Annotated in this window: 99 protein-coding genes, 1 rRNA gene and 3 pseudogenes (1 of these 103 running past the window's edge); 70 read left to right on the plus strand and 33 right to left on the minus strand. The window is 67.2% G+C overall.

Going from position 1 to position 114,590, the window contains the following annotated elements; all coding sequences use genetic code 11:
* Positions 1–176 precede the first annotated feature (176 nt).
* Positions 177–289: ribosomal RNA gene (rrf, locus tag HWX00_RS29980) — 5S ribosomal RNA — on the plus strand.
* 117 nt (positions 290–406) lie between these two features.
* Here the strand turns inward: rrf and HWX00_RS29985 are convergent.
* The 4 genes from HWX00_RS29985 to HWX00_RS30000 all read right to left on the minus strand — a co-directional run bounded on the left by HWX00_RS29985 (position 407) and on the right by HWX00_RS30000 (position 2,428).
* Positions 407–1,123, minus strand: a complete 717-nt coding sequence (locus HWX00_RS29985) for an O-methyltransferase (protein ID WP_175027321.1) — start codon at positions 1,121–1,123, stop codon at positions 407–409.
* Between the two features lie 103 nt (positions 1,124–1,226).
* Positions 1,227–1,523, minus strand: a complete 297-nt coding sequence (locus tag HWX00_RS29990; protein WP_034190682.1) for a 4Fe-4S dicluster domain-containing protein — start codon at positions 1,521–1,523, stop codon at positions 1,227–1,229.
* A 2-nt stretch (positions 1,524–1,525) separates the two neighbouring features.
* Positions 1,526–1,834, minus strand: a complete 309-nt coding sequence (locus HWX00_RS29995) for a hypothetical protein (protein ID WP_034190681.1) — start codon at positions 1,832–1,834, stop codon at positions 1,526–1,528.
* Positions 1,835–1,846: 12 nt separating this feature from the next.
* Positions 1,847–2,428 carry an RNA polymerase sigma factor gene (locus HWX00_RS30000; protein WP_175027320.1) on the minus strand — a complete coding sequence of 194 codons (582 nt, stop codon included), beginning with the start codon at positions 2,426–2,428 and terminating at the stop codon, positions 1,847–1,849.
* 274 nt (positions 2,429–2,702) lie between these two features.
* Between HWX00_RS30000 and HWX00_RS30005 the strand changes: the two genes are divergently transcribed.
* Positions 2,703–4,532 (plus strand): methyl-accepting chemotaxis protein, encoded by a 1,830-nt coding sequence (locus HWX00_RS30005; RefSeq protein ID WP_059557998.1) that lies wholly within the window; start codon positions 2,703–2,705, stop codon positions 4,530–4,532.
* Positions 4,533–4,627: 95 nt separating this feature from the next.
* On the opposite strand, the gene HWX00_RS30010 is transcribed toward HWX00_RS30005, so the two are convergent.
* Both HWX00_RS30010 and HWX00_RS30015 read right to left on the minus strand, forming a co-directional pair.
* The gene (locus tag HWX00_RS30010) at positions 4,628–4,999 is read right to left on the minus strand and encodes a nuclear transport factor 2 family protein (RefSeq protein ID WP_175027319.1); all 372 of its coding nucleotides are present in this window, start codon (positions 4,997–4,999) and stop codon (positions 4,628–4,630) included.
* Positions 5,000–5,055: 56 nt separating this feature from the next.
* Positions 5,056–5,655, minus strand: coding sequence for a hypothetical protein (locus HWX00_RS30015; protein WP_034190678.1), 600 nt, complete (start codon positions 5,653–5,655; stop codon positions 5,056–5,058).
* A gap of 387 nt (positions 5,656–6,042) precedes the next feature.
* Between HWX00_RS30015 and HWX00_RS30020 the strand changes: the two genes are divergently transcribed.
* Both HWX00_RS30020 and HWX00_RS30025 read left to right on the plus strand, forming a co-directional pair.
* Positions 6,043–7,548, plus strand: coding sequence for an aldehyde dehydrogenase (locus HWX00_RS30020; RefSeq protein ID WP_175027318.1), 1,506 nt, complete (start codon positions 6,043–6,045; stop codon positions 7,546–7,548).
* Positions 7,549–7,628: 80 nt separating this feature from the next.
* On the plus strand, positions 7,629–9,020 hold the full coding sequence (locus HWX00_RS30025) for an aspartate aminotransferase family protein (RefSeq protein WP_034190676.1): 1,392 nt from the start codon (positions 7,629–7,631) through the stop codon (positions 9,018–9,020).
* Between the two features lie 107 nt (positions 9,021–9,127).
* Here HWX00_RS30025 and HWX00_RS30030 read toward each other — a convergent pair whose 3' ends face one another.
* The gene (locus tag HWX00_RS30030; RefSeq protein WP_175027317.1) at positions 9,128–10,132 is read right to left on the minus strand and encodes an AraC family transcriptional regulator; all 1,005 of its coding nucleotides are present in this window, start codon (positions 10,130–10,132) and stop codon (positions 9,128–9,130) included.
* Between the two features lie 145 nt (positions 10,133–10,277).
* Between HWX00_RS30030 and HWX00_RS30035 the strand changes: the two genes are divergently transcribed.
* From HWX00_RS30035 to HWX00_RS30045, 3 genes are read left to right on the plus strand one after another with little or no spacing between them, the layout of a single operon-like run.
* Entirely contained in the window at positions 10,278–11,945 is a 1,668-nt protein-coding gene (locus HWX00_RS30035; protein ID WP_034190691.1) for an acyl-CoA synthetase, read from the plus strand.
* Between the two features lie 13 nt (positions 11,946–11,958).
* Complete coding sequence (locus HWX00_RS30040) at positions 11,959–12,726, plus strand: 3-hydroxyacyl-CoA dehydrogenase (RefSeq protein WP_034190674.1); 768 nt, start codon at positions 11,959–11,961, stop codon at positions 12,724–12,726.
* Between the two features lie 18 nt (positions 12,727–12,744).
* Positions 12,745–13,935, plus strand: coding sequence for an acetyl-CoA C-acetyltransferase (locus HWX00_RS30045; protein ID WP_034190673.1), 1,191 nt, complete (start codon positions 12,745–12,747; stop codon positions 13,933–13,935).
* 81 nt (positions 13,936–14,016) lie between these two features.
* Here HWX00_RS30045 and HWX00_RS30050 read toward each other — a convergent pair whose 3' ends face one another.
* On the minus strand, positions 14,017–14,715 hold the full coding sequence (locus HWX00_RS30050) for a TetR/AcrR family transcriptional regulator (protein ID WP_034190672.1): 699 nt from the start codon (positions 14,713–14,715) through the stop codon (positions 14,017–14,019).
* Between the two features lie 319 nt (positions 14,716–15,034).
* Between HWX00_RS30050 and HWX00_RS30055 the strand changes: the two genes are divergently transcribed.
* From HWX00_RS30055 to HWX00_RS30090, 8 genes are all read left to right on the plus strand, one after another.
* Positions 15,035–16,315, plus strand: coding sequence for a Zn-dependent hydrolase (locus HWX00_RS30055; RefSeq protein WP_124609261.1), 1,281 nt, complete (start codon positions 15,035–15,037; stop codon positions 16,313–16,315).
* Between the two features lie 127 nt (positions 16,316–16,442).
* Positions 16,443–17,780 (plus strand): NAD(P)-dependent oxidoreductase, encoded by a 1,338-nt coding sequence (locus tag HWX00_RS30060; RefSeq protein WP_124609262.1) that lies wholly within the window; start codon positions 16,443–16,445, stop codon positions 17,778–17,780.
* A 54-nt stretch (positions 17,781–17,834) separates the two neighbouring features.
* Positions 17,835–19,145, plus strand: a complete 1,311-nt coding sequence (gene preA / locus HWX00_RS30065; protein WP_034190669.1) for an NAD-dependent dihydropyrimidine dehydrogenase subunit PreA — start codon at positions 17,835–17,837, stop codon at positions 19,143–19,145.
* Between the two features lie 101 nt (positions 19,146–19,246).
* Complete coding sequence (locus HWX00_RS30070; protein WP_049033028.1) at positions 19,247–20,755, plus strand: NCS1 family nucleobase:cation symporter-1; 1,509 nt, start codon at positions 19,247–19,249, stop codon at positions 20,753–20,755.
* 52 nt (positions 20,756–20,807) lie between these two features.
* The gene (hydA, locus tag HWX00_RS30075; RefSeq protein WP_034190667.1) at positions 20,808–22,265 is read left to right on the plus strand and encodes a dihydropyrimidinase; all 1,458 of its coding nucleotides are present in this window, start codon (positions 20,808–20,810) and stop codon (positions 22,263–22,265) included.
* Positions 22,266–22,520: 255 nt separating this feature from the next.
* Entirely contained in the window at positions 22,521–23,795 is a 1,275-nt protein-coding gene (locus HWX00_RS30080; RefSeq protein WP_034190666.1) for a NupC/NupG family nucleoside CNT transporter, read from the plus strand.
* A 39-nt stretch (positions 23,796–23,834) separates the two neighbouring features.
* The gene (gene deoA / locus HWX00_RS30085; RefSeq protein ID WP_175027316.1) at positions 23,835–25,151 is read left to right on the plus strand and encodes a thymidine phosphorylase; all 1,317 of its coding nucleotides are present in this window, start codon (positions 23,835–23,837) and stop codon (positions 25,149–25,151) included.
* Between the two features lie 25 nt (positions 25,152–25,176).
* Positions 25,177–25,566 (plus strand): cytidine deaminase, encoded by a 390-nt coding sequence (locus tag HWX00_RS30090; RefSeq protein WP_034190664.1) that lies wholly within the window; start codon positions 25,177–25,179, stop codon positions 25,564–25,566.
* A 28-nt stretch (positions 25,567–25,594) separates the two neighbouring features.
* Here HWX00_RS30090 and HWX00_RS30095 read toward each other — a convergent pair whose 3' ends face one another.
* From HWX00_RS30095 to HWX00_RS30125, 7 genes are all read right to left on the minus strand, one after another.
* Positions 25,595–26,710 carry an aromatic ring-hydroxylating oxygenase subunit alpha gene (locus HWX00_RS30095; protein WP_034190663.1) on the minus strand — a complete coding sequence of 372 codons (1,116 nt, stop codon included), beginning with the start codon at positions 26,708–26,710 and terminating at the stop codon, positions 25,595–25,597.
* Between the two features lie 220 nt (positions 26,711–26,930).
* Positions 26,931–27,674, minus strand: a complete 744-nt coding sequence (gene msrA, locus HWX00_RS30100) for a peptide-methionine (S)-S-oxide reductase MsrA (protein ID WP_175027315.1) — start codon at positions 27,672–27,674, stop codon at positions 26,931–26,933.
* Positions 27,675–27,729: 55 nt separating this feature from the next.
* Positions 27,730–29,577, minus strand: coding sequence for a cytochrome c biogenesis protein DipZ (locus HWX00_RS30105; protein ID WP_175027314.1), 1,848 nt, complete (start codon positions 29,575–29,577; stop codon positions 27,730–27,732).
* Between the two features lie 35 nt (positions 29,578–29,612).
* Positions 29,613–30,140, minus strand: a complete 528-nt coding sequence (gene msrB / locus HWX00_RS30110) for a peptide-methionine (R)-S-oxide reductase MsrB (RefSeq protein ID WP_059557978.1) — start codon at positions 30,138–30,140, stop codon at positions 29,613–29,615.
* A gap of 723 nt (positions 30,141–30,863) precedes the next feature.
* Entirely contained in the window at positions 30,864–32,519 is a 1,656-nt protein-coding gene (locus tag HWX00_RS30115) for a tannase/feruloyl esterase family alpha/beta hydrolase (RefSeq protein WP_034190900.1), read from the minus strand.
* 25 nt (positions 32,520–32,544) lie between these two features.
* Positions 32,545–33,585, minus strand: a complete 1,041-nt coding sequence (locus HWX00_RS30120) for a hypothetical protein (RefSeq protein ID WP_175027313.1) — start codon at positions 33,583–33,585, stop codon at positions 32,545–32,547.
* Positions 33,582–34,931 carry an MFS transporter gene (locus HWX00_RS30125; protein WP_175027312.1) on the minus strand — a complete coding sequence of 450 codons (1,350 nt, stop codon included), beginning with the start codon at positions 34,929–34,931 and terminating at the stop codon, positions 33,582–33,584. Before HWX00_RS30125 ends, HWX00_RS30120 begins: the two co-directional genes overlap by 4 nt.
* A gap of 113 nt (positions 34,932–35,044) precedes the next feature.
* Between HWX00_RS30125 and HWX00_RS30130 the strand changes: the two genes are divergently transcribed.
* A complete protein-coding gene (locus tag HWX00_RS30130; RefSeq protein WP_034190903.1) occupies positions 35,045–35,953 on the plus strand; it encodes a LysR family transcriptional regulator in 909 nt (302 codons plus the stop codon).
* Positions 35,954–36,432: 479 nt separating this feature from the next.
* On the opposite strand, the gene HWX00_RS30135 is transcribed toward HWX00_RS30130, so the two are convergent.
* Entirely contained in the window at positions 36,433–36,729 is a 297-nt protein-coding gene (locus HWX00_RS30135) for a hypothetical protein (RefSeq protein ID WP_175027311.1), read from the minus strand.
* A 726-nt stretch (positions 36,730–37,455) separates the two neighbouring features.
* Between HWX00_RS30135 and HWX00_RS30140 the strand changes: the two genes are divergently transcribed.
* From HWX00_RS30140 to HWX00_RS30210, 15 genes and pseudogenes are all read left to right on the plus strand, one after another.
* The gene (locus HWX00_RS30140; protein WP_226104035.1) at positions 37,456–38,400 is read left to right on the plus strand and encodes a GlxA family transcriptional regulator; all 945 of its coding nucleotides are present in this window, start codon (positions 37,456–37,458) and stop codon (positions 38,398–38,400) included.
* A gap of 552 nt (positions 38,401–38,952) precedes the next feature.
* Entirely contained in the window at positions 38,953–39,135 is a 183-nt protein-coding gene (locus tag HWX00_RS30145; RefSeq protein ID WP_124670535.1) for a hypothetical protein, read from the plus strand.
* Between the two features lie 86 nt (positions 39,136–39,221).
* Complete coding sequence (locus HWX00_RS30150) at positions 39,222–40,298, plus strand: sugar transferase (RefSeq protein WP_175027310.1); 1,077 nt, start codon at positions 39,222–39,224, stop codon at positions 40,296–40,298.
* 180 nt (positions 40,299–40,478) lie between these two features.
* The gene (locus HWX00_RS30155) at positions 40,479–41,654 is read left to right on the plus strand and encodes a polysaccharide biosynthesis/export family protein (protein WP_049035391.1); all 1,176 of its coding nucleotides are present in this window, start codon (positions 40,479–40,481) and stop codon (positions 41,652–41,654) included.
* Positions 41,651–42,085 carry a low molecular weight protein-tyrosine-phosphatase gene (locus HWX00_RS30160; protein ID WP_034190906.1) on the plus strand — a complete coding sequence of 145 codons (435 nt, stop codon included), beginning with the start codon at positions 41,651–41,653 and terminating at the stop codon, positions 42,083–42,085. The genes HWX00_RS30155 and HWX00_RS30160 overlap by 4 nt, the downstream gene beginning before the upstream one ends.
* 53 nt (positions 42,086–42,138) lie before the next feature.
* Positions 42,139–44,376 carry a polysaccharide biosynthesis tyrosine autokinase gene (locus tag HWX00_RS30165; protein ID WP_175027309.1) on the plus strand — a complete coding sequence of 746 codons (2,238 nt, stop codon included), beginning with the start codon at positions 42,139–42,141 and terminating at the stop codon, positions 44,374–44,376.
* 63 nt (positions 44,377–44,439) lie between these two features.
* A complete protein-coding gene (locus HWX00_RS30170; protein WP_175027308.1) occupies positions 44,440–45,672 on the plus strand; it encodes a lipopolysaccharide biosynthesis protein in 1,233 nt (410 codons plus the stop codon).
* Between the two features lie 28 nt (positions 45,673–45,700).
* Complete coding sequence (locus HWX00_RS30175; RefSeq protein ID WP_175027307.1) at positions 45,701–46,900, plus strand: capsular polysaccharide export protein, LipB/KpsS family; 1,200 nt, start codon at positions 45,701–45,703, stop codon at positions 46,898–46,900.
* Position 46,901: 1 nt separating this feature from the next.
* Complete coding sequence (locus HWX00_RS30180; protein WP_175027306.1) at positions 46,902–47,432, plus strand: serine O-acetyltransferase; 531 nt, start codon at positions 46,902–46,904, stop codon at positions 47,430–47,432.
* Positions 47,429–48,382, plus strand: coding sequence for a glycosyltransferase (locus HWX00_RS30185; RefSeq protein WP_175027305.1), 954 nt, complete (start codon positions 47,429–47,431; stop codon positions 48,380–48,382). The genes HWX00_RS30180 and HWX00_RS30185 overlap by 4 nt, the downstream gene beginning before the upstream one ends.
* 52 nt (positions 48,383–48,434) lie before the next feature.
* Positions 48,435–49,517 carry a glycosyltransferase family 4 protein gene (locus tag HWX00_RS30190; RefSeq protein ID WP_175027304.1) on the plus strand — a complete coding sequence of 361 codons (1,083 nt, stop codon included), beginning with the start codon at positions 48,435–48,437 and terminating at the stop codon, positions 49,515–49,517.
* A gap of 31 nt (positions 49,518–49,548) precedes the next feature.
* Positions 49,549–50,394, plus strand: coding sequence for a 3-deoxy-8-phosphooctulonate synthase (gene kdsA / locus HWX00_RS30195; protein WP_124609278.1), 846 nt, complete (start codon positions 49,549–49,551; stop codon positions 50,392–50,394).
* Positions 50,391–50,942, plus strand: a complete 552-nt coding sequence (locus HWX00_RS30200) for a KdsC family phosphatase (protein WP_034190913.1) — start codon at positions 50,391–50,393, stop codon at positions 50,940–50,942. The genes kdsA and HWX00_RS30200 overlap by 4 nt, the downstream gene beginning before the upstream one ends.
* Positions 50,926–51,567 (plus strand): annotated as a pseudogene (gene kdsB / locus HWX00_RS30205) (3-deoxy-manno-octulosonate cytidylyltransferase); the annotation flags it as partial. The gene HWX00_RS30200 and the pseudogene kdsB, both read left to right, overlap by 17 nt.
* Before the next feature lie 141 nt (positions 51,568–51,708).
* Positions 51,709–52,644 (plus strand): KpsF/GutQ family sugar-phosphate isomerase, encoded by a 936-nt coding sequence (locus tag HWX00_RS30210; protein WP_034190915.1) that lies wholly within the window; start codon positions 51,709–51,711, stop codon positions 52,642–52,644.
* A 63-nt stretch (positions 52,645–52,707) separates the two neighbouring features.
* On the opposite strand, the gene HWX00_RS30215 is transcribed toward HWX00_RS30210, so the two are convergent.
* The 4 genes from HWX00_RS30215 to galU form a co-directional block, all read right to left on the minus strand.
* Positions 52,708–53,835: a sialidase family protein gene (locus HWX00_RS30215; protein WP_175027329.1), complete on the minus strand. Its 1,128-nt coding sequence runs from the start codon at positions 53,833–53,835 to the stop codon at positions 52,708–52,710.
* A 71-nt stretch (positions 53,836–53,906) separates the two neighbouring features.
* Positions 53,907–55,100: a hypothetical protein gene (locus tag HWX00_RS30220; protein ID WP_124670539.1), complete on the minus strand. Its 1,194-nt coding sequence runs from the start codon at positions 55,098–55,100 to the stop codon at positions 53,907–53,909.
* A gap of 315 nt (positions 55,101–55,415) precedes the next feature.
* Positions 55,416–56,015, minus strand: a complete 600-nt coding sequence (locus tag HWX00_RS30225; protein WP_175027303.1) for a phosphatase PAP2 family protein — start codon at positions 56,013–56,015, stop codon at positions 55,416–55,418.
* A 25-nt stretch (positions 56,016–56,040) separates the two neighbouring features.
* A complete protein-coding gene (galU, locus tag HWX00_RS30230) occupies positions 56,041–56,925 on the minus strand; it encodes a UTP--glucose-1-phosphate uridylyltransferase GalU (RefSeq protein ID WP_034190918.1) in 885 nt (294 codons plus the stop codon).
* Between the two features lie 319 nt (positions 56,926–57,244).
* Here galU and HWX00_RS30235 point away from each other — a divergent pair, with 319 nt between their 5' ends.
* On the plus strand, positions 57,245–57,517 hold the full coding sequence (locus HWX00_RS30235) for a flagellar transcriptional regulator FlhD (protein WP_226104033.1): 273 nt from the start codon (positions 57,245–57,247) through the stop codon (positions 57,515–57,517).
* Positions 57,518–57,622: 105 nt separating this feature from the next.
* Positions 57,623–57,931, plus strand: coding sequence for an H-NS histone family protein (locus HWX00_RS30240; protein ID WP_175027328.1), 309 nt, complete (start codon positions 57,623–57,625; stop codon positions 57,929–57,931).
* 397 nt (positions 57,932–58,328) lie between these two features.
* On the opposite strand, the pseudogene HWX00_RS30245 reads toward HWX00_RS30240, so the two are convergent.
* Positions 58,329–58,595 (minus strand): annotated as a pseudogene (locus HWX00_RS30245) (winged helix-turn-helix transcriptional regulator); the annotation flags it as partial.
* A 207-nt stretch (positions 58,596–58,802) separates the two neighbouring features.
* On the opposite strand from HWX00_RS30245, the gene HWX00_RS30250 reads away from it, so the two are divergent.
* Together HWX00_RS30250 and HWX00_RS30255 are read left to right on the plus strand one after the other, a co-directional pair.
* On the plus strand, positions 58,803–59,702 hold the full coding sequence (locus tag HWX00_RS30250) for a DMT family transporter (protein ID WP_124670542.1): 900 nt from the start codon (positions 58,803–58,805) through the stop codon (positions 59,700–59,702).
* Positions 59,703–59,907: 205 nt separating this feature from the next.
* Positions 59,908–60,048, plus strand: a pseudogene (locus HWX00_RS30255) (integrase core domain-containing protein); the annotation flags it as partial.
* 88 nt (positions 60,049–60,136) lie between these two features.
* Here the strand turns inward: HWX00_RS30255 and HWX00_RS30260 are convergent.
* On the minus strand, positions 60,137–62,545 hold the full coding sequence (locus HWX00_RS30260) for a hypothetical protein (protein WP_175027302.1): 2,409 nt from the start codon (positions 62,543–62,545) through the stop codon (positions 60,137–60,139).
* A gap of 39 nt (positions 62,546–62,584) precedes the next feature.
* Positions 62,585–64,147, minus strand: a complete 1,563-nt coding sequence (locus HWX00_RS30265; protein WP_226194272.1) for an SLC13 family permease — start codon at positions 64,145–64,147, stop codon at positions 62,585–62,587.
* Between the two features lie 159 nt (positions 64,148–64,306).
* Here HWX00_RS30265 and HWX00_RS30270 point away from each other — a divergent pair, with 159 nt between their 5' ends.
* Both HWX00_RS30270 and HWX00_RS30275 read left to right on the plus strand, forming a co-directional pair.
* Complete coding sequence (locus HWX00_RS30270) at positions 64,307–65,047, plus strand: GntR family transcriptional regulator (protein ID WP_034190923.1); 741 nt, start codon at positions 64,307–64,309, stop codon at positions 65,045–65,047.
* A 214-nt stretch (positions 65,048–65,261) separates the two neighbouring features.
* Complete coding sequence (locus HWX00_RS30275; RefSeq protein WP_034190924.1) at positions 65,262–66,347, plus strand: sigma-54 interaction domain-containing protein; 1,086 nt, start codon at positions 65,262–65,264, stop codon at positions 66,345–66,347.
* Between the two features lie 47 nt (positions 66,348–66,394).
* Here HWX00_RS30275 and HWX00_RS30280 read toward each other — a convergent pair whose 3' ends face one another.
* From HWX00_RS30280 to HWX00_RS30305, 5 genes are read right to left on the minus strand one after another with little or no spacing between them, the layout of a single operon-like run.
* Complete coding sequence (locus HWX00_RS30280; protein WP_034190925.1) at positions 66,395–67,504, minus strand: LLM class flavin-dependent oxidoreductase; 1,110 nt, start codon at positions 67,502–67,504, stop codon at positions 66,395–66,397.
* Entirely contained in the window at positions 67,501–68,226 is a 726-nt protein-coding gene (locus HWX00_RS30285) for an LLM class flavin-dependent oxidoreductase (RefSeq protein WP_051701064.1), read from the minus strand. Before HWX00_RS30285 ends, HWX00_RS30280 begins: the two co-directional genes overlap by 4 nt.
* Positions 68,223–69,278, minus strand: a complete 1,056-nt coding sequence (locus HWX00_RS30290) for an LLM class flavin-dependent oxidoreductase (protein WP_175027301.1) — start codon at positions 69,276–69,278, stop codon at positions 68,223–68,225. The genes HWX00_RS30285 and HWX00_RS30290 overlap by 4 nt, the downstream gene beginning before the upstream one ends.
* Positions 69,275–71,668 carry an NtaA/DmoA family FMN-dependent monooxygenase gene (locus tag HWX00_RS37460; RefSeq protein ID WP_208456747.1) on the minus strand — a complete coding sequence of 798 codons (2,394 nt, stop codon included), beginning with the start codon at positions 71,666–71,668 and terminating at the stop codon, positions 69,275–69,277. Before HWX00_RS37460 ends, HWX00_RS30290 begins: the two co-directional genes overlap by 4 nt.
* Positions 71,669–71,679: 11 nt before the next feature.
* The gene (locus HWX00_RS30305) at positions 71,680–74,034 is read right to left on the minus strand and encodes a TonB-dependent receptor (RefSeq protein WP_175027300.1); all 2,355 of its coding nucleotides are present in this window, start codon (positions 74,032–74,034) and stop codon (positions 71,680–71,682) included.
* Positions 74,035–74,420: 386 nt separating this feature from the next.
* Here HWX00_RS30305 and HWX00_RS30310 point away from each other — a divergent pair, with 386 nt between their 5' ends.
* From HWX00_RS30310 to HWX00_RS30425, 24 genes are all read left to right on the plus strand, one after another.
* Complete coding sequence (locus HWX00_RS30310) at positions 74,421–75,662, plus strand: SfnB family sulfur acquisition oxidoreductase (protein ID WP_124609288.1); 1,242 nt, start codon at positions 74,421–74,423, stop codon at positions 75,660–75,662.
* Positions 75,662–77,293 carry an ABC transporter substrate-binding protein gene (locus tag HWX00_RS30315; protein ID WP_226194265.1) on the plus strand — a complete coding sequence of 544 codons (1,632 nt, stop codon included), beginning with the start codon at positions 75,662–75,664 and terminating at the stop codon, positions 77,291–77,293. Before HWX00_RS30310 ends, HWX00_RS30315 begins: the two co-directional genes overlap by 1 nt.
* 4 nt (positions 77,294–77,297) lie before the next feature.
* Positions 77,298–78,299: an ABC transporter permease gene (locus HWX00_RS30320; protein WP_034190928.1), complete on the plus strand. Its 1,002-nt coding sequence runs from the start codon at positions 77,298–77,300 to the stop codon at positions 78,297–78,299.
* Positions 78,296–79,126 carry an ABC transporter permease gene (locus HWX00_RS30325; RefSeq protein WP_034190929.1) on the plus strand — a complete coding sequence of 277 codons (831 nt, stop codon included), beginning with the start codon at positions 78,296–78,298 and terminating at the stop codon, positions 79,124–79,126. The genes HWX00_RS30320 and HWX00_RS30325 overlap by 4 nt, the downstream gene beginning before the upstream one ends.
* A complete protein-coding gene (locus HWX00_RS30330; protein ID WP_124609290.1) occupies positions 79,123–80,820 on the plus strand; it encodes a dipeptide ABC transporter ATP-binding protein in 1,698 nt (565 codons plus the stop codon). The genes HWX00_RS30325 and HWX00_RS30330 overlap by 4 nt, the downstream gene beginning before the upstream one ends.
* Entirely contained in the window at positions 80,817–81,701 is an 885-nt protein-coding gene (locus HWX00_RS30335; RefSeq protein WP_124609291.1) for an alpha/beta fold hydrolase, read from the plus strand. Before HWX00_RS30330 ends, HWX00_RS30335 begins: the two co-directional genes overlap by 4 nt.
* A gap of 66 nt (positions 81,702–81,767) precedes the next feature.
* Positions 81,768–82,313, plus strand: a complete 546-nt coding sequence (locus HWX00_RS30340) for a GNAT family N-acetyltransferase (protein ID WP_175027299.1) — start codon at positions 81,768–81,770, stop codon at positions 82,311–82,313.
* A gap of 4 nt (positions 82,314–82,317) precedes the next feature.
* Entirely contained in the window at positions 82,318–83,856 is a 1,539-nt protein-coding gene (locus tag HWX00_RS30345) for an MFS transporter (RefSeq protein WP_034190933.1), read from the plus strand.
* A gap of 220 nt (positions 83,857–84,076) precedes the next feature.
* Positions 84,077–84,634, plus strand: coding sequence for a GNAT family N-acetyltransferase (locus tag HWX00_RS30350; RefSeq protein WP_175027324.1), 558 nt, complete (start codon positions 84,077–84,079; stop codon positions 84,632–84,634).
* A gap of 3 nt (positions 84,635–84,637) precedes the next feature.
* On the plus strand, positions 84,638–85,606 hold the full coding sequence (locus HWX00_RS30355; RefSeq protein WP_124609292.1) for an ABC transporter substrate-binding protein: 969 nt from the start codon (positions 84,638–84,640) through the stop codon (positions 85,604–85,606).
* 117 nt (positions 85,607–85,723) lie between these two features.
* On the plus strand, positions 85,724–88,201 hold the full coding sequence (locus HWX00_RS30360; protein ID WP_049032260.1) for a TonB-dependent receptor plug domain-containing protein: 2,478 nt from the start codon (positions 85,724–85,726) through the stop codon (positions 88,199–88,201).
* A 151-nt stretch (positions 88,202–88,352) separates the two neighbouring features.
* Positions 88,353–89,354, plus strand: a complete 1,002-nt coding sequence (locus HWX00_RS30365) for an LLM class flavin-dependent oxidoreductase (protein ID WP_175027298.1) — start codon at positions 88,353–88,355, stop codon at positions 89,352–89,354.
* Between the two features lie 43 nt (positions 89,355–89,397).
* Positions 89,398–90,720 (plus strand): LLM class flavin-dependent oxidoreductase, encoded by a 1,323-nt coding sequence (locus HWX00_RS30370; RefSeq protein ID WP_175027297.1) that lies wholly within the window; start codon positions 89,398–89,400, stop codon positions 90,718–90,720.
* Positions 90,720–92,531, plus strand: a complete 1,812-nt coding sequence (locus tag HWX00_RS37205) for an amino acid ABC transporter permease/ATP-binding protein (RefSeq protein WP_175027296.1) — start codon at positions 90,720–90,722, stop codon at positions 92,529–92,531. Before HWX00_RS30370 ends, HWX00_RS37205 begins: the two co-directional genes overlap by 1 nt.
* 78 nt (positions 92,532–92,609) lie before the next feature.
* Positions 92,610–93,659: an LLM class flavin-dependent oxidoreductase gene (locus HWX00_RS30380; RefSeq protein WP_264166496.1), complete on the plus strand. Its 1,050-nt coding sequence runs from the start codon at positions 92,610–92,612 to the stop codon at positions 93,657–93,659.
* Between the two features lie 108 nt (positions 93,660–93,767).
* Positions 93,768–94,463: an energy transducer TonB gene (locus HWX00_RS30385; RefSeq protein ID WP_034190938.1), complete on the plus strand. Its 696-nt coding sequence runs from the start codon at positions 93,768–93,770 to the stop codon at positions 94,461–94,463.
* A gap of 69 nt (positions 94,464–94,532) precedes the next feature.
* On the plus strand, positions 94,533–95,471 hold the full coding sequence (locus HWX00_RS30390; protein WP_034190939.1) for a MotA/TolQ/ExbB proton channel family protein: 939 nt from the start codon (positions 94,533–94,535) through the stop codon (positions 95,469–95,471).
* Between the two features lie 12 nt (positions 95,472–95,483).
* A complete protein-coding gene (locus tag HWX00_RS30395; protein WP_049036675.1) occupies positions 95,484–95,906 on the plus strand; it encodes an ExbD/TolR family protein in 423 nt (140 codons plus the stop codon).
* Positions 95,907–95,918: 12 nt separating this feature from the next.
* Complete coding sequence (locus HWX00_RS30400) at positions 95,919–96,350, plus strand: ExbD/TolR family protein (RefSeq protein ID WP_034190941.1); 432 nt, start codon at positions 95,919–95,921, stop codon at positions 96,348–96,350.
* A 160-nt stretch (positions 96,351–96,510) separates the two neighbouring features.
* Positions 96,511–97,854, plus strand: coding sequence for an LLM class flavin-dependent oxidoreductase (locus HWX00_RS30405; protein WP_175027295.1), 1,344 nt, complete (start codon positions 96,511–96,513; stop codon positions 97,852–97,854).
* A gap of 363 nt (positions 97,855–98,217) precedes the next feature.
* Positions 98,218–99,144 (plus strand): TauD/TfdA dioxygenase family protein, encoded by a 927-nt coding sequence (locus HWX00_RS30410; RefSeq protein WP_049036679.1) that lies wholly within the window; start codon positions 98,218–98,220, stop codon positions 99,142–99,144.
* 48 nt (positions 99,145–99,192) lie between these two features.
* Positions 99,193–100,224 (plus strand): ABC transporter substrate-binding protein, encoded by a 1,032-nt coding sequence (locus HWX00_RS30415; protein WP_059557940.1) that lies wholly within the window; start codon positions 99,193–99,195, stop codon positions 100,222–100,224.
* Between the two features lie 67 nt (positions 100,225–100,291).
* The gene (locus HWX00_RS30420; protein WP_059557938.1) at positions 100,292–101,281 is read left to right on the plus strand and encodes an ABC transporter ATP-binding protein; all 990 of its coding nucleotides are present in this window, start codon (positions 100,292–100,294) and stop codon (positions 101,279–101,281) included.
* Positions 101,278–102,165: an ABC transporter permease gene (locus HWX00_RS30425; protein WP_049036684.1), complete on the plus strand. Its 888-nt coding sequence runs from the start codon at positions 101,278–101,280 to the stop codon at positions 102,163–102,165. Before HWX00_RS30420 ends, HWX00_RS30425 begins: the two co-directional genes overlap by 4 nt.
* 274 nt (positions 102,166–102,439) lie before the next feature.
* On the opposite strand, the gene HWX00_RS30430 is transcribed toward HWX00_RS30425, so the two are convergent.
* From HWX00_RS30430 to HWX00_RS37210, 4 genes are all read right to left on the minus strand, one after another.
* The gene (locus tag HWX00_RS30430; RefSeq protein ID WP_175027294.1) at positions 102,440–102,964 is read right to left on the minus strand and encodes a c-type cytochrome; all 525 of its coding nucleotides are present in this window, start codon (positions 102,962–102,964) and stop codon (positions 102,440–102,442) included.
* The gene (soxC, locus tag HWX00_RS30435; protein ID WP_175027293.1) at positions 102,957–104,213 is read right to left on the minus strand and encodes a sulfite dehydrogenase; all 1,257 of its coding nucleotides are present in this window, start codon (positions 104,211–104,213) and stop codon (positions 102,957–102,959) included. Before soxC ends, HWX00_RS30430 begins: the two co-directional genes overlap by 8 nt.
* Before the next feature lie 320 nt (positions 104,214–104,533).
* Positions 104,534–104,704, minus strand: a complete 171-nt coding sequence (locus tag HWX00_RS37335) for a helix-turn-helix domain-containing protein (protein ID WP_226194263.1) — start codon at positions 104,702–104,704, stop codon at positions 104,534–104,536.
* 29 nt (positions 104,705–104,733) lie between these two features.
* On the minus strand, positions 104,734–104,862 hold the full coding sequence (locus HWX00_RS37210) for a hypothetical protein (protein ID WP_257786220.1): 129 nt from the start codon (positions 104,860–104,862) through the stop codon (positions 104,734–104,736).
* Between the two features lie 370 nt (positions 104,863–105,232).
* Here HWX00_RS37210 and HWX00_RS30445 point away from each other — a divergent pair, with 370 nt between their 5' ends.
* From HWX00_RS30445 to HWX00_RS30455, 3 genes are all read left to right on the plus strand, one after another.
* Entirely contained in the window at positions 105,233–105,931 is a 699-nt protein-coding gene (locus HWX00_RS30445; protein WP_175027292.1) for a hypothetical protein, read from the plus strand.
* 177 nt (positions 105,932–106,108) lie between these two features.
* Positions 106,109–107,218 carry a DNA alkylation repair protein gene (locus HWX00_RS30450; RefSeq protein WP_175027291.1) on the plus strand — a complete coding sequence of 370 codons (1,110 nt, stop codon included), beginning with the start codon at positions 106,109–106,111 and terminating at the stop codon, positions 107,216–107,218.
* An 89-nt stretch (positions 107,219–107,307) separates the two neighbouring features.
* The gene (locus HWX00_RS30455; protein WP_059557932.1) at positions 107,308–107,838 is read left to right on the plus strand and encodes a GNAT family N-acetyltransferase; all 531 of its coding nucleotides are present in this window, start codon (positions 107,308–107,310) and stop codon (positions 107,836–107,838) included.
* Positions 107,839–107,877: 39 nt separating this feature from the next.
* On the opposite strand, the gene HWX00_RS30460 is transcribed toward HWX00_RS30455, so the two are convergent.
* Positions 107,878–108,756: a LysR substrate-binding domain-containing protein gene (locus tag HWX00_RS30460; protein WP_124609302.1), complete on the minus strand. Its 879-nt coding sequence runs from the start codon at positions 108,754–108,756 to the stop codon at positions 107,878–107,880.
* A 125-nt stretch (positions 108,757–108,881) separates the two neighbouring features.
* On the opposite strand from HWX00_RS30460, the gene argH reads away from it, so the two are divergent.
* The 6 genes from argH to HWX00_RS30490 all read left to right on the plus strand — a co-directional run.
* Positions 108,882–110,315, plus strand: a complete 1,434-nt coding sequence (gene argH / locus HWX00_RS30465) for an argininosuccinate lyase (RefSeq protein ID WP_034190950.1) — start codon at positions 108,882–108,884, stop codon at positions 110,313–110,315.
* Complete coding sequence (locus HWX00_RS30470) at positions 110,309–111,205, plus strand: amino acid ABC transporter permease (RefSeq protein WP_082744696.1); 897 nt, start codon at positions 110,309–110,311, stop codon at positions 111,203–111,205. The genes argH and HWX00_RS30470 overlap by 7 nt, the downstream gene beginning before the upstream one ends.
* Positions 111,202–112,005 (plus strand): amino acid ABC transporter ATP-binding protein, encoded by an 804-nt coding sequence (locus HWX00_RS30475; protein ID WP_080287970.1) that lies wholly within the window; start codon positions 111,202–111,204, stop codon positions 112,003–112,005. The genes HWX00_RS30470 and HWX00_RS30475 overlap by 4 nt, the downstream gene beginning before the upstream one ends.
* 92 nt (positions 112,006–112,097) lie before the next feature.
* On the plus strand, positions 112,098–112,931 hold the full coding sequence (locus tag HWX00_RS30480) for an ABC transporter substrate-binding protein (RefSeq protein ID WP_124609303.1): 834 nt from the start codon (positions 112,098–112,100) through the stop codon (positions 112,929–112,931).
* Between the two features lie 7 nt (positions 112,932–112,938).
* Positions 112,939–113,808 carry a polysaccharide deacetylase family protein gene (locus HWX00_RS30485; RefSeq protein WP_175027290.1) on the plus strand — a complete coding sequence of 290 codons (870 nt, stop codon included), beginning with the start codon at positions 112,939–112,941 and terminating at the stop codon, positions 113,806–113,808.
* Positions 113,805–114,590 carry the 5' portion of a polysaccharide deacetylase family protein gene (locus HWX00_RS30490; protein WP_175027289.1) on the plus strand. Its footprint extends 123 nt past the window's final position, so only the first 786 of its 909 coding nucleotides appear in the window; the start codon lies at positions 113,805–113,807; the stop codon falls past the right edge of the window. The genes HWX00_RS30485 and HWX00_RS30490 overlap by 4 nt, the downstream gene beginning before the upstream one ends.

The raw sequence follows: 114,590 nt of genomic DNA on the forward strand, positions 1-114,590 counted from the left end.
AGCGCAGTAATGCGTTCAGCTAACTGATACTAATTGCCCGTAAGGCTTGATCCTATAACAAGTCTGTTTTACAGACAGCGGTTGAATGACCGCGATGTGCTGATACGCACAACCCCAAAATTACTGCTTCTTCCAAGATTGGTTGTGCTGCGAAGTCAGCACAACAACCCTCTTTGCCTGATGACCATAGCGAGTCGGTCCCACCCCTTCCCATCCCGAACAGGACCGTGAAACGACTCTACGCCGATGATAGTGCGGATTCCCGTGTGAAAGTAGGTAATCGTCAGGCTCCCTAAGCCAGAAACCCCCGCCCGAAAAGGCGGGGGTTTTTGCATTTCGGCGACGGAAATGCGCGTCGACGCAGAAAGGTGCTCGATTCATCGCATCCATTCGACGACATCCCGACTCAAGATACGACGACCGTAAATTCGACCCCCGATTCAAAGTCCAGCGTCGTGGTCGAAAACCGCGGATCGTCGTCCAGGTATTGCTTGTAGGGTCGAACGGCATCCTCGGCTGTGTACATGTTGTCGGCAAGCACGACCGATCCCGGGCGCAGCAGGTGCTCGATCTGCTTGAACAGTCTCAGATAAGCGTCGGCCCAAACGTCGATGAATACCAGGTCGAAGGCCCCGTCCAATTCGGCAACGGTCTCGAATACGTCGCCCTCCCGCAAATCGACATAAGCGTCCAGGCCTGCCGTTTTGGCGTGCGCGCGCAGATGTGCGCACTTGAGCGTGTCGCGCTCGGTCGCGACGACCACGCCGCGGCCCAACATGCGCAGCGCCTCCGCGAAATAGAGCGTGGACACGCCGCGGGAACTGCCGAGTTCGAGGATTCGGGCCGGCCGTTGCGAAAGCACCATGTTGCGCAGGAATCTTCCCGTTTCCGCCGACACGGCCAACGATAGCGGGCTGCCTTCCGAGGACTCGAAGTCTTCGCTGGACAACCCGAGCATTTCGAGAAATCGTCCCCGCAGCCGGGGAGCAAGCGCCTCGTATTCGTCGCCGAGCGTCAGGAACGCTTCGTTCGATCCCTGGAACTGCGCGCGTGCGCGCGCGATGATTTCGGCTCGGCTCTCCTCATGAAGCCTTTGCAGAAGAGCGATGGTGGGTGGAGTCATGTGCATTCCCTGGAGAGATTGATGAGGTCGACGACGCATCCAGCGACTGCTCCCTCCGCCGGGTTTCCCGCGCTGAGGTTCGGCCGCCGACCAACCGGCGATGCTACGTGCTTCGGGCGAGCGTGATGGCGCGTTCCGGACACGCCGTCACGCAAAGCCCGCATGACCGGCACGCATGCGCATTCGGCGTGTAGGCGACTTTCATTCCATGCACGCGCAACTTCAGGCGATGCATCATGCCGAGGCCGACGTAGTCGGACTGATCGATGCGCCGGATCTCGAATACGTTTTCCGGGCAAACGGTGACGCAATCCCCCTTGCCTTCGCAACGTTTCAGGTCGACGACCGGCGCAATCACCCCCGGCTTCTGTTTGCAGCTGCCCGTGGATCGTTCGCGCATGTTCACTCTCCCGTGCGCGGGTTGCTGCCCGATCGCCACGCGGCCCGAAAACGCTCGCGCTCTTCCGGCGTCATCGATTCCCACTTGCGCCAGTGGCGTCGGCCGTGCCAGCCACGGTGTCCGCGGAATCCGCCGAACAGAATGCGGCTCAACACCAGCAGGCCCAGCGCATGGGCGAAGTCGATCGTCCGGGCGCCGACGAATAACGCCGGCATCACCCAGTTCCACAGCATCATGACGACCCATCCGAGCACGCCTATGGCGATCACCACGAGCAGTGCCTTGCCGGCACATCTGATTCGAAAATTCATCCGTCGACTCCGTTAGTTGTCCAGTTCGTCATAAATGGGCTGCATCCGGGCGCGCAGATGCAGGACCGCATAGCGTTTGCGCGCGAGCAGGGTATTGAGCGCGATACCGCTTTGCGCGGCCATCTCCTTGAAGGACTGCCCTTCCAGTTCATGCGCGATGAAAACCTCACGCTGATTGGCGGGCAACTCGTCGAGCGCATCCTGCAACGCCTTGAGCACCAGCGTGCGGGCGTAGAGCGCTTCGGGGCCGGCGTCGTGCGCCGGTAGCGCGAGGTCCAGCCGATACTCGCCGTCCGGTTCGTCTTCGGCTTCGAGCAGATCGGTCAGCGGCTGCTCCTTCTTCTTGCGAAAACGATCGATGATGCGGTTGCGCGCGGTACGGAACAGCCACGCGCTCGCCTGCTCGATCGGGGCAGGCAGCCGATACGCCTGCACGAATTCGTAAAACACATCCTGCAGGATGTCCTCGGCATCGTCCGGGTCGCGTATCCGGCGCCGGATGAAGCTCACTAGCCTCGATCGTTCACGCATCACCGTCGCCGTGATGTCGCGGTCTGGGTCGGTCATCATGTGCGAAGTGGGTGGCGATTCCATGCCTGTGAAGACGTTTCAGGCGCCCGGATATTGTGGCGCCGGTGAAAATCCGCTGCTGAACGCTTTCCCTCGACGCACCACGGACAGTCGGCACGATAGTCCGATCTCGCCGAATCGACTCTGTCTTTTCCGACTTCGCAGCCCTGCCAACCTCTCGTCTGAACTGGTCAGGCCAGTCAGGCCTTAAGTTCCCGCCACCGCTGTCGTTAAACAGGACGTTGCCGGCCTTCGGCAACCCCATTCAAATAACGCGGTAACGGAGATCGAAGTCATCATGCTGTCCTCGATTCGTGCTCGGATACTTGCGACCTGCGTCGCCATCGTGGTCACGGCGCTGGCCGTGACGGGCGGACTGGTCTATTACGTCGTCAAGAACCACAACGACGAGGCCATCGACCAGAACCACAAGTCGATCCTCGCCGGCCACGCGCTCGCGATCAACGAATGGGTGGCCAGCAGGGCGCGGGCGACCCAGGCACTCGCCGACACGATCGCGATCGGCGAAGGCGACCCGCTGCCGGCATTGAAACTGCTCGGCAAGTCGGGTGGCTTCGAGGTGCTGACGCTTGGCTTGCCGGACAAGACTGCGTTCTCGAACGTCCCGCTCGCGCCCGGCTACGATCCGACCGCACGGCCCTGGTACAAGCAAGCCGTCAGCGCGGGCCAGCTGGTCGTGACGGCGCTCTACCGTGATGCGACGACCGGCAAGCCGGCCGTCGCGTTCGCGGTGCCCGTGGTGCGCGACGGCGCCGTGAAGGGCGTGCTGGCCGCCAGCCTGTTCATGGAGAGCGTGAGCGCGATCGTCACCTCCGTTCACCCGACACCGGCGAGTTTCGCGTTCCTGGTGGACAAGAGCGGGCGCGTGATCGCGTCGGCGAAGACCGACCTGATCATGAAACCTGCGACCGGCCTTTCGCCTGCGCTCGACTCCGATCACCTCGGCGCGCTGCAAACGGCGTCCGCGCCTGTCGCGGTCGACATCGACGGGGCCACCAAGCTGGTGCGCGCACAGCCGATCGCAGGCACCGACTGGTCGCTGGTCCTCGCGCTCGACAAGGCCGACGTGACGGCCGGCATGCGTGCGGTCGCGACCACGACGCTGGCTGCCATCCTGATCGTCGCCGTCATCGCGGCGGCGCTCGTCGGCGCGATGACGAACGCGGCTTTCAAGCGCATCCTGCTGGTTCGCGATGCGCTCATGGACGTCTCGAGCGGCAGCGGCGACCTGACGAAACGCCTGCCCGCCGACGGCGCGGACGAAGCCGCGCAGATCGCGCATGCGTTCAACCTGTTCGCCGAAAAGATCAGCACGATCCTGCTGCAGATTCGCGAATTCAGCGAATCCGTCAACCTCGCGAGCGCCGAGATCGCACAGGGCAACCAGGATCTGTCGAGCCGGACCGAACATGCGGCGTCGAGCTTGCAGGAGACGGCCGCCGCGCTCGAGGAAATCGCCGGCACGGCCCGCAACTCGGCCGATGCCGCCAGCCAGGTGAGCCGTCTGGCGGAATCCGCGTCGACTGTCGCGTTGCGCGGCGGCTCGGTCGTGAGCGAGGTCGTGTCGACGATGAACGACATCACGCAAGCGTCCGGCGAAATCGCCAACATCGTCGGCGTGATCGACGGCATTGCGTTCCAGACCAACATCCTCGCGTTGAACGCCGCCGTCGAGGCAGCACGTGCGAACGAGCACGGCCGCGGCTTTGCGGTCGTCGCGGGCGAGGTGCGTGCACTCGCACAGCGCAGCGCGCAAGCCGCCAAGGAGATCAAGCAGCTGATTCACTCGTCGGTCGAGAAGATCGAGGGCGGCTCCGGACTCGTCCAGACGGCCGGGGCGACGATGGACGAGATCGTCGAGGGCGTGCGCGGCATCACGGGCGTGATCGCCGAAATGACCGTGGCGGCGAAGGAGCAGAGCACGGGGCTCGAGCAGGTGAATCAGGCCGTGTCGCATCTCGACGACGCGACGCAGCAGAATGCGGCGCTCGTCGAGCAGTCGGCGGCCGCGGCGACGTTGTTGCGCGAGCAGGCTGCCAGGCTCGCGCAGACGGTCGGCGAGTTCAAGCTCGCGGACAATCGTGCGTCGGCGTTGCAGCCCGCTTGACGACGCGCGTATCGGCTACCCGACATTCGCGGCATGGACGGGTGCGACACCTTCACCTGTGCGCGAATGTCCGGACAGCCGGAACCGGGCGCAGCCTACATGACCTGCGAAGCGTGCCCGGCGACGATGCGCCAGCCCGTGCTCGAGCGGCGCCAGAGGCGCGTATAGGCAAACGTGCCGTCGAACGCGATGCCGTCGAAATGGCCGGCGAGTGTCGCTTTCGTCGTGGTCAGGATCATCGCGTCGATCGCGCAGGCGCGCATTTCGTGGACGTCGAGTTTCTCCAGGCGCAGCAGCTTCGCACGATGCACGGACAGGTCGTCTTCCTTGGAAATGATCTGGCCGGTCGGGGCGGTGAACACCAGATCGTCGTCCAGCAGTGTATCGAGCGCGTCGACGTCGTTGACCAGCATCGCCGCACGCAGCGCGGTTTCAAACGGTTCGATGACAGTACGGATTGCATCCATGTCGGATCCTCGCTTCATCCCCGAAGGGTTGCACACGCAGCGGCGGCGGATAAAACCTACCGCGCATTCGACAGCGATTGACGCCGGACCAGCATCACCACGCAGATGCCGATCGACGCGATGACGTTGACGACCGGATAGAACGCGACCGCGCCACGCCACGTGTTCAGTGCCAGCAACGCCAGCGCGTACTTGAGCACGCACAGCGCGAAATAGGCGAGGCTTTCGCTCCACGGATCGCGGATCGTCTTGCGCACGGTCGGGCCGAGGCCGGCAAGCTCGATCAGCGTGACCAGGCAGATCGAGATCGTCGGGTCGTCGGTCAGCATCCACAACGGCACGGCCGACAGCGCCGCGCCCAGAAAAACCCAGTCGAGGCCGGTCCAGCCGCGATCGCCGCGAAAGATGCTCGCCACCAGCGTCAGAAGGCACGTGACGGCAATCGCCGCCGTGCACCATGCGGACGGCCCCGCGCCTGCAGCGAACTGGCCGGCCGCCGCGATCGCGGTGACGACCGACCAGACGAGCCACGTGAACAGATGCGGGCGAACGGTGCGCCGGTAGATCGCGAGCGCGTACGGAACCGCCGCCAGCAGGGACACGGCCGTGCCGATCACGCCAAAGACCGAAGCGGCACCCTGATCGATACTCCCCATCGACGCAACCTCGTGCGGACTGGCCGACCAGTATGTGGTCGGACGGCGCGGGGCGCAACGTCGTGCCGACGCACTGTTGCGTAGCGTTTTCACGCAGGCTCGCACCGGAATGCCGAAGCAATCACCTCCAAAACGAACGGCGCCGCGATCGTGACGCGGCAGGAAAACCCCGCTGCACGACGATCGAATGGATAGAAATAACCTCGTCAGTGAGAAGAAAAACTGTTCTTTCAAATCTCCTTTTGATCACCGACAGTTGGCCGACCGGACGACTGCCGCGATGCACGGCGGTCATGGGCCGAGGTCGTGGCCGCCAACGTCCGTCGTCGGGTAGAAGCCGGGCGGAGCACCCCACACTAGCGCCGGGTCGTCACAACGGAGCCTTGAATGAACCCAACTTCAACAGAAAGCCGTCAGCACGCGGACTGGAGACGTCTCGCGGCGCAGGTCGTCTCGAGAACGCTCGCGCATATCGGCGGGCGCGGCGTGCCGGCCCGCAGCGGGCGGACGTTCGCCGCGATCAATCCGGCGACCGAGGCCGTCATCGCGGAAGTCGCGTCGTGCGGCGCGCCGGACGTCGACGATGCGGTGCGCGCCGCGCGCCACGCGTTCGAATCCGGCGTCTGGTCGCGCTGCGCGCCGGCCGAGCGCAAGCGCGTGCTGTGCCGGCTCGGCGAGCTCATCGCCGCGCATGGCGAAGAGCTCGCGCTGCTCGATTCGCTCAACATGGGCAAGCGCGTCGCGGACGCGTTCGGCATCGACGTGCCGGCCGCGGGCGGCCTGTTCGGTTGGTATGGCGAAGCCGTCGACAAGCTGCACGGCGAAGTCGCGTCGGCCGATCCCGGTAACCTCGCGGTCGTCACGCGCGAACCGCTGGGCGTGGTCGGCGTGGTCGTGCCGTGGAATTTTCCGCTCGACATGGTCGCGTGGAAGGTGGCGCCGGCGCTTGCCGCCGGCAACAGCGTCGTGCTGAAGCCGGCGGAACAGTCGCCGCTGTCCGCGCTGCGTGTCGCGGAGCTGGCGCTCGAGGCCGGCCTGCCGCCCGGCGTGCTGAACGTCGTGCCGGGTGACGGCGAGACCGCGGGGCGCGCGCTCGGACTGCATCCCGACGTCGACGTACTCGCGTTCACGGGATCGACGGCCGTCGGCAAGAAATTCCTCGAGTACGCCGCGCAGTCGAACATGAAGCAGGTGTGGCTCGAATGCGGCGGCAAGAGCCCGAACCTTGTCTTCGACGATGCGGACGATCTCGATCTCGCCGCACGCAAGGCGTGCTTCGGCATCTTCTTCAACCAGGGCGAAGTGTGTTCCGCGAACTCGCGGCTGCTGGTCCAGCGCTCGATCCACGATGCGTTCGTCGACCGGCTGATTGCGCATGCCGCCGCATTCATGCCGGGCGATCCGCTCGATCCGTCGAGCGGGATGGGCGCGATCGTCGATGAGCAGCAGCATCGGCGCGTGCGTGAATGGATCGCGCGCGGCCGCGACAGCGCGACGCTCGCGATCGGCGGCGGCGCACCGCGTGTCGACGGCAAGGGCTACTTCATCGAACCGACGATCTTCATCGACGTGCAGCCGGACGACGCGATCGCGCGCGAGGAAATCTTCGGACCGGTGCTGTCGGTGATGGCGTTCGATACCGAGGACGAGGCCGTGCGGCTCGCGAACGATTCGATCTATGGGCTGGCCGCGTCGGTGTGGACCGGCAGCCTGTCGCGCGCGCATCGCGTATCGGGCCGGCTGCGGGCCGGCACGGTGTCCGTCAACACGGTCGATGCGCTGAGCGCGCAGACGCCGTTCGGCGGGTTCCGCCAGTCGGGCTTCGGCCGCGATCTGTCGCTGCACGCGATCGACAAGTACACGGGCCTGAAGACGACCTGGATCAGCTACTGATTCGGCCCGGCGGGCCGCCAATGGCCGCGCCGGGCGGCACGACCGCGCTTTTATCCCTACAACGCACCGGAGACTTGCCCATGAATGCCCCCCACTTTCCGCATCGTACGACCCAGGACTATCAACGCAGCGACGCCGCGCATCACCTGCATGCATTCGTCGACCAGAAGGCGCTGAACGAGGAGGGCGCGCGCGTGATGGTGCGCGGCGAAGGTGTATATCTATGGGACAACGACGGCAACCGCTATCTGGACGGCATGTCCGGGCTGTGGTGTACCAACGTCGGTTATGGCCGGCCGGAGCTGGTCGACGCCGCCGCGCGGCAGATGAAGGCGCTGTCGTACTACAACATGTTCTTTCATACGACCCACCCGTCGGTGATCGAACTGTCGGAGCGGCTGTTCGCGCTGCTCGGCAATCGCTTCAGCCATGTGGTGTATACCAATTCGGGTTCCGAATCGAATGAGGTACTGATCCGCACGGTACGGCGCTTCTGGGACGTGATGGGCCAGCCGGCGAAGAAGGTGCTGATCGGCCGCGTGAACGGCTATCACGGGTCGACGGTCGGCAGTGCGTCGCTGGGCGGCATGGCGTTCATGCATGAAATGGGCGACCTGCCGATTCCGAACGTCACGCACGTCGACGAACCGTACTGGTACGCGAACGGCGGCGACCTGAGCCCCGAGGCATTCGGCAGGCAGGCGGCGCTGTCGCTCGAGCGCAAGATCCTCGAGATCGGTGCGGACCGCGTCGCCGCCTTCGTCGCGGAGCCGTTCCAGGGGGCGGGCGGGATGATTTTCCCGCCGGACGGCTACTGGCAGGAGATCGAACGCATCTGCCGCCAGTATGACGTGCTGCTTTGCGCGGATGAAGTGATCGGCGGCTTCGGCCGTACCGGCGAGTGGTTCGCGCATCGTCACTTCGGCTTCGAACCCGACCTGATCTGCATGGCCAAGGGGTTGACGTCGGGTTATGTGCCGATGGGCGGCCTGATCATGAGCCGGCGCGTCGGCGATGCGCTGGTCGACAAGGGTGGCGTCTATGCGCACGGGCTGACGTATTCGGGGCACCCGGTCGCGGCCGCCGTCGCGCTGGCGAACCTCGACGTGCTCGAGCGCGAGGGCCTCGTCGAGCGGACGAGGACGGATACGGGCCCGTACCTGCAGAAGGCGCTGCGCGACGCATTCGACGGTCATCCGCTCGTCGGCGAGATTCAGGGTGTGGGCGCGGTCGGTGCGATCCAGTTCGCGAAGGACAAGGCGACGCGCGAGCGCTTCGAGAACGAGGCCGACCTGACCTGGCACAGCCGGACGGTCGGTTTCGAACTCGGTGCGATCGTGCGATCGACCAACGGCCGCCTGATCGTTGCGCCGCCACTGGTGATCGATCATGCGCAGATCGACGAACTGGTCGGCACGATGCGCAAGGCGGTCGATGCGACCGCACGCGAAGTGCTCGGGATCGACTGCTGACCGGTCGAGCGGCGCGCTTTCGTCCGGCGACTGACTGCTCCGCGGCGCCGGTGCCAGCGTGAGGTGACAACCCGAATGTTCGAAGCGCGCCGCGTGCGCTTCGCGCGTCAAGGCTCCGCTTTTGCCGCATGCACGTCGCGGCGAAACGCGCCGGGGCTCGTGCCCGTCCACTTGCGGAACGCGCGATGGAACGCGCTCGGCTCGGTGAAGCCGAGCTCGGCCGCGATCTCCGCGACGCTGAGCGCGTGAGCGCGCAGCAGCGACTGGGCCAGCGCGCCGCGCAGCTCGTCCTTGATCGCCGCGAAGCTCTGCCCTTCGCTGCGCAGGCGCCGTCGCAGCGTCGCCGGCGTCGTGCCGAGGCGCACGGCCAGCGCGTCGAAGTCGGGCCACTCGGCGGCCGGCAGCGCTTTCAGGTGCGCGCGCGTTTTCGCGACCCAGCCGGTGTCGTGCCGGTAGCGAACCAGCAGGTTGCCGGGCGCGCCGCGCAGGAAGGTTTTCAGTGCCTGCTCGGAACGGATCGTCGGCAGCGCGAGATACGCGGCGTTGAACGCGAGCCGGCTGTCGGGCCGGTCGAAATGCACGGGGACGCCGAAGAACTGGTGATAGTCGCTGCGCTGGTCGGGGCTTGGGCACGCGAAATCGATCCGTTGCAGCGGAATGCGCCGGCCGGTCAGCCAGCACGCGACGCCGAGCAGGATCAGCCAGAACGTGCGGTAGGCGAACGCCGGATAGGGTGCGCCCGTCTGCGTCAGCACGATTTGCGCCTGCCCGCCGGCCACGACGAGTTCGCCGTGCGGTTCGTCGAGCACCACGCGAAGGAACTGCAGCGCGCGGCGCAGCGCCTGCTCGAGCGTGCCGGCGTGCAGCACCGCGTGGCACAGCAGCGTGAAGCTGCCTCGTCGCATCGGGCGCGCGGCGAGGCCGAAGAATTCGTCGTCGAGCGTGCCGGCGATCGCCAGCCACAGCCGGCCGTACTGTTGCGGCGTGACGGGCTCGCGCACGGCGGCCGGGAGGCCGGCGGCGTGCAATACCGGTTCCGTCGGCAGGCCTTGCCGGCCCAGGCACGCGAGCGCATCGTCGACGAAATCCGGCGAAATCATCTGCGGCCCCATTTTTCTGCGTCCTCCCGACATGGCAAAAGCGATCACGATTCTAGATTCTGTTTGTCATTGAATGCAATGTGCGGGCTGTCTACTATCGATGTATGCCCCGTCGCGCTCCTGGCTCGACGGCGGCCATAACGTACAGGAGACACGCATGCCTGATGGAGCGACCGCCCGGGCGGTGCCGGCCTACGCCGACGCCGTGGCCCGGTTCAGAATCGAGACCGCCGCCGCGCAGCTGCACGGCGATCTGGAGCGCGGCATGAACGCGTGCGTCGAGTGCTGCGACCGGCACGCGACGGCGGACGCGGTCGCACTCGACTGGATCGACATCGGCGGGCGGCACCACCGCTTCACGTTCGCGCAGATGCAGGCGTGGTCGGCGCGGGTCGCGAACCTGCTCGTCGCGCAGGGCGTGAAGCCGGGCGACGTGGTGGCCGGCCTGCTGCCGCGCACGCCCGAGCTCGTCGCGACGATCCTCGGCACGTGGCGCGCGGGGGCCGTCTATCAGCCGCTGTTCACCGCATTCGGCCCGAAGGCGATCGAACACCGGCTGCGCATGAGCGATGCACGCGTCGTCGTGACCAACGTCGCGAATCGCGCGAAGCTCGACGAGATCGACGATTGCCCGCCGGTCGCGACGGTGCGCGAACCGGGCGACACGCTGCCCGAGCGCGACATCGATTTCCGCGCGGCGCTCGATGCGCAGCCCGATACGTTCGAACCCGTGCCGCGCAAGGGCACGGACCTGTTCATGATGATGTCGACGTCGGGGACGACGGGCTTGCCGAAGGGCGTGCCGGTGCCGCTGTACGCGTTGCTCGCGTTCGGCGCCTACATGCGCGAAGCGGTCGATCTGCGCGCAGGCGACCGATTCTGGAACATCGCCGATCCGGGCTGGGCGTACGGCCTCTATTACGCGATCACGGGCCCGCTCGTGCTCGGCCATGCGACGACGCTCTACGAAGGCAGCTTCACGGTCGAGAGCACGTACGACGTGATCGAACGGCTCGGCATCACGAGCCTGGCCGGCTCGCCGACCGCGTACCGGATGCTGATGGCCGCCGGGCCGGAAGCGGCGGCGCGCGTGAAAGGCAAGCTGCGCGTGGTCAGCAGCGCGGGCGAGCCGCTGAATCCGGAGGTCGTGCGCTGGTTCGACGCGGCGCTCGGCGCGCCGATTTACGATCACTACGGCCAGACCGAGCTCGGGATGGTCGTGAACAACCATCACGGTCTCGCGCACGTGGTGCATGTCGGTTCCGCCGGCCTGGCGATGCCGGGCTACCGTGTCGCGGTACTCGACGAAGCGGGCCGCGAGCTGGGCCCCGGCGAACCGGGCAACCTCGCGATCGACATCGCGCGCTCGCCGCTGCTGTGGTTCCGCGGCTATTGGCGGCAGGACACGCCGGCGATCGCGGGCGGCTATTACCGGACCGGCGACAACGTCGAGCTGGAGCCGGACGGCACCGTGAGCTTCATCGGCCGCGCGGACGACGTGATCACGTCGTCCGGCTACCGGATCGGCCCGTTCGACGTGGAAAGCGCGCTGATCGAGCATAAGGCCGTCAGCGAAGCCGCGGTGATCGGCGTGCCCGATCCGGAGCGTACGGAGATCGTGAAGGCGTTCGTCGTGCTGTCGAAGGGCTTCGACGGCACGCCGGAACTGGCCGAGGAATTGAGCCTGCACGTGAAGCGGCGGCTGTCCGCTCACGCGTATCCGCGCGCGATCGACTTCGTCGGCGCGCTGCCGAAAACCCCGAGCGGCAAGATCCAGCGTTTCGTGCTGCGCAAGATGGAAGCCGAGAAGGCCGCTCAACCCTGAATACGGACTGCGAATGAATATCAAGGATCGCGTTTTTCTGATTACGGGCGCCGGCTCGGGCCTGGGCGCCGCGGTGGCGCGCATGGTCGTCGGGGCCGGCGGCAAGGCCGTGCTGCTGGACGTCAATGACGATGCCGGGACGAACCTCGCGCACGAACTCGGGGCGGCCGCCCGCTTCGTGAAGACCGACGTGACGAACGAAGCCGACGGCCAGGCGGCCGTCGCCGCCGCGCGCGACGCGTTCGGCCGCATCGACGCGCTGGTCAACTGCGCGGGCGTCGCGCCGGGCGAGAAGGTCGTCGGCCGCGACGGCCCGCACTCGCTCGACCGTTTCGTCCGTGCGGTGTCGATCAATCTGGTCGGCACGTTCAACATGATCCGGCTGGCCGCCGAAGCGATGTCGAAGCAGGACGCCGATGCGGAAGGCGAGCGTGGCGTGATCGTCAACACCGCATCGGTCGCGGCGTTCGACGGGCAGATCGGGCAGGCGGCGTATGCTGCATCGAAAAGCGGCGTGGTGGGCATGACGCTGCCGATCGCGCGTGAACTCGCGCGCTTCGGCATCCGCGTCGTGACGGTCGCGCCGGGCATCTTCGCGACGCCGATGATGGCCGGCATGCCGCAGGACGTGCAGGACGCGCTCGGCAAGAGCGTGCCGTTCCCGCCGCGGCTCGGCCGCCCGGAAGAATTTGCGGCGCTGGTGCGCCACATCGCCGAGAACACGATGCTGAACGGCGAAGTTATCCGTCTCGATGGCGCGTTGCGCATGGCACCGCGCTGACACTGGAGGAAGCGAATCATGACGACTCAGGATCCGATCGTAATCGTTGGCACGGCGCGTACGCCGATGGGTGGTTTTCAGGGCGACCTGGCGGGGGCCAGTGCGAGCGACCTCGGCGCGGTCGCGATTCGCGCGGCGCTCGAGCGCGCGAACGTGCCGGCCGAACGCATCGACGAAATCGTGTTCGGCTGCGTGCTGCCGGCCGGCCAGGGCCAGGCGCCGGCACGACAGGCCGCGCTGAAGGCCGGGCTGCCGCTCGGCGCAGGCGCGACCACGGTCAACAAGATGTGCGGTTCGGGGATGAAGGCCGCGATGTTCGCGCATGACCTGCTGCTGGCCGGTTCGGCGGCGGTGGCCGTCGCGGGCGGGATGGAGAGCATGACGAATGCGCCGTACCTGCTGCCGAAGGCGCGCGCCGGGATGCGCATGGGCCACGGTCAGGTGCTCGATCACATGTTCCTCGACGGGCTCGAGGACGCGTACGAGAAGGGCCGCCTGATGGGCACGTTCGCCGAGGATTGCGCGCAGGCGTACCAGTTCACGCGGGAGGCGCAGGATGCGTTCGCGATCGCGTCGCTCACGCGTGCGCAGCGCGCGATCGCGGAGGGGCGTTTCGTATCGGAGATCGCACCGGTGACCGTGAAGGCCGGCAAGACGGAAAGCGTCGTGTCGATCGACGAGCAGCCGGGCAAGGCAAAGCTCGACAAGATCCCGACGCTGAAGCCGGCGTTCCGCGAGGGCGGCACGGTGACGGCCGCGAACGCGTCGTCGATCTCGGACGGGGCGGCCGCGCTCGTGATGATGCGCCGCTCGGAAGCCGAACGTCTCGGCCTCACGCCGAAGGCGGTGATCGTCGGGCATTCGACGTTTGCGGACAAGCCCGGCCTGTTCGCGACCGCGCCGATCGGCGCGCTGCGCAGGCTGTCGGAGAAAACCGGCTGGAACCTGCGCGACGTCGACCTGTTCGAGATCAACGAAGCGTTCGCGGTGGTGCCGATGGCCGCGATGCGCGACCTCGACCTGCCGCACGAGAAGGTCAACGTGCATGGCGGCGCGTGCGCGCTCGGGCATCCGATCGGCGCATCGGGTGCGCGCGTGATGGTGACGCTGCTGGCCGCGCTCGACACGTATGGGCTCAAGCGCGGCGTCGCATCGCTGTGCATCGGCGGGGGCGAGGCGACGGCGATCGCGATCGAACGGGTCGCGTAACGCATCGCGGAATACGCACGCTGCAACGCGGGCGACGGGTCTGGCGCGGGGTGAACCTGCGCGTGACCCGTCGCCCGATTTTCATTCGGGAGAACTTGCCTTCGGCGACACCGCGCCGCACGCACGAATCACGAGCTGCACGACCTGCTCGGTCTTCTCGTCGAACGCCTTCTGCGTGAACGCGCGCTTGCCGCTCAGCGCGCGGATCTGCGCGTCGAAATCCGCGTAGTGCTGGGTGGTCGCCCAGATCAGGTACATCAGCGCGTGCGGGTCGATCGGCGCGAGCAACCCGCGCGCGATCCAGCCGTCGATCACGTTCACGCGGGTGTCGAACCACGGCTTCACGCGTTCCGACAGGATGTCCTGCATGTGCTCCGCGCCCTGGATGATCTCGTTGGCCCACACCTTCGAGCCGAGCGGGCGCCGCCGCGACAGCGCCATCTTCGCGCGCACGTAGCCGCCGATCGCTTCCACCGGATCGTCGCTGGCCTCGAACGAACCGGCCGCGCGATGCCATTCCTCGAACAGGTCGTCGAGCACGCGGCGGTACAGCGCGAGCTTCGTCGGGAAGTAGTAATGCAGGTTCGCTTTCGGCAAGCCGGCGCGTTCCGCGATCGTCGCGGTGCTCGCGCCGTCGAACCCGCGTTCGGCGAACACGGCCTCCGCACAGGCGAGCAGATGCGCTTCGTTGGATTCGCGGATGTGTGCCTTGCGTCGCCGCAAAGGCGCGGACGTCTCGTCGCTGTCGGTGGCTTCGGCTGCGGCCTCGTCATGTCTCATCGTTACCCTCGCGCGGCGGGCGTGCCGCGTTGGGCTTCATTCTAGCCGCTGATCCGCGTCGAACGCACGCATGCGGACAGCGCGTCCGCCGCGATGCTGCGTTGCGATGGCACGTTTCTCGCTCTGTCCATTCCCGCAAGAAAGAGATTGCTTTGGTGATTTTGATCGTCTAAAACCTGTCCAATCGGACAGGATTTGACGGGTTTCGCACACGACACAAGCATGCACCGCCGATGGGCGCGCATGCCCCGAAACCGGCATGACGCGCACCGGCACAGACCGGGCTGACGACATCACCGACCCCACAGGAGCGATACGAATGAATGCGGTATCGGAAACAGTGAAGCGGGCAGCGTTCGACACGTCGATCAAGGTCGACGGGAAGCGGTTGTGGGAGAGCCTGATGGAGGTCGCGAAGATCGGCGCGACGCCGAAAGGCGGCGTGTGCCGCCTCGCGCTGACCGATCTCGACAAGGCCGGCCGCGACCTGATCGTCGGCTGGGCGAAGGCCGCCGGCTGCACGGTGACGGTCGATACGATGGGCAACGTGTTCATGCGCCGCGCGGGCCGCGTGGCCGACGCGGCGCCGGTCGTCACGGGCTCGCACGCGGATTCGCAGCCGACCGGCGGCCGCTTCGACGGCATCTACGGCGTGCTCGGCGGCCTCGAGGTGATTCGCAGTCTCAACGATCACGGGATCGAGACCGAGCATCCGGTCGAGGTCGTGATCTGGACCAACGAGGAAGGCTCGCGTTTCGCGCCCGCGATGGTCGCGTCCGGCGTGTTCGCGGGCGTTTTTTCGCTCGAGTACGGGCTGTCGCGCAAGGACGTGGACGGCAAGACGATCGGCGAGGAACTGGCGCGCATCGGCTACGCGGGCGACGTGCTGTGCGGCGGGCGCAAGCTGCACGCGGCGTTCGAACTGCATATCGAACAGGGACCGATTCTCGAAGCGGAATGCAAGACGATCGGCGTCGTGACCGATGCGCAGGGGCAGCGCTGGTACGAGATCACGTTCACCGGCCAGGAAGCGCACGCGGGGCCCACGCCGATGCCGCGCCGCCGCGATGCGCTGCTCGGTGCGTCGCGCGTCGTCGATCTCGTCAACCGGATCGGCCTCGATCACGCGCCGTTCGGCTGCGCGACGGTCGGCATGATGCAGGTCCACCCGAACTCGCGCAACGTGATTCCGGGCCGCGTGTTCTTCACCGTCGACTTCCGGCATCCGGACGACGCGGTGCTCGCAAAAATGGATGCGGCGCTGCGCGACGGTGTCGCGCGCATCGCGGCCGACATCGGGCTCGACACGGCGCTCGAGCAGATTTTCTATTACAAGCCGGTTGCGTTCGATGCCACCTGCGTCGAGGCCGTGCGCGGCGCGGCCGATCGCTTCGGCTACTCGCATCGTGACATCGTATCGGGTGCCGGACACGACGCATGTTATCTGGCGCAGGTCGCGCCGACCTCGATGGTGTTCGTGCCGTGTGTCGACGGCATCAGCCACAACGAGATCGAGGACGCAACGCCCGCATGGATCGAGGCCGGCGCGAACGTGCTGCTGCACGCGATGCTGTCGCGTGCCTGCGAGCCGGTTTCATGACGCATCGACCGTAGCAGTCGGCAGGCTGCGTATCGCCTGATTGCAGGATGCCTCAGCATGACCGCCCCGACTGTGCGTTCGCAGCCGGCGGGGACGGCTTTGTCTCCACTCAGTCGAAGGAACGCGTATGACCACCAAGCCAACCGGCGATATCGCCGCGCATCGCCTGTCGTCCACGCAACTCTCGTGCGAATTCGCCGATATCGCGCCGCTGCTCGATCCGACTGCCGCGGCGGCCGCCGCGAGCCGCTGCCACTACTGCTACGACGCGCCGTGCGTGCAGGCTTGCCCGACGCAGATCGACATCCCGAGCTTCATCCGCAAGATCGGCAACGGCAACCTGAAGGGCGCCGCGACCGACATCCTGTCCGCGAATCCGCTTGGCGGGATGTGCGCGCGCGTTTGCCCGACCGAGATCCTGTGCGAAGGCGCGTGCGTGCGGAATCACCAGGATGCGCAGCCGGTTGCGATCGGCGCGCTGCAGCGGCACGCGACCGACTGGGCGATGGCGACCGGCGCGGTACAGTTCCGGCGCGCGCCCGACACGGGCCGCCATGTCGCGGTGGTCGGCGCGGGGCCGGCCGGGCTCGCGTGCGCGCACCGCCTCGCGCTCGCCGGGCATCGCGTCACGTTGTTCGACGCGCGCCCGAAGGCCGGCGGCCTCAACGAATACGGAATCGCCGCGTACAAGACCGTCGACGATTTCGCGCAGCGCGAAGTCGAGTGGCTGCTGTCGGTCGGCGGCATCACGCCGGCAACGGGCGTCGCGCTCGGCCGCGACGTGACGCTCGACGCGCTGCGCGAGCAGCACGATGCGGTGTTCCTTGCGATGGGTCTGGGCGGCGTGCGGGCCCTCGCGATCGACGGCGAGCAACTGGGCGGCGTGATGAACGCGGTCGACTTCATCGAGCAGGTGCGGCAGGCCGACGGGCTCGAGAACGTGCCGGTCGGGCGGCGCGTGGTCGTGATCGGCGGCGGCAATACGGCGATCGATGCGGCGGTGCAGAGCCGCAAGCTCGGCGCCGAGCGCGTGACGATGGTGTATCGGCGCGGCGTCGACGCGATGAGCGCGACGTGGGCCGAGCGCGAATTTGCGCAGAAGAGCGGCGTCACGCTCGTCACGCACGCGAAGCCGGTGCGCATCGCGGGCGCGAACGGGCAGGTGACCGGCGTCGAATTCGAGGCGGCGTCGGGCGAGCGCTTCACCGTCGAGGCGGACATGGTGCTGAAGGCGATCGGGCAGACGCTGGTGCCGGACGGAATCGCGGCCGCGTTGCTGACGGCCGACGGCACGCGCATCGCGGTGGCGGCCGACGGGCGTACGGCGCTGCCCGACGTATGGGCCGGCGGCGACTGCGCGGCGACGGACGGCATCGACCTCACGGTGCAGGCGGTGCAGGACGGCAAGCGCGCGGCCGCCTCGATCGATGCGGCGCTGGCGGCGCGCGACGCGAAGGCGGCCTGAACGCGGGACGTATCCAGGCATACCGATCACGACACCATTCTTCTGGAGCCGACCATGGCCGACCTTCGCTGCACCATCGCAGGCATCACTTCGCCGAATCCGTTCTGGCTGGCGTCCGCGCCGCCGACCGACAAGGCCTACAACGTCAACCGCGCCTTCGAGGCGGGCTGGGGCGGCGTCGTCTGGAAGACGCTCGGGCTCGATCCGCACGTCGTCAACGTCAGTTCGCGCTACGGCGCCGTGCAGTGGAACGGCCAGCGCATCGCGGGGCTGAACAACATCGAGCTGATCACCGACCGTCCGCTCGACGTGAACCTGAGAGAGATCGCGCAGGTGAAGCGCGACTGGCCGGACCGCGCGCTGATCGTGTCGCTGATGGTGCCGTGCAACGAACGCGACTGGAAATGGATCCTGCCGCTCGTCGAGGATACCGGGGCCGATGCGGTCGAGCTCAACTTCGGCTGTCCGCACGGGATGAGCGAGCGCGGCATGGGCGCGGCCGTCGGGCAGGTGCCCGAATACGTCGAGATGGTCACGCGCTGGGTGAAGGAAGGCACGAAGCTGCCGTGCCTCGTGAAGCTCACGCCGAACATCAGCGATATCCGGATGGGGTCGCGCGCCGCATACAAGGGCGGCGCGGACGGCGTGTCGCTGATCAACACGATCAACTCGATCGTCGCGGTCGACCTCGATCAGATGGCGCCGATGCCGACGGTCGACGGCAAGGGCACGCACGGCGGCTATTGCGGGCCGGCCGTGAAGCCGATCGCACTGAACATGGTGGCCGAGATCGCACGCGACCCCGAAACGCCGAACCTGCCGATCTCGGGCATCGGCGGCATCTCGTCATGGCGCGACGCGGCCGAGTTCATGGTGCTCGGCGCCGGCAGCGTGCAGGTGTGCACCGCGGCGATGCATTACGGATTCCGGATCGTGTCGGATCTCGCCGACGGGCTGTCGAACTGGATGGACGAGAAGGGCTACGCGACGCTCGACGATATTCGCGGCCGCGCGGTGCCGAACGTGACCGACTGGAAATACCTGAACCTGAAGTACGACATCAAGGCGCGCATCGACCAGGACCGCTGCATCCAGTGCGGGCTGTGCCATATCGCGTGCGAGGACACGTCGCACCAGGCGATCACGGCGACGAAGGACGGCGTGCGGCACTTCGAAGTGGTCGACTCGGAGTGCGTCGGGTGCAATCTTTGCATGCACGTGTGTCCGGTCGAGCAATGCATCACGATGGAGCGTGTCGATTCGGGCGACTACGCGAACTGGACCACGCATCCGAACAATCCGGCGAGTGCCGAAGCCGGTGCGGGCACCGCGGCGCCACCCGAGAAGCATGCGAAGGCGGCCTGACCGGCGTCCGGCGGCGCGCAATGTCCGCGCCGCCGCTTTTCGTGACCCCTGGGCCGGCATCGCACGATGCCGGCGCTGACGTTTTTCGTGGAGTGCGATCGATGACATCCGCAGCGAATCCCGCCGATCCCGACAGCGCCGCGGCGCGGGGCGGCAGCCTGTACAACGACGACCTCGCGCCGACGACGCCGGCGCAGCGCACGTGGAAGTGGTATCACTTCGCGGCGCTGTGGGTCGGGATGGTGATGAACATCGCGTCGTACATGCTCGCGGCCGGGCTGATCCAGGAAGGGATGTCGCCGTGGCAGGCGGTGATGACGGTGCTGCTCGGCAACCTGATCGTGCTCGCGCCGATGCTCCTGATCGGCCATGCGGGCGCGAAGCACGGCATTCCGTACGCGGTGCTCGTGCGCGCGTCGTTCGGCACACAGGGCGCGAAGCTGCCGGCGCTGTTGCGCGCGATCGTCGCGTGCGGCTGGTACGGCATTCAGACCTGGCTCGGCGGCAGCGCGATCTACACGCTGCTGAACATCCTGACCGGCAACGCACTGCACGGCGCGGCGCTGCCGCTCGTCGGCATCTCGTTCGGGCAGCTCGCGTGCTTCCTCGTGTTCTGGGTGCTGCAGCTGTACTTCATCTGGCACGGGACCGATTCGATCCGCTGGCTCGAGAGCTGGTCCGCGCCGATCAAGGTCGTGATGTGCGTGGCGCTCGTGTGGTGGGCGACGTCGAAGGCCGGCGGGTTCGGCTCGATGCTGTCGGCGCCGTCGCAGTTCGCGGCCGGCGGCAAGAAGGCCGGGCTGTTCTGGGCGACGTTCTGGCCGGGCCTGACGGCGATGGTCGGCTTCTGGGCGACGCTCGCGCTGAATATCCCCGATTTCACGCGCTTCGCGCAGTCGCAGCGCGACCAGATGATCGGGCAGTCGATCGGGCTGCCGCTGCCGATGGCGCTGCTGTCGGTGGTGTCGGTCGTCGTGACGTCGGCGACCGTCGTGATCTACGGCAACGCGATCTGGGATCCGATCGACCTGACGAGCCGCATGACGGGCATCGGCGTCGGCATCGCGCTCGTGATCCTCACGCTCGACACGATGTGCTGCAACCTCGCCGCGAATCTCGTCGGCCCGGCGTACGACTTCTCGAGCCTGTGGCCGAAGGCGATCTCGTACCGTACCGGCGGGATGATCACCGCGACGATCGCGATCGTGATGATGCCGTGGAAGATCCTCGCGACGACGGACGGTTACATCTTCACCTGGCTCGTCGGGTACTCGGCGCTGCTCGGGCCGGTCGCCGGCATCATGATGGTCGACTACTTCCTGATCCGTGGCACGCAGCTCGATACGCGCGCGCTGTTCGACGAACGCGGCGGCTTCAGCTACGCGCGGGGCTGGAACCCGGCCGCGCTCGCCGCGCTCGCGGTCGGCGTGCTGCCGAACCTGCCCGGCTTCCTGCATACCGCCTTTCCGGCGTCGTTCCCGAACGTGCCGGCGTTCTTCAACACGCTCTACACGTACGCGTGGTTCGTCGGCCTCGTGCTGGCGTCCGGCGTGTACGGCACCTGGATGAAGTGGCGCGCCGGACAGCGCGCGCAGATCGCGAGCGCATGACGCGCGACATGCGTGTCGAGCGGCACCCGACAGTCAACGAGGAGGCAACCCCATGGCAATCCTGATTCGCGGCGGCACCGTGGTCGATGCGGACCGCTCCTATCGCGCGGACGTGCTTTGCGCGGATCCGCAGGACGGCGGCACGATCCTGCAGATCGCCGAGCAGATCGACGCGCCGGCCGGCGCGAGCGTCGTCGACGCGCACGACCAGTACGTGATGCCGGGCGGCATCGATCCGCATACGCACATGGAACTGCCGTTCATGGGCACGACCGCGAGCGACGATTTCTACTCGGGCACGGCCGCCGGGCTGTCGGGCGGCACGACGAGCATCATCGACTTCGTGATCCCGAGCCCGAAGCAGCCGCTGATGGACGCGTTCCGCGAGTGGCGCGGCTGGGCCGAGAAATCGGCGGCCGACTACGGCTTCCACGTGGCCGTGACGTGGTGGGACGAGAGCGTGCACCGCGACATGGGCACGCTCGTGCGCGAGCATGGCGTGTCGAGTTTCAAGCACTTCATGGCGTACAAGAACGCGATCATGGCCGACGACGAGATTCTCGTGAACAGCTTCACGCGTTCGCTCGAACTCGGCGCGCTGCCGACCGTGCACGCGGAGAACGGCGAGCTCGTGTTCCGGCTGCAGCAGGCGCTGCTCGCGCGCGGCATGACGGGGCCGGAGGCGCATCCGCTGTCGCGGCCGCCGGAGGTCGAAGGCGAGGCCGCGAACCGCGCGATCCGCATCGCGCAGGTGCTCGGCGTGCCCGTGTACATCGTGCATGTGTCGGCCAAGGACGCGGTCGACGTGATCACGCGTGCGCGCGGCGAAGGGCTGCGCGTGTTCGGCGAAGTGCTGCCGGGCCACCTGGTGATCGACGAGGCCGTCTATCGCGACCCGGACTGGACGCGTGCGGCCGCGCACGTGATGAGCCCGCCGTTCCGCTCGGCCGAGCATCGCGAGGCGCTGTGGCGCGGGCTGCAGTCGGGGCAGCTGCATACGACGGCGACCGATCACTGCGTGTTCTGCGCATCGCAGAAGGCGATGGGCCGCAACGATTTCACGAAGATCCCGAACGGTTGCGGCGGTGTCGAGGATCGCATGTCGGTGCTGTGGCATCACGGCGTGAATCATGGCCGCATCACGCCGAACGAGTTCGTGCGGATCACATCGACGAACGCCGCGCAGATCTTCAACCTGTATCCGCGCAAGGGCGCGGTGCAGGTCGGCGCCGATGCCGACCTCGTCGTGTGGGATCCGGCCGCGACGAAGACGATCTCGGTGAAGACCCATCACCAGCAGGTCGACTTCAACGTGTTCGAGGGGATGACGGTGCAGGGCGTCGCGACGCACACGCTCACGCGCGGCGCGCTCGCGTGGGCCGACGGCGAGCTGCGCGCGGTGCGCGGCGCGGGCCGCTACCTGGAGCGTCCGCCGGCGGCCGGCTACTACGAGGCCGCGCGGATCGCGAACCGGTTGCGCGAACCGCATCCGGTCGAGCGCGCGGGTTGAACGACGCGTGTCATGCGGGGCATGTCCGTTCGAGCGGAGAGCGGCATGCCCCGCGTGCGTTTTCCGCCAGCTAGATAGAACAACTGATCAAGTCGGATAGATGCGAAACGGGAAACGATCGATGCGGCTGGTCACGGTGATTTTGTCGGCGTTGCAGGCGCGCGTATCGAGCGAGTAACATCCACCCACCCCATGCAGGGGCCGCGAGCCAGGGCCGCTCGCCGGACAGTTCAAATAGTGAGAAAGGAGCACAAGGTGGATATTCTGCGCAGTCTCCTCGGTATGCTGTTCCTGTTGCTGGTTGCCTATCTGCTGTCGAACAATCGTCGGGCGGTGAGCGGCCGGACGATGATCGCCGCGCTGCTCACGCAGTTCGCGATCGGCGCGCTGGTGCTGTTCGTGCCGTCGGGCCGCGCGGCGCTGGCCGGGGCCGCGAACGGCGTCAATCGCGTGCTCGACATGGGCAATCACGGCATCGCGTTCGTGTTCGGCGGGCTGGTCGACGCGCGGATGTTCCAGCTGTTCGGCGACGGCGGATTCGTGTTCGGCTTGCGCGTGCTGCCGATGATCATCTTCGTCACCGCGCTGATCTCGGTGCTGTACTACATCGGCGTGATGAAGTGGATCGTCGCGATCCTCGGCGCGGGGCTCGCGAAAGTGCTCGGCGTGAGCCGCATCGAGGCATGTTCGGCCGTCGCGACGATCTTCCTCGGGCAGAGCGAGATGCCCGCGCTCGTGAAGCCGTTCGTGCGGAACATGACGAGCGCCGAGATCTTCACGGTGATGGCGAGCGGCATGGCGTCGGTCGCGGGCTCGGTGCTGGTCGGCTATGCCGGCCTCGGCGTGAAGATGGAATACCTGCTCGCCGCGTCGTTCATGGCCGTGCCCGGCGGTCTGCTGTTCGGCAAGCTGCTGTTTCCGACCGTCGAGCCGAGCCGCGTCGTGGTCGACGGTCTCGATTTCGACGACAAGCGCGCCGCGAACGTGATCGAGGCCGCGGCATCCGGCGCGTCGGTCGGACTGCGCATCGCGATCAACGTCGGCGCGATGCTGATCGCGTTCGTCGGGCTGATCGCGCTGATGAACCTGATCGTCGGCGGCGCGGCCGCGTTCGCGGGCTTCCCGCAGGTCACGCTGGTGGGCATCATCGGCCACCTGTTCGCGCCGCTGGCGTGGATCATCGGCGTGCCGTGGCACGATGCGACGCTCGCCGGCAACTTCATCGGCGAGAAGCTGATCTTCAACGAGTTCGTCGCGTACGGCGACCTGTCGCCCTACCTGAAGGGCGGCGAGCACGTCGCGGCGGCCGGCCTGCAGGTGCTCGACCCGAAGACGCTCGCGATCGTGTCGTTCGCGCTGTGCGGCTTCGCGAACTTCTCGTCGATCGCGATTCTCGCGGGCGGCTTCAGCGCGGTCGCGCCGGAGCGCCGCTCGGAAGTCGCGCGGTACGGCCTGCGCGCGCTGACGGCGGCCACGCTGTCGAACCTGATGAGCGCCGCGATTGCCGGGCTGTTCTTTTCGCTGCATTGAATCGTGCAGTAGACTCCGACCGTTCGAAGAGAGGCAACGATGTTTCTACCGCAGGAATTCATTCGCAGGAAGCGCGACGGGCAACCGCTCGATCGCGACGGGATTGCCGCGTTCGTGCGCGGCGTGACAGACGGCAGCGTGACCGAGGGCCAGGTGGCCGCGTTCGCGATGGCCGTGTATTTCAACGACCTGAGCACCGAGGAGCGCGTCGCGCTGACGCTCGCGCAGCGCGACTCGGGCGACGTGCTCGACTGGCGCGCGCTCGATCTCGACGGGCCGGTGATCGACAAGCATTCGACCGGCGGCGTCGGCGATGTGGTGTCGCTGATGCTCGGGCCGATGGTGGCCGCGTGCGGCGGCTACGTGCCGATGATCTCCGGGCGCGGGCTCGGCCATACGGGCGGCACGCTCGACAAGCTCAGCGCGATTCCCGGCTACGACGTGATGCCCGTGACGGATGCGTTTCGTCGCACGGTGCGCGAGGTCGGCGTCGCGATCATCGGGCAGACCGCCCGGCTCGCGTCGGCCGACAAGCGCATCTATGCGATTCGCGACGTGACGGCGACCGTCGAGTCGGTCGCGATGATCACCGCGTCGATCCTGTCGAAGAAACTCGCGGCGGGGCTCGACGGGCTCGTGATGGACGTGAAGGTCGGCTCCGGCGCCTTCATGCCGACCGCGGAGAAATCGGCGGAACTGGCGCGCAGCATCGTCGACGTCGGCAACGGCGCCGGCATGAAGACGACCGCGATCCTCACCGACATGAACCAGTCGCTCGCGCCGTGCGCGGGCAATGCGCTCGAAGTCGCCTGCGCGATCGACTACCTGACGGGCAAGTCGCGCCCGGCGCGCCTGCATGACGTCACGATGGCGCTGTCGGCGGAGCTGCTCGTCACGGGCGGGCTGGCGCGCGACGTCGCGGCGGCGCGCGCGAAGCTGCAGGAGGCGCTCGATTCGGGTGCGGCGGCTGAACGCTTCGCGAGAATGGTCGCGGCGCTCGGCGGCCCCGCGGACCTGATCGACGTGCCCGCCCGGCATCTGGCGCGCGCGGCGGTGATCGTGCCGGTTCCCGCGCCGGCGACCGGCGTGGTGCAGCGGGTCGATTGCCGCGGGCTCGGGCTGGCGGTCGTCGCGCTTGGAGGCGGCCGCACGCGCGCGGAGGACGCGATCGACGTCAGCGTCGGACTGACGGCGCTGGCGGAGATCGGGCAGCGCGTCGAGGCCGGCGAGCCGCTCGGCTACGTGCATGCGCGCGACGGCGCGGCGGCTGCACACGCGGTGGACGCGGTGCGGCGCAGCTACGTGCTCGGCGAGACGGGCGAAGCGCCACCCACCCTTTACCAGCAGATCGGCTGACCCCACTCCCGGAGGCATCATTTCGATGGAACGAGACGAACTGATCGAACAGGCCAGGGCGGCGCGCGAACGCGCGTATGCGCCGTATTCGCGCTTCAAGGTCGGCGCGGCGCTGCAGGCGCGCGACGGGACGGTCTTCCACGGCTGCAACGTCGAGAACGCGTCCTACGGATTGTGCAATTGCGCGGAGCGCACGGCGATGTTCTCGGCGATCGCCGCCGGCTATCGCCCGGGAGACTTCGCGCGGCTCGCGGTGGTCGGCGACACGGACGGCCCGATCGCGCCGTGCGGTGCGTGCCGCCAGGTGATCATCGAGATCGGCTTGCCCGACATCGAAGTGATCCTCGCCAACCTGAAGGGGGCCGTCGAGGTCACGACGGCCCGTGCGTTGCTGCCGGGCGCGTTCAGCCTGTAACGGCGCGCGCCGCGGCGGGTCGCACGCGTCACGCGCCTTCGCGCGTTTCGCGGATCGGGATCACGGTGCGCGCGCCGCACTGGCGCAGCAGGTCGCGCAGCTCGTTGATGACCGGAAACACCTCGTGGTTCCAGTCGGCGCCCTGGCGATCGTGCGCTTCCTGTTCGCGCTCGACGATCCAGCGATCCTCGCGGAAGATGCGCTCGGTGAACCACACGAGCAGCGGCCACGCGAGATCGAGCGCGAACGGGATGCCGGGCTTGTGGATCGACAGCAGGCCGAACGTGCGGTTGGTGCGCTGTTCGGCGTCGAGCGGCACGTAGACGATCCACAGGTCCATCACGAGCGTGCCTTCGCTCGAACGGATCTGCAGCGTCTGGTACGGGTAGCCGGTGCGCACCGTCATCACGCTCTTGTCGGACTGGTCGGCCGGCTTCTTGCTCGCGCCGAACACGAGCGCCTCGCCGACCGGCTGCTTGCCTTCCATCCGCGCGAACGTGTAGTCGACCTCGACCCAGTCGTCGCCGCGGCGACGGCCCACCGAGCGCGCGCGCATCTGCCCCATCTGCTTGCGGTGCAGGAACTGATGGTTCATGTCCATCAGGTTCTCGTGCATGAACGAGTAGTGGCACTTGACCTCGCGGCCGAAACGGCGCGTCTTGTACGCGCGGTTGTCCGCCGATTCGAGGGCGGGGAACGGCCGTTCCTCGGCGAGCGTCGCGTCGCCCGGGAACACGAAGATCAGCCCGTGCGCCTCGCGGCACGGATACGCGCGCACGCCGTTGGGCAAGCGCTCGCGGCCGAGATAGGGCACGTCGACGCAGCGGCCGCTGTCGCACGCGTAGGTCCAGCCGTGATAGCAGCAGCGCAGCGTTTCGCCGCTGACGACGCCCGCGTGCAGCGGCACCTGGCGGTGCGCGCAACGATCCTCGAGCGCGTACACGGCGCCGGACTCGGTGCGCACGAGCACGATCGGCTCGCCGGCGAAGTGCACGCCGAGCGTCTTGCCGCGCTTGAGCTCGCGCGACCACGCGAGCGGGTACCAGTGATCGGGATGAATCGGCACACGGCGCAGGTCGCGCACGGTGGCGCCGGAGGACGATTCTCCAACGGTGTTGCTGTCAGGCAAAGGCACTGCGAGCATGCGTGACGCCTCCTGGGCGGGTAGTCCGGGCGCCGCAAGAAGCGGCGGGGATCTGGAGAAGTCTACGCGAAGTTGCCCGCGACGGCGGACGCGATGCGGGTTTGCCCCGGCATGGCGCGACGGGTTTCGTTGATGCGGCGCAAATCGGGACGCAGGCGGCGCGCGCCGGTCGTGCCCGGCCGCGCGGCGGGCGGTATCCCGTTACGCGGCCGGTGGCGGGTCATGAACGGGCGTCGCGCCACAGCACCGCGTCGGATCGGTACAGCGCCGGGAAACGCTGCTTCAGCCCGGCGACCTTCGGCAGGTCGTTGAACGCGATATACGGCGCGTCGGGATGCAGTTCGAGGTAGTTCTGGTGATACGCCTCGGCCGGATAGAACCCCTTGTAGTCCTCGACCCGCGTGACGACGGGCGCCGGGAACACGTGCGCCGTGCCGAGCTGCGCGATGTACGCGGTCGCGACCGCGCGTTGCTGCGCGGTGGTCGGGAAGATCGCGGACCGGTACTGCGATCCTTCATCGGGGCCCTGCCGGTTGAGTTCGGTCGGATCGTGCGCGACCGAGAAGAACGCCTGCAGCAGCCGGCCGTACGTGATCTGCGTCGGGTCGTAGACGATGCGCACCGATTCCGCGTGCCCCGTCAGCCCCGAGCCGACGAGCGCGTAGTGCGCGGTTTCGGACGCACCGCCCGCATAGCCCGCGGTGACCTGCTTCACGCCCTTGACGTGCTCGAACACGCCCTGTACGCCCCAGAAGCAGCCGCCGGCGAGCACGGCCGTTTCGTCGTGCGACGCGCCGGACGTCTCGTCGAGCGTCGGGGCGGGCACGGTGCGCATCGGCTCGGCGGAATTGACGATACGCTGGTAGCCGAACACGGCGGCGGCCGCGAAGGCGACGGCGCCGATGCGGCGCAGCAAGGTCGCGCGCCGTCGCGCCGCGGCATCACGGGGGGAGATCGGGATCATCATTTGCTCCTTTTCAATGGGTCGGGGACACGGCGCCGGGTGGCGGCGCACGCGATCAACCGAAAGTGAATGCGTACGCATCGACACCGGGATCGAGGAACTCGATCGCGAACGTGCGATCGGCGATCGCTCCCGGCTGCCGCACGAGCTGATACAGGCGCTGGCCGGTGACGGTGCCGTAGCCCCGCGCGTCGACGTCGGTGCCGTGCGCGGCGCCGGGGGCCGCGCCGTCGAGCGTCACGCGAAAGCGCACGGGCTGGCCGTTCGCACCCGGGCCGAGCACGAGGTGCAGGTCGCGCGCATGGAAGCGGTACACGATCCGGCCGTCCGGCGCGGCGAGCGACGCGCGCTCGGCACCGACGTTCCAGGTGCCCGCGAGGCCCCAGTCGTTGAGGTCCGGCCGGGCCGGCGCGTCGTAGCGGTGCGCCGCATCGCGCACGGCGCCGCCCGGCGACATGAAGCTCTCCGCACGCGTGTAGCCGACATAGGTTTCGGGCGAGCGGACGTCCGCGCTGTCGGCCGCCGCGAGCGCCCCGTTCGCGGGCGCACCGGCCAGCCCGAGCGGCACGTTCAGCGCTTCCGGATGGCCGGCTTCCGCGAGCAGCGACTGGATCGCGCGCTCCGACTGCGCGTATTCGCCTTCGCCGAAGTGGTGATGGCGCACGCGCCCTTGCGCGTCGACGAAGTAGTGCGCCGGCCAGTATTCGTTGTTGAATGCGCGCCAGATCGCATAGCCGTTGTCGATCGCGACCGGGTAGTCGATGCCCAGGTCGTGCACGGCCTTCTTCACGTTGCCGATGTCGCGCTCGAACGCGAATTCCGGTGCGTGCACACCGATCACGACGAGCCCGTACGGCGCGTACTTGCGTGCCCACGCGTTCGTGTACGGCATCGTGCGCAGGCAGTTGATGCATGAATACGTCCAGAAATCGACCAGCACGACCTTGCCGCGCAGGCCGGCCGCGGTCAGCGGCGGCGAGTTCAGCCACTGCACGGCGCCGTCGAGCGACGGCAGCGTGCCTTCGACGGGCAGCGCGGACGGCGTCGTGACGGCCGCGCGCATCATCGCACCGCCGCCGGCCGGTGCGCCGTCGGCGGCCGCGGCCATCATCGCGCCGCCGGTTGCGCTGTCGGCAGCGGTGCCGGTCGCGGCCATCGCGGCCGGTGCACCGTTCGAGCGTCCGCCGAGGCGGTCGACCAGCTTCGTCTCGAGGCCACCCGTCGTGACGGTCGACAGCTGCGCAAGTGCGCCGGTGTCGAGGCCGAGCGCGATCGCGCCGACGCCGGCCAGCAGTGCCGCGCCGATCCCGCGCCGGATCCATTCGCCGGCGCCGAGCGAGCGCTTCATCGCGGCGAACACCTTGCCGCCGATCACGAGCGCCACGCCGAGCGAGGTCGCCGCGCCGGCCGCATACGCGACGAGCAGCAGCGTCGTACCGACGCTCGCGCCGCGCAGGGCGGCGCCGGTCAGCACGAGCCCGAGGATCGGGCCCGCGCACGGCGCCCACAGCAGGCCGGTCGCGACGCCGAGCAGCAGCGACGAAGCGGGGCCGGCCGGGCGGCCGTCGCGCTGCGCGAAGCCGGTGAGCCGGTTGCCGGCCGCGACGAGCGGGCGCGTCAGGTGTTCCGCGAAGCGCGGCATCAGCAGCGTCAGGCCGAATACGGCGAGCAGGACGATCGCGATCCAGCGGCCGGCCTGGTTCGCCTGCGCGACCCAGCCGCCGCCGACGGCGGCGAGCGTCGCGACGACGGCGAACGTGAGCGCCATGCCGGCGAGCAGCGGCAGGCCGGTGCGCACGAACGGCTGGTCGGCGCGGGCGAACACGAACGGCAGCACGGGCAGGATGCAGGGGCTCAGGATCGTGAGCACGCCCCCGAGATAGGCAAGGACGATGAGCAGCATGGTGCGTTCTCCAGTCGGTCGGAAGGGGGGCCGGATCAGGCGGCAGCCGGATGGAAGGTGAGCGCGAGGCCGTTCATGCAGTAGCGCAGGCCGGTCGGCTGCGGGCCGTCGTCGAACACGTGGCCGAGGTGCCCGCCGCAGCGCCGGCAGTGCACTTCGGTGCGGACCATTCCGAACGTCGTGTCGGTGTGGGTGTCGACCGCGTGGTCGAGCGGCTTCCAGAAGCTCGGCCAGCCCGTATGGCTGTCGAACTTGGTGGCGGACGAGAACAGCGCGAGCGCGCAGCCGGCGCACGCGAACGTGCCGGCCCGGTGTTCGTCGTTCAGCGGGCTGCTGTACGGCCGCTCGGTGCCGGCTTCGCGCAGGATCGTGTACTGGGCGGGCGTGAGCCGGCGATGCCATTCGGCATCGCTGAGCGTGATCTCGAAAGGGGCCGCCGGTGCGCCGGCCGGCGGCGCGGCGAACGCCCGGCCGACCAGCGCACGCCGTCCGGCGGACGACAGCGCCGCGAGCGCGGCAAGACCTGTGGCGCCGGCGAACAGCAGATGTCTGCGGGTGGGCATGATGGGCTCCTGGAAGCAGGTCCTGAAAACATGCGCCCATCGTAGGCAGCGGCCGGTGTCGAAGTCCTCACGGAAAGTTAAATGAATCGTGACATCTGGGGTGTTCCGAGGGGGGGCGGTGGAATCCGTCGATGTTCCAGCTGGCAAGCGTCTTCGGACGGGTGAGCTGACGATATTTACCGCGCAGCGGTTCGCGCCGCGTTTTTAAGTGTTTTTTTAGTTTTCGTTGAGTTGCGTGGCGAATCCGGAGTCAGATCCGCCTGTCCTCGCAATCCTCGAGCAATTCGCCAAGTGCGTCGAATACCACCCGCACGCGCCCCGGCACGGTCGCCGAGACGGTGCTGCGGCAGCTCGCATCGCGCGCTTTGTCTGCTTGAGTCCGTTGCGACGATCCGTATCACTTCGTCGCGTTGCGTGACGAGCGTGGGTGACCACCCGACAGGGCGGCGCCCGCTCCGCGGACTCGAGCAGCGCGACCCCATGCGTGCGATTGACTTGCGCGACAGTACGATCGCGAGCGATGACCTTGCTCCGACATCCCGAGACTCGCGAACGCCGAATCGCTTTGGAAGCGGTGACATCGGATTACCGACGGCAAAACGGTCGTTCGTTCGCGCAAGCGATCCTCGCGTTCCACCCGTCGACGCGATGGCGTTGTGCTCGGGTTCCTGAAAGACGACGGTGCAACCGGGCAACGACGATGACGAGAAAAACTGCCGTGCGCTACGAGCTAGTGCACTGGAAGCTCGCCGCTGCCTTTACATCTCCACCGATATACTTGGGCCACAGTGGATAGCGGCACAACGGGCGCGTCCTCCCGAGCGTGGCGGCATTGAGGTCGCTCATCGTCAGTGTTTCAGGTGCCTTGCCGCTTTCCACCCATTCATCGAGCGCGGATAGCGAATCGATGGCGGGATGAAACGGGCCCGTGCCATGTCCGACCCCCGGCATCAGATAAAACCGCACGAAGCCGTCGACCGTTCCTTGTCCGAAGCGCTGCACCAGACCGGCGTAATAGTCGGTGCTCGAGTCGGTGCTCACGATCTCGTCGGCAAGGCCGTGCGTCATGATGAGCTTGCCGCCTTTCGCGACATAGGCGCTCAGGTCGGTGCTCGTTGCATCGGTCAGCGCCGAAAGCGCCTGGACGCGCGACTGATACGCACCGGGATTGACCGGATCGAACGTCAACGAATCGAACGTGGGCACGCGCGTGACAAAGTACTTGACCCATTGATCGCCTGTCACCCACTGGTTCGCGTCTTTCTTTCCCGCGGGATTCGCGGGTACTTTCGATTCGCCGAGATCACGCGTCGTGTACGGCCCCGCGAACACCGAACCGGCGAGGATGTTGTAGCCGGCGTATTGCGTCACGCCGTTCGCAAGCGGATAAGGCAATTGCAACGGTGCAGCGATGGTCTGAATGGTCGCGATCTGCGCATCCGACAGACAGGTGTCGCCCGAATCCGCGCCGTTCGGGCAACGCACGGACGCCAGCACCGTCGCCGATTGCGCCTTGCACGCCGCCACGTTGGACACGATGCCGTCGGCGACACCGTCGAGCGCATCGCACGCGCTCATGACGGCATTTTGCAGCAGTACCGTTTTGGCGACATCGAGCCAGCCTGCGCCATTGTTCAGGTAGAGTGCGCGGCCGAGCACGACATTGCTCAAACGCAGCCCGGTATAGTTGAGCGCCGGGCGATTCACGACGATACCGTCATAGTCGGCGGGCCAGCGTTGCGCTTCGCTCAACCCGTCCCGACCGCCTGTAGAACTGCCGAAGAAATAGGTTTTGCCGGGCGCGCTCGCGTAGCGCTTTCTGATGAGCGCCATCGCGACGTCGTGTGTCTTCTTCAGACTCAGGCCGCCGTAGTTCGCCAGCGACTCGTCATTCGCGGCGAACTTGCCGTCGGTGATGCTGGCGCTCTGATGCCCGGAATCGTCGCCGAACGTCGCGTAGCCGTCGGCAAGCGGCGTCGGCGTGCCCGTTGGCGCCATGTCGAGCGCGTCGACGCCGGTAATCAGCGTACCGTCGAAGCCGCCGCCGCCATAATGCAGCGCCTTGCGGTTCCAGTGGGTCGGCAGATTGACCTGAAACCTGATCGACGGCGCCGCGGGATCGACGGGAGCGATGGCCCCATTCACCTGGCAATATTCACCGGCGGCCTCCACCAGCGTGGCGCTCGTGATCGTCGCGCCGCCGGTCGGCTCGGCAATCGACGATGCCGGAATCGCCAGGCCGTTCAATGCCGCACATTGGGCCGCGGCTGACGGCGGTGGCGGCGAGCTTGCCGAAGCGCCGCCGCTCGACTCATTGCCGCCGCACCCGCTGATGCAAAGGCTGAGGGCGAGCGCCCCCCACAACGGTCTGTTGTCCATCGTCGTCTCCAGGATGAATGGATTGCTATTCGACAGCACCGCCTGCCTGCTCGACGCCAGATTCGGCGAGCCGAACGGAGGGGCCGAACAGTGCGCACACGCCGGCCTGCGATACGAACATTGCATCGCCGCTGTGCCCCGCGCCTTGAACTTCATGCAGCACATGCCGCAATGCCGGATGCCGGGCGCGCAGATAGGCGTAGTACGCGCGGCCGCGTGCGAGGCGGTGCGGGCCTTGCATCATCGCCTCGCATGAGCGGTCGAGAGCCGGGTGCGCCGGATCGTCGTCGTGCGCACCGAGCAGATAGGTGACGTCGTGATCGACATAACGACGTTCGAGCGATTGCGCGTCGAGTCCGTCCGCGTAGCGAGGAAGTCGCGACGTGCCGTATTTCCATTCATTGAATCCGGCGCATGCGGTTCGATCGATGCCCTCGCAGTGCGGACGCCACGCGTCGAAATACACATACGACGAAGGATTCGCGATGACGTAACGTACTTTCACACTGCGTGCGAGACAACATGCCGTAGCGTTGCTGAGTATCGCGTGCCGATGCGCGACCTGCGCACCTCCGGAATGTCCCGCGATCACGATCTCGCGCAGCTTCGGATAGCGGCCGCTCTGCATGCCCTGCACGTAATGTTCGACGAGCGCATCGAGCACATCGAACGAGCTGAGCGGCGCTGGACCGACTGCGTCAAGTCCGCCCATCCACGAGGTCCATTCCCAATGCAGACAGGCGTCCGCCAACCGGTGATACGCGACGTCGGCCGTCGCGAGAAATTGCGGCACGGCGAGCATCACGCTTTTCGCATCGGCCGTGGAGGCGTCGAGCGCGCGCTGCGTCGATCGAAGGTATGCGTCGGCGTCGCGCAATCGGCCGTGCAGCATCACGACGACCTGCGTCGCGGTTGCCCGTGCGGCGGTGCCGCCCGTGAACAGCGGCACGTTCGCTGCGCCGCGTGACGTCGAAACGGTCAACCGCTCGCTGGCGACGACCTTGACGGGTACTTCGTTGCGTGGACGCATCTCGGGGTTCCGGGGAAGGCACATCGCGGCGCTCATGCTGTATCACCCGGCCACCGGTCGGGCTCGCGGCGCAAGCGTCGCCCGGACGACGTGAACCCGACCAGCAACAACGAGACGATGCCGGCGAACACCAGATACCACGCCGGTACGATGCGCGAGCCGGTGACGTCGATCAATGTCGAAACGGTGAGCGGCGCGAGTCCGCCAAACAGCGTGACGGCCACGTTGTACGACAGCGCCACGCCCGTCGAACGCATGGCCGTCGGAAACAACTGCGTCAGCATGCCGGGGTGCGCGCCCGACATGACGCTGAGCACGACCGTCGCGATTATCTGCGCGCTGAAGACGCGTTCGGGCGAGGGCGCCGCGAGCACCCATGCGAAAAGCGGATAGGCAGCGCATACCCAGGCGATCGTCACCGGAAAGAACAGCCGATACGCGCCGAAGCGGTCGGCAAGCTTCCCTGCCAGCGGATAGCCGACAATGCCGATCAATCCGGAGATCGCCGTGCCGAACAGCGCATTCTTGAGCGGTAGATGCAACTGGTGTTCGACATAGAGCGGCATATACGAGTGCCACAGATAATTGGTCGCGGCGCCGATGATGATGACGCCCATCGCGCATAGCGCCGCATCGCCGCGCTCGCGAATGAATGTCCGTAGCGACTGGCGTGGCGCATGTCCAAGGCGCTCCCGCAACTGTACGAATTCCGGCGACTCGCCGACCTTGTGGCGGATGTAGAAGCCCACGGGCCCCACCAGCGCGCCGAGCAGAAATGGCACGCGCCAACCCCACGTCACGAGCGACTGGTGCGACAGCTGCGTGGTGAGCAAGTACGAACACAGCGACGACAGAAGCAGCGCGACGGCCTGTGACGTCATCTGAAAACTGCCGAAGAACATCTTGCGCCCTGGCGGTGCGTATTCCGTCAGCATCGCGGCCGCTGTCGCGAACTCGCCGCCCACCGAGAGCCCTTGCAGAATACGGGCGAGGACGACGAGGAGCGGTGCGGCCATGCCGATGGCTGCGTAACTGGGTGTCAGGCCCATCATCAGCGTGCTCGCCGCCATCAGCAGAATCAGCAGCGACAAGGTTTTGCGCCGACCGTAGCGGTCCGCGCATGCGCCTATCACGATGCCGCCTAGCGGCCTCACCACGAAGCCGACCGCGAACGTCGCAAGCGTCAGCGTGATCGACACAAATCCGTTGCCGACAGGGAAAAACACCTGCGCGATGATCTTCGCGAAGTAGCCGTAGATGAGGAAGTCGAACCACTCGAGGCCATTGCCGATGACCGACGCGAGCACCGCGCGGCGGGTTTGCGAACGGCTGAGTACCGTTGCGGCCGACGCGTGCACAGCCGCTTGCAAGGTGGATTGCATGTGTCTCCTTTGATGCGCTTCCAGCTTTTGAAGCAAGCGTACGTGTCGATGTCGTGAATGTAAAATACCGATGAGACACGGTTGCCATATCCAACGCATATACCAGACAAACGATGGAACTCAGACAGCTGCGCTATTTCCTCGCCGTCGCCGAAGAAGGTCAGTTCACTCGGGCCGCCGCGCGACTGCATATCCAGCAGCCGCCGTTGTCGCAGCAGATTCAGGAACTCGAACAGGAACTGGGCTTCGCGCTGTTCGTGCGGCAGCCCCGCGGCGTCGTGTTGACGGCGCCCGGCGAGATCTTCGCCGCACGCGCGCGTACGGTACTGCTCGAACTGAACAACGCCGTCGTCCATGCGCGCCGAGTGGCGCAAGGCCGGATCGGCACGGTGCGTATCGCGCTCACGAGTTCGGCGGCGTTTCACCCCCTTACGCCTACCGCTATTCGCAATTTTCGGGACATGTACCCCGAGATTTCGATCGAGATGAGCGAGGTGAATGCGGCGGAGATCATCGAAATGATGTTGAACGGCCGCGCGGATGCCGCCATTCTCCGCAAACCGGTCGAAACGCCCGCTGACCTACGCTTCGAACTCCTCGCCGAAGAACGCATGTTGCTGGTGCTGCCGGTGGGGCACAGGCTGGTCAGCAGTCGTTCCGTGTCGCTCAAACAGCTCGCGAACGAATCGTTCATCTTCGTGCGTCGGCCGGGTGCGCCCGGCATGTACGCGGACTTCATTCGCGCTTGTCAGGCGAAGGGATTCGAGCCGCACGTCGCGGAAGAGGTGCCGCGCATGGTGACGGCAATCAATCTCGTGGCGGCGGGCGGCGGCGTATCGCTCGTTCCGGCGTCGATGCAACGTTACCATCAGGAAAGCGTGCGCTACTGCCGTGTGGCCGGCGATCATGCGTTTCGCGCGCCGTTGCATCTCGTTACCCGGCATGATTTGCAAAACCCCGCCGCGTCGCATTTCCGTGAAGCGTTGCTGATGTTTGTCCAGCGTCACCCGCATCGCGAATAAGCCTGAGAACGGCAAGCACCTGACGGATGGCGCGGTCTGCCGAGTTCCATTGTGCAATGTCGACAAATTCCCGGACGCTCGGGCTGCCTTCTCGGACGCTCCGTCGCATCGCGTGATCGCGGGGAGCGATCGGTTACAGGTGATGGTCTGTGGCCCGGCGGGGCAAAACGGGTTGCCGGCGGTACAGGATGCGGGTCGCTCCGAAGGCAAAGCCGACCGCAGGGTTTGCCGATTTCACGCTTTTCGTGCATGTATGGCCCCGCCGCCTTTTGCAAGCCTCTTGTTCGGGATGTCGAAACGGTCTACATGCCTCTATCCGGCTCGCCTGATGCGAACGCATGGCCGGAACGCCAATCGTGACGTACTGGCTGTCGCGACACGACCGCGTTCATACGGTCGGACAACGGCGTCGAATCCGTCGTTGCCGGCGCCACGACAGGTTTCTGCCGTGAAGGCGACGTGGTCGCGTGTCATCGTATTCACGAATTGCCCGGCCATCCCGTCAATTTGTGTGCCACGCTGCCTGCAGGCACATTGGCTTTGGCGCGGTGGCACGCCGCGAGCTGTGCCAATAGCGTCGAAACGAGTCCGAACGCAACGCGTCGCATTTTGCCGCTCTCCGGCGACGTCGATATGTCGAATAGGGCGTCGGCGCGACATTGCTGCATCAATTTGGTGCGCCCATCAGGGGTATATCCATATTTAACGAAACGTTTGCGTCGCACCGTTTCGAAATATTCGGTAATTGCACCGCTATTCGAGCGTCGATACAGCACGGGATACTGCGTGGATTTCCAATGACATCGGATGAATATGTCCGTCGCGAACGTTTGCCTCGATATCGAAGCGAATACAAATCGTACTTCGCACCACCCATTCGTGTTCAGCAATTTCCGATCAGGGCTCACACGATTACATCGATTGCCGTCTGCATTACACCCGGGACCCGTGCACGCGACATCGATTTGAACGTGATGCCGAGGTGCACGAATAATCGAGGCAACTGCCCGAATTTGCGGTGGTCCGCACACCCATGCGGTCGCCGAAACATCTTCCCTCATCCAGCCCTGATCCACTGGCTCACGGGCGTCATGCACCGGGCGGCCCGAATTTCGTCGCAATTATCCTGAGCCCGGTAAGTTTCCTGTTATCCCGATCGATATCCGCTGTCGATGACTAGCGTCAATTTTCTATCGAATTTTGAGAATTAATTCACATTCCATCCGGCTATTGTCAATAAACAGGGTCGCATCACGGGCTTGATTGATTCCGACAACAACACGGCGGAAACGGACATTGATAAATCGGCTAACAATCCCAGCCGCATATGATGCGGCGCAGAAATCAAGAAATGTAAGAAATTGTTAAAGGGCCGCAAGATGCAAACAGTATCGAATCATTCGTCGGCGGGGTTAAGCGTGAATCGTGGCAGAGGCTCCGGAACCGGGCATCAACGGGTAAGCGTAATCGTACTGTTGCTCGAGGGTTTTTCGATTATGCAGATGGGCAAGCTGGCGGCAGTGTTCGAACTCGCCAATCAGCTAGGTCGGGCCGAGGGCGCATTCGCCGACCACTACGAATTGCGGCTTTATTCGATCCATGGCGGCCCGGTTCGTTCGTCGTCCGGTGTCGGAATCTGGACGGACGCCACCCGCATGCTCGATGCAAGCACGGTTCACGCGATGTTCGTCCTGAGCGGAGAGGGTGGGATCGATGCTCTCGACGAGCAATTGATCGCGTGGCTCAGGCACGCGCATCAGCGCGCGCGCGTGGTCAGGGGCAGCGGTGGCGGCCGGAAGCTGTTGACGCAGATTCACCTGGCGCAAAAGGAGGCCGAGAAGGTGTTGCCGTCGGCGGACGACGACGGCGCTTCGCACCTCGGACGCGACGACATCGAATGTGCGGGTGACGAAGACGACGGGCCGTTCTCGGACGCGTTGTCGATCGTGCGCGTGGACATGGGTTACGAAATCGCGCAGGAAATCGTGGCGTGCATGGTATCCGGTGCGAACCGCAAGCTGACCGACGTGCTGTTCGGCGCTCGTGTCGCGCGCGCCAGCACCTTGATCCGACGCGCGGCTCATCATCTGCGCGTCAACAGCGAGAATCGGATCTCCATCGCGGACGAGGCGCAGGCCGCCGCGATGAGCGAGCGCAATTTCCTCCGGCGATTCAAGAACGAGATCGGTGTGACGCCAACCGAGTTCGTGTTGAGAATCCGCCTTGAAAAGGCCTGTCGCATGCTGATCGAAACGGACCTTCCGGCCGATAAGGTCGCGAGACGAACCGGCCTTGGCAGCGGCGACCGGATGGCCAAGCTGTTTCGCCAGCACTTGCAGACTTCACCAACCGAGTATCGGGCCGCTGCTCGAAAAGGCGGCGAAGCCTCGGCGGAAATGCTGTATGCGTCGGATCTGAGCAGCTGGATGAACAACGCGACATCGTAGTCGCGAGCGTGCCTTTCGTCACTCGAAACCGATACGTCAATTCATCGTGCCGGGCGTAATGAGTTTCCGGATGAACGGTATTTCAATCGAATGACAGGGCGCTCGATTCGTACTGCAAAATTCGTATATCGGTGGATCGACGCGCAACGACGGCGGATTCGGCCACAATCGTGGCGCCGTCCGACACCCGCCGCCCGAACCGCGTATCCGCTCGATTAGGTTATCGACTGGCCTTTCGAGGAGGCGGCACCCCGGTACTCCTCGGAATTTTGCCTGCCGTGTGTTCGTGAGCGCACCGTGCAGGCCTTTTTATTCCTCGAACCAGCATTCGCGCGGACATTGACCGCCGATGCTCGCTCGTCTGTTCCGCGTGGCACCCGGCGATGAAATCGCCGTCTGGCATGGCGAATGTCACCGGCAACATGAATCCTGCATTGGCGGGAGGCGGCGTAGTGCCGTAGCGGTCGTGATTCGAGAATCACTGAAAAGACGTGCGTCATTTCGCACGGGATGTTATCCGGACAATCGTGAGGGCGATCGGATAAATCCGGCATGGATTCACCCTTGATTCCATCAGCCATCAACAAGGCGAATTCGGACGCAAGCGATAAATGCGCGAGTCGCGATGAATATGATGCACTGCGGAAACACGGAAGTGACGACATTCCGACGGGCACACGGATGGGCACGCTGACCGGCGAGCGCACCGCAGCGTGCCGCGGCACAGCGGAATGACCGCCTCGCGGCGCCATGAGTTCTGACGTGAAGTGCCGGTGCGGAACGCGGATGGATGCTGGACTGAAAATTAGGAGTTCATATCAATGAATTCGTTGATCAATCGAGCGACCGATATCGGGCTGATCGTGCTGGGCGCGTTCATTCCCGCGTTGATCGGTGCCACCGGCGGCGCGCGCGGGACGCTGTTCGACGGCGCGCTCGTCGCGTTTGCCGCCGCGCTGGCCTTGTCGGTATTTCCCGCCTGTGGCATCTACGACGCGGCGCGCACGCGTTCGGCACTGCACGTGCTCGGTCGTACCGTGCTCGCGTGGATCGTCGTGCAGGGCGTGAGCACCGCGCTGCTGTACATGCTGCATCGCGCGCACGTGCTGTCGAGCGAGTGGTTCGTGTACTGGACGCTCGCCAGCGGGATCTGCCTGATCGCGTTCCGTGCGCTGACGCTCGCGCTCTTCGGAATGATCGAGCGTGCCGGCGATCGGATGCGTGCGGCGGCCATCGCGCACGCCGACCTGCGCGGCCAGCGCGAGATCGGCCACCGCGCGGTGGGGCGCGTGAAGCGCATGGTCAAGCGCGGCTTCGACCTGGTGTGCGCGTCGTTGCTGCTCCTGATGCTGGCGCCGGTATTGCTGGGCATCGCGTGGATCGTGCGGCGCGACGGCGGCCCGGCGATCTTCGGGCACGAGCGCGTCGGCCGCGACGGCCGGCGCTTCAAGTGCCTGAAATTCCGCTCGATGGTGACGAACGCCGATGCGGTGCTCAAGGCGCTGCTCGAGCGCGATGCCGACGCCCGCGCGGAATGGGATCGCGAATTCAAGCTGAAGAACGATGTCCGCATCACGCCGATCGGACGCCTGCTCCGCAAGACGAGTCTCGACGAACTGCCGCAGCTGCTGAACGTGCTGAAGGGCGACATGAGCCTCGTCGGGCCGCGCCCGATCGTCGAGGCGGAACTCGAACGCTACGGCACCGACGTGCGCTACTACCTGATGGCGAAACCGGGGATGACCGGACTCTGGCAGGTCAGCGGCCGCAACGACACCGACTATTCGACGCGCGTGTCGCTTGACGTGTCCTACGTGCGCGAATGGTCGCTGCGGCGCGACATCGGCATCCTGTTGCGGACGATCAACGTGGTGGTGCGCGGATCGGGCGCGTATTAGCCGCTGCCGCGCGCACGTCGCGAAGGATGGGCGGCGGCGCGTCACTGTGGCAGGCGCGGCGGGGTTCGGCAGTGAGCAGTGGCGGCAAGCATGTCCGGTCTCGACAGGGGTGCTGTACTCGCGTTCGACACGACGCGGGGCGACCGGTGAAATTTCAAATTAAAAGAGTGCGAGGGTGTAATGCAGAGGTTGCGTCAAATGGAGTCGGCGCGCGCGATCGCGCCGCGCCGGCCAATGCGTGTCGGTTCGCTCGTGATGATCCCGCCGCTGTGTGCGTTGCTGGGCGCGTGCGGCATCGCGCCGGGCATGCGCATGCAGCAGCCGACGTCGATTCCGCTGCAAAGCGTGGCCGCGCAGGCGGAGAGCACCGTGCTGCCGGTGTCGATCACGAACATCGATCTGTCGCTGATCCGGCGCATGCGCGACACCGAACGCAGTACGCGCGGCGAAGCGCGCGATGTCGTCGGGTCGCCGGATGCCTACACGATCGGGCGCGGCGACGTGCTGCAGATCGTCGTCTGGGATCACCCCGAACTCGCGGCGGCGCTCGGCGCGCCGGCGCAAGCCGCGCCGCGCCCGGCCGATGCGCCGCCGGGTTTCGTCGTCGACCAGGACGGCACGCTGCAGTTCCCGTTCGCGGGGCGCCTGCCGGTGGCCGGACTGACGGCCGAGCAGGTTCAGACGCAGCTCACGCGGCGTCTCGACAAGACGTTCAGGAATCCGCAAGTCACGGTGCGCATCGCATCGTTCCGCGCGAAGCAGGTGTATATCGAGGGTGAGGTGCATACGCCGGGCTCGCAACCCGTCAACGACATCCCGATGACGCTGTACGACGCGATCGGGCGGGCCGGCGGCTTCGCGGCGTCGGCCGACCAGAGCCGCGTCGTGCTCGTGCGCGACGGCGTCGAACGCCGGCTCGACCTGACCGAGATGGCCGAGCAGGGGCGCAACCCGTCGACGATCGTGCTGCGCAACGGCGATCTCGTGCGCGTGCTGCCGCGCGACGAGAGCGGCGTGTTCGTGATGGGCGAGGTCAACAAGCCCGTGACGGCGTTGCCGATGCGCAATGGCCGGCTGACGCTGAGCGAGGCGATCTCGCAGGCCGGCAGCTTGAACGCGAACACGGCCGATGCGGCGCAGGTCTACGTGGTGCGCGGGATGCAGGACGAGCAGCCGCAGGTCTATCACCTCGACGCGCGCTCGCCGGTCGCGATGGTGCTGGCGAATCAGTTCCAGCTGAAGCCGCAGGATGTCGTGTACGTCGACGGCAACGGGCTGGTGCGCTTCAGCCGTGTGCTCAGTCTGTTGCTGCCGGCCATCAACGCCGGCCTGACCGCGGCGATTGCGACCAAGTGATGGAATCGATCCTGATCGTCTGCGAGGGCAACATCTGCCGCAGCCCGATGGCCGAAGCGATGCTGCGTGACGCGATGCCCGGGCGCCGCATCGCGTCCGCCGGCCTGAACGCGCTGGTCGGCATGCCGGCCGCGCCGTATGCGCAGGACGTCATGCGGATGCGCGGCTTCGACGTGTCGACGCATCGCGCGCAGCAGATCGGCCGCTCGCTGTGTACCGACGCCGACCTGATCCTCGTGATGGACCGTCGCCAGCGGACGTCACTCGAGAACCAGTTCCCGTTCGTGCGGGGACGCGTGTTCCGTCTCGGCGAGTACACGGATTTCGACGTGCACGACCCTTACCGCCAGCCCCGATTCGTGTTCGAACGCTGCGCGCGGCTGATCGAGCTCGGCGTGTCCGAGTGGTCGAAGCGCCTGCGTATCGTCTGACGCGGCCGCAGGTCGATGCCCCAATGAAACCCCATATGCCTCCCGTCGCTGCCATGACCCAACCCTCCGCCCCGCCGCAGCCCACCGCCGAAGACGGCAGCGAGACCGACTTCGTCGCGGTGCTCGACATCCTGCTGGAAAGCCGTTGGCTGATCGCGATCATCACGTGCGTGCTGCTGGCCGCGGGCCTCGCGTATGCGATGCTCGGCAAGCCCGTGTTCGAAGCCAACATCATGGTCCAGGTCGAGGACAGCCCGGACACGTCGGCCGCCAAGTCGTTGCTCGGCGATGTCTCCGCGCTGTTCGACGTGAAGTCCTCGGCCGCCGCCGAGCAGCAGATCCTCGCGTCGCGCCTCGTCGTCGAACGCGCGGTCGACAAGCTCAACCTGTTCATCGACGCCGAGCCGAAGCGCTTTCCGCTGATCGGCGACTGGATCGCGCGCCATGCCGACGGCCTGTCCGACCCCGGCCTGGCCGGTTTCGGCGGCTACGCATGGGGCCGCGAGCACATCGACGTGCCGCGCTTCGACGTGCCGCGCAAGAACGAAGGCGATGCGTTCTCGCTGACGAACCTCGGCGGCAAGCGCTACCGGCTCGAAGGCGGCGATTTCGATGCGCCGGTCGAGGGCACGGTCGGCACGCTCGAGCATTTCAGCTCGCCGCGCGGGCCGGTCACGCTGCTGGTCGCGTCGATCGCCGCGAAGCCGGGCGCCGCGTTCGTGCTGGTGCGCAACTCGCGGCTGAAGACGATCGAGGACATCCGCGATCGCCTCAACGTGCAGGAGCGCGTGAAGCAATCGGACGTCGTCGTCGCCAGCCTGCAGGACACCGACCCGAAATGGGTCAGCGACACGATGAACGAGATCGGCCGCCAGTACGTGCGGCAGAACATCGAGCGGAAGTCGGCGGAGGCCGCGCAGTCGCTCGAGTTTCTCAGCGGGCAACTGCCGCAGCTCAAGCAGCAGCTGACCGATTCCGAGGCGCGCCTGACGAAGCTGCGCAACGAGCACGGCACGGTCGACCTCACCGAGGAAGCGAAGCTCGCGCTGGCGCAGACCGCCGACGCGAAGACGCGCCTGCTCGAGTTGCAACAGAAGCGTCAGGAGCTGATGTCGCGCTTCACCGAGCGGCATCCGAGCGTCGCGGTGATCGACGAGCAGATCGCCGCGCTGAACGGTTATCGGAATACGGCCGAACAACAGATCCGGCGCCTGCCGGACCTGCAGCAGGATACCGTGCGGCTGATGCTCGACGTGAGGGTCAACACCGACCTCTACACCGCGTTGCTGAACAACATGCAGCAGCTGCAACTCGTGCAGGCCGGCAAGACGGGCAACGTGCGCCTCGTCGACACGGCGGCGGTACCGGAAGTGGCGGTGCGGCCGAAGAAGGCGCTCGTCGCGCTCGCGTCGCTGCTGCTCGGGCTGCTCGCCGGCTGCGGCACCGCGATCACGCGATCGATGCTGTTCCATGGTATCTCCGATCACAACGAGATCGAGCGCCGTCTCGGCCTCGCGGTGTACGCGACGGTGCCGATCAGCGACCATCAGCGCGACCTGGCCGAGGAGGCCGCGCGCAAGCGCGGCCACAAGTCGATCCTGTCGATCGACTTCCCGAACGAACCGGCCGTCGAGTGCCTGCGCAGCCTGCGCACCGCGCTGCAGTTCGCGATGCTCGAGGCGAAGAACAACATCGTGCTGATCGCGGGCCCCGCGCCGGGCGTCGGCAAGACCTTCCTGTCGGCGAACCTCGCGGTCGTGATGGCGAGCGCCGGCAAGCGCGTGCTGCTGATCGACGGCGACATCCGCAAGGGCCGGCTGCATGACTATCTCGGTTTTCCGCGCGGGCGCGGCTTCACGGAGCTGATCGCCGGCAGCGCGCGCGTGGAGGACGTGATTCACCGCGAAGTGGTCGACGGTCTCGACTTCATCTCGACCGGGACGATGCCGAAGAACCCCGCGGAGCTGCTGCTGAACCGCAATCTTGCGGCGCTGATGGACGACCTGTCGTCACGCTACGACATCGTCGTGATCGACTCGGCGCCGGTGCTCGCCGTGCCTGATACCGGCATTCTCGGCGCGGTCGCCGGCACCGCGCTGCTCGTCACGATGGCGGGCAGGACGAAGCTCGGCGAGATCGGCGAATCCGTGAAGCGCTTCGCGCAGAACGGGGTCCGCCTGAGCGGCGTCATCTTCAACGGCGTCAACCCGCGGCTTGGGCAGTACGGATACGGTTCGAAGTACGGCGGGTACCGCTACGTCGCGTATGAATACGGGGCGCAGGATGCGTGACGCGCTCACCGCCGCCGGCGGCCCGGCCCGCGTATCCGGCCGCGCATCGCGCACGGAGGCGAGATGATCAATCCACGGGATTCGATCGTGTCGCTTGCCGGCGTCGTGCTCGGCCAGATCGCGCTGTTCGCCTGCATCTTCGTGATCGGACGGCGCTTCGGGCCCGACTCGCTCGGCCATTTCAACTATCTGCTCGCGCTCGCGACCTTCGTCGGCACGCTGCTCGCGTTCCGCTACGAACTCGCGTGCGTCGACGACAGGCCGGGCGAGTCGTTCAACGCGTTCGTCAACGTGACGGCGCTGAGCCTGGTCGTGACCGCGGCGTTCGGCGTCGTGATTGCCGTCGCCGGGCGCCGGGATCTCTCTCTCGTCGCCGTCTATGCGCTGGCCACGTTCGTGCAACTGGCCGCCGGTTCCTATTTGAACAGCCTCAGGCGTTATGGCTGGATCGCGCTGTCGCGCGTGGTGGTCAACGGCATGTTCCTCGCGGGCCTCGTGCTGTCGCTCGCCTGCCCAGCGTGCGGAAGGGTCGACGTGTTCGCGCTGTACACGTGGGCGACCGCGGCGGTGTCGATCGTGATGACCGCGGCCATTCTGCTTTCCGGCTATCGCGCCGGGTACGCGTTCAGGCTGTCGCGCGCGTTCTTCGTCAGGAACCGCCGTTTCGCGCTGTACATCCTGCCGTCGACGCTGTGCGCGTCGGTGCTGACCTACGCACTGTCGATCGCGATTCCGCACTGGTTCGACGCGCAGAGCGCCGGCTACTTCGCGGCTGCGTACCGGCTCGGCTTCTTTCCGGTGTCGCTGATCGCGCAGAGCGTCGGCGGCGTGTTCCGCCGTGACGCGATCGGTGCGATGGCGCGTCCGGATGCGGGCGCGACCGTGCCGCGCGTGTACCGGACCTACGCCCGCGCGCTCGCGGTGCTCGCGGTCGTGTACATGGCCGGCGGGCTGCTGCTGTTCGCACCGCTCGTGAACCGGTTCTTCGGCCCGAGCTGGCACGGCTCGGTCGGGTTCTATCACAGCCTGATGCCGCTGTTCGCGCTGCAGCTGATCTACGTGCCGCTGTCGCAGATCTTCCTCGCGACGCGCGCGCAGCGCGTCGATTTCCTGTTTCAGCTGACCTGCGGCGTGTGCCTGTCCGGTGCGCTGGGCATCGCGCGGCTGATGAACCTGTCGGCCCCGGCGAGCGTGCAGGTTTTTTCGCTGACCGGCGCGGCGCTGATGGCAGCCGGCATCGCGCTCACGTACCGGGTCCTCGACACGAACCTGTCCCGATCCCGCGCGCTGGCGTGAGATCGCCGCAACGACGAATGAGCACACCATGATCCTGATCGTCATCGATTCCCTCGAGCGCTACTACTTCGCGACCCGGCTCGTGAGCGCGGTGCGGCACGAATACGAGTTCGCGTTCCTGACGAGCGAGCCGGTCGCGCACCTCGGCCTGCTGCTGAGCGGCTATCGCTCGGTGTACCTGAACCGGCTGATGCCGATCGACGTGCCCGACGGGCACGCGGCCGACCGCACGCCGTACCCGTTGTCGATCGAGGTACTGAACGGGCAGATGACCGAGGCGCGCGCGAAGCGCGAGTCGGCGGCGATCTTCCATATCGCATCGGAAGTGCTGCGCGGCCTGCGGATCGAGCAGTGCGTGATGTGGAACGGACAGCAACTGGTGTGCCGCGCGGTGCGGCAGGCGTGCACGGTGTACGGTGTCGCGACCCGCTTCATCGAGATCTCGAACCTGCCGGGCAAGCTGTTCGTCGATTCGCTGGGCGTCAATGCGCTGTCGACGATCAGCCGCCACCCCGAGAGCATCGATCGGTTGCCGCTGCCCGACGAGCACATGCATGCGCGCTGGCTGTCGGCCTACGAGCGCTACAAGCAGATGCCGCTGCCGCAGGCGCGAACGTCGTTCGCGCGCAAGGCCATGTCGGCGACCAACTACGTGATGAAGGTGGTCAGCCGCGGCGTCGGCCGCCGGTGTCTGACGAGCGTGCGGGCGCGCAACGGGATGCCGGCGCCGCGCCAGGCCACGTACATGTCGGCGGACGCGCTGGCGACGAGCCGCTATGTGTTCCTGCCGCTGCAGGTATCCGGCGACACGCAAATCAAGCTGCATTCGGACGTCGACAATCTCGAGGCGATCCGCCGTGCGTTCGCGTTCGCGGCGAACGAGAGCGCCGACCTGTTCGTGAAGCTGCATCCGGCCGAAACCGATGCGGCCGAGATCGAAGCGATCGTGCGCCTGCAGGAGACGTATCACTTCGAAATCGTCACGTCGCCGACGACGGACCTGCTGCGGCACGCGTATGCGGTCGTCACGATCAATTCGACGGTCGGGCTCGAGGCGATGCTGTACGGCAAGCGCGTGGTGTCGCTCGGCCGCTGTTTCTACAAGGAGTTCGATCGCGAGCGGCTGCTGAAGTACATCCATTCGTTCCTGGTCGACGGCATCGACTACTTCGGCGCCGCGCGCATTCCCGCCGATGCGGCCCGGCGCGTGTTCGAGAGGCGGCACTGACATGCGCATCACGTTGCGTCAGACCGCCGAGGCGATCGCCGAAGACTGCCGCCGCAATGCGTTCGTGAAGACGCGCAGCGTGGTGATCTTCTACCGCGTCGTGCACTACCTCGCGTGCCGGAGCCGGTTCACGCTGCTGGCCGGCGCGCCGCTGATCCTGCTCTACATCGTGCTGTGCGACTGGCTGATGGGCATCGAGATTCCGGTGAAGACGAAGATCGGCAAGGGGCTCGCGCTCTATCACGGCACCGGCCTCGTGATCAACGGCTACGCGGTGATCGGCGACTACTGCACGCTGCGGCACGGCGTGACGATCGGCAACACGATCCGGAAGGACGGCACGCTCGGCGGCGTGCCGACGATCGGCGATCACGTGGAGTTCGGCGTGCACAGCGTCGTGCTCGGCGCGGTGCGGGTCGGCGACGGCGTGCGGATCGGCGCGGGCGCGGTGGTGTTGCGTGATGTGCCCGACCGTTGCGTGGCCGTCGGCGTCCCCGCGCGCATTCTCGACAACGAACAGGAACCGACATGAAAGTGTTCATTCTGCATCCCGGCAAGGCGAACTATCCCGAGATAGCCGCTTACCGCAGCCGCCTGGGGAAGCACGGGTTCGAGGTATTCGACGGCGATATCGACGCATACGCGCGCTTTCCCGATCGGGACGTCTGCATCCTGTGGTGCATCATGGGTTTCTATCGCACGCTGCCGCCCGCGCGGTTCGTGATTCACGATTACCGGTCGCTGTCGGTCGGTCGGCTCGCGGCCGTCAAGGATGGCGTGAAACGCGTGCTGAACGTGCGGCCCGATCTGCGGATCTTCCAGAACGAGCAGATGCGCGACGCGATGGCGTTTCGAGATGGCGTGCGCACGTTGCTGTTGCCGATGGGCGTGCCGGACTGGATCTTCGCGCCGGCCGAGGCGGGGAGCGACCGTGTCGCGCCGATGCCGTCCGCCAGGTTCTGCTATATCGGCGAAATGAGCCGCGAACGCGGTTTTCAGAAGGTGCTGGCCGCCTATCGCGACGCGCGTCGCGACGCGTCGGACACGCTCGTGCTGGTCGGCCAGCCGGAGCCCGAGATCCACGCGGCGTTCGTCGATACGCCGGGTATCCGTTTCGTCGGCCGCGTGCCGCAACCGGACGCGCTGCGCATCGTCCGCGACAGCGAATACGCGGTGTGCTTCTTTCCGTATCACCGGCCGCATTGCTTCCAGACGCCGACGAAGCTGCTCGAGTACGCGTCGCTCGGCAAGAAGATCATCTGCAACGACGCGCCGTCCAACGTGCGCACCGCGCACGAACTCGGCATCCAGTGCCACGTCACCGGTGCGGCGATCTTCGACGAACTGTTTCCGCTGTCGCGGGTCCGGGCGACCCGGCCCGACCCGGCGGCAATGCAGTCGCTCGAATGGGGCCGCGTGATCGAGCGCTCGGGCGTGCTCGCGTTTATCGATGCGGTCGCGGGGCGCCGTCCGGGTGCCTGACGACGTCATTCGCCGTCAGCGCGGCGGCTCATCCCTCATGGAACGGATTCCGATGAAGATCGTCCACATGGTCGAATCCAGCGCCACGGGCACGTTGTCGATGGTGTGCCTGATCGCGAATCGCCTGGCATGCGAAGGCCACGACGTGCATGTCGTCTACTCGGTGCGGCCCGATACGCCGCCCGGTCTTGCCGCGATGTTCGACAAGCGGGTGTCGCTGCGCCACGTCCAGATGAAAGGCGCGGGCCTGTTGCGGACCGCGGGCCGGCTGCGCGCGACGCTCAACGAGATCGGCCCGGACGTCGTACACCTGCACTCGTCGTTCGCCGGCTTTCTCGGGCGGCTGTCGACGCTGTTCGCGCTGCCGAAAGCGGCGTTCTTCTACAGCCCGCACTGCATCTCGTTCATGCGCCGCGACATCTCCGGCGTGAAGCGGCTGGCATTCGTCGGTCTCGAATGGGTCGCATGCGTGCGCAAATGCCTGTACGTCGCATGCTCGGAAAGCGAGGGCCGGGCGATCCGCGCATGGCTGCGCCAGCCGGTGGTGGTGGTCGAGAATGCGGTAATCGATCGGCCGTCGTCGGTACCGGCGGGCGACGACGGCCGGCCGGCGGGCGGCCCCCTGCGGGTGGTGACGGTCGGCGGCATTCGCGCGCAAAAGAATCCGGCGCTGTTCGCGCAGATCGCGCACGGCCTGCGTGCGCGCGGCGTGCGCTTCGTCTGGATCGGCGACGGCGACGATGTATCGAAGGCGCGCTTGGCCGAGGCGGGCGTCGAGGTGACCGGATGGTTGCCGCACGACGAGGTCGCGCGGCGGCTTGCCGGCACGGACGTATACCTGTCGACGTCGTCGTGGGAGGGCATGCCGGTGTCGGTCATCGAGGCGATGCTGGCCGGGCGGCCCGTCGTCGTGTCCGGGTGCGCCGGCAATGTGGATGTCGTGCGCCATCTGCAGACCGGTGTGATCTACGCGTCGGCCGCCGACGCGGTCGCGTGGCTGGAGCGTCTCGCCGGCGACGGCGCGCTGCGCCGGGAGCTGGCACGGCGGGCGAGCGGCGAGGTGCGGCACCGCTTCGCCGAGGCGCGCTTGTTGGGCGAGCTCGTGCCGCTCTATGCTGCACGGGCGACCCGCTAACGACAGCATCCCCCATTTCGTGGAGAACCGTATGAATGTAACCCTTACCCCGGATGTCACCGTCGGCAACGACTTGCCGTTTGTCCTGTTCGGCGGCCTCAACGTGCTCGAAAGCCTGGACTTCACGCTCGACGTCTGCGGGACGTTCGTCGAGGTCACGCGCCGTCTCGGCATTCCGCTGGTGTTCAAGGCGTCCTTCGACAAGGCCAACCGCTCGTCGATCCACTCGTATCGCGGCGTCGGATTCGACGAGGGGCTGCGAATCTTCGACGCGGTCAAGCGCCGGTTCGGCGTGCCCGTGATCACCGACGTGCATGAAACCTGGCAGGCCGAGCCGGTGTCGCAGGTCGTCGACGTGCTGCAGGTGCCGGCGTTCCTCGCGCGCCAGACCGACCTGGTGGTCGCGATCGCGCGGACCGGCAACGCGGTCAACATCAAGAAGCCGCAGTTCATGAGTCCGACGCAGGTCGAGCACATCGTGTCGAAGTGCCGCGAAGCCGGCAACGACCGCGTGATCCTGTGCGAGCGCGGCTCGTCGTTCGGTTATGACAATCTCGTCGTCGACATGCTCGGCTTCCGCCAGATGCGCGACACGACGGGCGACTGCCCGGTGATCTTCGACGTCACGCACAGCCTGCAGATGCGCGATCCGGGCGGTGCTGCGTCGGGTGGCCGGCGGCGCCAGGTGCTCGACCTCGCGCGCGCCGGGATGGCGGTCGGGCTGGCCGGGCTGTTCCTCGAAGCGCATCCCGACCCCGACCGCGCGCGCTGCGACGGCCCGAGCGCGCTGCCGCTCGCGCTGCTCGACGCGTTCCTGCAGCAGGTGAAGGCGGTGGACGACCTGGTCAAGCGGCTCCCGCCGCTCGATGTCCGGTGAGCGGCGCGACGTATCGCGGGCCCGTGCGCCTGGTGCTGTTCGACGTCGACGGCGTGCTGACCGACGGCTTGCTGCACGTCACGCACGAAGGCGAGTGCATGAAGAGCTTTCACGCGCACGACGGGGTCGCGGTCGCGCTGCTGCGCGCGCACGGCATCCGCACCGGCATCCTGTCGGGCAAGCACAGCGGCGCGTTGACGTGGCGCGCGGCGCAACTCGGCGTCGACGTGCTCGTGAGCGGCTGCGACGACAAGGGCGCCGGTTATGCGGACATCAAGGCGCGGCAACGGGTCGACGATCATGAAGTCGCGTATGTCGGCGACGACGTGAACGATCTCCCGGTCATCGAACGCGTCGGCGTGTCGTATGCGCCGGCCGATGCGCATCGGCTCGTCCGCACCCGCGTCGACCATGTCGCGCGCGCGGCCGGCGGCCGCGGCGTCGCGCGCGAGGTGGCCGAGCATCTGCTGATGGAGGCCGGGCTGTCGCTCGACGACGCATACCGGCCGTTGCTCGAACAATGGAGCGGTCATGACGTCGTTCAATAACAGGCGGACGGTGCGCGTCGTGATTCCGGCGCGGTACGGTTCGGCGCGGCTGCCGGGCAAGCCGCTCGTCGATCTGGCGGGCGAACCGATGATCGTCCGCGTGCATGCGCGCGTGCGCCGCGCGCTGCCCGATACCGACATCGTCGTCGCGATCGACGACGCACGCATTGCCGAGGTACTCGACGCGCGCGGCATCCGGTTCGCGATGACCGATACCGGTCACGCGTCCGGCACCGACCGCGCGGCGGAACTCGCGCGGGCGTTTGGCTGGCCCGACACCGACGCGGTGCTCAACGTGCAGGGCGACGAACCGCTCGTGCCGACGGCGCTGCTGAGGGCATTCGCCGGATTTTGCGGCGCGGCGCCGGATCTCGGTGTCGCGACGGTCGCCTGCCCGGTCGGGCAAGGCGCGCTGCTCGACGAGCCGGCGATCGTCAAGCTCGTCGTGGATCGCCACGGCCGCGCGCTGTACTTCTCGCGCGCGGCGATCCCGTTCTGCCGCGACGGGCGGCCGGCGGCGGACGGTGCGAGCGGGACCGGGTTTCTGCGCCACATCGGCCTCTACGGCTACGCGAATGCGACGCTGCAGGCGCTGGCGAGCGCGGCACCGTGCGAACTCGAACAGCTGGAGAAGCTCGAGCAGTTGCGCGCGCTGTGGCTCGGCATGCCGATCGACGTGATGCGCTGGCCCGATGCGCCGCCCCCCCCGGCATCGATACGCCCGACGACGTCGCCCGTGTCGTCTCCCTTCTCAAACGGCAAACCCATGATGCGACAGAACCATATTGAATCCGCCCGGCAGGTCTTCGAGATCGAGTCGCGGGCATTGGCCGGCGTGGCCGCGCGGCTCGATGCGAATTTCGAGCAAGCGGTCGAGATCGTCCTCGCGTCGAGCGGCCGCGTCGTCGTATGCGGGATGGGCAAGTCCGGCATTGTCGGCAGGAAGATCGCCGCGACGCTGTCCAGCACGGGTACGCCGGCTTTCTTCATGCATCCGGGCGAGGCCTATCATGGCGACCTCGGCATGGTGACGCCGGACGACGCGTTTCTCGCGATTTCGAATTCCGGCGAAACGGACGAGGTGATCAAGCTGATTCCGTTCCTGCGCGGCAACGGCAACGACCTGATCGCGCTGACCGGCAACCCGGCGTCGACGCTCGCGAGCGCCGCGCGGGTTCATCTGGACATCGGCGTCGAACGCGAGGCGTGCCCGTTGCAGCTCGCGCCGACCGCGTCGACGACGGCAACGATCGCGATGGGCGATGCGCTGGCGGTCACGCTGATGCGGGCGCGCGGCTTCCAGCCGGAACACTTCGCGCGCTTCCATCCGGGCGGCTCGCTCGGCCGCCGGCTGCTGTCGACGGTCGACGACGAAATGGCGCGCGGCAACCTGCCGTTCGTGACGGAGGCGACGTCGACGCTCGACGTGCTCGACGCGATGACGCGCGGCCGGCTCGGGCTCGCGATCGTGAGGCGCGACACCGGCTGGGGCATCGTGACCGATGGCGACATCCGTCGCGCGATCGAGCGGCATGGGGACGGCGTGCTGCGGCGCACGGCCGCCGACATGATGTCGATCGAGCCGTCGACGGTACGGCCCGGGACGCGGGTCGAGGATGCGTTGCTGCTGATGCAGCAGCAGCGCATCGGCGCGTTGCTGGTGGTCGACGGCGGCGACGTCGTCGGCGTGTTCAAGAAATAGCGAACGGGCCGCGCCCGCCGCGTGGGGCGGCGTGCGGGAGACGTGCCGGCACACCGGCGTGCGCTATTGCAGGCTTTGCGTCAGCGCGGCGGATGCCGCGTCCTGACGAAACCGGCGCACGCGCAGGAACGTGACGAAATTCGAGTCGTGCTGGCTCGCGGCGCCGCCTTCCGGGTCGTCGAACGCGACGCGCAGCACCGCGACGAGATCGTTGCCGTCGAATTGCCAGTCGACGTACTGGAAGCCGTGCCGTTTCGGATCGGCGTGCTGCAACACGACGCGCCGCGCGGTCCACTGCCGGAGATCGGGCGACGACAGCAGCACCAGCGTGTTGCGGACGCGTTCGAGGTTCATCCGCCCGGCGCTCTTCGGCACCGCATTCGTGATCGTCCAGTACTGCTTCGACTGCGGATCGAAGCGGATCGTGAACTTCTTCCCGGCGCCGGGCAGGTCGATGAAATCGCGTGCCGGGTCGAACGACAACGTGCGGCCGTCGTTGCCCGTCGCCACCAGCGCGGCCTTCTCCGGGCCGTTCGCGGTGTTCACGCGCAGCACGACGGCGGGCGCGGCGCCTTGCCGGCCGACCACGTTGCCTTCTTCCCATGACTGGAACCTGCCGTCGAGCCAGCGCTTGTCCGACGGCAGGTGCGCGGACGCGCGCCAGTTGCGGGCATCGAGCAGGTCGCGATCGACGGGCGCGGACAGGACCAGTGCACGCAGGTCGCCGTCCTCGACGCTTTCATACGCGCGCCACACGCGTCCGCGATCGACGAGGACCGGCACCGGCCCGGTAATGTAGCGCCCCGCATACGGCAGCAGCCCGGTGGACGCGTCGACCGGCGTGGTCCACGTTTCGCCGCCGTCTTCGGAGCGGCGAATCGTCGGCGTGCCCATCGAGCGGTTGGTCCCCATCAGGTACAGCGCACCGTTCAGCACGAACAGCGACGACCAGTACTGGTCCGACACGTCGCCGAGCTTCGACCAGGTCGCGCCCTTGTCGTGCGACGTGAACACGGACACCCGGTTCTGCGCCGACGCGGCGCCGAATGTATCGAAGCTCGCGACATAGTCGCCGTTCGGCAGCACGGCCAGCGACGGCGAGCCGAGATAGACGCGCGTGGCGGCCGGGCTGTGCGCGATCACCTCGCCGGGCGGCGCGGGCACGGTTTGCGCGCGAACCGCCGTCACCATGCAGCCCAGGCATAGCGCCGCGATCGTCGACCGTTTCAGCGCGCGGAACGTCGAGGCAGGTCGAAGCGAGTTCATGTCAGGTGCGCGAGCGGCTTGCCGCCGGATGGGTTCGGGATGGGACGGGCAACCGCGCGCCGGTTGGGCGCGTCCTGGTCGGCCAGCACGACGAACAGCAGGATGGTGAGCCAGAGCATGCCATAGAGCACGTGATACTTGAACAGCAGGATCGGCAGCAAATAAAGCAGATACTTGCGCCGGCCCTTGCGGCGGAACAGCATGACAAGCGCACCGCCGAACACGACGGAACCGGCGATGCCCGCGGCGAACACGAGGTAGACGTAGAACGAACTGTCCCGCACCTGGTAGCCGCGCAGGTGCGTTTTCCCGACGTTGTTGCGCTCGTCCCAGAACAGGCCACCGCCGAACACGCCCGCGACGACGTCGCGCTCGGTCAGCTCGGTCAGCACGAGCGTCCGGCTGCCGACCGCATCGTAATCGACCGACTGGTTCACCCGCTGATCGTACACGCCGTAGAGCCAGGGCACGCACGCGAGCGCGACGACGACGACGGCGATCCGCGTCCGCAGCCGCCCGCGCCCGGTGAGCACGTGCAGCCCGCACAGCGCCGCGCAGACGACCATCGACGCGACCGAGAAGCTGAGCAGTGCGGTGGCGAACCCGATGACGGGCGCGAGCGTGATGCGTCGCTTCGACAGCAGCAGGATCACCGCGCTCGGGACGACCGTCATCGCATAGAACGACGGTTCGGAATACAGGCCCAGCGCACGGATCGAAATCAGGCTGTCGGACAGCGCCTTGGTCGCATAGAGCGCTTCGGAGTCCGCTTCGCGCACGTAACTGTCGAAATCGATGAAGGTGCCGGTTCCGAGGTAGAAGACGAGCTGGAACGTGAAGAACGCGGCATGCACGTAGATCAGCGTCTTGCACGCGGTGTCGAGCGATGCCCGTGTGAGTACGCCGCCGGCGAACATCCAGTAGCTCAACGCGATGTACGTCTGGATCAGCACGAACTTGATGAAGAAGTTCACGTAGAAATCGCCGAACGCGGACAGGATGAAGGCGAGGCAGGTGCTGATCAGCCAGTACGTGCACACCGGAAACAGATGGCGCTGCCGGTTCATCAGCGTCGGCGCGCGCAGAAAGGCGAGCGCGCACAGCAGCACATACGCGGCGAAGGTGGCCCGCACGCTGAACGCGTTGAGCGAGAAGAACAGTACGCTGGCTGAAAAGAGCAAGGTCGACATGCGTGTGCCCGATCGGAGGCTCCGGATCCGCTGCGTGCCGGCCGTGCCGGCGCCGCGCGGCGAGAGGTCGTGCGGCGCGTGGCAAGGTGCCCGCGGGGAGGGCGGGCATCGTGTCGCGCCGCGTCGCACGCGGAATGTGCGTTCGTCGTCCGGGACGAAGCGCTTCCGGCGACCGAGGATAGACGACTGGACAGTCGGGCGAGCCGGGCCGTCCGATCCGGGCGGCATTCTGTCCGTTTCGGGCGGGGTCGGCGGAGCGCGCGATGTGCCGGAGGCCGGCGAGGGCGTTCGCAGCGTACGGTCCAGGCGCGGCCGTCACGGCTGAAACGCGAATCGCCCGCACAAGAACGGCGAATACAGTTCGATCGCCTCCTGAATCGGCACGTGGCGCCCGTACGCGGCGGCCGACACGGCCAGCAGCGAGCCGACGACGAGCACGCGATAGCGTGCGTCGACACGCGGCGTGCCGTGTCGCCACACGAATGCCAGCGCGACCGCCGAGCCGACGAGCCAGCCGGCGACGACTTCCGATGGCGTGTGCGCGTCGTCGAACACGCGCGCGACGCCGATCAGCGCGCCGAGCGCGAGCCCGAGCCCTAGCGGCAGCGCTCGCGACGCGCTCGCCCGCGGTTGCATGCCACCGCTCAGTGCCAGCACGCACACCATCGGCCAGACTGCGGACGCGAGCATCGTATGCCCGCTGATCACACGAAAATGTATCGGGCGGATCTGGATACCGCAGCCGGCGTACAGCATTTTGGTCGCGCCGACGAGCGCCATGCCGGCCGCGAGCATCAGCGCCCACGACGCCGCGCGATGCCGTCCGGCCGTCGAGCGCACGAGCCACGCGATGCATACGACGGCCAGCGGCAGCGTCAGCGCCGCGTCGCCGAGATCGCTGACGGCGGCCCACATGATCGGATTCGTGATGGCCGCGCCGTCAGGCGGCCAGCAGCGCAGACATGCGGGTGGCCAGATAGCTTTCGAAATCCGCGGCCACTTCGGGGTGCCGCAGCGCGAACTCGACCGTCGCCTTCAGATACCCGAGCTTGCTGCCGCAATCGAAACGCGTGCCGTCGTAGCGATGGGCAAGCACCTGCTCGTCGGACAGCAGCGACTGGATCGCGTCCGTCAACTGCAGCTCGCCGCCGGCACCGGGCCGTAGCGCGCGCAGATGCTCGAACACCTTCGGCTTCAGCACGTAACGGCCGACCACGCCGAAATTCGACGGCGCCTGCGCCGGCTCCGGCTTCTCGACGATGCGGGACAGCTTGAACAGGTTGTCCTCCCAGCGCTTGCCTTCGATCACGCCGTACGACTTCGATGCGTCGGGCGCGATTTCCTCCACGCCGATCACCGACGCGTGATAGTGATCGAACACGTCGATCATCTGGCGCAGCACCGGCGTCGGGCCGTCGAGCAGGTCGTCCGCGAGGATCACGGCGAACGGCTGGTCGCCGACCAGTTTCTCCGCGCACAGCACGGCATGGCCGAGCCCCAGCGCTTCGGCTTGGCGCACGTAGAAACAGTCGACGTGGCTCGGCTTGATGCCGCGAACCAGCGACAGCAGCTTTTCCTTGCCGCGCGCTTCGAGCTCGGCCTCGATCTCGTAGGATTTGTCGAAGTGGTCTTCGATCGCGCGCTTGCTGCGGCCGGTCACGAAAATCATTTCGGTGATGCCCGCGTCGATCGCTTCCTCGACCGCATATTGAATCAGCGGCTTGTCTACGACGGGCAACATTTCTTTCGGGCTGGCTTTGGTCGCCGGCAGAAATCGCGTGCCGAGACCGGCAACCGGAAATACGGCTTTCGTCACTTTCAACATGATTTTCGAATTCCATCCGTTCAGGATCAGGCATCAACAATGCCGAGGGTAACCGGCGATGCGTGCATGCAATCGTCGCGCGCCGGTGCCATATCGTTCGCGCAGCCGGACTCGCGCGCCGTTCGACCATCGTATGAGTGTTCGCGTTTCGAGTGGAGACCGAATCTAGGCTGAATCCGACAGCGATGAGCGGCGAATCGCGAATTGAGATTGCCGAATTCGAATATGTCTGATGCCATCTAGGAATTGTCGGCATGACGTCGATCGCATGACATAGATTCAGGCATCCATTACTGGACGGCCGGTCTCGGCGCCGCGCGTGCGGCATGCGACGATCGCCGTCGGCTCAGGAGCAGTCATGACCGAACGGGGCGATATCTTCGATGCAATTGCGGAATTCAACCGCGCGTATCTCGTGCTCGCGCAGCGCATATTGCGGATCGACTACGAACAGGGCAAGCGGCAATTGGGTATCTCGGATGAAATCGCCGCATCGATCGACGCGTTGACGCTGGATCAGATCGATGAACTCGCGGCCGGCGGCGAACTGGTTTGTGAATTTCGCGCCGAAAACGCGCCGGGCCGCGCTTGATCCGTTTTCAGGCTTTATCGAATGGATGTTCCGGTCGCGCCGTTTCACGAGATCGCATCGTCGCGGCCGTTCGTTTTTTTCACCAACAGAATGTGGAGAAGTTGCATGCCCGGTTATCGCGAATTGAAGGCGCAAGCCGATGAACTGCTGAAGCAGGTCGAGGAAGCCCGGCTCGCCGAACTGGAGGCCGTCATACAGGAGATTCGCACTCGGGTCGCCGAATATGGCCTGACCGCCGGACAGATATTCGGGCGCCGCGGCGGCGCGTCGAAAGCGGCGCCGCGAAAGCGCGCGTCGGCGCCGCGCTATCGCGACCCGAAGACCGGCGCGACGTGGAGCGGGCGCGGGCGCGAGCCGGCCTGGATCAAAGGCGGCCGTCGCGACCGGTTCCTGATCGAGCGCAGTGCCGGTTGAGCGTGAAGACTTTCGACTTCCGCTTCGCGGCGGCGGAGCAGTCGCTTGCGAAGTGTTGGCCCGGGGATTCCGCGACGTATGCATAGGAGACCGGCGTTGCCGGCCTTCTGATACATGCTGTCATCGAATATTTGAACACCGGCCTTGGCGGTGTTCGCGCTCGCGTCACCTGCTGAGTGCGAATTCGCAGGACAGGATTGTTTTTCCCGATCACAATCAGTCTTCCTGTGTCAGCCGAAACAAGACGCCAGCGATAGCGCGAATCTTGGAATGTGCGGCTAGCTGGAATGGATAGGCGACGAAGTACGACAGGTGCGACCGCCATAAGCCGCTCACTCAGAGACTCGAACCCGTCTCCCGCCAGGAAAATAAGCAATACAAATCAATAACCGGAAAGCTACGAGTTCGCGTCGCGGTGATGGTTGTCGAAAATCCGCCTTGCTTCTCGGAAGCGGTCCGCATTCTCGGCGATCCAGGTCCACGGCGGGACCACGCGAACGAGCAGGTCCATGCCCATGTCGGATAACTCGTATTCGACTCTAGCGGGCACCTCATCGAAATCGTGACGGAGCACAAGACCGTCACGTTCGAGTTGTCGTAACGTGCGCGTCAACATCGGCTGAGTCACCCCGTGCATGCGCCTGCCGTACACGCCGAGCGTGTGAAAGCAATGTGGCAGCTGCCAGGAGCGGCTTGTCGGCGGTCGCTGACGGCGCGGAGGATGAGATAACGGGTTAGGGGCGGCATCAGCCGGTCCGACGCTACCGCGATGCCATTCGACCGGGTTCGGCCGGAACCGGCTCTTGGACAAGCAACGCCGAATCGTTGACAATTCGCTTTCTCACATTGGACTTACCACTGCCGAGATAATATGCGCATCAACGTTGCAGTCTCCGATCGCACCGCCCAGTATCAAACAATTGCGCTGATACTGGTCTCGATGTTTTGTTTTGCGGTCGTCGATGCACTGGGCAAAGCGGTAGCCCTCAATTATCCAGCTAACGAGGTGACATTCTTCCGAATGCTGTTCGGGATTGTGCCGGCTGTTCTCGCCAGTCTTCATGGTGGTTCGCTTGGCCCTCGGATCCGAAGGATCGACCTTCGCGGACAGACAATTCGTGCACTCACGCTTCTCGGTGCCTCAGGACTCTTTTTCGCGGGCTTGCCGTATCTGCCGTTGAGCGAGGCAGTGGCAATCGTCTATTCGGAGGCTATTTTTGTTGTTGTCCTCGCCCCTTTCTTGCTTGGGGAACGCTTACTCGCGCGAAATGCCGTTGCCGCGTCCGTAGGCTTTGTCGGGGTCCTTCTAGTAGTCCGACCTCAGGGCAGCTTGTCGAACTTCCTTGGCCCAGGTCTGTTGCTACTGAGCGCTTTGTGCGGTGCTCTTTCTATGATTCAGATTCGCAAGCTCAAAGCTGGCGATGACTCAAGCATTACGGTGCTTTTCTTCACAGCCTTCGGGACTGCCGTTACGGGTGTTTCTTTATTGTTTGCCTGGAGGACTCCGACACTCAAAGACTTATTTATCTTAGTGCTGCTTGCAATATTTGCGACAGTCGGCCAGATTTTATTTACGGTGGCAGTCCGGCGTGACAGCGCTGCGAAACTGGCGCCCTACACTTACACAAGTATCATTTGGGCAACGCTTTTCGGCTTCTTCGTATGGGGCGAAAAGCTAGATGTCGTTCCAGTCGTCGGAATCATTGGGATTGTCGGGAGTGCAATCGCTGTCGCCATCCGGGAAGAGCCACCGGAGGGACCCGCAGTCTAGTCTGACAAGCAGGCTTGGCTGTGATTGGCCGATACGAGTCGATGCACACGCGACAGAACTGTGTCGACCGCGAACGACCGGGATCGAGGAAATTGAAGGCCCCCTATGGGTCGGCTACAGCCGATCGTGTTGGGCGGAAACCGGCCAAACGCGGAAGTTCGCTATGTCAACGTCAACGTCCGATGCAGCCTGCCAAGAGAAGTTGAGCTCGGGCCATCGCATCGAAGCCTTGGCCAGTTGGCAGCACCACTACAACTGGCATCGTGCCCATAGCGCCATCGGCGGCGTTGCGCCGATGGCCAGACTTCCCGCGTCGAGAAACAACCTCTTGACGCTTCACAGCTAGCCGGATCGGCAATGCTGGCGTCGTGACAGCTTGACCGGCCCAATGCGATCGAGTTCGAGGCGTCAGATGACCGACGCCTGCAAACGCCTCACTCGAACGTGATGAACTGTGCCGACGACCATACCTTGCTGTCGTTGCGCTGCCGCCCGAAGAAATAGACGGGGCGATACCCGAACGATGCGTTGTCGGGCGCCACGTCGATGCTGCCCGCGAGATCGACGGGCAGCGGCTTGTCTGTCAGCCGTTCGACCGCGACGAAAAGCTCCGTGCCGCCGAGTGCGTGTGTCGCCGATTCGCGCGCGAGCAACTCCGCGCCGCTGATTTCGAAGCGGAACGCAGGGGCGTGCACGAACGGATTGCGTTCCAGCGGGTCGCCGACCTTCGCGAAGCTGTCGATCGTGCCCTCGACCACGATCGTCGCGGCGGCGAGATTGCCGACGTCGAGTTCGATGCTGTCCGCGTCGCCGTAGGTGTCGCTGCGGAACTCGATGTCGGTCGCGCCGGTGCGCCATGCCGACTCCTCGACATGCTCGAACCCGTTCGACCCGAAACGGTGAATCGTGCCGTTGACGATCCGGATCCGGCCGCGCCACGCAGCCCAGCGATAGCGGTCGCGGATGCGTGCACCGCCCCAGCGGACCCGGACCAGCCGCTCCGCGTAGCCGAGTTCCGCGTGCAGGTTGCGTTCCCACAGCAAGCCATCGTGATCATACGCGGCCACGTATTCCCAGCCCGACTGGCCGAGCAGCCGATAGTCGAGCCGCGCCGGCCCTTCGTGCGCAAACGCGTCGCCTTGCCGGTGATCGCCGCAGCGCACCAGCAGCGCACTGTGCTCGCCGGTCGTCGCCCACGTGCGGCGCGCGCGCAGCGCTGCGCCGACGTGCTTTCGATCGAGCCCGGGCGCCAGCACGCCCGTCAGCCCGCCATGCACGCCGAAGACCTGCACGCCGGGTGCGCCGCCGCCGGGCCGGCCGCGATGTTCGTCGCCGCTGGCCGCGACGCCGAGCTGATAACCCCGTGCGATCACGTCCTGGTACAGCCAGCCGAAATGGCCCCACGACGATGCGATCTCGACGAGCCGCTCGAGCTCCGGATGATGCCAGTCGGGGATATAACGACGACCGCCCACGTGCGGCATGACCAGATGTTGCGCGGCATTGTCCGCATACGCATCCCACAGTTCCTCGACGGGCCAGCGGCCGAGTTCGACCGCATGACCCTTCATGTCTTCGTTCCAGACCAGCGTGCGATTGTGCTCGCCGCGCGCGTTGTATGGGAAATCCGGTTGGTCGTCGCCGAGGAACACCACGTTGTGGTCGCCCCCTGCCGTCGAGCTGCCGCACCATTCCTGCACCGGATACACGACAAACCGGCCCGGTTCGTTGAAGCGCTCGACCGCGTCGACGCCGAGCCGCCAGTTCTCGTCGGTGATCTGGAAGTCGTTCGCGGTGTAGCCGAGCACGTCGATACCGCCGATGTCGCGTGCGTAGCGCGCGTTGTACTCCGGACTGTTGGTACCGACGGTGTCATGTGCGTGCACATGAAGGTCCGCATACAGCGCCCGCGGCACGGGCAGCGACGCATCGACCGTCAGCCACGCTTCGGCCGCACGCACGTCCGGGTGCCCCGGTACGTCGGCGACGATGCGCAGCGTGCCCGCGTCGACCGGCAGGTCGTCCACCGCACAACTCGCAAAGCCTGTATCGGGCAGCGCGTGTTCGCGCCGGTAAACGATCTCGCCGCGGGCATCGTACGCGACGACCCTGGCATGACCGCCGACATCGCGGCACGCGTTGCCCCAGCGGTCCTGAAGCGACAGCCGGAACGGTGCGCGCGTGCCGGGCTGCACGAAGCGCGGGCCGTTCAGCAGCACGTCGGACGGCGCACCGGCACGGATGTCGATCGACACGTCGCCGGGCACGGCGACGAAGCGCGACGTGCCGAGCGGGTCGACGTAGAGCCGGAAGCGGAAGTTGTCTTCGGCGAAGGTCTGCACGCGCGTGCCGGGGCCGCGGCGGCGGTCGCCAAGACGGATCACGATCCGGTCGCCGGCATTCACGTAGCCGTCGACGATGTCGACCATCACGGCCTTCTGGAACGGCCGCTCATGCCCCTTCTGATCGAAGCGCACGTTCAGCGCCTGCACGGTGGCCGGGCTCTGGCCCGGCACGAGCGGCGCCGCGTGGTACTCGGCGCTGATGTAGTTCGCGGCGCTCGGGTCGCTCGTCTGGAACAGCGCCCAGTCGGAATAGAACTTGAAGGTCGCCTTCAGCCAGCCGCCGTCGGCGATGCCGGACGAGCCGACTTCGTAGTCGAGCACGATTTCGCTCCACTCGCCGGCTTCGAGCCGCGTGACGTTGCATTGCACGCGTCCGGCGAACGGCAGGCGTTTGTGGCGTTCGTAGAGCCCGTCGGGCGCAACGTGCGGGCCCAGGCGGTCGCGCAGCGCGGCGGCGCGTGCGTCAATGGTATCGATGGCGTCGTGGGATGCGTTCATTGTGGAATGCAAAATGATGTCGAGGGAAGGCGGCGCGCGTCAATGCGCGAACGGCCAGGGCGCGCTCGCGTCCCAGACGGGAATGCCCATGTATGCGTACCACGGTGCGATCACGCAGAGGCCGTAGACGATCGCGATCAGCACCGACACCGCGCCGACCTTCGCATAATCGGCCGTCGAGAACGCGCCGCTGCTGTACGCGATGACGCCGGCGGTGATCTGCGTCGGCAGCAGATAGGCGAAGCTGTCGGTATCGCTGACGAGCATTGTGAACGCGACCGGATGCAGCCCGAGGCGCGGTGCGAGCGCGAGCGCGATCGGCGCGATCATCGTGACGGCCGCGACGTTGGACAGCATGCCGATACGGATCACGTGCGTGCCGAGCATCACGATCGCGATGGCGAGCCACCAGCCGTGCCCGCGCGCGGCGACGTAGACGTGATCGGCGGCCCAGCTTGCGAGCCCCGACGCACTGATCGCCGACGACAGCGACAACGCACCGGCGAGCAGGAACAGCGTGCCCCAGATCGTGCGCTGTTCGACTTCGGCCCAGCCGAAGCGCAGCACGCCGGGCGCGAACAGCAGCGCCAGCGCGATCAGCGCGACGATTTCCGACGGCAGGTGATGCAGCGGCTCGGTCGCCCACAACACGGCGACGGCCGCGAACAGTGCGAGTACGGCCCAGTCGTTGCGCGCCGCGGGTGGTTGCGTCCCGCGCATCGCCGCGATCGCGCCGGGGCCGCCCGGAATCGCGACGGCGCGCGAGCGGAAATGGAATTGCACCCAGGCTTGCGTGATCGCGAACATCCCGAGGTACGGCCACTGCAGCTTCAGCCACGTCAGGTACGAGATCCGGATGCCGAGCTGTTTCTCGAGCAAGCCGGACACGACCATGTTCGGCAGATGAGCCGTCAGGATGCACATGCCGCTGATCATCGCGCCGTACACGAGCGTCTGGATCACGATCGCCTTGCGCGCGGCGCGTTCGCGCGGCGATTCTCCGAACAGCCGGACGATGCCGTTCGTGACCGGCAGCAGCGTCGCGGCACGTGCATTCGCGGCCGGCACGACGAGCGCCATCACGCAGTTCACCGCGAACATTGCCCAGATCACGCCGTTGGCCGTGCGCACCTTCAGCCGGTCGAGCAGCAGCAGCGCGACGCGGCGGTCGAGCCCGCTTGCCTGCATGATCGCGGAAAACAGGAACGCGGCGAGGCAGAGGAACACGACCGGCGCGGCGAAGCCGCTGGCCGCCTTCGGGAACGACGGGCTCGCGTGCGACAGCACGAGCAGCATCGGCAGCAGGATGCCGCTTACGCCGACGGGAATGGCTTCGGTGATCCATACGATCGCGACCCAGGCGACGACGGCAAGCGTCGCCTTCCCTTCGGCCGACAGATGCGCAGGCGCGGGCAGCCACCATGCGATCGCGAAGAACGCGAGCCACGCGGTGGTGAAGCCGATCGCCGCACGCCACCGTGCACCGCGCGACCGACCCGTCGCGTGCGGATCGATGCGCGGCGCAATGGCCGGTTCGGTTCGTGTCGGCCGGCTGGCCTGCGCGCCATCGAGCGGCGGCGTGCCGATTGCGTTTTCAGTCACTGGTATGCTCCCCGGGCGTCGGGACCGCGAAACGCGGCCCCCGAACGTCTGTCGAGATGTGATAATACGTATTAATACAAGTTGGGCGTTCCAATTGCTTTTCATATCGATATCGGGAGACGCGCATAGCGCGGACCCAGCACGACGAGGAAGGACCAGATGACGCTGGTGCGTGACGACACGACATCGCTTTACGAGCAGCTTGCGACGACACTGCGCGACGAGATCGAACGCGGTGTGTACGAGCCGAGCGGCAAGCTGCCTTCGGAGGCACAGTTGAGCGAGCGTTTTCAGGTCAGCCGCGTGACCGTCAGGCTCGCGCTCGATCGGCTGAGCGACGCGCGCATCGTCGAGCGCAAGCAGGGCAAAGGGACGTTCGCCGCGAAGCAGCGGCTGCGGCATCGGCTCGACGTGCTGCGCGGGCTCCACGATTCGATCGCCGATCAGGGCGCCCGCGCCCGGATGACGTTGCTGCGGTTCGAGGCATGCGACGTGCCGCCGGGCCTGCGCCACGTCTTTGCCGACGACGTCGCGCGTTGCGTCTATCTTGAACGCGTGCATTGGGTCGACGACGAGCCGATCGCGCTCGCGCAGACCTGCCTGCTGCCCGACGCCGCGACCGTCACCTTCGAGCAGGCCGAGCGGATGTCGACCTACGAGGTGCTGGAAAGCGTGCTTGGCTGGCGCATGACGGACGCCGACATGTCGGTCACGGCCGTGGGGGCGCCCGAAGACGTTGCGGAGCGCCTCCGGGTCGGCGCGCATTCGCCGCTACTCGTGCTGCGGCGCACGTCGCGCCTGGCGGACGGCCGTACCTGCGAATCGACGGTGTTCCACATTCGGCCGGAGCGTTTCGACCTCCTCGTGCACAGCGGGGTGGAGGCTAGATTCGTCGGCTGACGGGGTATGCGGCCGCCCGTTCGCCGGCCGCCGTGACGCGCACGGCGTTCCGTACGGTACGCCGGCCGCGTTGTGCGACATGCACGGGATTCGTTATCTGCGCGTGACAGCGAAGCATCACAGCAATCGGTATTTTGCGCGCGCCCGAGGTTGACTAAGATCAAACCCTTGGGCGGATGCCAGTATCGTCAACCGTTCCGCCCGCGCCCGGACCATGGATAACCGCACAGATTCCCCTCCGCTCATTGCGCTGCCGGAAAGCGAGCATCGCCCCCTGTCGGTGCGCGCGAAGGCGCTCGTGTTCGCCGATCCCGCGTCGCGTGCGGTACTGCGCTTCGTCGAACAGATCGGGCCCAGCGCCGCGCCCGCGCTGATTCTCGGCGAGACGGGCACCGGCAAGGAACTGGTCGCGCGCCATATCCACCATGTCAGCGGCCGCACGGGCGCGTTCATCGCGGTCAACTGCGGCGCGATCAACCCGCAGCTTGCGGAGAGCGAGCTGTTCGGTCATGAGGCCGGCGCATTCACGGGCGCGCAGGGGCGCCGCATCGGCTATTTCGAGGAAGCGCACGGCGGCACGATCTTTCTCGACGAGATCGGCGATCTCGCGCCGCCGCTGCAGGCGAAGCTGTTGCGCGTGTTGCAGGAGGGCGAGGTGACACGCGTCGGCGCGACACGTGCGCGGCCGGTCGACGTGCGCGTCGTCGCGGCAACCAACGTCGATCTCGAACAGGCCGTGCTGGCCGGCAATTTCCGGATGGACCTGTTCTACCGCATCAATCTCGCCCGCGTGCGCCTGCCGCCGCTGCGGGAGCGGCCGCAGGACATCCTGCCGCTCGCCGAGCACTTCCGCGGGCGCTATTGCGCGCAGTTGAAGCGGCCGCAGCCGATGCTGTCGGAGGGCACGGTCCAGGCGCTGCAAGCATACCCGTGGCCCGGTAATATCCGCGAGCTGGAAAACGTCATGCACCTGGCGCTGCTCGTGTCGAACGGCAACCTGATTCGGCCGGAGCACCTGAAGTTCTCGGAGGCACTCGCCGGCTATGCGCGCGCGGACGACGCGGCGGCGCTGCCGCAGGACGACATCCGCGCGGGCGTGCGCCGCCTGTTTCGCGCGCCCGGCGAAAGCCTGTTGCGCGACATCGAGGAACTGGTCGTGTGCGAGGCGTTCGAGCACTGCCGGTTCAGCCAGGTGCGCACCGCGGCGCTGCTCGGCGTCACGCGCAATACGATGCGCACGTTGCTCGCGCGTCACGGGCTGCTGAACGAGCCGCGCTCCGAATCGGCGTTCGACGACTGACCGGGCGGCGCCGGCGGCCTCCGTCGCCCCGGCGGCGTTCCCGCCGGTTACGGCAGGCTCGCGCGTGCCAGGCGCGTGCGGACGCGCGGCAATACATCCTCTCCCACGCGCGCCGCTTCCTCGAGGTTCGGATAGGACGACAGCAGGAACGTCTCGATGCCGAGCGCGCGGTACTCGTGGATGCGCGCGGCGACCTGGTCGTAGCTGCCGACGATCGCGGTGCCCGCGCCGCCGCGGATCAGGCCAACGCCGGCCCACAGGTTCGGATACACCTCCAGCTCGCGCAACGAGCGCAGCGCGCCTCGGCTTAGCGCGGTCTGGCGCTGCTGGCCGACCGACTCGTAGGCGGCCAGCTTGCGCTGCGCGTCGACATAGGTCTGGTCGGAAATCTCGCTCAACAACTCGTCGGCGCGCGCCCATGCGGCGCGTTCGGTCTCGCGGGCAATCACGTGCACGCGCAGCCCGAAGCGCAGCCGGCGGCCGTGCATCGCGGCCAGCGCGCGCAGCCGCGCGACCCGCTCGCGCACGGCGTCGGGCGGCTCGCCCCACAGCAGGTATGTATCGGCCTGGCTGGCGGCCACCTGCTCGGCGAGCGTCGACGCGCCGCCGAGATAGAGCGCGGGCGGGGTCGCGAGCGGCACGCCGGCATGCGCGGGGCTCAGCATGTAGTAGCGGCCGGCGACGGAATGCCCGCCGCCTTGCCACAGCCGCCGCAGCACCCGGAGGTATTCGGAGGTCCGCTGGTAGCGCGCGTCGTGATCGAGAAAATCGCCGAGCGCGCGCTGTTCGTAAGCGCTCGAGCCGTTGACCGCGAACAGGCGCAGGCGCGCGCCGCTCATGTGCTGCAGGGTCGCGGCCTTGCGCGCGATCTGTTCGGGCTGCTCGAGCCCGGGCCGGAACGTGACGATCAGCGCGATGCGCTGCGTCGCGCGCGCGAGCTGCGCGCTGACGAGCCACGGATCCTCGAAGCCCGCGGCCATCGGCAGCAGCAGGCTGTCGAAGCCGGCCGACTCGGCCGCGCCGGCGACGCCGCGCAGGTATTCGGGCGTCGCCGGCCGATAGTCCTGCATGAAGGTCGACGGGCGCGGCAGCCCGCTGTTGGCCAGATGCGGCCCGTCGCCGTTGGTGGGCAGGAACCATGCGAAATCGACGCTCATGCATCGCCTCGCCCGTTCGCCGGCTGCGCGGCGCGCGCGCGCCGCGCAGCGTCGAACCGGATCATGCGCCGGAGCACGATGCCGGCCGGTGGCGGCGCGAGGCCGCGTGCGCGATACGCGTGTTCGACGGCCGCCGCGAGCGGCGGCGCGCTCGCGGGCATCAGCAGCCCGTCGCACCACGACGCGACGAACGCGATCTCGTGCCGCTCTGCGACCGACCAGTAGACGGGCGGCCGCTTTGCGACGAGATCTGGCAGGCGCGCATGCTCCGCGCGGTAGTAGGTGCCGCGATACTGCAGCGGCGACTCGGCCGCCCACAGCGCCCGCAGGATCGACAGGAATTCGGCGCTGCGCGCGAGCCGCTGGTCGCGGTTCAGGTGCATCGCGCGGTCGGTCGCATCGACGTCCGGCGCATCGGCTTCGAGTGCGAGCCACGCGCGGCCGCGGCTCAGCGACTGCAGGCTCTGCGCGAGATGCGCGGCGGCGACGGGCAGTATCGCGCCCGCCTGGAGCGTCACCATCACGCGCAGAGCCGGCAGCGCGTCGACGAGCGCCGCGGCTGCCATCCACGGATCGGGGCCGGCGCGCTGCACGGGCAGCAGAATCGCATCGCAGCCGGCCGACACGCCGGCCTCGGCGATCGCGATCCAGTCGGCCGCCGGGTCCGGCCGCGCGGCGTTGGCGCTGATGTCGAGCCGCAGCAGCAGACGCGGCACGCTCATGCCGCGGCCCGCGCCGGCTGCCAGCCGAGCGCCGGCGCAATCGTTTCCGCGAGCGCGCGCAGCCGGGCCAGCGCGTCGTCGAGCGACGCGCTTTCCGATTGCACGACCGGCAGGAAATAGTCGGCGAACGGGAACAGCGCCGGGTCGCCGCGCAGGCTTTCGATCACGTCGTCCGGATGCCCGTAATGGACGTTCAGCAGCCGCACGATCTGCTCGGGCTCGGTCACGTCGGGATGACCGCTCGCCGCGAGCCACGGAATGTGCCGCACGACGTCGGGCGCGAGCGCGGCGAGCGCGGTGCGCCGGTCCCGCGCGGGAAACACCGCGCGCACCACGCCGATGCGGGGCCGCGCTGCGTCGGCGTGCGCGCGTTCGCGCCAGGCGTCGAGATACGCGTGCGCGAGCGGCAACTGCACGGTGCGCGGATCGTGCACGGCGGTGCCGAGCAGCAGGCCGTTGCCGTTCCGTGCGGCGAACCGTGCGCCGTCGGGCGATGCATGCGAATGCCACAGGCGTTCGCGCACGCCCGGCGCCGCGGGCTGCAGCACGAGCGGCGGCGCGTCGGCGGTGCCGCGCGCGACCGGCTGGCCGGCGAGCGCATCCTGCAGGCGTTCGAGCGCGGCCGCGAAGCGCGCCTGGCGCGTGTCGACGTCGAAGCCGAACGCGGCGAACGCGTCGAGGTTCGCGCCGCCGCTGCCGAGCCCGAGTTGCAGCCGGCCGCCGGCCAGCGCATCGAGCACCGCCGCATCCTCGGCGAGCCGCAGCGGATCCTCGAGCGACAGCGTGACGATGCCGGTGCCGAGCTCGATGCGGCGCGTGCGTTGCGCGACGGCGGCCAGCAGCACGAGCGGCGACGGCAGCCGGCCGTACTCCGCGCGGAAATGATGCTGCGCGACGAAGCCGCCGTCGAAGCCGAGTTGTTCCGCCGCGACGAACAGCGTCTCGAGATCCGCGTAGACGCGGCGCGCGTCGCCGGCGCCGTGCACGTGCGTGAGAAAACCGAGCTTGAACGGCCGGCGCGCGGCCGGTGCGGGAGAGGACGAATGGGTCATGTCGGGATCGGATCGGAGGTGAGCGAAGCGGCTTCGGGCCCGGCGGTGGCCGGCGTCCAGCCGAGCGCCGGTGCGATCGCTGTCGCGACGGTTTCGAGTCGCCGCAGCGCATCGCGATGCGAGGTGCTCGCGGTCTGCACTTGCACGACGAGTTCGGTCGCGCCGGGCAGAGCGGGGTCGGCATGCAACGCGGTCACGACGTCGGCGGGCGTGCCGCGCAGCACGCCGAAGCGGTCCAGCAGCGCCGGCACGTCGGCCGGCGCGGGCGCCGGTACGCCGCCGGCCCGCGCGAGCCGCGCGGCGTAACGCAGGATGTCGGAGCCGAGCGCGGTTTCGACGCTCGCTGCATCGTCGCCGGGCACGACCGCTCGTACGAGTGCGACGCGCGGTGCGTGCGGATGCGTCCACGCGCCGCGATAGCGCGCCACGAGTGCCGCTTCGCCGTCCTGATCCGGGCGCGTACGCGCGACGATCAGCCCGTGACCGTTGCGTGCGACCGCCTCGGCCTGGCCGGTCGCCTGCCATAAACGGGCGGCCAGCGTGGGCGCGCCCGGCTGCAGTGTCACACCGGCCGGCCCGAGCGGCGCACCGGCGAGCGCACGCTGCAACGACGCGAGCGCCTCGGCCTGCAGCGCCGCGCGCGCGTCGAAATCGCGGCCGAACGCGGCGAACACGTCCGGCTCGAAGCCGGCGCCGACGCCGAGCTGCAGGCGGCCGTCGGCCAACGCGTCGAGCACGGCCGCATCCTCGGCGACGCGCAGCACCGATTCGAGCGGCAGCACGATCACGCCGGTGCCGAGCGCGATGCGCCGCGTGCGGCGTGCGGCGGCCGCCAGCAGCACGAGCGGCGACGGCAGGCGGCCCGTTTCGCTGCCGAAATGGTGCTGGGCGACCCACGCGCTGTCGAAGCCGAGCGCTTCCGCCGCGTCGATCAGCGCGAGCGTGTCGTGCAGCACGCGCGGCGACGGGGCGGGCGCGTACACGCGCGTGAGCACGCCGAGACGAAACGGGCGCGTCATGCGGCACCTCCGCCGACGGGGGGCGACCGTATCGCCGCGCAGCGACGACGGGCGACGAAAGAAGGGAGGGCGTGGCAGCCCGAGCTGATCGCGCAGCGTCGGGCCTTCGTACTCGGTACGGAACAGCCCGCGGCGCTGCAGTTCGGGCACGACGAGGTCGACGAAATCGTCGAGGCCGCCGGGCACCCATGCGAACGCGACGTTGAACCCGTCGGCGCCGTACGACCGGAACCATTCCTCTAAGCGATCGGCGATGGTCTTCGGCGTGCCGGTCACGACTCCCGCGCTGGCAAAGCGCTCGTAGAGCTGGCGGATCGTCAGATTCTCGCGGCGCGCGAGATCGACGATCAGCTGCTGGCGGCTCTTGCTGCGATTGCTCGGCGGCAGCTCGGGCAGCGGGCCGTCGAGCGGATAGCCGGACAGGTCGAAATCGCCTGCGTTGTCGGCGAGCAGCCGCAGCCCGAGCACCGGGTCGATCAGGTCCTGCAGCGCGCGCAGCTTGTCGCGCGCGTCGGCCTCGGTCGCGCCGACGATCGGCATCACGCCAGGCAGGATCTTCAGGTGCTCGGGGCGGCGGCCGTAATGCACGAGGCGGCCCTTGACGTCCGCATAGAACGCCTGCGCGTCGTCGAGCCGGTGCTGCGCGGTGAAGATCACTTCCGCGCAGCGCGCCGCGAGCTCGCGGCCCGCGTCCGACGAGCCGGCCTGCACGAGCACCGGATGCCCCTGCGGCGCGCGTGCGACGTTCAGCGGGCCGCGCACGCTGAAGTGCGGCCCGTGATGATCGAGCACGTGCAGCTTGCGATGATCGAAATGGAGGCCGGCCGCCTTGTCCTCGATGAATGCATCGTCTTCCCAGCTGTCCCAGAGCCCGGCCACGACGCGCTGGAATTCGTCGGCGCGCGCGTAGCGGTCGGCGTGCGCGAGGTGTGGCGCCGCGCCGAAGTTCGCCGCTTCGTCGGGCACCACCGACGTGACGAGATTCCACCCGGCGCGCCCGCCGCTCAGGTGGTCGAGCGACGCGAACTTGCGGGCGATGTGGTAGGGCGCGTTGTAGGTCGTCGTCGCCGTTGCGATCAGGCCGATGTGGTGCGTGACCGCCGCCAGTGCGGCGAGCAGCGTGAGCGGTTCGAAGGTGTCGGCGCGCGCGCTGCGGCGGAGCGAGTCGATGTGGCTGCCCTGCGTGGCGACCACGTCCGCGACGAACAGCGCATCGAGCTTGCCGCGCTCGGCTGTCTGCGCCATTCGGCGGAAATGGGCGAAGTCGCGGTTGCCGTTGGGCTGCGCGAGCGGATGGCGCCAGCCGACGACGTGGCTGCCGCCGCCGTTCAGCATCGCGTTGAGTTTGAGGGTGTCGGTGCGGTGCGTCATCCGTCGGCTCCTCAATACGTGTAGGTCACGCGCACGCCGACGGTGCGCGGCTGGCCCGCGGCGGCGACGTTGGTGCCGGGCAGGAAGAAGTTCTTCGTCAGGTCGTACTGGCGGTTGAACAGGTTGCGCGCCCACAGTGCGACGTCCCAGTGCCGGTCGGGCGACGTGACGGTCAGGCTCGCGTTGACGAGCCAGTAGCTGTCGACCGTGTAGTTCGGGCCGAGCAGGAGCAATTGCGAATACGCGTCGCGGTAGCTGTAGTTGGTCTCCGCACGCAGCCGGTAGCCGCCGGCGAGCCAGCTGTAGGCGACCTGCCCGCCATAGCTCAGGCGCGGGAAGCTGAGCGCGGTGCCGTTGTAGTCGGTGAACACGTTATGGCCGCTGGCCGCCGACGCCTGCGTGTTGTACGTGACGAACGGCGACGTGTACTTGCCGCTCTTGTAGCCGACGTACTGCGAGATTTCCAGCCCGCGCACCGGCTGCCATTTCAGATCGGTCTCGAAGCCGTCGATGCGCGATTTCGGCGCGTTGACGAACGTGCCGATCAGCGATTGCGAGTTCGGATCGAAGGTGGCCGACAACACCTGCTGGTCGTGATAGTCGTAATGGAACGCCGACGCGTTCCAGCGCAGCGAGCGCGTGAGGTCGGCCTTGAAACCTACTTCGTATGCGGTCAGCGATTCCGGCTTGAACGGTGCGAGCGCGTTCGAATTGCCGGTGTTGTGCGCGGTGAAGCCGCCCGACTTGTAGCCGCGGCTGACGGTCGTGTAAAGCATCGTCGCCGGGGCCAGGTCGAACTCGAGGCCGACCTTGCCGGACGTGCCGTTCGACGTCAGCGACTGGTTCGCGTCGCCGCCCTGGAAGCCCGCGAACGGCACGAACGACGGCGTCAGCATGCCGGACGCGAAGCCGCGCAATTCGCGCTTCTCGTGTTCCTGGCGCACACCGACGATGCCCCGCAGGCGTTTCGTGATGTCGTAGGTCGCCTGGCCGTAGACGCCGAGCGTATCGACCGACTGCCGGTAGCGCGTGAGCGCGATGAAGCCGAGCCGGTCGCTGAAGTCGGAATAGAACTTCTCGTCGAGATCGTCGTGCGAGTAGAACAGGCCGGTGACCCAGCGCAGCCGCGTGTCGCCGCGCGACGACGCGCGCAGCTCCTGCGTGACTTCGTTGACGGTGTCGTCGAAGTATTCGTCGGAGTCGTGGTACTGCGTCGCGTCCCAGTCCGAATACTCGCGGCGGTGCAGGTAGTTGTATGCGGTGATGCTCTTCAGCTCGACCGGGCCCAGGTTCCACGTCGCGGTCAGGTCGACGCCGCCGTTCACGTTGTTGCGCCCCGGCTTCGCGTCGGTCGACAGGCCCGTCACGCGCGAAAACGCGGGACTCACGCCCCAACCCGTCTTCGTGTGATCGGCATCGGCAGGGATCACCTCGCCGGTCTTGGCCGACGTGTACGGCGTAAACAGGTAGAGCCCCGTGTTGTCCGACTTGTCGAAGCCGCCGTGCGCGCCGAAGTGCAACTTGAAAACGCGCGCGACGTCCCAGTCGAGCTGCGCGCGCGCGGCGGCGCTGTCGTGGTTGCCGAGCGTCTGGTTGGTCGCGCGATTGTTCTGCCACGCGCCGAAATCCTGCGTCGTGAACGCGAAACGGCCGCGCACGCGGTCGCTCAGCGGCCCGGACACGTAGCCTTCGGTCGTCAGCAGGTTGTGCGTGCCGTATTCGACGCTCCCGCCGGCTTCGAAATCGCGGGTCGGCTGGTTCGTGATGAAGTTCACCGTGCCGCCCGTCGTGTTGCGGCCGTACAGCGTGCCCTGCGGGCCGCGCAGCACTTCGACGCGCGCGATGTCGAACAGTTGCCCCTGGGTCTGGATCGGCAGCGCGTACGCGACGTCGTCGACGTTGATGCCGACCGTCGACGCGTTGTTCGACGTGTAGTCGTTGAAGCCGACGCCGCGAATCCGGAACTGCGGCTGGCCGCCGCCGAACGCGGGTTCGACTTCGACGCTCGCGGTCGCGTGCTGCAGGTCGTTGACGGTTTCGACGTTCAGTGTCTTCAGGTCGCTGCCCGACAGCACCGACATCGACGTGCCGACGCGCTGCGCCGATTGCCGCCGCCGCTGCGCGGTGACGATCACGTCTTTCAGCTGGGCCTCGGCGACCGGCGCACCGCCGGTCGCGCGCGTCGCGCCGGTTGCCGCCGCCGGGTCGGTCGATGCGGCCGGTGCAGCCGACGCGGCCGGTGTGATCGGTGCAGCCCCGGCCGCCGATGCAGCGACCGGCGCATCGGTCACGGCCGGTTGCTGCTGCGCGTGCAGCGCCGGCGATGCGGCCAGCAGTGCCGACGCGCCGAGGGAGGCGCTCAACATTCTGTATTTCATCCGTAGATCCCCAAATCGAAGCGTTGTTGTGCGTGTGGTCCGGCGCGGTGCCGTGCATCGGATCGATGCCGCCACGGCTCGGCAGTGCGTGAGCGGGCTTTGCAACAGACGTGCCAAGGGGCGGCCGGGCACGACCCGTAAAGGCTCGACGCCGAATGCACCGGCCGGACGACGCAGCGCGCGCGCCTGCGTTCCAGTCGTTTTGCTGGATTTCCAGCAGCGCCGCCGCGCCGCGCGCCGCATGCTGCATTTGCGGCATCTCGCTGGAAATCCAGCGCGCCGCGTGCCGTGCGAAGGCCGCACAGGCCGACAGGGCGGCATTGGCATGGCGCTTGCTGTCGACGGAAGCCATGCTTCTGTCCACGAGGATCTTCATGAACGCTTTCACGTCCGCCGACACGCCGGCCCGCGCGTCGTCCCCGCTGTCCTCCCGTCCACCCGCGAGCCGCATCGCCGACGACGCGCACGCGCTCGAAACCGCGCGCCGGCTCGCCGACGAGCTGGCGCGCGACGCGGCGTTGCGCGACCGCGAGCGGCGCCTGCCGTTCGCGGAGCTCGACCTCTTCTCCGGCAGCGGGCTGTGGGGTATCACGGTGCCGCGCGCGTTCGGCGGCGCGGAGGTGTCGCTCGCGACGCTCGGCGAAGTCGTGCGGACCATCGCGCAGGCGGATCCATCGATCGGTCAGTTGCCGAAGAATCACTTCCACGCGCTCGACGTGATCCGGCTCACGGGCGACGAGGCGCAGCGCCGCAAGTTCTTCGGCCTCGTGCTCGACGGCGCGCGGATCGGCCATGCGGCGTCCGAACGCGGGACCAAGAACGCGCTCGAGATCGGCACGCGGCTGTCGCGGCGCGACGGGCGGCTCGTGCTCGACGGCCAGAAGTTCTATTCGACCGGTGCGCTGTTCGCCGACTGGATCGCGGTGCTCGCGCTCGACGACGACGGCCGCTACGTGCAGGCACTGGTCGAGCGTGACCGGCCGGGGCTCGACATCGTCGACGACTGGAGCGGCTTCGGGCAGCGCACGACGGCGAGCGGCACGCTGACGCTGTCGGGCGTGGAGGTCGACGAACACGACGTGGTCTCGATCCAGGCGGCGTTCGAGCGGCCGACGCTCGCGGGCCCCGTGTCGCAGTACCTGCACGCCAACATAGACGTCGGCATCGCGCGCGCGGCGCTGGCCGACACGCTGGAGTTCGTGCGGACGCGCAGCCGGCCGTGGGCCGACAGCGGGATCGCGCGCGCGTCCGACGATCCGTACGTGATCCGCGACGTCGCGGACGTGCAGGTGCGCCTGCTTGCGACCGAGGCGCTGCTCGACCGTGCCGCCGCGGCGCTCGACGCATTGCCGGCCGAACTCGACGACGCGCAGGTCGCGCACGCCTCGGTGCAGGTCGCGGCCGCGAAAGTGCTGAGCACCGAGCTCGCGATCCTCGCGACCAACAAGCTGTTCGAACTGTCGGGCACGCGCTCGGTGCTGAGCGAATACAACCTCGACCGTCACTGGCGCAATGCGCGCACCCACACGCTGCACGATCCGGTGCGCTGGAAATACCACGCGATCGGCAATTACGTGCTCAACCACGTGAACCCGCCGCGCCACGGCTACCTGTGATGACCGACACGCTCCAGACTCCCTCGCCGTTCGCGCCGAAGGACCCGGCGCGGCGCCGCTATGCGCTCGCCGCCGCGTGGGCCGCGGCCGGGCTCGGCGGCGCGGCCCGCGTGTTCGCGGCGGACGCCGCCGCGGTAGCGCCGGTGCGCGGCGGCACGCTGTCGCTGTTCGCGCAGCCGGAACCGCCGTCGCTCGTCAACGCGCTGACGCCGCACGTCGCGTCGCAATACGTCGGCGGCAAGATCTTCCAGGGTCTGCTCGGCTTCGACCCGCAACTGCGCGCGGTGCCGGTGCTCGCGCGCAGTTGGCGTGCGTCGGCGGACGCGCTGACGTACACGTTCGACCTGCAGCCGGGCGTGCGCTGGCACGACGGGCAGCCGTTCGGCGCGCGGGACGTGGTCGTCACGCTGAAGGAAATCGCGCCGCAGGCGCTGCCGCGCACGAAGGTGACGTTCGACAAGTACGTCGCGTCGATCGACGCGAGCGGCCCGCTGCAGGTGACGATCCGCCTGAAGAAGCCGTACGCGGGACTGATCAATCTGCTCGGCAGCGGGCTCCTGCCGATCCTGCCGGCCCATCTGTACCAGGGCAAGGATCCGCGCGGCAATCCCGCGAACCAGCATCCGGTCGGCACCGGGCCGTTCGTGTTCCGCGAATGGAAGCGCGGCGCATACATCCGTGTCGCGCGCAACCCGGATTACTGGAAGAAGGGGCTGCCGTATCTCGACGGAATCGTGTTCAACGTCGTGCCCGACGCGGCCGCGCGCTCGATCGCGTTCGAACGCGGGCAGATCCATGCGCTGCGCGCGGGTGACGTCGACTACGCGGACATCGCGCGGCTCGCGAAGCTGCCGGGCGTCGCGATCACGACGCAGGGCTGGGAGCTGTTCACCGGGATGGCCTTTCTCGAACTGAACCAGCGCAAGCCGCCGTTCGACAACGTGCTCGTGCGCCAGGCGGTGCTGCACGCGCTCGATCGCCAGTTCATCGTCGACCGGATCTTCTTCGGCTACGGGAAGGTCGCGAACGGCCCGTTCGTGTCGTCGTCGCCGTTCTACGATCCGAACGTGCCGCGCTTCGCGTACGACCCGGAGCGGGCGCGCGCGCTGATCCGGCAGTCGGGCATCGACGTCGGCAAGTTCCCGCTCGTGCTGCTCAACGGCGAGAAGGGCGGCGCGTGGGAGCGGGTGGCCGAATACACGCAGCAGGCGCTCGGCCAGGCCGGTTTCCGGCTGCGCGTGCAGACGACCGACGCGGCCGGCTGGTATGCGCGCGTCGCGAACTGGAATTTCGACCTGAGCTACAACTTCCTGTTCCAGAACGCGGACCCGGATTTCGGCGTCGCGCCGCTGTACCGGATCGACGGCATCTCGAAGGGCTCGCCGTTCGGCAACGTCGAGGGTTACCGCAATCCGCAGGCCGACGCGCTGTGGGACGCGGCCGCGCTGGATACCGATCCGGCCGCGCGCCGCGCGCGCTACGCGCAGCTTCAGACCACGCTCGCGAACGACGCGGCGATCGCGAACATCTTCGAGATGGTGAACCCGACGGTGTACCGGCGCAACGTCCACAACCTGCTGCGCACGGCCACCAGCGTGAACGACAGTCTCGAGGACACGTGGATCGGATGACGCGATGAACACGGCGCTGCGTTTGACGTCGACGGTGCTCCGGGGCCTTGCGGTCGTGCTGGGCGTGCTGGTCGTGAACTTCTTCCTGGTGCGGCTCGCGCCGGGCGATCCCGCGCTGATGCTTGCCGGCGACGCGGGCTCGGGCGATGCCGCGTACGTCGAACGGCTGCGCGCGCAGCTCGGATTGAGCCGGCCGCTCGTCGAGCAGTTCGGGTTGTATCTGCGCGATCTCGCGCACGTCGATTTCGGCTTCTCGTACCGCAACCAGCTGCCGGTGCTGCAGCTCGTCGTCGAGCGCCTGCCCGCGACGCTGCTGCTGATGGCGGCCGCGTTCGTCGTATCGGTCGTCGCGGGCGTGACGGCGGGTGCGATCGCCGCGTATGGCGAGTCGCGAGGCGGTCCATGGGCGCGTCGCATCGCGCGCACGATCGGCGCGCTGGCGGTGATCGTCTATGCGACGCCGCTGTTCTGGCTGTCGCTGATGAGCGTGATCGCGTTCTCGGTGGTGCTCGGCTGGCTGCCGTCGTTCGGGATGGAAAGCGTCGGCGCCGGCTATACGGGGTGGCGCCACGCGCTCGACGTCGCCGCGCACCTGGTGCTGCCGGCCACGACACTCGGGCTCGTGTACGGCGCGATCTACGTGCAGCTCACGCGCGCCGCGATGCTCGAGGTGATCGAACGCGAATTCGTGCGTACTGCGCGCGCGAAGGGCGCATCCGAGCCGCGCGTGATGATCCGCCACGTGCTGCGCAATGCGCTGTTGCCGGTCGTCACGCTCGGCGGGCTGCAACTCGGGCAGCTCGCGGGCGGCGCGCTCGTGACCGAGATCGTATTCGCGTGGCCCGGCCTCGGTGGACTGATGTACGACGCGCTGCTGCAGCGCGACTATCCGGTGCTGCTCGGGCTGCTCGCCGTGGTCGCGGCGCTCGTGGTGCTGTTCAATGCATTGACCGACCTGCTGTACGGGATCGTCGACCCGCGCATCGATCGGCGGGGGGCGCGATGACGAGCGGCATCCTGCGCCGTTTCGTGCGCGCGCGCGGTGCGGCGGCCGGCGTGCTGTTTCTTGCCGTCGTCACGCTTGTCGCGCTGAGCGCGCCGCTGTGGCTGCCGTCGCCGTGGAGCATGGCGGGCGAGCCGTTGCTGCGGCCGCTGCAGGCCGGCCATCCGCTCGGCACCGACATGCTCGGGCGCGACGTGCTGGTCGCGCTGCTATGGAGTGCGCGCGTGTCGCTGTTCATCGGACTCGCGGCGACCGTCGCGACCTTTGCGCTCGGCGTGTCGATCGGTGCGCTCGCGGGCTGGTGCGGCGGCTGGGTCGACCGGGCACTGATGGCAGTCACGACGCTGTTCCAGACCGTGCCGCAATTCGCGGTCGCGGTCACGATCGCGGCCGTGCTCGGTGCGTCGCTCGAATCGACGATCGTGGCGATCGCCGCCGTGTCGTGGCCGGCGATCGCACGGCTCGTGCGCGGCGAATTCATCGGGCTCGCGCAACGGGAGTTCGTGCTCGCGGCGCGGCTTGCCGGCGAGTCGCCGGCTGCGCTCGTGCGGTGCCAGATCCTGCCGCACGTCTGGCCGCCGCTCGCGGTGCTGGCCGCGCTGATGGTCGCGACCGCGATCCTCACCGAATCGGCGCTGTCGTTTCTCGGACTCGGCGATCCGTCGCAGATGAGCTGGGGCTTCATGATCGGCGCGGCGCGCAACGTGGTGCGCGACGCGTGGTGGCTGAGCATCTGGCCGGGGCTCGCGATCGTCGCGACCGCGCTTGCGATCAACCGGGTCGGCGAGGGGTTGCGCCATGCGTCGGCGGTTGCGGAGCAGGGGCGATGAGCGGCGCACCGCTGTTGTCGATCGAGCGGCTCACGCTCGCGTTGCCGCCCGGCGCCGAACGCCGCGACGCGGTGCGCGACGTGTCGCTGACGGTCGAGCCCGGCGAGGTGCTGTGCGTGGTCGGCGCGTCGGGATCGGGCAAGTCGCTGCTCGCGGCCGCGATCGCCGGCCTGTTGCCGCGCGGCGTGCGGCATGCGGCCGGGCGCATCGTGCTGCGGGGCCGGGATCTCGCACGGTGCAGCGATGCCGAACGGCGCGCGGCGCGCGGCCGCGACGTGTCGATGGTCTTCCAGGAACCGCTCGCGGCGCTGAATCCGCTGATGACGGTCGGCGCGCAGGTCGACGAGGTGCTGCGCGTCCATCGCGTGCTGAGCGGCCGCGGCGACGGTGCGGCGCGCGCCGCGCGCGTGACGGCGCTGTTGCGCGACGTCGGCCTGCCGGAACCCGAGCGGTTGCGGCATGCGTATCCCGATGCGCTGTCGGGCGGCCAGCGCCAGCGTGTGCTGATCGCGATGGCGCTCGCGCTCGAACCGGCGCTGCTGATCGCCGACGAACCGACCACCGCGCTCGACGTCACCACGCAGGCGCGCATTCTGGCGCTGATCGAGCAGGCGGCGCGCACGCGGCGAACCGGCGTGCTGCTGATCACGCACGACTTCGGCGTGGTCGCGCGCATCGCCGATCGCGTCGTGGTGCTGCGCGACGGCGAGCCGGTCGAGAGCGGTCGCGCGGCCGACGTGCTGCGCGCGCCGCGCCATCCCTACACGCGCGCGCTGCTCGATGCGGTGCCGCACGGGCGCGTCGAGCAGCGCACCGTCATTCGCAGCGGCGTGCCGCTGCTGGACGTGCACGGCTTGCGCAAGCGCTATGCGCCGCGCCGCGCGTTGCCGTTCCTGCCGGCGCGAGGGCGACGCGGCGTCGATGCGCTGATCGACGTCGGCTTCACGCTGCATGCCGGCGAGACGCTCGGCATCGTCGGCGAATCGGGTTCGGGGAAGTCGACGCTCGCGCGGGCGCTGGTGCGGCTCGCGCGAGTGGATGCGGGGCGCATCGTGCTGCGCGGCGAGCACGATCTCGCGCGTCTGGCGGACCACGCATTGCGGCCGCTGCGCCGCGACATCCAGATGGTGTTCCAGGACCCGTATGCGTCGCTGAATACGCGTCAGACGATCGCGCAGATCGTCGCGACCGGCCTGCTTGCGCACGGTGTCGGCCGTGGTGCGGCGTATCGGCGGGCGGCCGAACTGCTCGCGCAGGTCGGTTTGCCGCCGGATGCGCTCGACCGGTATCCGCACGAATTTTCCGGCGGGCAGCGACAACGGATCAGCCTTGCGCGTGCGCTGGCGCTCGACCCGTCGATCCTCGTGGCCGACGAGATGGTCTCGGGGCTCGACGTGTCGGTGCAGGCGCAGGTGCTCGAACTGCTCGCGTCGGTGCAGCGGCGCCGCGCGATGGCGATCGTGTTCGTCACGCACGACCTGCGCGTCGCCGCGCAGATCTGCGACCGAATCGCGGTGATGCAGGCGGGGCGGGTGGTCGAGCTGGGCGACACCGCGCAAGTATTCGGCGCTGCGCGCCACCCGTACACGCGCGCGTTGCTCGACGCGATGCCGGTATTGCCGGAGCGCGTGGTCGCGATCGGCACGGCGGAGCCCGCCATGCGTGCTCGTCGCATCAACGAGGAACAATCATGACCTCCGATTCGAACTTCGCGGCCGATGCTTCAGCCGTCGTGGCCGGCGTGCCGGTCGAGGTGCGCGCCGGGCGCACGCTGAGTGTCGCGCATCACGCCGCGCCGCGCGGCTCGCCGCATGCGGGGACGGTGCTGTTCTTCGCACACGGTGGCGGCGGCAACAAGAATCAGTGGCGGGCCCAGTGGCGCACGTTCGCCGACGCGGGCTACGCGCTCGTCGCATGGGATTTCCTTGGCCATGGCGATAGCCCTCGGCCATCCGCGCGAAGCGGCGCTTACCACGGCGACGAAACGCTTCGCGACTATCTCGCGCTGTTCGACCGCTACAAGGGCACGCACAACGTGCTGGTCGCGCATTCGCTCGGTACCGGCAGCACGCTCGCGCTGCTCGAGCGGCTTGCGGCGCTCGGGCGGCTGCACGAAGCAAGCGGCGCGCTGCTGCTCGGCACGCAGCTCGCGCGCCCGGTGACACGGCCGCCGGCATTGCCGGGCTGGCTGCTCGAATGGATCAAGCCGATATTCGCGCGGCGGTTCCGGCGGCTCGCGTGGCATCCGCGGGCCGATCCGGCGCTCGTCGCGTACGAGTCGCGCGTGGCGCGCCGCAACCGGATGACGACGTTCCAGGCCGTGCTGCGCGCGGCGCCGTGGCCCGATGCGCAGCGGCTGGCGGCGCTCGACCTGCCGGTCGCGGTGCTGGCCGGCGATGCCGACGGGCTGACGCCGCCGGCCGGCGGGCGTGCGCTGGCCGATGCGTTGCCGAATGCGACGTTCGACGTGCTTTCGGCCTGTGGGCATCAGTTGATGCTCGAGCGGCCCGATGGGGTCGGCGCGGCATTGCGTGCGCTGCTCGAACGCGCGGTTCAGCCGGCGCCGTCGGCGTGAGTGCCGGCGGATGGACCATGACAGACCGGGCCTCGATGCGGGCAACGGTTCGTGAGGAGACGTTTGATGTCTGAAGTCGAAGCTTCGTTGGATCGGCAGGACCGGTTCGTCTATGTGTCGGCCCGAGACCCGCTCACGCGGCCGTTGTTCGACGAGCTGGCGTACGAATACAGCAGCCGTTACGCCGCTTACATTTCCGAGGAAGAACTCGAAAAGGAGCTCGTGCGCTACCCGGTCGAGGCGTTCGCGCCGCCCCAGGGCGCGTTTGTGCTGCTGTTGCGCGCGGGTCGGGCCATCGCGGGCGGTGCCTTCATGCGCCATCACGCCCCGGCCACGGCCGAGTTCAAGCGGATCTGGGTCAGTCGCGCGCATCGCCGGCAGGGGCTGGCCCGGCGTGTGCTGGCCGAGCTCGAGGCGCAGGCTGCGCGGCAAGGCTACACGCGCGTGCATCTGGGAACCGGGCCGCGACAACCCGAAGCGGTCGGCCTTTACCGATCCTCCGGCTACACGCTGCTGTCGTCGCACGATTTCGGCGAGGATGCGCCTCCCGGCGTGTTGTTCGAGAAATATCTGTTGCCGGTTCAGCTGGCGCACGCGAGCAGCCCGGATTGAATCGATGACACGCGACGAGCCGCACGCGTCCGTGCACGCCGAGCCGGCAGATACCGTAGCTCAGGTGCGACCGTCCGGCCGGTTCGGCTGGCCGTCTCGCCGACGCCATGCAAGCGGTGCGTCGCGCGATGCGCGTGTCCGCGCGGACATCGTGCTGGGCATTTGCGTCGCGATGGGCTTCACCACGCTGCTCGATCAGGCGATCTTCACGCTCGCGGTGCCAGCGCTCAGAAGCGGCTTGCGTGCGTCCACAGCCGAAATACAGCTGATCACGTCGGTCTATTCGATCGCGTTCGGCATCGCGCTCGTCCCCGCCGGCCGGCTCGGCGACGCGATCGGGCGCCGCCGGTTGTTTCTGGTCGGGCTCGCGATGTTTACCGGTTTCAGCGCACTCGGCGGGGTGGCGGACGATGCGCGCACGGTGATCGCGGCACGTGTGCTGCAAGGCCTTGGCGCGGGAATGATCAATACGCAGATATTCGGCTTGATCCAGGATTTGTTCCCCGGTGCGGCCCAAGCCAGGGCACTCGGACGATACGCGATGGCCGGCGGATTGTCGGGCCTCGTCGGACCGATTCTCGGCGGCCTCGTGCTCGCATCGGTTCCGTCGGACATCGGCTGGCGGCTGCTGTTCCTCGTCAACGCGCCGTTCGGAGTGGCCGTGTTCTGTCTGGCGTTTCGGTATTTGCCGCGCCAGCGGCTGTCGGATCGGAGGTTTTCGATCGACCTGATCGGGTTGATTCTTCTGTCCGCGATCACGCTTGCGCTCATGCTCGCCACGTTGATCGGGCGTGCCGCCATGCCGTCGCGGCGCGTGTGCCTCGCGGTCGCGCTGGCCGGGCTGCCGTTGTTTCTCGCGTGGGAGGCGGCGTATCAGCGTGGCGGCGGCACGCCGATTCTGTCGCGCGGTCTGCTCGGTTCCAGCGGCTATGTCCTCGGTACGATCGTCGCGATGTGCCAGTTTGCAGCGAGCGTCACACTTGGGATGGTCAGTGCGTTGTTCTTTCTCGATGGTTTGCATCTCGATCCGCTGCTGTATGCCGCGCTGTCGATTCCCGCGGCGCTTGCATCGACTGCATCGGCGATGTGGAGCTGGCGTTTCGTCCGGCGCTTCGGCCGTGGCGGGACGGTGTTCGCGATAGCCTGTCATGCGCTTGCGGTCGCCGCGCAAGGTGGGGCGGCCGAATACTTCGAGGTTCGCTGGGTCGTGCTCACGTATCCCGCGATCGTGTTGCTGCAGGGCGTCGCCGGCGGCCTGATTCATGCGCCGAATCAGGCGATGACGCTCGCGGAAATCGGCCAGGATGAAGGGCGTGGGCTGGCCGCGGGGTTTCTGCAGTTGTCGCAGCGGCTTGCGTGTTCGATCGGCATGTCGTGGGGAACGGGAGTGTTCCTGATGCAGGCATCGTCTTCATCGGATTTGGCGGCATACCGCGATGCGTTCGTCGAAGTGTTGATGCCGATATTGCTGCTGGTCGCCGGTGCGTTCGCGGCGGCATGCGCGGACTGGGCCAGCAGGCGAGAGCAGCATCCGGCGGCGTGAGCGGCAGGGCGAATGGCATTTTCGACGCATTTATATCTTTACGATATGTAATCCTGATTATGTGTATCTGTGTGCATAACGATTTCAAAAATGCTTGGTTTGCACGCGAATGGTTAACGCGCACTATTGGGCCACGCGACACGGGAAATTAACCGTGTCGAACAAATCGATTCAATCCGGAAAAATCAGAGGCAGATGGCTTGAAGCATCTGGCGTATCAGTGACAGACGAAGTAATCGACACATCTCCGCTTGACCCGCTTGCGCTGCCCATGTTCGCCGAGTTGTCGGTCGAGTATGCCACGCGCTATCAGGACTTTCGCGCCGTGCCCGCGGCAGTCGTGCGCGATGAACTCCTGACGTATCCGGCCGCCCTGTTTGCGCCGCCCGACGGAGCCTTCGTGCTGATTCGCCGAGGTGGCGAAGTCGTGGGCGGCGGCGCATTCCAGCGCTACGACGATACGACTGCCGAGCTCAAGCGCATCTGGGCGCATTCCGGCGTGCGTCGCCAGGGCGTTGCACGTCGCGTGGTGGCCGAGCTCGAATCCCGTGCGCTGCAGCAGGGATACCGGCGTGCTTATCTGACGACCGGATTTCGTCAACCGGAGGCATCGGCGCTTTATGCCGGTATCGGCTACACACCACTGTACGATCCGGCGATCGCGCTGGAAGTGCATTGGCGACTGCCTTTTGCGAAGGATCTGCTCGAACCGGGTCGTACCGATCGCTTGCAGGATTTGAAGCCGGACAGGCCGTTGGGTCGGCCGTTCGGCGCATGACGGATGAATACTTCCAAGGGATATCGAAAAATGAATCGTCGTCGCGGAATCGGTCTCGCATTGTCCGGTGCGTTTGCCCTCTGGGCCCTCGGCGTGGCTGGCATCGCACAGTCGGCGCCATCGTTGAATCTGAGTCCGGATCAGCATGATCGCCCGCGCGTCACGCCGGATCCGGCGGCCATCAAGCTGATTCCGGAGAACTTCCGCTTCGTCGAGAAGGGTGTGCTGACCGTCGGGATTTCGGTGGGCGTTCCGCCGATCAGTGTGTATGCAACGGATGCGAAAACGATCGTCGGGGCCGATCCGGATCTCGCGCAACTGGTGGCGGACGAACTCGGCCTGAAGCTCAAGCTCGTGCCGCTCGCATGGGCGGACTGGCCGCTTGCCGTCGCATCGGGCAAGGTCGACGCGGTGCTGTCGAACGTGACCGTGACCGAAGCGCGCAAGCAGAAGTTCGACTTCTCGACCTATCGCCGCGACGTGCTGGGTTTCTATGTCGAGCAGAACAGCGCGATCAAGCAGATCCGCGAGCCGAAGGATATCGCCGGATTGCGAATCATCGGCGACTCCGGCACCAATCAGGAAAAAATCCTGCTGGCATGGGACAAGGAAAATGTCGCACGCGGATTGAAGCCGATTCACGTGCTGTATTACGACGACCCGTCCGTACGCGCGCTGGCGCTGGCATCGGGACGTGCCGACGCGATTTTCAGTGTCAACGCGGTGTTGGCTTACCAGGTGAGTCAGGGCGTGAAGATCAGGCAGGTCGGCACGGTAAGCGGTGGATGGCCTCACACCGCCGAGGTGGCTGTCACGACCCGCAAGGACGGCGGGCTTGCAGCGCCCGTCACCTATGCAATCAACGACCTGATTCAGAACGGTAAATATCGCCAGGTACTGAGCCGCTGGAATCTCGACAGCGAGTCGATCACGAAGGCCTCGACCAATCCCCCAGGACTTCCCGATCTCTGATCGGGTCTTGAGCGGCTGAAACAAGCTGTCGCCTGGAACGACATTTCATTAATCATACGGACTACTACTAAAAGGCATCGCATCGCGTGCCTTCAATCGGCAAAGAGCGGAGAAATCATGCGGCACACACGGGGCGAAGGGGTTTCGCCGAAGACGCGCAGGACAGTGATATCGGTGGCGGTGGCGGCGGGTGTTTTCCATGGCGCGGCCTGGGCGCAGGAAGCGGGAGCGGTGGACGGCGCGGCGGTTGTCGCGGCGCCGTCCAGTGGAGCTGCCGCACCGGCATCGTCGGCTTCGGCCACGCCGGACGGCAAGGTACAGGTTCAGGACCGCGTCGTGATCACGGGTTCGCGCACCGAGACACGAGCAAGCAAGAGCCTGACGCCGATCGATGTGATCGGCGGCGATCAGTTGCGTGCGACGGGGCAGACGAACCTGCGCGACGCGCTGGTGAAACTGTCGCCGTCGATCACGAAGACCTCGTACTCGGGCGATACCGGCGTGCTGACCGACACGCTGTCGCTGCATGGCCTGACGCCCGACCACGTGCTCGTGCTGGTGAATGGCAAGCGCCGCCATACGACCGCGAACATCACGCTGGATCCAGGCCTGAATCAAGGCTCGACCGGCGTGGATATCGATACGATCCCGGTGGGCCTGATCGACCATATCGAAGTGCTGCGTGACGGCGCATCCGCGCAGTACGGTTCCGATGCGATCGCGGGCGTGATCAACATCATCCTGAAGCGCAACGTGCGCGGCGGTGAGCTCGCGACGACCAACGGACAGACGTACTCGGGCGACGGCTTCAAGACCAGCGAATCCGCCACGATCGGCCTGAATCTCGCCGACAAGGGATTCATCGATCTGAGCGCCGGATTCGACCGGCAGAACCATACGATCCGCACGGGGCCCGACGACTATTTCGGACGGTTTCCGCAGGGGCAGGGCTATTACAACCCGATCCTCGGCGACCCGGCCAGTTCGCGCGAAACGGTGGGCTTCAATGCCGGCTACTACCTCGGCGACGACGTCGAGCTCTACGGGTTCGGCACCTATGCGCACCGCAATGGCGAGGCGTACCAGAACTATCGTCCGCCGTCGGTCCTGCCGCAGGTCTACCCGAACGGGTTCGTGCCGGTCGAAACGATCAACGAGAACGATTACTCGGTGACGGCCGGCGTGAAGGGCAAGAACCTGTTCGGCTGGGCATGGGATCTGAGCACGACCTATGGCGGCGACTACAGCGTGTTCGGGATGCGCAATTCCGCCAACACGGGCTTGTACGCTGCCTCGGGCTATACGCCGTCCACCTTTCATCTGTCGACCGTCAGCAACACCCAGCTGACGAACAACCTCGACCTGTCGCGGGCGTTCAATGTCCCGCTGCTGCCCGCACCACTGAATGTCGCCGTGGGTGTCGAACAGCGTCGCGAAACCTATACGATCCGCAATGGCGAACAGGCGTCGTGGATCGACGGCGGCTCGGCCGCGTTGCCGGGCCTGGCGCCGGTCAGCGCGAGCGATATCTCGCGCAACGTGATTGGCACGTACGTCGATCTGTCGACCTACCTGACGCCGAAATGGCAGGTGAATCTGGCCGGCCGTTACGAGCACTACAACGACGTCGGCGACACGACCAACGGCAAGATTTCGACCCGCTACCAGTTCTCGCCGGCCATCGCGGTTCGCGGCAGCGTGAGTTCCGGCTTCCGCGCGCCGTCGCTGGCCCAGGAGTCCTACACCAGCGTGACCACGTCGCCGGCGTCCGTGGGCGGGATCCTGGCAACGACATCGCCCGGCGCGCGCCTGATCGGGGCGCAGGCGCTGAAACCCGAGCAGTCGACCAGCTACAACTTCGGGCTGGTGCTCAACCCCGTTCGCAACCTGCAGCTGACGATCGATGCGTACCAGATCAATATCCGCAACCGGATCGTGCTCGGCGGTACCGCGTCGGGCGCCGCGGCCATCGCCGCGCTCGAAGGGGCGGGCCTGAGCGTGCCGGGCTCGGTGCCGGCGTCGGCGGTCAGCGCAAGTTACTTCACCAACGGCGCCAACACGCGCACGCGCGGGATCGACCTCGCGGGTACGTATCACACCGGTTTCGGCCGCTACGGCCAGGTGGACTGGGATTTCGGCGTGAACTTGAATACGACGTCGGTCACGCACGTGGCGAACGGATCGAACGGGAAGCCGTCGCTGAACGGGCAACAGATCGCGTCGCTGTCCACCACGACACCGAAGAACAAGATCATCGTCGGCGGCACCTGGCGTCTCGACAAGTGGGCGGTGACGTTGCATGAAACGCGCTACGGGAAGACTTCGGGCGAGGGGACGTACTTCGTCGGCCCGAACGCATTCTCGACCTCGCAATTCGTTCACTACGAGGAAGCCGCGCGGTATGTGACCGACCTGGAAGTGCGTTATGACGTGACCAAGCAGTTCCAGATCGCCGCGGGTGCGCAAAACCTGTTCGACGTTCGCCCGAGCAAGCTGCCCTTCGAGACGCAACTGGAAGGTATCCAGTACAGCGGCGGCAGCACGATCGGCGTCAACGGCGGATTTTATTATCTGCGCGCACGCTATCTGTTCTGATCGAACGACCATATCCATAGCAGAAATGACCGTAACGGAAACATGCTCCGTTATCCATAATGAATGACTTGTCCGGCACGTTCAGCTGTATCGGCACTTGCCGGACGCCGCCTGGTTCCGGCGGGTCAGCCGTTCTACAAGGTTGAGCTTCATGTCTTATTCCCTTTCGATTCTCGACAAAAGCCCGATTGCAGAAGGGGCGAGCGCACACGACGCACTGAGTTTCACGATCGCGCTCGCGAAGCGCGCCGAAGCGCTCGGCTACAAGCGCTACTGGATTGCGGAACACCACGGCGCGTCGGGGCTGGCGAGTTCGGCGCCTGAAATCGTCGTGTCGCATGTGCTCGCGCATACGTCCCGGATTCGTGTCGGGTCGGGCGGTGTGATGCTTCAGCATTACAGCCCTTACAAAGTCGCCGAATCGTTTCGCGTGCTGGCTTCCATCGCCCCCGGCCGTGTCGACCTCGGCGTGGGCAAGGCGCCCGGCGGGCTGCCGCTCGCCACGCGCGCATTGCAGTGGTTTCACGACAAGTCGAAGAAACCGGATTTCGCCGGACAACTCGCCGAGCTCGATGCATTTCTCGGCGACGGCGTCGCGCCGGATCATCCGCTCGCCGGTGCGATCGCGCTGCCCGCACCCGCGGAGCCGCCGCAGCGGATCCTGCTGGGCGGCAGCCCGGAAAGTGCCGAACTGGCCGCACGGCACGGCTGGCAGTTCTGCTACGCAGGCCATTTCAACGGGGAGATTGCCAATATCGAGCGGTCGATCGACGTTTATCGCCACGCGACGGGCCACGTGCCGCTGCTCGCGCTGTTCGCGGTGGCCGCGCAATCGTCCGAGGACGCGAAACGGCAGGTCGGCGCGTTGAGGATCTTCAAGCTGCGTTTCGGAAACGGGCAGAGCGTCAACCTGTCGAGCGCGGAGGCGGCGGCCGACTTCGCGCGCCAGATTGGCGTGACCGACTACCGGATCGACGAGCTGCATCCGCAGGTGCTGGCGGGTACGGCGCAAGAGGTGCATCGGGAACTGGATGCGCTGCATGAGCGTTTCGGCGTCGACGAGTTCGTGATCGACAACCCGGTGACGGACCCGGCGAAACGTCTTGCGTCGGTCGAAGCGCTGGCACGCGTCGAGCAACCGATCGCCGTTTGACCGCGATTCGCGCCTTTCCCCTTTCTTGCATGCGGATTTGAACATGACCCAACGTAACCTGACATTCGGACTGATGCTTCACGGCGCCGGCGGCCACATGAATTCGTGGAAGCATCCGGCCGGTCCCGCCGATGCGAGCGTCAATATCGATTTCGTCACCGGCATCGCGCAGAAGGCCGAAGCCAACGGCGTGGCATTCGTGTTCGTCGCGGACGGCCTCTACATCAACGAGAAATCGATCCCGCATTTCCTGAACCGCTTCGAGCCGATCTCGATCCTGTCCGCGCTTGCGACGGCGACCTCCAGGATCGGGCTGGCCGGCACACTGTCCACGTCGTACAGCCATCCGTTCACGGTGGCGCGTCAGTTCGCATCGCTCGACCTGATCAGCGGCGGGCGAGCCGGGTGGAACGTCGTGACGTCGCCGCTCGAAGGGTCCGCGAAGAACTACGGCGGCGAACATCCGGATCACGCGCTGCGTTACGAGATCGCCGACGAATATCTGGAGACGGTGCAAGGCCTGTGGGACAGCTGGGACGACGATGCGTTCGTGCGCGACCGCGCGAGCGGCCGCTTCTTCGACCGCGACAAGCTGCACACGCTGAACCACCAGGGCCGCTTTTTCAACGTGGCCGGGCCGCTGAACATCCAGCGCTCGCCGCAGGGACAACCGGTGATTTTCCAGGCGGGTTCGTCGGATGCGGGCATCGCACTGGCCGGCAAGTATGCCGATGCCGTGTTTACCCACGCTCCGTCGCTCGGCGAGACGCGCGAATTCGCCGAACGCGTGCGCGACAGCGCAGTGGCGCACGGTCGGTCGCGAACCGACGTGAAGATCTTCCCCGGTATCGGGCCGATCGTCGGCGCGACGCGCGAAGAAGCCGACGCGAAATACCGCGCGATTCGCGATCTGCTCACGATCGACGAAGCGTTGGCGTATCTCGGCCGCTTCTTCGAGCATCATGATTTTTCGCAATATCCGCTCGACGCGCCGTTTCCGGAACTGGGCGAGCTCGGCAGGAACAGTTTCCGTTCCACGACCGATCGCATCAAGGAAGAGGCCAGGAAAAACGGCTCGACGCTCAGGGAGGTGGCGCTTGAAGTGGCGACGCCGAAGCCCGGGTTCATCGGCACCGGCGAGGAAGTCGCGGACGAGCTGATCCGCTGGTTCGATGCAGGCGCGGCTGACGGCTTCATCCTTGGCTTCCAGGTGCAGACCGAAGGGCTCGAGGATTTCGTCCGGTATGTGATCCCCGCCCTTGAGGCACGGGGCCGCTACCACCGCGCGTTACCGGGCGTCACGCTTCGCGAACACCTTGGCCTGCCGCGTCGCGCGAGCCGCTACGCCACCGCCGAGACTGCGTGATGAACGATATTTCCCGGATTGTCGGCCACGCGCCGTTCGCACCGGATGCCGCGACGGCGCCGGTGCCCGACTACGCGGATTACCGGGTCGTGCCCGCACGCTATCCGGCGAGAACGGCCGGCACCGTCGCGGCGATCGTGCTGATCGCCGCCGTGCTCTATTCGGTGCTCGGCAATCCGCGCTGGGGCTGGAACGTCTTTGCTCACTGGTTTTTCTCGGAGGCGGTGCTCGCGGGCCTTGGGCAAACGTTGCTGTTGACGGCGCTCGGTGCCGTGCTCGGCTTCGCGCTGGCCATTCCGCTCGCGCTCGCGCGGCTCTCGCGTTCGCCGCTGCTGTCCTCTTGCTCATGGGCGTACATCTGGCTGTTCCGCTCGATCCCGACCATCGTCCTGCTGCTGTTGCTGAACAATCTCGGCTATCTGTACGACACGGTCAGGCTGGGTATCCCGTTCACGGACATCGTGTTCCTGCACGGCCCGACCACGGACCTGATCACGCCGTTCATGGCGGCCATTCTCGGGCTCACGCTGACCCAGGCCGCGTTTGCGGCAGAAGCGATCCGCGGCGGCATCCTGTCGGTCGAACACGGGCAACGCGAGGCCGCGGCCGCGCTCGGCCTGCCGCGCGCGCGGCAGACCTGGCGCATCGTGCTGCCTCAGGCGATGCGCGCGATCCTGCCCGCCGCGTTCAATGACGTGATCGGCCTGGCAAAGGGGACGGCGGTCGTCTATATCCTCGCCATGCCGGATCTGTTCTACACGGTGCAGATCATTTACCACCGCAACCTCGAAGTGATCCCGATGCTGATGGTGGCGACCGTCTGGTATCTGGTCATCCTGACCGCGCTGTCGGCGATCCAGGTGCATATCGAGCGCCACTACGCGCGCGGTGCGACGCGCGACCCGGTCGCCGCATCGGACCTCTCCCGGGTGTTGCGCAGAGGCCGTCTCGCGGTCGACGCGCTGCTGTCATGGGGCGCGGCGGCTGCCGCGCGGCCGGACGCCGCTGCCGCGCCGGGCGCCGAGGCGGCCGGGTGGGCGAAACAGCGTGTCGGTGCGGCCGTCGGCATTCATCGCGTATCGAAGAGCTTCGGGCCGCTGAAGGTGCTCGACAACGTGTCGCTGGCGATCCCGTCGGGGAGCGTGACGGTCGTGCTCGGGCAGTCGGGATCGGGCAAGTCGACGCTGTTGCGCACCATCAACCATCTGGAGCGCGTGGAAGAGGGATTCGTCGACATCGACGGTGAACTGGTCGGCTATCGCCGCGACGGGCGCACGCTTTACGAGCTCAAGGAAAAGGACATCCTGCGCCGCCGCGCCGAAGTCGGCATGGTGTTCCAGAACTTCAACCTGTTCCCGCATTTGACCGTGCTCGAGAACATCGTCGAGGCGCCGGTCGCGGCCGGCCTGTCGCGTGCGCAGGCAGAAGCGGAAGCACGCACGCTGCTTGCCCGGGTGGGCCTGGCCGGCAAGGCCGATGCATGGCCGCGCCAGTTGTCCGGCGGGCAGCAGCAGCGCGTCGCCATCGCGCGCGCGCTTGCGCTGAAGCCCAAGGTGTTGCTGTTCGACGAGCCGACTTCCGCGCTCGATCCGGAACTCGTGAACGAAGTGCTCGACGTGATCCGCCAGCTTGCCCGTTCCGGGACCACGCTGATCATCGTGACGCACGAAATCGGATTCGCGCGAGAGGTGGCGGACACGATCGTTTTCATGGACGGCGGGCGCGTCGTGGAGTCGGGGCCGCCGTCGGCGGTGCTGGCGGCCCCTGCGCATCCGCGTACGCGCGAGTTTCTGTCGAAGGTGCTGTCGTAGTGGTGCCGTGCACGGCGAGCGTCTCTACCGGCGTGTGGCGTGGGCGGCATGCACCGGAATCACGGCAAATGACGAAGGATGAAAAAGGTGAGCAACGTACGCATTGATCATATTGCGTTCCTGACACCGGGAAATTATCCCGACGAGGACGCGCGCGCGGGATTCGAGCGGACGCTCGAACTGTTCCGCGTCGGTGAGGTGCTCGGTTACGACAGCGCGTGGGTTCGGCAGCGCCATCTGGAGCGAGCCGTATCGTCGGCCGCCACGTTTCTCGCGGCGGCGAGCCAGCGCACGACCCGGATCGGACTCGGCGCGGCCGTGATCCAGATGGGCTACGAGAATCCGTTCAGACTGGCCGAGGATCTCGCGACCGTGGACGTGCTGTCGCACGGCCGGCTCAACGTCGGACTCAGTGCGGGCGCACCGAATCATGGCGCGCTGCTGGGCGAGCGGTTGTTCGATACCGACCCGGATCTGGTCGACTTCTCGCATGCGCGCGTGGCGCGCCTGCGTCGCAATCTTGCCGGCGACTGGCTCGGCGACGACGACACGTTCGTGGAATCGGCCGCCGGTCGTGTGCGGCCGCGCGTGAGCCCGTATGCGCCCGGATTGACGGGCCGGCTCTGGTACGGCGGCGGCTCGAGGCGTTCGATCGAGTGGGCCGCCAGAAACGGCTTCAACCTGCTGATCGGCAATCTGACCACGGGCGAGGGGACGGACAGTTACGTCGATGCCCAGCTCCGGCAGCTTGAGCTGTACCGCGCGCACTGGAGCGAAGCCGTCGCTCCCCGCATCGCGCTGGGGCGCGTGATCGTGCCGACCGATGGTGCGAATGCCCGCGAGCGCGAACGTTATCGAGCGTTTGCCGATGCCCGCCATGCGCGCACGCTCGCGCCGCAGGGCGAGCGGCGCACGCTGTTCGCGCCGGATCTCGTTGGCCCCTCCGACGAGATCGTGGAGCGGTTGCTGGCCGACCCGGTGGTCGGACAGGTGCGAGAGCTGCGGCTCGAATTGCCTTACGACCTGCCGTTCGAGAACTACCGGCAGATTCTCGAGGACTTCATCACGCATGTCGCCCCGGCGCTCGGGTGGCAGCCGGTTGGACGGCGAGCATCCGCCGCGGCCTGACGCGATCGACATGACATTCCATCGAATGGCGCACGTGACCGACGTCGGCGATGAACCGGACGCCGCCGGGCACGCCGCCCCTTCGACTTCGTTGCAACTGGACCGAACATGACAACCGTCTCTCAATCCCGGCTCGCGGCAATCGGCCGCCCGCGCCGCTTCGGCAACAAGCAGACTCATCCGGTACGCCGCTTCGGCGGCATCGCGATCGCCATCGTCCTGCATCTCGTCCTGGTCTGGGCGCTCGTGAACGGCCTCGCGACCCGGGTCGTCCAGATCGTCCAGCAACCGATCGAAACCCGGATCATCGTACCGGTGAAACCGCCCCCGCCGCCCCCTCCGCCGAAGCCGGTCGAGAAGGTCGTGTCGAAGCCGCGCGTGGCACCGCCGCCGCCGCCGTTCGTGCCGCCGCCGGAGGTGCGCGTGCAGGCACCGCCGCCGCCGACCATCACGCACCAGGACGTGCCGGCGCCAAGCGCCCCCGTGCACGAGGCGCCGCCGGCGCCGGCGCCGGTGCCGGTCGCGAAGCCGGTGAACCACGAGATCGGCGTGGTCTGCCCGAATTCGGACGAAGTCCGGTCGTCGATCGTCTACCCGACGGAGGCGCAGGACAACAACATCACGGGCGATGTCACGGTCGAATTCACGGTGGACCCGGACGGCCGCGTCACGAACCTCCGGGTCGCGCAGCCGGCCGACCCGGTGCTCAATCGTGCGGCGCTCAACGCGGTCAAGCGGTTTCACTGCATTGCGCAGGGAGAATCCGTGCGCGTGCGCGTACCGTTTTCCTTCAACCTGAATTGACGCGGGCCACGGCAAGCCGTTCGGCCGGGCCGGTTTTTCGAATCGACACATGACGCATACGGAGTCCTTATGAACAAGCGCTTTCGCGCCGCAGTCGCGGCAAGTCTGATGATCTCGGCCGGCATCGGCGGCACGCTGATCGCACCGCAAGCCGTGCTTGCACAGCAAACGGCGGCATCCGCGCCGAGCCAGGCCGCTCCCGGCGCGGCACCGACCTCGGCGGCACCGGCTGCCGCAAGCGCGGCCGATCGTGCGGTGCCGCCGCCCGAGCCCGCGACGTCGGCAACCGTCGAAAATCCGTACGGGCTGGGCGCGCTGTGGGCGAACGGCGACTTTGTCGCCCGCTTCGTGCTCGGACTGCTCGTGGTCATGTCGCTCGGCAGCTGGTACATCATGATCACCAAGTTCGTCGAGCAGGCACGGGCGAACAGCCGGGCGAAATCGGCCGACCAGCAGGTCTGGAATGCGCCGACGCTGGCCGAGGGTGCCGCCCAGCTCGACGATGCGTCGCCGTTTCGCTTCATCGCCGAGAATGCGATCGAGGCGGGCGAACACCACGACACCGCATTGCTCGATTCGGTCGACCGCAATACCTGGATCGACCTGAACATCGAGCGTTCGATCACGAGCGTATCGAACCGGCTGCAGGACGGCCTGGCCTTTCTGGGCACGGTGGGTTCCACCGCGCCGTTCGTCGGCCTGTTCGGCACCGTGTGGGGCATCTATCACGCGCTGACCGCCATCGGCATCGCGGGCCAGGCATCGATCGACAAGGTCGCGGGGCCGGTGGGCGAGGCGCTGATCATGACCGCGATCGGCCTCGCGGTCGCCGTGCCGGCGGTGCTCGGCTACAACTTCCTCGTGCGCCGCAACAAGTCCGTGATGGAACGCGTGCGCGATTTCGGCGCGCAGTTGCACACCGTATTGCTCGCGGGCGGCAGGCGCGCGGCGGGCGGCATCGCGACACCGGCGGCACGGGCGCCGCAGGCGCTGGCGGCTCAGTCGTAAGCGGGGCGCGTCATGGCAATCAGTGTCGGCAGTGACGACAACGACGAGGTCATCTCGGCGATCAACACGACGCCGCTCGTGGACGTGATGCTGGTGTTGCTGATCATCTTCCTGATCACGATCCCGGTGGTGACCCATACGGTCCAGGTGCAGCTGCCGGCGGAGCGCATCCAGCCGCTGCAGACGCAGCCGAAGAGCATCGAGATCGCGGTGAACCGGCAGGGCGACATCTTCTGGGGCACGGAGCATGTGGATTTGCCGACGCTGGTGGCGCGGCTGAAAGACGTGTCGGCGCAGGCGCCGCAACCGGATGTGCACGTGCGCGGCGACCAGGCCACGCCGTATCAGTACATCGGCAAGGTCGTGACCGCGTGCGAACGGGCCGGGATCGGCAAGGTCGCCTTCATCACGCAACCGCCCGCACGCGGCAGCTAAGGAGTTCGAACGATGGGTATGAACGTAGGCGCAGGCGCAGGCCGGGACGACCCCGAAGTGATGGTCGACATCAACACCACGCCGTTGATCGACGTCATGCTGGTGCTGCTGATCATGTTGATCATCACGATCCCGATCCAGATGCATTCGGTGAAGATGAACCTGCCGGTGGGCAATCCGCCCGTGCCGCCGCATCCGCCCCAGGTCGTACAGATCGACATCGGCGCCGACGGCACGGTCAACTGGAACGGCTCGGCAGTGGGCGGTGTGGCCGCGCTGGACGCGAAGTTCCGCGCGGTGGCGGCCGAGGCCGACCAGGACGAGATCCGGTTGCGCCCGGACAAGTCCGCACCCTACAAGGCGGTGGCCGAAGTGCTGGCCTCCGCCCAGCGCGAAGGGGCGACGAAGATCGGGTTGATCGGCAGCGAGCAGTTCACGCAATGAGTCATTCGATGGCGTCGGCGATCGAGCGGGCTTCAGGGCTCGGCGATTGATCGCCGCACGTCGGGCAGTCGCTCTTTCCGCAATCTCGGCACCGATGAAACCGAGGGAGGGGAGGAAGCGCCTTGACATCCAATTTCTGTACAACCAACGAATACCCATCATGAGCGAAACGCAGGCAGTGCGTCAGAACGGACGTGCCAGGCAGATTCATCTTGGCGCGACGATCCACGGTCCGGGCGGACACTACGCCGGGTGGCGCCATCCGGACGCGGTGATCGACGCGAGCATCAATCCGGATTTCGCGAGGCGCGTCGCCCGCGAGGCCGAGGCCGCGAAATTCGATTTCGTGTTCGTGGCGGACGGCCTGCATATCAACGCGAAATCGATCCCGCACTTCCTGAATCGTTTCGAGCCGCTCACGCTGCTGTCGGCACTGTCGGCCGTCACCGAACGGGTCGGGCTGGTGGGAACGCTGTCGACGTCGTACAGCGAGCCGTTCACGGTTGCCCGGCAGTTCGCGAGCCTGGATCACCTGAGCCGGGGGCGTGCAGGCTGGAACGTCGTGACGTCGCCGCTTGAAGGTTCCGCACGGAATTTTTCGCGCACCGAGCATCCCGAACATGACGAACGTTACCGGATCGCCGACGAATATCTCGAGGTGACGAAGGGGCTCTGGGATTCATGGGAGGAAGACGCGTTCGTGCGCGACCGCGCGAGCGGCGTGTTCTTCGATCCGGCCAAGCTCCATACGCTCAATCACAAGGGCAAGTATTTCTCGGTCGAGGGGCCGCTGAACGTCGGGCGTACGCCGCAGGCTCGGCCCATCCTGTTCCAGGCCGGCGCGTCCGACGCCGGCAAGCAGCTCGCGGCCACGCATGCGGATGCCGTCTTCACTCATCACGATACGCTGACCCAGGCACACGAATTCTATGTGGATCTCAAGCGGCAGGTGATCGAACAGGGGCGTCAGCCCGACGAGCTGAAGATTTTCCAGGGGATCGGCGTAATCGTGGGGCGGACGGCCGAGGACGCGGAGCAACAGTACCAGGAGAGCCTGAAGCTGATCACGGTCGGGAGCGCACTCGACCATCTCGGGCGATTTTTCGAACATCACGACTTCGGCCAATATCCGCTCGACGCGCCATTTCCGGAGCTCGGCGACCTCGGCAGCAACAGTTTCCGCAGCGGGACCGACGAGATCAAGCGCAACGCGCGCGAGCGTGGACTGACGCTGCGCCAGGTCGCGCTCGAAGCGGCTGCACCGCGGCCGCGTTTCATCGGTACGCCCGAGCACATCGCGGACGGCTTGCAGGAATGGTTCGAAGCCGACGCCGCGGACGGTTTCATCGTAGGTGGCGGTACGCCGACGGCATTCACCGAGTTCGCGGAACAGGTGGTGCCGATTCTTCGGGAGCGCGGTCTGTTCCGTGTCGAGTATCAAGGAACGACCTTGCGGGACCATCTCGACGTGAGTTATCCGCGCAATCGCTACGCCGTGGCGTAATCCCGCCCGGAATCCGGCCGCCGGTTTCGTCCTCTTCGGGGTAGTCGTCCTGTTCGTGCCCTGCTTCGGAAGCCTTTTGGCGAAACCGCCGGATTCGGGACGAAATGGACGATTACCGCCATTCATGGCCCGTCGGCTGGCGCGGCGCGGCCTCGGCCGGCTCGTGGCGCGGGCCGGCGGGGTCGAACGCGCTCGGAATCCCGGGTCATGGGCATCGGTGGCGCGATCCCGCCCCCGATCGGCCCCGTATGCGCGAGCAGCGATCTTTATCACCGCAGCAGATAAACGTATCCGAATCGCTTCGTTGACGCGTGCCGGCAAGGCCTCGTAGATTCGCGTTTTGACCGAATCAGAGGCCGTGCCGTGACGACTACCGCCATCCGCGATGCCGCAACGCTTTCCGCCGGGCATCCCGCCTTGCGGCCGGACGGCGCGGCGCAGCATTTCGACATCGTGCCGTTCGACGCGCCGCTCGGCGCCGAGGTCATCGGCCTCGACCTGTCGAAACCGCTCGACGCCGACGATTTCGCGCGCATCCATCGCGCGCATCTCGATCACCACGTGCTGGTGTTTCGCGATCAGCGCATCACGCCGGACGAGCACATCGCGTTCAGCCGCCGCTTCGGCCCGCTGCAGATTCACGTGCTCCATCAGTTCGCGCTGGCCGGCCACCCGGAAGTGCTGATCGTGTCGAACATCGTCGAGAACGGCAAACCGGTCGGGCTCGGCGACGCCGGCCATTTCTGGCATTCCGACCTGTCGTACAAGGAAAAACCGAGCCTCGGCTCGCTGCTGCACGCGCAGGAACTGCCGGCGGAAGGCGGCGACACGCTGTTCGCGAACATGCACCTCGCGTGGGACACGCTGCCGGCCCACTTGCGTCGCGCGGTCGAAGGGCGTCGCGCCGAGCATACGTATCTCGCGCGTTATGCGGAACTGCAGGCGCGCAGCCCGTGGCGGCCGAACCTGTCGCCCGAGCAGATCGCGCAGGTCGCGGCGGTCGTTCATCCGGTCGTGCGCACGCATCCGGAAACGGGCCGCAAGGCGCTGTTCGTCAGCGAGCATTTCACGACGCGCATCGTCGGGCTGCCCGACGACGAAAGCCGCGCGCTGCTCGACGAACTGTTCGCGCACAGCGTACGCACCGAGCACCTGTATCGGCACGCATGGCGCGACCACGATCTGGTGTTCTGGGACAACCGTTCGCTGATGCATCTTGCCGCCGGCACGCCCGACCACCTGCGCCGCAAGCTGTACCGCACGACGATCGAAGGCGACGCGCCTTTCTGAGCCGCGCGCCGCGTCATTCATTCCTGCCTCATCCCGACCGGAGTTCCGATGTCGTTTTCGTTCTTGCCGGCGCGTCGCGCGCTGGCGGCCATACTCACCGCCGCGCTCGCCTTCGCGGGCGCGGTGATCCCGCAAGCCGCGCAGGCGGAGGGGCGCATCCGCATCGCCGAGCAGTTCGGCGTCGTCTACCTGATGCTGAACGTCGCGCGCGACCAGCAACTGATCGAGAAGGAAGGGCGCAAGGCCGGTCTCGACATCAAGGTCGACTGGGTGCGGTTGTCGGGCGGTGCGGCCGTCAACGACGCGCTGCTGTCCGGCGCGGTGGACATCGCGGGCGCGGGCGTCGGCCCGCTCCTGACCGTGTGGGACCGCACGCGTGGCCGGCAGAACGTGAAGGGCGTCGCGTCGCTCGGCAATTTTCCGTACTACCTCGTGAGCAGCAACCCGAACGTGAAGACGATCGCCGACCTGAGCGCGAAGGACCGCATCGCGGTGCCGGCGGTCGGCGTGTCGGTGCAGTCGCGTGTGCTGCAGTACGCGGCCGCGAAGCAGTGGGGCGACAAGCAGTTCGACAAGCTCGACCCGCTCACGCAGGCGATTCCGCATCCCGACGCGACGGCCGCGATTCTCGCGAACAGCAACGTGATCACCGGCCACTTCGGCAATCCGCCGTTCCAGGAGCAGGAACTTGCCGGCAACCCGAACGCGCACATCGTGCTGAATTCGTACGACGTGCTCGGCGGCCCGAGTTCCGCGACGGTGCTGTACGCGACCGAGAAATTCCGCGACGACAACCCGAAGACCTATCGTGCGTTCGTCGCCGCGCTGGCCGACGCCGCACGGCAGATCGCGGCCGATCCGGAGCGCGCGGCCGACACCTATATTCGCGTGAACGGTTCGAAGATCGATCGCGCACTGCTGCTGAAGATCCTGCGCAATCCGCAGGTGCAGTTCAAGACCGCGCCGCAGAACACGCTGCCGCTCGCGCAGTTCATGCATCGCACCGGCGCGATCCGCAACGAGCCGAAGTCGTGGCGCGACTACTTCTTCGACGATCCCGCGACCGCCGGCGGTAGTTGAGCGGAGTCGACGCTGCGACGCCGCGATCGACGCTTATGCGTCGGCGCGGTTTCGATATGCGCAATCGATGGTTGGTCCGCGCGACGCCCGGCCGTATGTTGATGTTTTTCCCGCAAGAGATTCGATCGTGAACGCCACTTCTCCCCGAACCTGGTTGCCGCCGTATGCGGCACGCGGCGGCGCGTCGCCGGTCGCATCCGCCGCCCCCGATACAGGCGCCGCCGGGCAGCCGGCAGGGGATGCCGCGCAGGCCGGTGCGCACAGCGAACGCCTGCTGGCCATCGACCAGGTCAGCCTCGAATACCGCAGCGGCGCGCGGATCGTGCGCGCGACGCATCAGGTGAGCTTCGACGTGTACGGCAGCGACCGCTTCGTGCTGCTCGGCCCGTCGGGATGCGGGAAGTCGACGCTGCTGAAGGCAATCGCCGGCTTCATCGAGCCGGTCTCGGGTTCGATCGCGCTCGACGGCCGGCCCGTGCGCGGGCCGGGGCCCGACCGCGTCGTCGTGTTCCAGGAATTCGACCAGTTGCCGCCGTGGAAGACGGTCGTCGAGAACGTCGCGTTTCCGTTGCGTGTCGCCGCCAAGCTGTCGCGCGCCGAAGCACGCGAGCGCGCGCTGCACTATCTCGACAAGGTCGGCCTGGGCGCGTTTGCCGACGCCTATCCGCATACGTTATCGGGCGGCATGAAACAGCGCGTCGCGATCGCGCGGGCGCTGGCGATGCAGCCGCGCGTGCTGCTGATGGACGAACCGTTCGCCGCGCTCGATGCGCTCACGCGCCGCAAGATGCAGGAGGAACTGCTGCGGCTGTGGGACGAATTCCGCTTCACGCTGTTGTTCGTCACGCATTCGATCGAGGAGGCGCTCGTGGTCGGCAACCGGATTCTGCTGCTGTCGCCGCACCCGGGCCGCGTGCGCGCGGAACTCAACAGTCACGAGCATTCGCTCGACAACGTCGACACCGGCGACTTCCGCGACAACGTCGCACGGATCCATCGCCTGCTATTCGACACCGACGCCCCCCATGTACCGACGACGGAGGACGCCGCATCATGAGTACGATCGATCCGGTCCTGCCGCCGCTGCCGCCCGTGCGCGACGAATACACCCGCACGCTCGTCACGCCGCCCGAAGCCGAGCGCGCGGCGCCGGCACCGCTGCTGCGCCGCATCGCCGGGGCCGCGTGGTTTCGCCGCGGCGTCATCGCGCTCGTGCTGATCGCCGCATGGGAGATCGTCGCGCGCATCGTCGCGAACGATCTGCTCGTCCCGACCTTCGGTGCGACGCTGGCCGCATTCGTGCAAGGCATCGAGTCGGGCGAACTGCTGGTCAAGACCGGCATCTCGATGTCGGTGCTGCTGCGCGGCTATGCGCTGGGCGTGCTGCTGGCGTTCGCGCTCACGTCGCTTGCCGTGTCCACGCGCATCGGCCGCGATCTGCTGACGATGCTCACGTCGATGTTCAATCCGCTGCCGTCCATTGCGTTGTTGCCGATCGCGCTGCTGTGGTTCGGGCTCGGCACCGGCAGCCTGCTGTTCGTGCTCGTGCACGCGGTGCTGTGGCCGCTCGCGCTGAGCATGTATACCGGCTTCGCCGGCGTACCGGTCACGCTGAAAATGGCCGGGCGCAACTACGGGCTCACGGGCCTGCGCCAGATCGCGCTGATTCTCGTGCCTGCCGCGCTGCCGTCGATCCTGTCGGGGTTGCGCGTCGGCTGGGCATTCGCGTGGCGCACGCTGATCGCGGCCGAGCTCGTGTTCGGCGCGAGCGCGGGCCAGGGCGGGCTCGGCTGGTACATCTTCCAGAACCGCAACGAGCTGTATACGGATCGCGTGTTCGCGGGCCTCGCGGCCGTCATCGTGATCGGGCTGCTGGTTGAAAACCTCGTGTTCGATACGCTCGAACGCGCGACCGTGCGGCGCTGGGGCATTCAGCACTGAGCATTGACGCGTCCGGACGCGATCAATCCCGGCGCATGCGGAACGTAAGCTGAAGTCGGCTTTTCGCGCGCGGCGGGTGGGTCCCTGTACTTGCGGACGGCGTGTCACGTACGCCGCATAACGGATGCCGCGTCGTGCGCCGCCGCGATGCTCTCCGATCTACGCGAACAAGGATCTGCCGAATGACTGCCCGTGATGCGGTCGATCCGCGCGACGCATGGCGCGACGTGCGCGGGTGCACTGCCCGATGCGGCGGCAAGCGGAGCGAGACGGGTCATAGCTTGCCCGGCCTTGGGTCGGGCACGAAGCCGTCGTGGTTCGGCATCTTCACGCGCGGCAGCGTGCGCGCGTCGAGCCGGGCGTCGCCGGGCACGATGCCGTTCAGGTGGAGGACGTACGCGGTGACCGCGTAGACGTCGTCCGCGCTCAGCGATTGCGGCGCGTTGTACGGCATTGCCCGGCGAATATAGTCGAACAGCGTCGTCGCGTAGGGCCAGTAGCTGCCGACCGTCTTTTTGGGTTTCGCGCTCGCGAGCGAGCCGATGCCGCCCACGAGCGGATCGCCGACACCGCCTTCGCCGCCGGCGCCGTGACACATCGCGCATTTGTCGGCGAACACGTGGCCGCCGCGTGCGACCGTGCCCGCGCCGGGTGGCAGGCCGGTGCCGTCCGGCGCGACGTCGATGTCCCACGCGGCGAGCGCCGCGCGATCGACCGGCTGTCCGAGGCCGAAGCCGGCGCCGAACGCGCCCGACGTCATCGCGCAGCTCGCCAGCAGGCAAACGAGCACCTTACGCATTGCGCACCTCGCCGTCCGTGCCCACGCGCCAATTCTGGATGCCGTTGTAGTGGTACTGCGAGTTCAGGCCGCGTGCGGCGACGAGCGCGTCGCGGGTCGGCTGCACGTAGCCGGTTTCGTCGGTTGCCCGGCTTTGCAGGTCGGCCGGCTCGCCGCGCCATACCCAGTCGGCCTCGAAGCGTGTCAACGCACGATCGCGTACGTCGCCGGCGAGCCGTGCGGGTTGCCACGTGCGACCGCCGTCGGTCGACACGTCGACGGCGCGAATCCGGCCGCGGCCCGACCACGCGTAGCCGCTGATCGGGTAATAGCCGTGCGCGGCGAGCCGATGGCCGGCCGACGGCCGCGTGATCACCGATTTCGCGTCCATCTCGAACACGAACTGGCGCGCGCAGCCGTCGGGCAGCAGATTCGTGTATTTCGACGTTTCCTCGCGCGTCATCTCGGGCGCACGCACCAGCTTCAGCCGTCGCAGCCACTTGATGTTCGTGTTGCCTTCGAAACCCGGCACGATCAGCCGCACCGGGTAGCCGTTCTCGGGGCGCAGCCGTTCGCCGTTCTGCGCATAGACGACCAGCGCGCGCTCGAGGATCCGGTCGAGCGGCAGGCTGCGCGTCATCGCCGCGCAGTCCGCGCCTTCGGCGAGCAGCCAGCGTGCGTCGGGATCGATGCCCGTCTCGTCGAGCAGCGTCGACAGCCGGACGCCGGTCCATTCGCAGCACGACAGCAAGCCGTGCGTGAACTGGACCGGCAGCCCGCTCGGGCCGTTCCATTCGCTGCCCGTGTTACCCGAGCATTCCAGGAAGTGGATCCGCGATTCGGACGGAAAGCGCAGCAGGTCGTCGAGCGTGAAGACGCGCGGCTCGCGCACGAGGCCGTGCACGACGACCCGATGGCGTTGCGCATCGATGTCCGGCACGCCCGCGTGATGACGCTCGTAGACGAGCCCGTTCGGCGTGATGTCGCCGAACAGGTCGGCGAGCGGCGTCATCGACGAGCCGGAACCGGGCAGCGCAGGCGTGCGGGCGCTGCGGCGTATCACGTCGCGCTCGTGCTGCCCCGGCACGCCGTAGGGTGGCGACAGCAGTGGCGCACCGGGCGCACGCGTCCATGGCGGCACCTCGAGCGGCTGGCTCGCGAGCGCGCTGCCGGCAGGCAGCATCGCCGCCGCCCAGCCGCCGGCGAGCTGGCGCAGCGCGGCGCGCCGGCCGGGGCGCGAAGCGCGGGGAGGAAAGCGGGAATCGGTCATGGTCGGGCACGTGTGCACGCGGGAGCCACGCGCGGGGAAACGCACATTCTCGGCAACCGGGCGCGGCGCGGCAAACAACGATTCCCGCTTTGCTTATCGCGACTATTTCGCGGGCGTACAACGCGTGACCGCAGCGGCTGGGCGCTGCGGCGCCATCGCCGGGAGTTGACACGGTTTTCGCGATGCCACGCACGATGACAACCTTATTTTTGTCTACGTCTACGAAGCGCCGAATTGCCGGCCAGCAGACGAGTATGTTGATCCGGGACCGGTTCGGCGGTCGCACATCATCGCCTTCGTGTGGGACGACCTGACGAGCCTCATATGTGAAGACCATCGCGGGGGCTTTCACGTGGGGCGGCGTGCGTCAACCGCAAGCGCCGGATGCCCTGGCCGACCGCGGAGCGGGTGACGCCCATCCGGTCTGCCGCCGCGCGGAAATTCCGTTCTTTCGCGGCCGCAGGGAGCAGCGGCAGAAGATTCGGGTCCATATCATTGTCCAGTTACGCTGACCAACCTGTCACAGCAGGCACACGCGACGCAGCGCGACCGTCCTCAGATACAGCGATTTGCCGAGCCACGGCACGAACACATACTCGTCGTATGCGTCGCAGCCGATCAGGATCCAGTGCGACAGAACGTTGGACATGATGGTCTCCTCGAACCCGCTCGCCGCGAGGGGAAGCGGGGCGGCGCGTCACGAGCGCGATCCGTCGTGCCCGCACACGGTATACCCTGCGCATACGGCGTCTATTCCCGCCGCCGCGCGAAGTGCTTCGCCTGCGGGATGTCGCACGTTGCCGGAATAAACCGGCCCGCGCCGCGGTATGCGGATCAAGTGCCGGACGCATCGACAGGGAGGAGCCATGAGCGACGGGGAGCAGCTACGCGGGGACGTTCCGGACCGGTCATCGTGCGATCGCGGTTCCGCCTCGACGACGAACGACGCGCCACGGTCGCTGGCGTTCCGGGACCACGTGCGCGGTGCCGCGCGAAGGCTGCAGCTCGGGTCCGGCATCATGTTATGGATCTATATTTCCATTCACATGATCAATCACGCGCTCGGCATCTGGTCGATCGACGTCGCCGAGCGCGGCCTGCATCTGGCGATCGGCGTCTGGCAAAGCGTGCCCGGAACGATCCTGCTGTACGGCGCGGCCGGCCTGCATTTCGCGCTGGCGATCCGCACCATCTACGGCCGCCGGCACTGGGCGCTGCCGCCCGCCGAATGGCTGCGTCTGTGGGCCGGACTCAGCCTGCCGCTGCTGTTGATCCGTCACGTCGTCGGCACACGCGTCGCGACGTCGTTCTACGGCTTCGAACCGAACTACGCGCGGGTCGTCGTGGCGTTGCTGACGAGCGGCACGCAGGGCCTGCAGATCGCGCTGCTCGCTCCCGGGTGGGTGCACGGCAGCCTCGGGCTATGGTTTCATTTGCGCCGGCGCGCGTTTTTCCATCGCGCGCGGTTCGTGCTGCTGGGCATGCTCATCCTGCTGCCCGTGCTGTCGGCGGCCGGATTCGTGCAGATGACGCGCGCGGTCGTGCCGGGCAGTCTCGCCGCGCCGGCCCCCGACGCCGCGCTGGTGGCCCATCGCGCCGCGCTCGACAGCTGGCGGCATCTGCTCGTCGCCGGTTACCTGTCGCTGATCGTCGTTGCGTTCGCCGGCGGGCAGTGGCGAAACCGGTTCGCCGGAGGCGTTTCGCGCGAGCAGCCGTGAAGGGCGGCGTGCGCCCGTGACGCCCTCGCCGGCGAGGCGATCCACGTGTGCCGGCTGAGTCTCACGCGAGAGGGTTCCGGCCGCACATAGTCTACTGACAGGAATTGGCACGAGCTTCGGCGATACTGTGCGCTTTCGTATCCGTTGATCCGCGGCGCACACCGGCGCTCTTCCGTCATGACCACTACTCAGGCTGCGGCCCCGCTGAAAGATTCGTTGGGCGAGCAACAATTCCGAACACTGTCCGACCTGCTGCATGCGATCGAACCCGGTTTCGACCGGGTGGCATTTCTGACGACGGCGCTCGACGGCCTCGACGACCTGACGCTGATGGCGCGCGTCAGGCGCGCCAGCGTGGCGATCGATGCGGCGGCGCATGCATTGCCCGGCGGCTACGACGCCGGGCTGGCGTTGCTGCAGGAGGCGGCGCCACGATTGGGCCGCGGATTCGTGTCGCTCATCGCACCCGATTACGTCGGGCAGTACGGTCGGCATGCGTTCGACCGTTCGATGGACGCGCTGAAAGGCTTCACGTCGTTCGGTACGTCGGAATTCGCGGTGCGCGAATTCCTGCGCGTCGATACCGCGCGTGCGCTCGCCACCATGGAAGCCTGGTCGCACGACGCGGACGATGCCGTGCGACGGCTGGCCAGCGAGGGAAGCCGCCCGCGCCTGCCGTGGTCGTTCCGCCTGCGCGACATCGAGGCCGACCCGGCACTCGCGGCGCCGATTCTCGACACGCTGCGCGCGGACCCGAGCGCCTACGTGCGCCGCTCGGTCGCGAATCACCTGAACGACGTGGCGAAGTCGCATCCGGCCTGGGTGCTCGACCGTGCGGAACGCTGGGGCGGTGACCATCCGCATACGCGCTGGATCGTCCGGCATGCGCTGCGCACGCTCGTGAAGCAGGGCGATGCGCGCGCACTCGCGATACTCGGTGCCGAACGCGCGCCGCGGCTTGCCGTCGGCCCGTTCGGCGTGACGCCCGCGCAGGTGGTGCTCGGCGAATCGATCACGCTCGACTGCGAGCTGCATTCCACGGCCGACACCGCGCAGCGGCTCGTCGTCGATTACCGGATCGCGTACGTGAAGCAAAATGGCGAGGCGTCACCGAAAGTGTTCAAGCTGAAGGGGCTGACGCTCGAGCCCGGCGCGCGCGTCGCGCTGCGGCACAGCCGGGCGATCCGCGATTTCACGACGCGGCGGCACTATGCGGGCCGGCACGAGGTCGAGCTGATCGTCAACGGCCAGGTCGTCGCGCGGTCGTTCTTCGAGCTTGCGATGTGAGGATGGCCGTTCGACATCGCCGACCGGATCGTCGACAATCCCCCGCGTGTACCGCATCCGCGCCTGCGTGGCCGCCGAGAGAATCTTCCATGACCGGAATATCCATCAGGACTGCCCATATCGACGATGCGCAGGCGATCGCCGATTTTCACGTGAAGGTCTGGCGGCATACCTATCGGGACCTCGCGCCGGCGCAGGCCCATGCGATTCTCGACGAGCATTACCGCGGCAAGACATGGCGGGAAAAGCTGATGTCGAACGACGGCCGTCAACGGGTGCTCGTGGCACACGCCGGCGGCAGGATCGTCGGCATCGGGATGGCCGGCGCGCCGTCGGAGCCCGTATTCGGCGGCCGCGGCGAAATCAAGTTCCTGTACGTCGATCCCGAATTCAAGCGCCGCGGCATCGGCCGCCAGCTGCTCGCACGACTCGCGACGCATTTGAGTCGCTTGCATTATCCGGGCGCCGCGTTGAGCGTGGTCAAGGGCAACGATGCCGCGCTCGCCTTCTACGCGGCGCTGGATGGCCGGCTCGCGGGCGAGTACGTCGATGCGGGGCCGGTCTGGCGGTCGCACAACGTCGTCATCGTATGGGACGACCTGGCGCGCCTCGCGTCCTGATCGCACCACGGCCGCCGCGGTACCCGCCGGCGGCACGCGTCACACCAGACGGGCGCGCAGCCACGACGTGAACGCGGTCACGAGCGGCGCCTCGGTCAGCTCGTGACGCGTGACGAGATAGTACGCGTGGCGTGACGGCACCGTCTCGCTGAACGGCCGCACGAGCGTGCCGTCGATCAGGTCGTCGCGCACCGACAGGCTGTCGCCGAGCGCGACGCCTTGCCCGTGTACCGCGGCCTCGACGCCGATGTGCGCGTTGCCGATCTCGAGGATGCGGATGCCCGGCAGCCTGTCGGCGTTCGCTTCGGCCAGCCAGCGCATCCACGAGCCCGCATGTTCGCAGAACAGCGTGCGCCCGGCGAGATCCTGCACCTTGCGGATCGCATCGCGCCCGTTCATCAGCGCGGGGCTCACGACCGGGAACAGCGCCGGATGCGCGAGCAGCTCGACATGCCGGTTGCGCCAGTTGCCCTCCCCGTAGCGGATGCAGACGTCGACGTCCGGCGAATGGATCTCGCGCTCGTCGTTCGACGGAATCACTTTCAGATGAATGCCCGGGTAGCGCTCGAGAAAATCGCCGATGTGCCGGGCGAGCCAGCGCGACGTCAGCGACAGCGGCGTCGATACGGCGAGATCGCCGACGGCGGCCGGCGATTCGAGCCTGACGGTGGCGTTCGCGATCATGTCGAACGCGGCGCTGACCGGTTTCAGCAGCCCCTCGCCTTCGGGCGTGAGCTTCACGCGCGCCTTCGATCGGACGAACAGCGCGATGCCGAGCGTGCTTTCGAGAATGCGGATCTGGTGGCTGACCGCGCTCGCGGTCACGTGCAGCTCGTCGGCGGCGGCCGCCACGCTGCCGCGCCGGGCAGCGGCCTCGAAGGCGCGAAGCGGATTCAGCGGGGGCAGGCGGTTGCGCATCGGGGGAGCGTCGGCGGCGACGATACTGAGAAAAATTTCATTTAAGCGGATTCAATTTCTCGCTACAACAAAAAAAATTGAATGCCTACAGTTGGGGGCATCCAACCGAGTCGAGGTCGACCGCAATGAGCCTTACCGAACCGATCGAACGCCTGTGGGGCGGCCGTTTCCAGTCCGAACCGTCCGACGCGTTGCAGAACCTATCGCGTTCCGATCCGAGTTTCTTCCGCCTCGTGCCGTACGACCTGGCCGGCTCGCGCGCGCATGCGCGCGAGTTGAACCGCGCCGGCATCGTGAACGACGACGAACTCGCGCAACTGCTGGCCGCGCTGGACGGCATCGCACGCGATTACGCCGCGGGCGCGATCGCGCCGTCGCTCGCCGACGAGGATGTCCATACGTTTCTCGAACGGGTGCTCACGCAGCGGCTGCCGGCGCTCGGCGGCAAGCTGCGCGCCGGGCGTTCGCGCAACGACCAGGCGGCGAACGACCTGCGCCTGTATCTGCGCGACCACGCACGCCGGCTCGTGCGCGGCGTGCTCGACCTGCAGGATGCGCTGGTCGGCCAGGCGAGCCGGCACGTCGACACGGTGACCGCCGGCTTCACCCATCTGCAGCCCGCGCAGCCGATCGTGTTCGGGCATCAGTTGCTCGCGCACGCGCAGGCGCTGTATCGCGATGCCGACCGCCTGGTCGACTGGGACCGTCGCACTGCGCGTTCGCCGCTCGGCGCCGCTGCGCTCGCCGGCTCGGCGATCTGCGTGCGGCCCGAGCTGTCGGCGCGGGAGCTCGGTTACGACGCACCCTGCGAGAACTCGATCGACGCGGTGGCCGCGCGCGATCACGTCGCCGAATTCGTGTTCGTCACGAGCATGCTGGCCGTGAACCTGTCCCGCCTGTCGGAAGAAGTGATCCTGTGGACGTCGCGGCAATTCCGCTGGGTGGAACTCGACGACAGCTACGCGACCGGCAGCTCGATCATGCCGCAGAAGAAGAACCCCGACATCGCGGAGCTGACGCGCGGCAAGGCGGGGCGCCTGATCGGCAACCTGTCCGGCCTGCTCGCGACGCTGAAATCGCTGCCGCTCGCGTACAACCGCGATCTCGCGGAAGACAAGATCGCCGCGTTCGATTCGATCGATACGCTCGGACTCGTGCTGCCGGCGATGGCGGGGATGATTCGCACGATGCGCGTGAACGTCGACGAGATGCGCCGTCAGGCGCCGCTCGGCTTCACGCTCGCCACCGAGGTCGCGGACTGGCTCGCGCTGACGGGCGTGCCGTTCAGCGAGGCACACGAGATCACCGGCGCGCTCGTGCGCGTGTGCGAGCACGACGGCATCGAACTGGCCGACGCGAGCGCGGAGCAGCTGCAGGCCGTGGATCCGCGCCTCGCGCCGGCGGTGCGCGCGCATCTGACGCTCGACGCGGCCGTGGCGGCGCGCGGCGGCGCGGGCGGCACGTCGCCCGCACGCGTGCGCGAACAGATCGGCCGCCTGAGCGGCGCGATCGAACGCCAGGCCGCGTGGGCGGCCGACTACCGGGGGCCGTCATGCTGAGTGCATCCGATTCGCGGCGCCTCGATGGCGCATCGCCGGTGCCGGCCGGCGCCGCGGCAGACGAGACCGCCGGCCTCGTGCGCGTGCGCCGGCGCTACTGGGGCCGTTATGCCGCCTCGATCGCGATCATCGTCGCGCTCGCCTACGTGGCCGTCGCGTTCGCGCGCGGGCAGATCGAGTGGCGCGTCGTCGGCCAGTTCCTGACCGCGCGCTCGATCTTGACCGGGCTCGGCAACACGATCGTGATGACCGTCCTCGCGATGACGCTCGGCATCGTGCTCGGCGTCGTCACCGCGGTGATGCGGCTGTCGTCGAACCCGGTGCTCGGCGCGATCGCGCAGGGTTACATCTGGCTGTTTCGCGGCACGCCGATCATCCTGCAGCTGCTGCTGTGGTTCAACCTCGCGCTGGTGTTTCCGACCCTCGGCATCCCGGGCATCGCCGAATTCCGGACCGTCGACGTGATGACGCCGTTCCTTGCCGCGCTGCTCGGGCTCGGCATCAACCAGGGCGCGTATACGTCGGAAGTCGTGCGCGCGGGGCTGCTGTCGGTCGATACCGGCCAGTACGAGGCCGCGAAATCGATCGGCATGCCGCACTTGCAGGCGCTGCGCCGCATCATCCTGCCGCAGGCGATGCGCGTGATCGTGCCGCCGATCGGCAACGAGCTGATCGGCATGGTCAAGCTGACCTCGCTCGCGAGCGTCGTCCAGTACGCGGAGATGCTGCACAACGCGCAGAACATCTACTACGCGAACGCCCGCGTGATCGAGCTGCTGATCGTCGCGGGCATCTGGTATCTCGCGGTCGTCACCGTGCTGTCGCTCGCGCAGGCCCGCGTCGAACGGCGCTTCGCGCGCGGCGCGGGCCGTGCGGCAGGCCGCGCATGAGCGACGCGACCGTCAACCATCGGGAGAACGTCATGACGAACGCAGTCGTTCGCGCCGTGGACGTACGCAAGGCGTACGGCGATTTCCAGGCGCTGCACGGTATCACGCTGGACGTCGCGCAGGGCGAAGTGCTGTGCATCATCGGGCCGTCGGGCTCGGGCAAGAGCACGTTCCTGCGCTGCATCAACCAGCTCGAGACGATCAGCGCGGGCGCGCTGTGGGTCAACGGCGAACTGGCCGGCTACCGCCGCACCGGCAACCGGCTCCACGCGCTGTCGGAGCGTCAGGTCGCACGCCAGCGGCTGGCGACGAGCATGGTGTTCCAGCGCTTCAACCTGTTCCCGCACAAGACCGCGCTCGAGAACGTGATCGAGGGCCCCGTGCAGGTGCTCAAGCGCCGCCGCGCGCAAGCCGAGGAGGAGGCGCGCGCGCTGCTGGCGCGCGTCGGGCTCGCGCACAAATGCGACGCGTTTCCGGTCGAGCTGTCGGGCGGCCAGCAGCAACGCGTCGCGATCGCGCGGGCGCTGGCGATGCATCCGCAACTGATCCTGTTCGACGAGCCGACGTCGGCGCTCGATCCCGAACTCGTCGGCGAAGTGCTCGCCGTGATGCGCGATCTCGCGAAGAGCGGCATGACGATGATCGTCGTCACGCACGAGCTCGGCTTCGCGCGCGAGGTGGCCGATCGCGTCGTGTTCATGGACGGCGGCCGGATCGTCGAGAGCGGGCCGCCGGAACAGGTGCTGTCCGCGCCGTCGCATGCGCGCACGCGCGACTTCATCTCGGCCGTGATCGCATGAGCGGGCCGGGCCGCCCGGCCCGCCGCACCCGAGCGAGCCGGCACGCAGACCGGCGCAGCACTTCACTACTCACCATGACAAGGCGACATCCCATGAAAGCATCCGTCCTGACCCGCACGCTGGCCGCTGTCGCGTTCGGCGCACTCGCGCTGCATGCGTCCCACGCAACCGCGCAGGCCGCCGGCGCGAAGCGCACGCTGAACGTCGCGATCGTGCCGAACTATCCGCCGTTCGAATACAAGGATCCGGCCACCGACAAGCTGGCGGGCTTCGACGTCGATCTCGGCGAAGCGCTCGCCGCGAAGATGGGCGCGAAGCTGAACTGGGTCGAGACGAGTTTCGACCAGATGATGAGCGCGGTCGCGACACAACGCGTCGACATGATCCTCTCCGGCATGACCGACCTGCCGACGCGCCGCGACGCGGTGACGTTCGTCGACTACATCGAGACGGGGCCGCAGTTCTACACGCTGAAGACACGCGCCGGCGAGTTCGCGCAGATGAGCGCGCTGTGCGGCAAACGCGTGGGGTCGAGCCGGCGCACGTCGTTCCCGGACAACACGACCGCATGGAGCGCGGAGAACTGCGTGAAGGCCGGCAAGCCGGCGATCGTCGTGGTCGGCACCGACGGCTCGTCGGACGCACGCATGCAGCTGCGCCAGAACCGTATCGACGCGGCCGTGCAGGGCGGCGAGACGCTGCCGTACCAGAACAGCCTCGAGCAGAACGCGTACGCGCCGGTCGGCAAGCCGTTCCTGTCGCAGTACACGGGCATTGGCGTCGCGAAGGGCAATACCGCGCTGAGCGGTGCGCTGAGCACGGCGCTCAACCAGATGATCGCGGACGGGTCGTACCACAAGCTGCTCGCGAAGTGGGGGCTGCAGGAACACGCGGTGGCGAAGGCGATGATCAACGGCACGCACTGAGCGCGCGATGACGGATCTGGCTCCCCGCTGGCCGGACGCGAAGCGTGCATGCGTCGCGCTCGCGTTCGATCTCGACGGTCCGACCGGCGACGCGATGCTCAACGGGTCGATCTGGCGCAACCCCGCGTATTTCACGCTCGGCAGTTACGGGCCGTGGCGCGCGCTCGGCCGGCTGCTCGACGTGCTGGCGTCGTTCGAGGTGCCCGCAACCTTCTTCGTGCCCGCCTGGGTCGCGCGGACGTGGCCGGATCGATGCGCGGCGATCGTCGAGCGCGGCCACGAGATCGGTTATCACGGCTACCGGCACGAAGCCTTCTGGACACTCGAACCGGATCGGCAGCGCGAGATCATGGCGCAGTCGGCCGAGATCCTCGTTCGGATGCTCGGCGTGCGGCCAGTCGGATTCCGCACGCCGTCCGGCGACTGGAGCGCGGCGACGGTGGACGTGCTGCGCGAGGCCGGTGTGCGCTATTCCAGCTCGATGCGCGGCGACGACCGGCCGTATCTTCTGCACGGCGCGGACGGCGAGCCGCCGCTCGTCGAGATACCGGGGCGCTGGGAAACCGACGACTACGCGTCGCTCGCGTACCACCGCAACCCCGACTATCCGGCCGGGCTCGATCGGATCGCCGGCTATGACGCGACGCTCGACAACTGGATGCGCGAGTTCGACGGCGTCTACCGGGAAGGGCTGTGCCTGACGACGCTGCTGCACCCGAAAGTGTGCGGCAAGCCAGGGCGCATCGCGCTGCTCGAGGCGTGGCTCGGCCATATGCGCGCGCGCGATGGCGTATGGTTCGCGCGTTGTCGCGAAGTGGCCGATTGGTGGCTCGCGCAGCATGCGCGAGAGGCGCAAACGCAACGGAGCGGCCGATGACGACCCTTCCCGCGTGGCCGGGCGGCGCGCGCTGCGCGGTCGCGATCACGGTCGATTTCAACGACATTCACGGTATCCAGGCACGCGAGCCGCGTATCGCCGGTCGCGAGAAATCGCTGTCGGTGTGGCGTTACGGCGCGACGCGCGGCGTCGAGCGGTTGCTCGACACCTTCGATGCGTTCGGCGTACCCGCGAGCTGGTTCGTCCCGGGCATCGTCGCCGAGACCCACGCGGCAGCGGTGCGCGAGATCGGCGCGGCGGGCCACGAACTCGGCGTGAGCGGGTATCGCTGCGAAGACTTCGATGCGCTGCCGCTCGCCGCGCAGATCGATGCCTGCCGTGCCGGGCGCGCGGCGCTCGCGGATGCGACCGGCCGCGACGCGGAAGGGTTTCGCTCGTTCACCGGCAACTGGGCTGGCGGCTTCGCGGACTGGCTCGTGGCGGAAGGCTTCACGTGGTCGTCGTCATGGCGCGGCGACGATCTGCCGTACGTGCATCCGCGCGGCGACGGCGGCGCACATGGCGCGCGGCTGGTCGAGCTGCCGCTGCATTACGAGCTCGAAGACGAGCCGTACTTCGAGTTCAACCTGTCGCCGCCGGTGCCGGTCGGCCAGCCGCGCATCGCGGCGTACCGCGACGTGCTCGACAACTGGCGGCGCGATGTCGACGGGTTTCGGCGGTTCGGGCTGTGCTGCGTGGTGCGTCTGCATCCGGAGATCATCGGCACGGCGGGGCGTATCGACCTGCTGCGCGCATTGCTCGCGCACCTGCGCGATGCGGGC

The sequence above is a fragment of the Burkholderia seminalis DSM 23518 genome, from assembly GCF_902832885.1.
GTDB classification, from domain to species: Bacteria; Pseudomonadota; Gammaproteobacteria; order Burkholderiales; family Burkholderiaceae; genus Burkholderia; species Burkholderia seminalis.

Excerpts from the sequence above, each read along its gene's own strand:
- HWX00_RS30220 (WP_124670539.1), bottom strand. The coding sequence starts at position 55,100 with ATGTCGACCTTGCTCTTTTCAGCCAGCGTACTGTTCTTCTCGCTCAAC.
- HWX00_RS30260 (WP_175027302.1), bottom strand. The coding sequence starts at position 62,545 with ATGAACGCATCCCACGACGCCATCGATACCATTGACGCACGCGCCGCC.
- HWX00_RS30165 (WP_175027309.1), top strand. The coding sequence starts at position 42,139 with ATGACCCAACCCTCCGCCCCGCCGCAGCCCACCGCCGAAGACGGCAGC.
- HWX00_RS30010 (WP_175027319.1), bottom strand. The coding sequence starts at position 4,999 with ATGGATGCAATCCGTACTGTCATCGAACCGTTTGAAACCGCGCTGCGT.
- HWX00_RS30000 (WP_175027320.1), bottom strand. The coding sequence starts at position 2,428 with ATGGAATCGCCACCCACTTCGCACATGATGACCGACCCAGACCGCGAC.
- hydA (WP_034190667.1), top strand. The coding sequence starts at position 20,808 with ATGGCAATCCTGATTCGCGGCGGCACCGTGGTCGATGCGGACCGCTCC.
- msrA (WP_175027315.1), bottom strand. The coding sequence starts at position 27,674 with ATGATCCCGATCTCCCCCCGTGATGCCGCGGCGCGACGGCGCGCGACC.
- HWX00_RS30145 (WP_124670535.1), top strand. The coding sequence starts at position 38,953 with ATGGATTCACCCTTGATTCCATCAGCCATCAACAAGGCGAATTCGGAC.
- HWX00_RS30215 (WP_175027329.1), bottom strand. The coding sequence starts at position 53,835 with ATGGTGACGGCGGTTCGCGCGCAAACCGTGCCCGCGCCGCCCGGCGAG.
- HWX00_RS30015 (WP_034190678.1), bottom strand. The coding sequence starts at position 5,655 with ATGGGGAGTATCGATCAGGGTGCCGCTTCGGTCTTTGGCGTGATCGGC.
- HWX00_RS30315 (WP_226194265.1), top strand. The coding sequence starts at position 75,662 with ATGACCGACACGCTCCAGACTCCCTCGCCGTTCGCGCCGAAGGACCCG.
- HWX00_RS30405 (WP_175027295.1), top strand. The coding sequence starts at position 96,511 with ATGAGCGAAACGCAGGCAGTGCGTCAGAACGGACGTGCCAGGCAGATT.
- HWX00_RS37205 (WP_175027296.1), top strand. The coding sequence starts at position 90,720 with ATGAACGATATTTCCCGGATTGTCGGCCACGCGCCGTTCGCACCGGAT.
- HWX00_RS30395 (WP_049036675.1), top strand. The coding sequence starts at position 95,484 with ATGGCAATCAGTGTCGGCAGTGACGACAACGACGAGGTCATCTCGGCG.
- HWX00_RS30190 (WP_175027304.1), top strand. The coding sequence starts at position 48,435 with ATGAAGATCGTCCACATGGTCGAATCCAGCGCCACGGGCACGTTGTCG.
- HWX00_RS30365 (WP_175027298.1), top strand. The coding sequence starts at position 88,353 with ATGTCTTATTCCCTTTCGATTCTCGACAAAAGCCCGATTGCAGAAGGG.
- HWX00_RS30475 (WP_080287970.1), top strand. The coding sequence starts at position 111,202 with ATGAGCGACGCGACCGTCAACCATCGGGAGAACGTCATGACGAACGCA.
- HWX00_RS30450 (WP_175027291.1), top strand. The coding sequence starts at position 106,109 with ATGACCACTACTCAGGCTGCGGCCCCGCTGAAAGATTCGTTGGGCGAG.
- HWX00_RS30305 (WP_175027300.1), bottom strand. The coding sequence starts at position 74,034 with ATGTTGAGCGCCTCCCTCGGCGCGTCGGCACTGCTGGCCGCATCGCCG.
- HWX00_RS30480 (WP_124609303.1), top strand. The coding sequence starts at position 112,098 with ATGAAAGCATCCGTCCTGACCCGCACGCTGGCCGCTGTCGCGTTCGGC.
- HWX00_RS30325 (WP_034190929.1), top strand. The coding sequence starts at position 78,296 with ATGACGAGCGGCATCCTGCGCCGTTTCGTGCGCGCGCGCGGTGCGGCG.
- HWX00_RS30290 (WP_175027301.1), bottom strand. The coding sequence starts at position 69,278 with ATGACCCATTCGTCCTCTCCCGCACCGGCCGCGCGCCGGCCGTTCAAG.
- HWX00_RS30045 (WP_034190673.1), top strand. The coding sequence starts at position 12,745 with ATGACGACTCAGGATCCGATCGTAATCGTTGGCACGGCGCGTACGCCG.
- HWX00_RS30040 (WP_034190674.1), top strand. The coding sequence starts at position 11,959 with ATGAATATCAAGGATCGCGTTTTTCTGATTACGGGCGCCGGCTCGGGC.
- HWX00_RS30420 (WP_059557938.1), top strand. The coding sequence starts at position 100,292 with ATGGTTGGTCCGCGCGACGCCCGGCCGTATGTTGATGTTTTTCCCGCA.
- HWX00_RS30210 (WP_034190915.1), top strand. The coding sequence starts at position 51,709 with ATGATGCGACAGAACCATATTGAATCCGCCCGGCAGGTCTTCGAGATC.
- HWX00_RS30400 (WP_034190941.1), top strand. The coding sequence starts at position 95,919 with ATGGGTATGAACGTAGGCGCAGGCGCAGGCCGGGACGACCCCGAAGTG.
- argH (WP_034190950.1), top strand. The coding sequence starts at position 108,882 with ATGAGCCTTACCGAACCGATCGAACGCCTGTGGGGCGGCCGTTTCCAG.
- HWX00_RS30140 (WP_226104035.1), top strand. The coding sequence starts at position 37,456 with ATGGGCAAGCTGGCGGCAGTGTTCGAACTCGCCAATCAGCTAGGTCGG.
- HWX00_RS30285 (WP_051701064.1), bottom strand. The coding sequence starts at position 68,226 with ATGAGCGTGCCGCGTCTGCTGCTGCGGCTCGACATCAGCGCCAACGCC.
- HWX00_RS30055 (WP_124609261.1), top strand. The coding sequence starts at position 15,035 with ATGAATGCGGTATCGGAAACAGTGAAGCGGGCAGCGTTCGACACGTCG.
- HWX00_RS30170 (WP_175027308.1), top strand. The coding sequence starts at position 44,440 with ATGATCAATCCACGGGATTCGATCGTGTCGCTTGCCGGCGTCGTGCTC.
- HWX00_RS30380 (WP_264166496.1), top strand. The coding sequence starts at position 92,610 with ATGAAAAAGGTGAGCAACGTACGCATTGATCATATTGCGTTCCTGACA.
- HWX00_RS30025 (WP_034190676.1), top strand. The coding sequence starts at position 7,629 with ATGAATGCCCCCCACTTTCCGCATCGTACGACCCAGGACTATCAACGC.
- HWX00_RS30330 (WP_124609290.1), top strand. The coding sequence starts at position 79,123 with ATGAGCGGCGCACCGCTGTTGTCGATCGAGCGGCTCACGCTCGCGTTG.
- HWX00_RS30175 (WP_175027307.1), top strand. The coding sequence starts at position 45,701 with ATGATCCTGATCGTCATCGATTCCCTCGAGCGCTACTACTTCGCGACC.
- HWX00_RS30050 (WP_034190672.1), bottom strand. The coding sequence starts at position 14,715 with ATGAGACATGACGAGGCCGCAGCCGAAGCCACCGACAGCGACGAGACG.
- HWX00_RS30470 (WP_082744696.1), top strand. The coding sequence starts at position 110,309 with ATGCTGAGTGCATCCGATTCGCGGCGCCTCGATGGCGCATCGCCGGTG.
- HWX00_RS29995 (WP_034190681.1), bottom strand. The coding sequence starts at position 1,834 with ATGAATTTTCGAATCAGATGTGCCGGCAAGGCACTGCTCGTGGTGATC.
- HWX00_RS30185 (WP_175027305.1), top strand. The coding sequence starts at position 47,429 with ATGAAAGTGTTCATTCTGCATCCCGGCAAGGCGAACTATCCCGAGATA.
- HWX00_RS30345 (WP_034190933.1), top strand. The coding sequence starts at position 82,318 with ATGACACGCGACGAGCCGCACGCGTCCGTGCACGCCGAGCCGGCAGAT.
- soxC (WP_175027293.1), bottom strand. The coding sequence starts at position 104,213 with ATGACCGATTCCCGCTTTCCTCCCCGCGCTTCGCGCCCCGGCCGGCGC.
- HWX00_RS30270 (WP_034190923.1), top strand. The coding sequence starts at position 64,307 with ATGACGCTGGTGCGTGACGACACGACATCGCTTTACGAGCAGCTTGCG.
- HWX00_RS30385 (WP_034190938.1), top strand. The coding sequence starts at position 93,768 with ATGACAACCGTCTCTCAATCCCGGCTCGCGGCAATCGGCCGCCCGCGC.
- HWX00_RS30485 (WP_175027290.1), top strand. The coding sequence starts at position 112,939 with ATGACGGATCTGGCTCCCCGCTGGCCGGACGCGAAGCGTGCATGCGTC.
- HWX00_RS30460 (WP_124609302.1), bottom strand. The coding sequence starts at position 108,756 with ATGCGCAACCGCCTGCCCCCGCTGAATCCGCTTCGCGCCTTCGAGGCC.
- HWX00_RS30370 (WP_175027297.1), top strand. The coding sequence starts at position 89,398 with ATGACCCAACGTAACCTGACATTCGGACTGATGCTTCACGGCGCCGGC.
- galU (WP_034190918.1), bottom strand. The coding sequence starts at position 56,925 with ATGTTGAAAGTGACGAAAGCCGTATTTCCGGTTGCCGGTCTCGGCACG.
- HWX00_RS30090 (WP_034190664.1), top strand. The coding sequence starts at position 25,177 with ATGGAACGAGACGAACTGATCGAACAGGCCAGGGCGGCGCGCGAACGC.
- HWX00_RS30360 (WP_049032260.1), top strand. The coding sequence starts at position 85,724 with ATGCGGCACACACGGGGCGAAGGGGTTTCGCCGAAGACGCGCAGGACA.
- HWX00_RS30240 (WP_175027328.1), top strand. The coding sequence starts at position 57,623 with ATGCCCGGTTATCGCGAATTGAAGGCGCAAGCCGATGAACTGCTGAAG.
- HWX00_RS30415 (WP_059557940.1), top strand. The coding sequence starts at position 99,193 with ATGTCGTTTTCGTTCTTGCCGGCGCGTCGCGCGCTGGCGGCCATACTC.
- HWX00_RS30280 (WP_034190925.1), bottom strand. The coding sequence starts at position 67,504 with ATGAGCGTCGATTTCGCATGGTTCCTGCCCACCAACGGCGACGGGCCG.
- HWX00_RS37460 (WP_208456747.1), bottom strand. The coding sequence starts at position 71,668 with ATGACGCACCGCACCGACACCCTCAAACTCAACGCGATGCTGAACGGC.
- HWX00_RS29985 (WP_175027321.1), bottom strand. The coding sequence starts at position 1,123 with ATGACTCCACCCACCATCGCTCTTCTGCAAAGGCTTCATGAGGAGAGC.
- HWX00_RS30035 (WP_034190691.1), top strand. The coding sequence starts at position 10,278 with ATGCCTGATGGAGCGACCGCCCGGGCGGTGCCGGCCTACGCCGACGCC.
- HWX00_RS30275 (WP_034190924.1), top strand. The coding sequence starts at position 65,262 with ATGGATAACCGCACAGATTCCCCTCCGCTCATTGCGCTGCCGGAAAGC.
- HWX00_RS30335 (WP_124609291.1), top strand. The coding sequence starts at position 80,817 with ATGACCTCCGATTCGAACTTCGCGGCCGATGCTTCAGCCGTCGTGGCC.
- HWX00_RS37335 (WP_226194263.1), bottom strand. The coding sequence starts at position 104,704 with ATGGACCCGAATCTTCTGCCGCTGCTCCCTGCGGCCGCGAAAGAACGG.
- HWX00_RS30250 (WP_124670542.1), top strand. The coding sequence starts at position 58,803 with ATGCGCATCAACGTTGCAGTCTCCGATCGCACCGCCCAGTATCAAACA.
- HWX00_RS30155 (WP_049035391.1), top strand. The coding sequence starts at position 40,479 with ATGCAGAGGTTGCGTCAAATGGAGTCGGCGCGCGCGATCGCGCCGCGC.
- HWX00_RS30455 (WP_059557932.1), top strand. The coding sequence starts at position 107,308 with ATGACCGGAATATCCATCAGGACTGCCCATATCGACGATGCGCAGGCG.
- HWX00_RS37210 (WP_257786220.1), bottom strand. The coding sequence starts at position 104,862 with ATGTCCAACGTTCTGTCGCACTGGATCCTGATCGGCTGCGACGCATAC.
- HWX00_RS30130 (WP_034190903.1), top strand. The coding sequence starts at position 35,045 with ATGGAACTCAGACAGCTGCGCTATTTCCTCGCCGTCGCCGAAGAAGGT.
- HWX00_RS30150 (WP_175027310.1), top strand. The coding sequence starts at position 39,222 with ATGAATTCGTTGATCAATCGAGCGACCGATATCGGGCTGATCGTGCTG.
- HWX00_RS30225 (WP_175027303.1), bottom strand. The coding sequence starts at position 56,015 with ATGTGGGCCGCCGTCAGCGATCTCGGCGACGCGGCGCTGACGCTGCCG.
- HWX00_RS30425 (WP_049036684.1), top strand. The coding sequence starts at position 101,278 with ATGAGTACGATCGATCCGGTCCTGCCGCCGCTGCCGCCCGTGCGCGAC.
- HWX00_RS30020 (WP_175027318.1), top strand. The coding sequence starts at position 6,043 with ATGAACCCAACTTCAACAGAAAGCCGTCAGCACGCGGACTGGAGACGT.
- HWX00_RS30320 (WP_034190928.1), top strand. The coding sequence starts at position 77,298 with ATGAACACGGCGCTGCGTTTGACGTCGACGGTGCTCCGGGGCCTTGCG.
- HWX00_RS30030 (WP_175027317.1), bottom strand. The coding sequence starts at position 10,132 with ATGGGGCCGCAGATGATTTCGCCGGATTTCGTCGACGATGCGCTCGCG.
- HWX00_RS30070 (WP_049033028.1), top strand. The coding sequence starts at position 19,247 with ATGACATCCGCAGCGAATCCCGCCGATCCCGACAGCGCCGCGGCGCGG.
- HWX00_RS30355 (WP_124609292.1), top strand. The coding sequence starts at position 84,638 with ATGAATACTTCCAAGGGATATCGAAAAATGAATCGTCGTCGCGGAATC.
- kdsA (WP_124609278.1), top strand. The coding sequence starts at position 49,549 with ATGAATGTAACCCTTACCCCGGATGTCACCGTCGGCAACGACTTGCCG.
- HWX00_RS30430 (WP_175027294.1), bottom strand. The coding sequence starts at position 102,964 with ATGCGTAAGGTGCTCGTTTGCCTGCTGGCGAGCTGCGCGATGACGTCG.
- HWX00_RS30180 (WP_175027306.1), top strand. The coding sequence starts at position 46,902 with ATGCGCATCACGTTGCGTCAGACCGCCGAGGCGATCGCCGAAGACTGC.
- HWX00_RS30060 (WP_124609262.1), top strand. The coding sequence starts at position 16,443 with ATGACCACCAAGCCAACCGGCGATATCGCCGCGCATCGCCTGTCGTCC.
- HWX00_RS30310 (WP_124609288.1), top strand. The coding sequence starts at position 74,421 with ATGAACGCTTTCACGTCCGCCGACACGCCGGCCCGCGCGTCGTCCCCG.
- HWX00_RS30340 (WP_175027299.1), top strand. The coding sequence starts at position 81,768 with ATGTCTGAAGTCGAAGCTTCGTTGGATCGGCAGGACCGGTTCGTCTAT.
- HWX00_RS30115 (WP_034190900.1), bottom strand. The coding sequence starts at position 32,519 with ATGGACAACAGACCGTTGTGGGGGGCGCTCGCCCTCAGCCTTTGCATC.
- HWX00_RS30095 (WP_034190663.1), bottom strand. The coding sequence starts at position 26,710 with ATGCTCGCAGTGCCTTTGCCTGACAGCAACACCGTTGGAGAATCGTCC.
- msrB (WP_059557978.1), bottom strand. The coding sequence starts at position 30,140 with ATGCCCACCCGCAGACATCTGCTGTTCGCCGGCGCCACAGGTCTTGCC.
- HWX00_RS29990 (WP_034190682.1), bottom strand. The coding sequence starts at position 1,523 with ATGCGCGAACGATCCACGGGCAGCTGCAAACAGAAGCCGGGGGTGATT.
- preA (WP_034190669.1), top strand. The coding sequence starts at position 17,835 with ATGGCCGACCTTCGCTGCACCATCGCAGGCATCACTTCGCCGAATCCG.
- deoA (WP_175027316.1), top strand. The coding sequence starts at position 23,835 with ATGTTTCTACCGCAGGAATTCATTCGCAGGAAGCGCGACGGGCAACCG.
- HWX00_RS30105 (WP_175027314.1), bottom strand. The coding sequence starts at position 29,577 with ATGCTGCTCATCGTCCTTGCCTATCTCGGGGGCGTGCTCACGATCCTG.
- HWX00_RS30390 (WP_034190939.1), top strand. The coding sequence starts at position 94,533 with ATGAACAAGCGCTTTCGCGCCGCAGTCGCGGCAAGTCTGATGATCTCG.
- HWX00_RS30005 (WP_059557998.1), top strand. The coding sequence starts at position 2,703 with ATGCTGTCCTCGATTCGTGCTCGGATACTTGCGACCTGCGTCGCCATC.
- HWX00_RS30120 (WP_175027313.1), bottom strand. The coding sequence starts at position 33,585 with ATGAGCGCCGCGATGTGCCTTCCCCGGAACCCCGAGATGCGTCCACGC.
- HWX00_RS30125 (WP_175027312.1), bottom strand. The coding sequence starts at position 34,931 with ATGCAATCCACCTTGCAAGCGGCTGTGCACGCGTCGGCCGCAACGGTA.
- HWX00_RS30445 (WP_175027292.1), top strand. The coding sequence starts at position 105,233 with ATGTTATGGATCTATATTTCCATTCACATGATCAATCACGCGCTCGGC.